Origin of the sequence: Mycobacterium tuberculosis complex sp. N0072, from assembly GCF_030323725.1 — a bacterium.
Lineage (GTDB): Bacteria > Actinomycetota > Actinomycetes > Mycobacteriales > Mycobacteriaceae > Mycobacterium > Mycobacterium tuberculosis.
In genome coordinates this window covers 4,136,316-4,251,214 of sequence record NZ_CP040689.1, presented here as the reverse complement: position 1 = coordinate 4,251,214, position 114,899 = coordinate 4,136,316, and the positions used below count along the sequence as shown (strand labels likewise).

Sequence of the window (114,899 nt, the reverse complement as noted above, 5' to 3'; positions counted from 1 at the left end):
CACCGATCGAGGCGATGCCCGTCGGCCCGGAGAACAGGGTCAAGGCACCGATGATGCAGGCGATTGCCACCGGCAGCAGCCGGCTGGTGGCCACCGCCCGCTCCACCGAGCACCAGGTCAGCAGGATGCCCAGGGCGATGATCGGCTCGGGCCGAAGGCCGTCGTCCAGCGGCAGCCAGACAGCCAGAAACATGCCCGCCGCCGTCCACGCCGCTGCCCGGCTCGTCTTGACGGCGTGCCCCAGCCGGGGAATGACCTCACGGCTGATTACCCACCAGCAGGTGAGCGCCATCGCCAGGGTGGGTAGGCGCATCCAGATACTGGCCGTGCTGACATGAGCCCACAGCGCCAGCAGGTCGTAGTACCAGCCGAAAGGCGCCTCGGGTGTGCCGAACCAGCGGTAGTAGTTGGCCATATAGCCCGCATGCTCGGACACCCGGGCCATGGTCAGGATGTAGCCGTCGTCGGAGGTGTTGGCCCCGACGAAATGCCACCACACCAGCACGGCGATAACCAGGGTGTCCAGACCGCCGATCGACCACCAGCGCGCGGGCAGGAACCGCCGGTGCCGCATGCCGTCGGCGGTGTCCAGGATGTGCAGCGCCACCAGGGCGGCGCCGGTGAGCGCTACCCCGAGGATCATGGCGGCCATCTTCAGCGGCGTGGGGCTGCTGCTGTAGCGGGTATCCACGCTCGCCGAGAAGCTCAGACCCGGTGGCGCCGGCCCGGCCAGGTCGGTGAACACCCCGACGATCTGCGGGCGGAAGTCGTAGCCGCTGCGCTCACCGCGCAGCGGTGCACCGGGGTGCTCAGCATTGGGTCCCTGCACCAGTCCGACGAATTCGGCGGCGACCCGATCGGCGTGCGCGGTGAATGTCAACCGCTGACAGGTCGGGCCGAGCACCTGACTCAGCGGGGCGGTGACCAACGGGACATTACGCACCACAAGCACCAGGTCGTCGTTGGCCCGTTGCAGCAGCAGCCCGCGATCGACGGCCTTAGGCGCCTGCTTGGGCACCGTTGACAACAACACCGTCTTGCCGGTGTTCTGCGATCCGGCCAGTCCGGCGGCGGCCTGGCAGGGGACGGTGATGTTCAAGTCGGTGGCCACGTAGCCAATCAGCGGTGCCTCGACACTGGCGAACGTGCCGTTTTGGGGCCAGTTCAATTGCGCGGTGGTCTGGTTGACCGGCAGCAGTGGGGTGGCGATGGCCAGCACAGCGCCTAGCAGACCCGCCACCACAGCGACGTACCGGGCGATCCGGTAGTTTGCTCCCGCGTCGCGCACGGAGGTAGATGGTAGCCGGACGGCGATACGGGGTGGGGCGGCTTCGGTAGCCATCACGCGCTCTCCTGCGGCTTGCGGATGGCCAGCACGAACGGGCCAATGTCCTCGACGACGAAACGCGGGTCGGCGAAGAGGGCGGTCCGTAGGTCCACCGTGTAGCGGCGAACATTGGGCTGGTTGGGGTAGACGTCCTGGGCCAGCCGCAGGGTGTAGCTGTTATGTGCGCCGTGGCGCATGAGGAAGACGGTCGGCGGCTGCCAGGGCAGCTTGTCCAGCGCGGCGATGAACTCGTCGGCGGTGGAGAGTCCCGACCAGCTGTCGATCTGTGTGGCGCGCTTGTCGAACTGTGCCAGCGGGTTGGCGTAGTGCGGCGTCAACCCCTGAAAGCCCCAGTAGGGGTAGTACGACAGGAAGCTGTAGTCGGCGGTCAACACGACGGTCCGATCGCGGCGCTTGCCGGTGACGCGCCGGATGGCGGCATCGATGGCTGGGTAGTACTTCTCGGAGCCGGGCGGTCGCCGGTCGCCGCGCTGGCCGTAGCCGTCGGTGTCGGTGTAGGCGATGGTCAGGTCCGGCCGCAACACGTCGGGGATGTCCTGGCTGAACGCGATCGCGCCGGCCAACCCGATGGCGGCGGCCATCGGAATGACACCGCGACCCCGTTTGCCAAGGGCTTGGACCGCTTCGACGAAGCCGAACGCACCGGCCGCCACCAGCAGCACGCTCAGCGTCGGCTGCAGGCGAAACGACAGCAGTGTGGTGCGCGCCAATGTGGCCAGCATCGACAGCAGGGACCACAGGTAGACGGCCAGCACGCCGATGGCCAGGGCGCCGGCTGGCGCCGATGATCGCGCGCGCATCACCAGCCACAGCGTGCCCAGCAGACAGATCGCGCCCAGCAGGGAGAACTGCAGCATGGGGAAGGTCAGTGCGGCGCCGTCTGCGGGTAGGTAGTGCTGGGCGCTGCCGGTGTCGCTGACCGGGTCGCGGGCCGCCCGCAGCAGGTAGGGCAGCCAGGTGGTGGATCCGATGGCGGCCGCGATCGCGCCGACGACGGCAAGCCGGCACAGCGGGTCTACCGCCGCCTTGATTCCGGATTGCAGCCGCGACCCGGCCAGCAGCAGCGCCATCAGCACCACCGTGAACGCGCCGTAGGCGACCAACAGGGTGTACCAGGTGGCCGCGAAGCCCAGGAAGACGCCGGCACCGACCACCGCGGCCCAGCCCTGACGGTCGCGCGCGCCCAGGCCCGACCAGGTCAGTACGAGCATCGGCGGCAACAACACCGTGATCATCGCGGCGTAGGGCTCCGGCGAGCTGTAGGCCAGCATCACCGCCGCTGTGGCGACGGTGACCAGCAAGGCGTATTCGAAGCGGATCATCCGCCACCACAGCACCAGCGCGACGGCCACCGCAATGGCCATCGAGGTGATCGCCCACGGCTTGAACATCTCCCAGGCCGGCGTCCCGGTCAGCGCCGCCGCGCGTCCGCCGATCCAGAACCAGCCCGGTGGGTAAAACGGTGGCAGTCCGATGTAGGTCATGTCGCGCAGGGCGGCGGTGTCGGTGAGCCGGGTGAGGTATTCGGTGCGGAACTGCTGGTCGACAGAGATGCCGAACAGATACAGCTTGGTGGCGCCCAGCGGCATGCCCAGCGTCACGACGGTAAACGCGGATACCAAAACCAGCCCGCCCAGCCGGGCCAGTCGCCGGAATCGACCGTGCCGCCACAACCAGCCGATGCCGACCAGCCCGGCCAGGCAGCCGACCTGGCCGACGGTGGTCAGCGCATGCAGCTGGTTGGACGACGGGAAGGCGGGCCACTCCACCCGCGCAATGGCGAGCAGGGACACCACCGCGACACCGACGGCCACTACCACCGCCGCTGCCAGCTGGCCAAGAGCGACCAGCACCTCCCGGGCGCGAGCAGACGTAAAAGCCCCCATTTCGTGCCCGAATTGGGGGCTTTTGCGTCTGCTCGGCATACTCAGATGGGCAGCTTGCGGAAGATGCTCCGCGGGATGTGACGCAACACCATCATGACGTAGCGGAACGCTGCTGGCGCCCAAACCAATTCCTTACCTTTTGCGGACGCGGTCACCGCGAGGTTGGCGACGTACTCCTTGTCGACGGTCAATGGAGCTTCCTTGAGGTGCGCGCTCATCCGGGTACGCACCTGGCCGGGCCGGATCACCAGCACACGAACACCGTACTCGCGCAGCGCTTCTGACAACCCCAGGTAAAACCCGTCCAGACCGGCCTTGGTGGAGCCGTAGACGAAGTTCGCCCGTCGCACCCGCTCACCGGCGGCCGAGCTCATCGCGATGATCTGACCGAAGCCCTGAGCGCGCATCTTCTCAGCCAGCAGCACGCCCACCGAAACCGCTGCGGTGTAGTTGATTTCGGCGATCTGCACCGCCTTGCGCTGGTTCTGCCACAGCTCTTCGGCGTCGCCGAGCAAGCCGAACGCGACGATAGCCACGTCCACATCACCGCCGGAGAAGGCCGCCTCGATCATCTTCGGGTGGCTGTCGGTATCCAGGGCGTCAAAGTCGATCAGCTCCACCGACCGCGCGCCGGCCTGCTTCATCGCAGCGGCCGCGTCCTCCCGCCGTGGGTCGTCGGGCAGGCAGGCCAGCACGATGCGGGCCGCCGAATTGTGCAGGTAGCGCTCGCAGATGGCGAGCCCGATCTCGGAGGTGCCACCGAGCAGCAGCACCGTCTGGGGGTTTCCTACGGCATCAAGAACCATCTACAGCAGCTCCAAGCGTCGGGCCATGTCGGAGGCGAATACGCGCAGCGGATCGACCTTGCGGCGCACGGAGATCCATTCGTCGACGCGCGGATACATGGCATGAAAGGTTTCGGCGGTGGTACGGGAGTCTTTGGCGGTGTAGAGCCGGCCGCCGAATTCCAGTACCCGGCGGTCGAGTTCGCTGACGAACTTCCCCAGCCCGTCCTTGATGGGGAAGTCGACGCAGATGTTCCAGCCCGGGATGGGGAAGCTGAGCGGCGCCTGGTTGCGGGGGCCGAACAGCTTGAACACGTTGAGAAACGAGTAGTGACCCGAGGCTTGAATAACGCCGATGATCTTCTTGAACTCATCAACCGCCTCTGTGGGGATCACGAACTGATATTGCAGGAAGCCCGCTGGGCCGTAGGCGCGGTTCCATTCGCCGAACATGTCCAGCGGATGGTAGAACTGCGTGAGGTTCTGGACCTTGCCGCGATAGGTGCCGGATTTGCGGTACCACAGTTCGCCGATCGGGCCGAAGGTATATTTGTTGGCCAGCCCGTTGGGAAACACGTCGGGCAACGTAAGTAGCTGTGGCGCATCGAATTTCAAAGGTTCGCTCCGCAGTTTCGCAGGCAATTGCTCGACGGTGGCCAGGCGGCCACGCGATACCGCCGCGCGGCCCAGCTTCGGGGGAGCGCTGATCGCGTCGAACCAGGCACTGGAATAGGTGTAGCGCGCTTCGCTGCCGTCGCTGTGCAGGGCGATGGTCTCGTCGAGGCTGGCGGTGACGTCGCCGTCGGCGATGAAGTACGCCGTCGAAGTGGGCGTCATCTCGATGGTGGCCCGCATGATGATGCCGGTGAGACCGTTGCCCCCGACGGTGGCCCAGAACAGTTCGGCGTCCTCGCCGGTCGGAGTGAGATGACGGATCTCGCCGTCGGCGGTCAGCAGGTCCATGCTGCGCACGTGGTTACCGAAGCTGCCAGCGCTGTGATGGTTCTTGCCGTGGATATCGCAGGCGATCGCCCCGCCGACGGTGACCTGCCGGGTTCCCGGCAGCACCGGGACCCACAGCCCGAACGGCAGGGCGGCTTTCATCAGTTGGTCGAGGTTGACCCCGGCGTCGATGTCGACCAGCTTGGTGTCGGCGTCAATGGAGTGGATAGTGTTCAGCGGCGTCATGTCGATCACCAACCCACCGCCGTTTTGGGCGTTGTCCCCATAGGAGCGGCCCAGCCCGCGCGCGATAGCACCCCGGCCGCCCCCCGACTCGGCGACCCGAGCCACCGCCTTGACGATCATCTCGGCATCTGGGGTGCGAAGCACATTCGCCACCGACGGCGCTGTGCGGCCCCACCCGGTCAGCCGGGTGGCGGTAGTGGTAGCTCCCACGCTCAACATCGTCAAAGAGGGTACCCGCCCGATTCGACCCTGACCGGCTCAGCGGATCCGGAAGATCACGGCTCGCTGCACGATGAAGTTGATTACCGTGGCGGTGCCCTGCGCGATCACAAACGCGACGGGGATGGCCCACGCCCGGTAGTGCAAGAGTGCGAGGCAGAGGTGGTTGAGTCCGACCTGCACGGCGAAGGTGATTCCGTAGAGGAGCATGACCGCGACGAATCGGGCCGTGCTGGGCTCGGCCTGGAATGTCCACCGGCGGTTGATCAGGTACGCGGTGATGGTGCCGACGATGAAGCTGATGGCCTTGGACAGGTCGACCTGTAGGCCCGCCACCTTGTACAGCACGACGTAGAGGCCAAAGTCAACTATCCCAGCGAGGCCGCCGGTGACAACGAACCGCATTACCTGTGCCGACAGGTGCAGGTGTTGGCGTGGCGGCGCGGCACCAGACTCCGATCGGATCATCGGGGGAAGTCTAATGGGGGCGGCGAGCCTGGTGCGGTGTGCGAATTATGAGGGCAGCTTGACAGCAAGCAGCTGGACCTGATTAGGACCCTGCGGGGTCGAGTAGGTCACCGTGTCGCCGGGTTGGTGACCGGCCAGGGCCTGACCTAGTGGGCTGCGCGCCGTCAGGGTTTCGGCTTCTCGGCCCACCGGCGTCTCTTCGACGACGGAGATTACATGCATCGTGACGACTTCACCGTCAGGGAACCGCAAGGTCACCTCGGTGCCGCCGGGCAGCGTTTCCGACCCGCTCCAGGGGGTGGGCCCGGTGCGCAGCCGCCGGTCCAGTTCATTGATCCGGTCACCGAGGATGGCCAGTTCGTCGGCACGTTGTATCGCCTCGGCCGCGTCGCCGTGATCGCCGATCATGCCCCGGTCGTTCTTGACCTCGACCTCCAGCCGATCGCGTCGCTGCCGCAGCCGGGCCAACTCAGCCGCGAGGTGATCGCGTGCCGCATCCGCTAGCCCCTTTGACTCGACTTTCTCGCTCACGTCCGCCGACCTTTCGCGGCGCTTCGGTGACTGCGTTGTCGCCTGCGCCCGGATAGCTGTTTACCTAATAGCGTGCTGTGGGTGCCGTTTCACCGATCACCACAGGACGATAAATCGGATTCGTGGCGCTTCAGTGTTACACCCTTAAGGTGCAGCCGTCATCGATATTCGTCACGCAGTTGTAACCGGTTGTTCGGGTCGACAGCGGAGCGTTGGCGGCCGGACCGGGCCGAAGATGGATCCGTGGCGCGTACCGACGACGATAGCTGGGACCTAGCCACCGGTGTCGGCGCGACCGCCACGCTGGTCGCCGCGGGAAGGGCCAGGGCGGCCAGGGCGGCCCAGCCCCTCATCGACGACCCGTTCGCCGAACCGTTGGTTCGTGCCGTGGGTGTCGAGTTCCTCACCCGATGGGCAACCGGAGAACTGGATGCTGCCGATGTGGACGACCCCGACGCGGCCTGGGGCTTGCAGCGAATGACGACCGAGTTGGTGGTGCGCACCCGCTACTTCGATCAGTTCTTCTTGGACGCGGCCGCCGCCGGCGTTCGGCAAGCGGTGATCCTGGCGTCGGGGCTCGACGCACGCGGGTACCGGCTGCCATGGCCGGCGGATACGACGGTGTTCGAGGTCGATCAGCCTCGGGTGCTCGAGTTCAAGGCTCAAACGCTCGCCGGCTTGGGTGCCCAGCCGACCGCGGATCTGCGGATGGTGCCGGCCGACCTGCGTCACGATTGGCCCGATGCGCTGCGCCGCGGCGGCTTCGATGCGGCCGAGCCGGCCGCGTGGATCGCCGAGGGTTTGTTCGGATACCTTCCCCCGGACGCGCAGAATCGTCTGCTGGACCACGTCACCGACTTGAGCGCGCCCGGGAGCCGGCTGGCCCTCGAGGCCTTCCTCGGTTCTGCGGATCGGGATTCCGCTCGGGTGGAAGAGATGATCCGCACCGCGACCCGAGGCTGGCGAGAGCATGGCTTTCATCTGGACATCTGGGCACTCAACTATGCCGGCCCCCGCCACGAGGTGTCCGGCTACCTGGACAACCACGGATGGCGCTCGGTGGGGACCACCACCGCGCAGCTGCTGGCCGCCCACGATCTGCCCGCGGCGCCCGCCCTTCCCGCTGGATTGGCGGACAGACCCAACTACTGGACCTGTGTTCTGGGGTGATAGAGAGGCGGCATGCGGATTCTGGCGATGACGCGTGCGCACAACGCCGGGCGGACACTAGCCGCAACGTTGGACTCGTTGGCCGTGTTCAGCGACGACATCTACGTGATCGACGACCGCAGCACCGATGACACCGCCGAGATCCTGGCGAACCATCCTGCGGTGACGAACGTGGTGCGGGCCCGACCAGATCTGCCGCCCACGCCATGGCTGATTCCTGAGTCCGCCGGGCTGGAACTGCTGTATCGGATGGCGGACTTCTGCCGCCCGGACTGGGTGATGATGGTCGATGCCGATTGGTTGGTCGAGACCGACATCGATCTTCGGGCGGTGTTAGCCCGCACACCGGACGACATCGTGGCGCTGATGTGTCCGATGGTGTCACGCTGGGATGATCCGGAGTATCCCGACCTGATTCCGGTGATGGGAACCGCCGAAGCGCTACGTGGACCGTTGTGGCGCTGGTACCCGGGTCTGCGGGCAGGCGGCAAGCTGATGCACAACCCGCATTGGCCGGCCAACATCACCGATCACGGTCGCATCGGACAGCTTCCGGGGGTTCGGCTGGTGCATAGCGGCTGGTCGACGCTGGCGGAACGGATCTTGAGGGTGGAGCACTATCTGCGGCTCGATCCGGACTATCGGTTCAACTTCGGGGTGGCCTACGACCGATCTTTGTTGTTTGGCTACGCACTCGACGAGGTCGACCTGCTCAAAGCCGACTACCGGCGGCGCATCCGCGGCGACTTCGATCCGCTCGAGCCGGGCGGGCGGCTGCCGATCGACCGGGAGCCGCGCGCGATCGGCCGCGGGTACGGTCCGCACGCGGGTGGTTTCCATCCCGGTGTCGACTTCGCCACCGATCCGGGAACACCCGTCTACGCGGTCGCTTCCGGGGCCGTCAGCGCGATCGACGAGGTCGATGGCCTGGTGTCGCTGACGATCGCACGCTGCGAGCTCGACGTTGTCTATGTATTTCGGCCCGGGGACGAGGGCCGCCTTGTCCTTGGTGATCGAATCGCCGCGGGAGCGCAACTGGGCACCATCGGTGCGCAAGGCGAATCGGCAGATGGTTATCTGCATTTCGAGGTCCGCACGCAGGACGGGCATGTCAATCCGGTGCGGTACCTAGCCAACATGGGACTACGGCCGTGGCCGCCACCGGGACGGTTGCGAGCCGTATCGGGCAGCTACCCGCCGGCCACGCCATGCACCATCACCGCCGAGGATCGGTAGCCATGCGCTCGCCGGCCTCGATCCGTTCCAGCAGGGCTCGGGCCGCCCGGATCGTCGAGCGGACCTCCTGCAGCAGCTTGGCAGGGTGTTGTTGGTCCAACTCACCCAGCCCGTCGTAGCGGTCGATGCCGAAGCCCACTGTCTCCACCTGTATCCCGAAGGGCAGCGCCAGAGTTCGCAGTGCGTCGAAGTTCTGGTAGGGCACGAACGGTTGCCCGGTCACCAACAGACACGTTGAGTCCTGCATACCCAGCGTGTGTGCGGTAAACGTGAAGGTGTCGGCCGAGGTGGCGCGGCTGCTGTCGGGCTCCGGCGATGGCGCCTCCAGCAGGGTGATCGGAACGCCTAGGTCATTGGTGTCGGCGGCGAAGCGCCACACCATGCTGTCCCGGTGCGGGTTGTCGTCCCGCTGGCGCACATACCGCACCGCTGGGTGGACGTCCAGGCCGAATGCGTCCCTTGCCGCGGCCGCTAATAGCTCGAATTCGGTGCGTGCGCCCGGCGCACAGACCGCGACCGCGTCATCCTCGGAGGGCAGCAATCGACGCGATGCGGCGGCGAGCACGATGTGACCAACCTGGCGACCCTTTGCCAATTCCCGGGCCCAGCGGGCCCGGATCAGGTTGGAATGACGTCCGGTGCCGATGACTAGAACGTGGTCGAAGGTTGTTCCCTGCGGGGTCGATTCCAAGGTGAGCCCCAGCTGCTGCGCCAACCCGACGATCGCGTCCCGCTTCTTGGCCGGCAAGTCCAGGCGGGGGATCAGCCATCGCGCCCCACCGCCGGAGTCCTGGCACCGCACCGGTTCGCCGTGGAGCGCTCGTGCTGCACGTGCGCGCGCCCGGTAGTCCCATGCCGTGCTGAACTTGTCCAGGCTCGCCAGCCGCGCTTCCAGATGGTCCGTCTGCGGAAACGCGCCGCCGAACATCGTGACCAGCTCTGCCAGCGCATCATGCGCGCTCCACGCGTCGACCAGGTCGCGCACCGACGCTAGCGCCGGGTCACCCGGTGTCAGCGTCACCGGGCACACCGGTCGGCGTGCTACGGTCACCATCGAATGGGAGGTAATCCTTCCAGCTGGTAGTTCCGCGCCATTTCGGCCCACTTTACCGGCAGACGATGGCGGCGACGGGTGTATTAGAGAACGCTGGAACCGCTAAACCCGTCCTGCTCATATGGGTATTGGGGCTGATCCTTGGCCCAATTGATATAGCGATCGATGCCGTCCCAAATTTCGACTTGCGGCTGGAACCCGATGCTTTGGCAAGCGAAATGTCAGCGGGAAAGCGCTGGACCTCTCCGGGGCGAGCGTCGCGGTGCTCGATCCTGGCACCGAACTTGTCCGCAACATACTCGACGATGTCCCTCACCCGGGTATCTTTCCCGCTGGCAAAATTGATGGCCTGACCACGCAGGGTTGGAGTTCGTAATACCAGGTTGTACGCGCCCACGATGTCACTGACATACAGGTAATCCCGGGTTGCGCTACCTGCGCCGAAGATTGTCAGGCCTTCACCGTTGATGCCCTGGCGGACCAGCCGCGGAATCAGCGCGCCGAATCGCCCAGCCTTTTGGCGGACGCCGAAGATGTTGAACGGACGGACGATCGTGACGTCGAGTCCGTAGGAGCGAAAGTACGAGTAGCACAAGCGGTCGGCCGCCGCCTTGGAAGCGCCATATGGACTGTTCGGCTTCAGCTCCGCGTGTTCGTCAAGTCGTTCGCCTTCCTTGAGATTGTGTCCGTCGCCGTAGACTTCGCACGTCGATACGTATATCAAGCGGTTCCTGTAGCGCCGGACGGCTTCCAGGACGCGGTAGGTTCCCATGACATTGGTTTCGAGAAAGCTCTCCGGGTCGCCCAAGGACTGGTCCACGTTGACATGCGCGGCCAGGTGAAATACGACGTGATGGTCCCGCACCGCGCGGTCGATCGTCTGGCCGTCGGTTACCGAACCGGATATGAACGCGGCGCGGTCATGCGAACGAAATCCCTGCATGTTACGAACCGCATTCCTCGAAGACTTGTCGAGGACAGTGACCCAATGCCCATTGGCCAGCAGTGACTCGGTCAGATGGCTTCCCTGGAAGCCCGCGCCCCCGGTGACAAGTATTTCCATCCGTCCCGCCCTCTGAGCCTCATCGGCAAACGGTGAACCTAATCCATGCTGCCGCTGGTACGCGGCCGTTGCCAGCCGATCTTGAGATCAACGGCGGCCCGTCACGCGCAAGCCGCGTGAAAGAAGCCGGTCGGCTATAGCCGCCGGAATAGTCCCTACACCCAGTAGGGCACCCGCGCGCGATACTGCCGCATCGCGAACGCCGCCAGCATCCAGCCGACGACGGTCAACACCAGCACCACCAGCCAGTGCCGCAGCTCCTGGTGAGCGCCCAACAGTGGCGCCCGCACGATGTCCAGATAGTGCAGCAGCGGGTTGAGCTCGACGATGCTCGACCAGCGGCCCGCGCCCTGCCGACGCAGGGTCTCGTCGTTCCAGATGATCGGCGTCATGAAGAACAACAACTGCACAACGGAAAACAGCAGCGGGCCGATGTCGCGGTAGCGGGTCGCCAGGATGCCGAAACACAGTGACACCCAAACGCAATTGAGGAAAATGAGCGCCAGCGCCGGAAGAAACGACAGATCCGCCCACGACCACGGCTTAGGAAAGATGATCGCGATGACGAAGTAGATGACGATGTTGTGGGCGAAGAAGATCATCTGCCGCCACACCAACCGATAGACGTGCACGCTCAACGGTGCCGGCAGCTGTTTGATCAGACCTTCGTTGGCGACGAAAACCTCTGCGCCGTCCAGGATGGCGGCGTTGATCAGGTTCCAGACGATCAGCCCGAGCGTGACGTAGGGCAGGTGCTCAGACAGCTCGAGCCGAAACAGCTTGGAATACAGGCCGCCCATCGCGACGGCGGTCGTTCCGGTGGCGATGGTGATCCAGAACGGCCCCAGCACCGAGCGGCGGTACCGCTGCTTGATGTCCTGCCAGCCCAGGTGCAGCCACAGCTCGTGGCGGCGGAACCCGTCGACCAGATCGCCTCGGACGCGGGCCAGTGTCCGCGACTGTGTCTGGAAGCTAGCTTGAGCATCCATGAATGTCATGCAGATCCTCCAGGCTTGCCAAACTTCTCCCGACGGCCCAGGCGGCGCAACCGAATCCACTCCCACAGGCCTTTAGGGTCGCGGCGGGTCACCAGGAAGAACCAGCCGAACCGCAGCCATTCCTGGGCCAATAGTTTGCGCAGGCCGGGTTGCGACAATACATAGCCACGGTTGCGGTAGGTGAAAAACCGCTTCCCGGGATCGTCGGGATATTGGGCGTGCATGCGGCCACAAAGGATCGGCTTGAATTCGTCTGATCCGCAGGGGTGCAGGTAGGCCGCGTCCAGACAGGTTCCGAACGGTAGACCGGACCGGATCAGCCGGCGGTGCATCTCCACCTCGTCGCCGCGGATGAACAGCCGCAGGTCAGGCACGCCGATCGCCGCTAGGGTGGATGCCCGAAACAGTGCGCCGTTGAACAGTGATGCGATCCCAGGCAGCAGCTCTTGGCCCGCCTCGGTGCGCAATTCACTTGCGCGCCTGCGCCATACCAGGCCACGCCGCAACGGAAACGCCAGCCGCGTCGGGTCGTCTATGTTGCACACCATCGGTGACACCTCGGCGAGGCTGTACTTCTCGGCGCACGCCAGCAGGGTTGCCAGTACCCTAGCATCTTGCGCGTGCCCGTCGTCGTCGGCCAGCCACACCCAATCGGCGCCCTGTGCCAGCGCGTGCAGCATGCCCAGCGCGAAACCGCCGGCACCGCCCAGGTTTCGGCGTGACCCCAAATACGTGGTGGCGATCGGTTGTCCCGCGACAAGCTCGCGGACCGGGCTGTCGCCGCAACCGTCGTTATCGACCACGATCAGGTGGTCCGGTAACCGGGTCTGGGCGGTCAGCACATCCAGCGACTTGGCCAGCTCGTCGGGGCGCCGGTGGGTTACCACAACGGCGAAGACCGATTCAGTCATCCCTGGACGTTCTGTCTGTCGGCCTGGGTCTCGGCCAGTACTTCGCGCACGTGCCGGGCGGCGTCCTCACCCTCGTAGGCCCGTACCACCTCTTCGATACCACCGGCGAGCCTGATGACGCCATGGTCAATCCATATCGCGGTCTTGCATAGTCGAGCCAAAAACTCGTTGGAATGGCTTGCGAAAACCAGGATCCCGGAACGTTCGACCAAATTCTGCAGCCGGGACTGGGCCTTCCTCAGGAAGTCGGCGTCCACGGCGCCGATGCCTTCGTCGAGCAACAGGATCTCTGGGTCGATGCTGGTGACCACGCCCATCGCCAGGCGGACTCGCATCCCGGTGGAATAGGTGCGCAGCGGCATCGAAAGGTACTCGCCCAATTCGGTGAATTCGGCGATCTCATCCACTTTCGCCTGCATCTGTTTGCGGGTCTGTCCCAGAAACAGCCCACGAATGATGATGTTCTCGTAGCCGGAGATCTCGGGGTCCATGCCGATGCCCAGATCGAAGACCGGCGCCACCCTTCCGGTGACCTTCGCCCAGCCGCGGGTGGGCTCGTAGATGCCCGAAAGCAGGCGTAGCAGCGTCGATTTGCCGGCTCCGTTGTGTCCGACCAGACCGACCCGGTCACCCAGGTTCAGCTCCATGGTGATGTCGCGCAACGCTTCGATGACGACGACGTTGGAGTTGTTGCGCCCGATGGTGCCGCCCGCTTTACCCAGGACCGCCTTCTTCAGCGAACGTGACTTGGCGTCGAAGATAGGGAACTCCACCCACGCGTTGTGCGTCTGGATATGGGGATGGTGCGGATCCGACACGGCTTACAGGTATTGTCCGGTGCCGTGGCCGTGCTGGCCCGACTTGCCGACCCCGGGCGGCAGCGCACCCTGGCGCATTTGTTGCAGCTGCGCGCGCGCCGCCATTTGCTGAGCAAATAGCGCGGTTTGGATGCCGTGGAACAGCCCTTCCAGCCAGCCGACCAGCTGTGCCTGGGCAATGCGCAACTCGGCGTCCGAGGGCACGGCGTCCTCGTTGAACGGCAGGGTAAGCCGGTCGAGCTCCTCGCGCAGTTCCGGGGCCAGACCATCTTCGAGTTCGCGGATGCTGGTGGCGTGGATATCGCGTAGCCGATTGCGGCTGGCTTCGTCGAGTGGGGCGGCGCGAACCTCCTCGAGCAGTTGCTTGATCATGGTGCCGATGCGCATCACCTTGGCGGGCTGCTCGACCAGGTCGGTCAGCGACGACTCGTCGGAGTCGTTCTCCTGCACCGCTATCAGCCGCGGGTCGACGCCGCCGATGACCTCGACGTCGTCGTCGTCGCTGCCGGTACTCAATCCAATCACCATCCTCTTACGCACCTTCTAGGAGTGTGTTGCTGCGGCAGTGCCGCGCCATTCGTAGATTCGGGCCTCGCCGTTGTCGTAGATCTTCGCCCACGACCTCGATGTCTCTAACGACACTAGTCCGTCCGGCACGGCAAACCCCCGCACCGTCGGAGTGCTGGTCAGGATATAGCGGATACGGAGGACTTGGATGGCCTCGAGTACCCGAGGATCGCTCTCCCCGTTGCGGCCATAGGCCCAGAAGATGAACCGGTGATAGCCCGGGCCCTGTTGCAGCGGGTAGTCGTAGTGGGTCCACAGCGGGTGTAGGCCGGCCACGGCATACATCCACGCGGTGCCGTCCGTGTTGGCGTTGCCAATCAACGTGTCGCGTGCGCCGGGCAAACTCGCCAGGTATGCCATGGCGTCGAGATCTTTCTGGTCGATCATCACCGAGTCGTACTTGTCGCCGAACAGAAATCGGTGCCGGGGAAAGTAATGCCACGCACTGACCAGAGTGGCTCCGATCAGTAGTGTCGCGGTCGCCGATGCCCAGACAGACACCGGCTGGGGTCTGAAACGGTCGGTCAGTCGTTTCGCCGCGGCCACTAGCAACATGACTGTCGCGAACAGCGCCACACCTGCCATCAGCATCAACAGCAGGGTTGTGGCCGCCGCGATGCGGCGCGGATCGTGATAGAAGAACTCGCCGAGTGCGCCGGCCACCCCTCCGATAGGTCCGCCCAACGGTGTTCCCGCGTCGACGTTCATCACAATCAACAGCAGCCAAACCGCCAGCGGCCACCAGATCTTCTTGACCAGCAGAATGAGCCCGCCGATGGCGGCCAACACAATGAGCGCGTACTGGACCGGGAAGTCGTTGAGATGGCGGGAGTGCTGGAAAACAGCGTCGAACAGCCCACGCTTCTTGCTGAGATAGGTGGGAAAAGCGTGTCCGGCGATGATGTCTTCCTGCTGCCTGACGCTCAAGAACTGCGGCAACATGACCAACCCGGCCATCGCTGCCACGCCGGCCAGCGTCAACAGGTCGGCCAGCCTTGATCGCACAGGATGCCGCAGTGCCTCGAAAAGCCACCAGGCCGACACCAACAGCGCTACGACGATACCGCCGGTAATGTGCAGTGAGAAGACGCCGACCAGCGCTAGCACGGCCACCGGGATGCGGTCGCGGTGCCGCAATGTCGAGGTGATCAGCACCATCGTCGGCACCGCGATGCCGTAGGCCGCCAGGTTGGGCATAGCGGCGGTATCGAACTCGACGTAGGGCACCGCGGTGAACGACGCCGAGAGTGCCGCGGCGGTGCCCGCCGCTCCGGCGGCGCGCCACTCTGCCGAGGCGCAGGAGGCCGACCACAGCGCGCCCGGGTGTGAGCGCACCGCGCGCCAGGTGAGAACGGCTGCACTGACCGGAAACAGCCAGACCGAGGCGGCCAGCGAACTCAGTGTGTAGCCGGTGGTGGGTGCCGCGCCGGTTAACTGGCAGAACACCGCGACCAGCCCGTGGAACACCGACGGGTAGTACAACGGGGCATGGGTCTCGACGTTGCGAAGCTCCCCCATGTGAGTCGAGGACGCCTGGCCGGTGTCCAGGATGAAACGTACGGTGTTGGCGTGCCAGACCGCGTCCCAGGTGCTGGGGATGGACTGCCAGTGCGGTATGCCGCGATATGCGGCCCATCCGATCAACAGGGCGCCCAGCAGCACCCCGGCGGCGACCGTAACCGCGGGCCAGCGGCTAACCGCAAGTGCCTCGGCGTCGAGGTCCCGAAAACGGGCAAGCAGTAGCTGCAAACCGGTCGCTACAGCGCACGTCACCGCCAAGGCGGCCAGCGCGGTCCAACCGTTCCAGGGAATTCCGAGCGCGCCATAGGGGATGATCGCGAGTGCCACCACGCCGTATGTCAGCGCCGGGCCAACCGCGATGGCGACCGGCCACCTCAGCTGGGCGATGCGAGCAACCATTGCCCCCGGCGCTATCAGCAAAATCAAAGCGATTAGCGTACCGAACCACAGGCCCACTCGATTAGTATGGCTGGCCGGGTGACATGGCTCAGGGAAGCCCGGGCGGGCTGGGACGTCTAGGACACCCGAGTTCTAAGGTGGCTGGCATGGCATACGACGTCGCCCGGGTGCGCGGATTGCACCCATCGCTGGGTGACGGATGGGTGCACTTCGATGCACCGGCCGGAATGCTGATTCCCGATTCCGTCGCGACCACCGTGTCGACGGCCTTCCGCCGGTCGGGCGCTAGCACAGTGGGTGCTCACCCGTCGGCGCGGCGTAGCGCGGCGGTACTCGACGCCGCCCGTGAAGCGGTGGCCGATCTGGTCAACGCTGACCCGGGCGGCGTGGTGCTGGGCGCCGACCGGGCGGTGCTGCTGTCGTTGCTGGCCGAAGCGTCGTCCTCACGCGCCGGGCTGGGATACGAAGTGATCGTCAGTCGTCTTGACGACGAGGCCAACATCGCTCCGTGGCTGCGGGCGGCGCACCGCTACGGCGCCAAGGTTAAGTGGGCCGAGGTCGACATCGAGACCGGCGAGCTGCCGACGTGGCAGTGGGAGAGCCTGATCAGCAAGTCAACCAGGCTGGTCGCCGTCAACTCCGCATCCGGAACGCTGGGCGGGGTCACCGATCTGCGGGCGATGACCAAACTGGTGCACGACGTGGGGGCACTGGTGGTGGTCGACCATTCCGCGGCCGCGCCGTATCGGTTGCTCGATATCAGAGAAACCGACGCCGACGTGGTGACGGTGAATGCGCATGCCTGGGGTGGTCCGCCGATTGGGGCGATGGTTTTCCGTGACCCGTCAGTGATGAATTCCTTCGGATCGGTTTCGACCAATCCGTATGCCACCGGGCCGGCGCGCCTGGAGATCGGCGTGCACCAGTTTGGTCTGCTGGCTGGTGTGGTCGCCAGCATTGAGTACCTGGCGGCGCTCGACGAGTCGGCTCGCGGCAGCAGACGCGAACGACTAGCGGTGTCGATGCAATCTGCTGACGCGTACCTGAACCGGGTCTTCGACTATCTGATGGTGTCGTTGCGCTCGCTGCCATTGGTGATGCTGATCGGTCGCCCGGAAGCACAGATACCGGTGGTCAGCTTCGCGGTCCACAAGGTGCCGGCTGACCGCGTGGTGCAGCGGCTGGCGGACAACGGAATTCTCGCGATCGCCAACACCGGCTCACGCGTGCTCGACGTGCTGGGCGTCAACGACGTCGGCGGCGCGGTCACCGTCGGGCTGGCGCATTACTCGACGATGGCCGAAGTCGACCAGCTGGTGCGCGCGCTGGCGTCGCTAGGTTGATCCGGCCGCGAGGTTCGCCTATACCGTCAGCAGAATCTTTCCGAACGTCTTGCCCGACAACATCAGTTCATGCGCTTGTGCCGCCTGTTGGATGGGCAGCCGGGTGCCGATGACGGGCCGGACCCGGTTCGCGGCGATCATCGGCCAGACCGAGGCCGCCACCGCCTGGGCGATGGCCGCCTTGCCGTGCGGGCCGCTGACCGGCCGGGCCCGCAGCGTGGTACCGATGACGCGCGCCCGCTTGGTGAGCAGCTTGCCCAGGTTGAGCTCGGCCTTCACCCCGCCCTGCATGCCAATGACTATCAGCTGGCCGTCGGTGGCCAGCGCGTCGATATTGCGGTCCAGGTAGGACGCTCCCATGATGTCGAGGATGATGTCAGCGCCGCTACCATCGGTCTCTTGCTTCAGCCGCGCGACGAAATCCTCGTCGCGGTAGTTGATGGTGATTTGGGCGCCCAGGTCGCGACAGAGCTCCAGTTTCTCCGGTGAGCCGGCGGTGATCGCCACCCGTGCTGCCAGGGCGCGGGCCACCTGGATCGCGTGGCTGCCGATGCCGCTGGCCCCGCCGTGAATCAGCACCAGCTGACCCGGCCGCAGATGAGCGGTCATCACCAGGTTCGACCACACCGTGCACGCCACTTCGGGCAGGGCGGCTGAGTCGACCAGGTTGACGCTCGGCGGAATCGGCAGCACCTGGTCGGCCGGAACGGCAACGTATTCGGCATAGCCGCCGCCGGCAAGCAAGGCGCAAACCTCTTGTCCGGCAGACCATTCGGTAACCCCGGGACCGACCGCAGCGACGATGCCGCTCACCTCCAGGCCGATGATGTCGCTTACTCCCGGGGGCGGCGGATATTTGCCGGCGGCCTGTAGCACGTCGGCGCGGTTGACACCGGAAGCGGCAACCTTGATGAGCACTTCGCCCGGCCCAGCCGACACGTCGGGGACTTCCTGCCATACCAGTCGATCTGAGGATTCGGCGACGACGGCACGCATGATGGTCACGCTACCGGCTCGTTACCCTTATCAGCGGTGGCGTGGCAGAGCGGCCTAATGCACTCGCCTTGAAAGCGAGAGACGGCTAACACCGTCCGGGGGTTCAAATCCCTCCGCCACCGCTGTATCCCCGCCGCTTGGGGGTGGCTTGTTGCGTTGGGTGACGTGGGCGCGTTCGCGTTTAATGCGGTGGGCCAGCTCGGCCGCTCGGGTCCGGCGCCGTCGTGGCATCAGCAGGGTGTGAGTGGGACCAATGGCTGGCGGGGATGGTGCTGGGGGTAGTGCGGCGGTGGTGGTGTGCCAGCTAGGTAAGAAGATTCGGCTGTCGGGATGAGTGGTGTAGGTGTGGCCGTTGGGCGCGGTCCAGATGATGGTGCCGTCGGGCAGTTGCACATCACGCCAGCCGGTCCAGAAGGTCTTGAGAAGGTGGTGTTTGCGGCAGAGGCATTTCAGGTTGGACGGGTGGGTGGGCCCGAGTGGGTAGGGCAGTGTGTGGTCGATGTCGCAGAATTCGGTGGGCTGGTCGCAGCCGGGGAATCGGCAGGTCATGTCTCGGATCCGGACGAATTCGGCCAGCTTGGCCGACGGCCGGTAGTGCGGCTCCGATCGCAGATCGCCGGGATGGCGCACGCGGCTGAGGGCGGCCCCACCGCGGATCAGCTCGGCCAGCAGTGGCGCGGGCACCACACCCCCGCCGCTGATCAGCGCGGCCGGCGGCTTGACCGCCGGGGTGGCGGGTGCTTCGGGTGCCAACGCGGGTTCCGGGCCGGATAGGCGTGGGTCAGGTGCAGCGCCTAGTGCTGCCGCGTCGGCGACGACGTGGATGACCACACCGGTTGCCTGCCGGTGGTTGCCGGCACTGGATGGGCAGTCGGAATTACCGCAGCCGCAGGTAAGCCGATCAGCGCCGGCGGCCAGCGCGCCCAGCGCATCGGCGCGCCGCTGGGCGATGGTTCGGGGATCGTCGTCGCAGACGCCGTGGGCCAGCTGGGTGAGGCGCTTATCCAGCATGGCGGCGTCGGTGGCAAACAACCGGCCCCATAGTGCGGCGGTGCCGGCATCTTCGTCGGGATCACCGATGCACAGGTCGCGGCTGCGGGCCGAGATACGGGTGCGTCGCAGTGCGGCGGGATCGTACCGATCAATCCAGGAGTCGATAGCCTTTTCCAGTTTGGGGGCCGACAGCGGACCCCACGCTGTGGCGTGTTTGGCCAGGGCGGCATCGAGCAGACTCAGCGCTTCGGGGTCGCGAACCAGGTAGGTGCGCCAGGCGATGATCGACACCAGCCGCGCGCTGAGCTGCCCGGCCAAAAACAACGCCGCCACCTGGGGCAGTCGGTTTAGGGTGAGGCTCAGATGCATCTGCCCGGAGGCCTTACGGTGGCTTACGGTCAGTGCGGCGGCCACCTCGGCGGCCGCGCAGTCCCAGCCGTCGCACGCCCAGTCGGCCCGCTGGTCATTGCCGGTGCGCCGGCTGGTGAGTTCGGCGATCGCTGACAGGCGGCGGGCGCCGGCGGCCACCTCGGCACGCGCGCAGTCCTCGATTGCGGCAAGCAGCGCGGCATCGTCGGCATCGCGCAGCTCCACCGGGTCCGACAACGATATCTCGAACATACGTTCGAGTATAGCAGGTCTGCACCGACCACGTTGACTCGTTGATAATGCGCGCGTACGGCGGCGCATCTTGACATAAGGCAACAGGCCGACATGTGACCGGCACGACAAAGCCGTCCGGCTCGGTTAGGGCGGCGTGGCGTGCTCGTGGGCAGATCAGCCCGACGATGCCCGTGGTATTTCGGCGGTAATGGCGTTCAGCAGGGCGCCGTAGCGCCCAGCCTCGGGGTCCCTACCGGGTTTGCCGCTACTGATCAAACCGCCCGACAGAGCTCGTTCGGGGTCGGCCCAAACCGCAATGTTGACCAGACCGAGATGGCCGAATGCCGCCGGCGCGTTGCGCCCGAACGGCCCGTACTTGGCGGACCCCAGCATGAACCCGGTGCCCCAGCGAAGCGGCATCAGCCCGGTGGCGAAGTCCGGTCGCAAGCGCCGGCATTCCGTCACCGCGCCGCGCAGCGTCTCGGGACTCAGTACACGAACACCGTCGAGTTCGCCACCGCGGCGCAGGATTTCCATAAAGCGGGACAGCTCGTTGGCCGTTGACACAGTGTTGGACGACGGGAGGATGGTGCTGAGGAAGAACGGGGTGTTCGTATAGGGGATGATCTCGTGCACGGTTCCGCCGATCGCCTTGCGGAACACCGCGGCGATCACCGGCGGCAGCTGCCGCCCGGTGGCGTGACTGGGCGCGACCAGCGGCACATCGCGCTCGGCGACGCCGAAGTTGGTCCACCGAAAGCCCAGCGGGTCGAGGATCTCGGTGGCCAGGATCTCGCGGATTTCCTTGCCGGTGGCCGCGTAGACGATCTCACGCATCAACGGACCCCAGGTCAGCGCGTGGTAGATGTGTACCAGTCCGGGCCGATATAGCGGCCGTAGTTCGCCGAGCCTTTCCACCGCGTATTCATGGTCGTCCGCGCGTCTGACGTCGGGTCGGGGCCCGGTGGGAAACGGGACGCCTGCGCTGTGGGTCAGCACGTGCCGGATCGTGGTGCGGTGCTTGCCATGACTGGTGTAGGAGGGCAGGTACTCGCAGACGCGGTCGTCGAGCGCGAAGTGTCCGCGCTCGACGAGCATGTGTACAACGGTCGCCGTGATCGCCTTGGCCGCCGAGTACACGCAGAACGGGGTGTCAGTCGTCACCGGGATCTTCTCGGCATCGGCCTCATCGGTGGGGGCGTTGCCCCAGCCGTGCCCGATCGCGCGGTTGAGCACGACCCGCCCATGGTGCCGAATGCACAACTGGATCGCGGGATGCATACCGGCCCGATACCAATGGCGTGCGGCCCGCCAGATCCGGTCGACGGCCGCACCGTCGATTTCGGAGTGGTCCTCTTCGCCGGTTGCCGTGACGGCGTCTAGGTCGGCCGGGACACGGATCTTGCCGTCGCCAGCGCGCATGGTCGCCGGGTCTACTCGCCGGTGAACTGGGGCGGGCGCTTGGCGAACGTCGCGGAAATACCTTCGGTGAGGTCCTTGGACGGCAGAAACGCGGCGTTCCAGGCGGCGACATAGCGCAGGTTCTCCGAGACGGCGGACGTGCGTTGTTGGTCGAGAACGTCCTTGATGCCGTAGACCGCCAAAGGTGGGTTGGCGGCGATCTCGGCGGCAGTCGCGTGGGCCGCGGCCAGCGTCTGGTCGGCGTCATCGTAGACGTCGTTGACCAGGCCGATCTTCTCGGCGCGGGCCGCGTCGATATTTTTGCCGGTCAGCGCGAGTTCTCGTAGATGGCCGTCGCTCAGGATTAGTGGAAGGCGCGCCAGGCTGCCCATGTCGGCAACAATCGCTAGCTTGACCTCGCGCACCGAGAACTTCGCGTCGGCGCTGGCATACCGGATGTCGACCGCGGAGATCAGGTCGACGGCGCCGCCGATGCACCAACCCTGGACGGCCGCGATCGTGGGGGTGCGGCAGTCGGCGACGGCGTTGATCGCCTTCTGCATGCGCAGTATTTCGGTGTGGAAGTCCGTGCGTGGGCGGGCCAGCGCGCCGTCGGCGATCAACGGGGCGAACATTCCGCCCATGGCCGGTACGTCCAGGCCGTAGCTGAAGTTCTTGCCCGATCCGGTGATGACGATGGCCCGCACCTCACGGTCGGCGTCCAGGGCATGGAACACCTCGGGCATCTCCGACCAGAATGCGGGCCCCATCGCGTTGCCCTTGCCCGGCCCGATCAGCGTCACCTGCGCGACCTGGTCCTTGGTTTCGACGGTGACGGATTCGTAGGTTTCGCCCATGCCCAGACCGTAGCGTGGCCAGTATGCCGCCTGAATCGCGACCCGGACCAGATTCCCCACCGACCGACGAGCTGGCGTGCGCGGAAGCCGCGCTGCAGGTGCTGCAGCAAGTGCTGCACACCATCGGCCGCCAGGACAAGGCCAAGCAGACACCGTGCCCGGGGTACGACGTGAAAAAAACTAACCGAGCATTTGCTCAACTCAATCATGGTCCTCGGCGGCATGGTCGGCGCGGAATTCTCACTGCGTGCGGACATTGACTCTGTGGAGCGCCTGGTGAGCGGCGCCGCCCGTTCGGCCCTGGACGCCTGGCACCGTCACGGTCTGGAAGGAGACGTATCGCTGGGTCCCGGCTCGATGTCGGCCAAGGTTGCCGTCTCGGTCTTCTCGGTCGAATTTCTGGTGCACGCCTGGGATTACGCGGTCGCCGTCGGGAGTGAGCTGAAGGCTGCCGATTCGTTGGCCGAATACGTCCTAGAGCTGGCACGAAAGCTCATCAAGCCGGAGGAACGTAGTGTGGCCGGTTTCAATGAACCGGTCGACGTGCCGGAAGATGGCGGGGCGCTGGAGCGGCTGATCGCGTTCACCGGCCGCAACCCGGCCAGATAGCCGTGACGCTCGAGCGTGGGCGTCGAATTTTCTTACGGGCCACGCTCATTGGTCGCTCCGCCAGCGGCGGGCGAACCGCAGGAACGCGTCGTTCTCCTCTGGTGCGGCGACGGTGACCCGAACGCCATCCGTGCCGTACGGGCGGACCACGATGCGTGCATCGGCGGCCTGCTCCACGAAGTCTTGGGTGCGGGATCCCAGCGGAAGCCAGACAAAGTTGGCCTGCGATGGCGGCAGCGTGAACCCGGCAGCACGCAACTCGGCGCTGACGCGGGCGCGCTCGGCAACCACGGTGTCGGTACGGGCCAGCAGCTCGTCGGCGGCGTCCAGGGACGCGATGGCCGCGGCCTGCCCGATACTCGACACGGTAAATGGCACGTAGACCTTGTCCAGCGCGGTTATGACGTCGGGGTGGCCGATCGCGTAGCCGATCCGCAACCCCGCCAGGCCGTACGCTTTCGAAAACGTACGCAGCACAACGACATTGTTGTGTGCGCGAACCAGGCCTAAGCTGTCGGGCCGCATGCCGTCCCGGATGTACTCCACATACGCCTCGTCGATGGCGATCAGGATGTGCGCCGGAACCGCCTCGACGAAGCGGGCCAGCGCGTCCGGACCGACGACGGTGGAGGTCGGATTGTTGGGGTTGCACACGAAGATCAGCCGGGTGCGGTCGGTGACCGCGGCGAGCATGGCGTAGAGGTCGAACGTGTGGTCGGTCAACGGCACCTGGATGGGGATAGCGCCGGCGACCCGGACCTGTGGTGGATAGAGCTCAAAGCTGCGCCAGCCGAAGACCACTTCGTCACCAACCGAGGCGGTGACCTGAACGAGTTGCTGGCAGAGGCTGACCGAGCCGCAACCGACGGCGACGTGCTCGGGAGCGAAGTCCGGGCCAAGATGCCGGGCCAGCGCGGCCTTGAGCTGCACGCAGCCGTTGTCGGGGTAGCGGTTGACCGTGTCGGTAGCCCGGTCGATGGCGGCACGGACGCTGGGCAGCGGGCCGAACACGGTTTCGTTGCTGGCCAGCTTGATGGCGCCCGGCACCGTTTTGCCGGGCACATAAACCGGCAGCCCAGCCAGCTCGGGTCGCAGGCGGGCGGTCACGTCGACAGCATATGTGGCGGCTGTGTACGCTAGGCCTCCGGCGGCTCGGGGAGTCCGGGTACTCTCGGGAAGTCCATGGAGGCGTGCCAGAGCGGCCGAATGGGGCTCACTGCTAATGAGTTGTCCCCCTTCAAGGGGACCGGAGGTTCAAATCCTCTCGCCTCCGCAGTCCTTTAGGGGACACAACTGAAGACAAGCGCCCGTAGCTCAACGGATAGAGCATCTGACTACGGATCAGAAGGTTGGGAGTTCGAATCTCTTCGGGCGCGCTCTTTACTAGCGCAAACGCGTTCCGTTGGTATCAGGCGCCGGGAAAGCTGTCACGGATTGTCACAACTCGTGCCCAACTCTGCGCGCCGTCGGCCAGCATGTCGGGCTGCGAGCGCACATACGTGGTGGAGCTGTGCCCGCGCCGGCGGAGAAGGCCTTGAGCCAGGTCGGGTTCCGCCGCATCGCCGCGGATTTGGCTCGCCCGGCCGAGACGGTGCGGGGTTGGCTGCGTCGCTTTGCCGAGCGTGCCGAGGCGGTTCGGTCGGTGTTCACCGTCATGTTGCGCGCGGTGGATCCGGATCCGGTGATGCCGGATGCGGCCGTCGGGGTGTTCGCCTATGCGGTGACGGTGATCGCCGCGGTCGTGACCGTGATCGAGTGCCAGTTCGCGCTGTCCACGGTGTCGCTGGCCGAGACGGCGGTGGCGGTATCGGGTGGGCGGCTGGTGGCGCCGGGGTGACCCGGCGAGTGGGTGCAACACGAGTCGACCCTGCCCTAACCGCCGATTGGGCCGTAATCCTGTGCGCTGTCGTGTGTTCACGGGACACCAAACGGAAAGGAGCGGCCGGTGGCGGTCGGCGATGATAAGGCGAGGTGCGCGCGGAGCGCGCGAGGGCGATCGGATTGTTTCGGTATCAGTTGATCCGGGAGGCCGCCGATGCAGCGCATTCCACCAAGGAGCGGGGAAAGATGGTGCGCGAGCTGGCCTCCCGTGAGCACACCGACCCGTTCGGGCGGAAGGTTCGGATCAGCCGGCATACCATCGACCGCTGGATTAGGAATTAGGGACTGGCGCGCCGGTGGGTTCGACGCCTTGGTGCCCAAACCCGTGCCAGTGCACGCTGCGCACCCCGGTCGAGGTGCTGGAGTTGGCGGTGGCGCTGCGCCCCGAGAACCCGGACCGTACCGCTGGGGCGATCCAACGGATCCTGCGCGCCCAGCTGGCTGGCGACCGCATAGCGTTGCGTGGCCGGGGTTCGTAGCCATCGGTGCGGGAAGCTCGCCGTTGTGCCCACGTGCGGGTCAACTGGCGGCTCGCCGTCACTGTTCGTCACTGTTGCTCACCAAGGTTCGCGGAGGCAAATACGATGCTTAGTGGCATACAACAGAACACGCTTATGGATAACGATCCCCTCGCCCATGGCTACTACGTAGCCGACCTGCTCGTCGCGCTCGCGGTCGTGGTGCTCATGCTGCGCGCTCGAAGGACTCGACCCGAGCTCGCGCGGATGCTGTTGCTCGGCACGCTCATCGGTCTGGTCTGGGAGCTGCCGGTGTTCGGGCTCAGCGCTTGGACCAACACCCCGATCATCGAGTGGGCCACGCCGCTCCCGCTCCCCACCGTGGTGTTCCTGCTCGCCCACTCCGTGTGGGATGGTGCCCTCCTGACCATGGGCTGGCTGCTGGCGCGAGCGCTCACGGGCGAGCCCGCGGGCGCCCTCGGCCTGACCGTCCAGGTGCTCTGGGGACAGCTCACGGCCCTGGCCGTGGAGTTGTCGGCGATCCTCGCCGGGACCTGGTCCTACGTCGACGACCTGTGGTTCAACCCGGTGATGTTCTGGTTTCGTGGTCACCCGGTGACAGCGGCCATGCAGCTGACCTGGCTGCTGGCGCCGCTGTGCTTCGCGGCCCTGGTCAGGCGGCTCGCGCTCACCGCCAGGTAATCAAGGCGCGGTCTTCGACAGGGTCGCTCGGGTGCCGGCCACGAGCGCGGACAGGATCTGCAACCTCGAGCCCGTATCGCCAACCGATGTCCGCGCACCCCATCATGGTGCGGTTCAAACACGCCCTACGGCTTTAGGAGAGCCTGCAACAGCACCTGATCGTGGTCTCGAAAATCGTGGTCTCGAAAGGTGTTCTGAGCTGGCCATTTGACGCCATCCGGCACGACCCGAAACCACGGCGTGTCGCGGATTCACCGACCACAGATCACCGTTCGATGCCGGGCTCAAAAAATCGCGCAGCCATTCGGAGAATCACTTGTCGAGGGCGCGGAGCAGAAGGTCCTTGATCTCGGCCTGTCCCTCTTCCAGAGACCGCACCCGCGCATTGGTGTCGTCGGACTTGGCCGCGAGCTGGCCGACTTTGGTCGTCACGCGGTCCAGTCGTCCGGTGTGTTCCCGGACGGTCGTCGCGATTTCTCGCTGGTTGGCGCCCGGCGGGTTGACGGCCGCGAGGACGGCTCGATAGTCGGCCTGGTTCGCTTCCAGAGCGGCGACCCGTGCTCCAAGCTCCTTCAGCGTCGTCACGGGCTCATCCTATCCGGCAGATCAGCAGGCGGTTCCTCCGCAAAGTGCGGCTGCAACCTACCGACTTCGTGCGCGGCGAGGAACGCGCCCCCTGGGGGTATCCGCCCGCGTCAGACAACAGTGCCTCGGTCTGATCGGTAATAGGCGACCGCCTCGAGGTCCACATCCGCCACCTGCTCGAAACGTCAGGTCTTGGGGTGCGGGGTGTACCGGACGGTATGCGCCCAGATCGTGCCGTCTCGGAATACGAAAGTATCGACTCCGTCGTCGACTCGGCTGACCGCGGAATTCGCGGTCCACTCCAGGAACAGTATGTCGCCCTCGAAGATTTGGGTCTTTAAGTCCCACAGTGCGTTTGGTATGTCGTCGAGCAACTTGACGAACAGTTGGCGAATACCTTCCTTGCCGCGCGCGATACCGGCCGGAGTGATGACAAAGGAGTCGTCGGCGTAGTCGGCGACGATCTCATCGAGGTCGCCCGCGGCGAGCGCCTGGCCGTGGTGGGCGAATACCTCCTGCGGCGTACGTGGCGGCGTGGACCCCATCGCGCTCCTCTGCAACCTGTAGACCATCTGGGAGAAAGCGTAGGACACTCTTGACGAGCGCGCGGGCCCCTCGGCGGCTGGAAGAATAGTTTGCAAAACTGACGTTTCCGGCCTGGGGGAGGATTAACTGTGCCGCGGACCGACAACGATTCCTGGGCCATTACCGAGAGCGTGGGCGCCACCGCACTGGGTGTGGCGGCGGCGCGTGCGGCCGAGACCGAGAGCGACAACCCATTGATCAACGATCCGTTCGCGCGGATCTTTGTGGACGCGGCCGGCGACGGGATATGGAGCATGTACACGAATCGCACGTTGCTGGCCGGTGCGACCGACCTCGACCCGGACCTGCGGGCGCCGATACAGCAGATGATCGATTTCATGGCCGCCCGGACCGCGTTTTTCGACGAGTATTTCCTGGCTACCGCCGACGCTGGGGTGAGGCAAGTAGTGATCCTCGCCTCGGGCCTGGACTCGCGTGCCTGGCGGCTGCCCTGGCCGGACGGCACCGTGGTGTACGAGCTGGACCAGCCCAAGGTGCTGGAATTCAAATCAGCCACGTTGCGCCAGCATGGCGCGCAGCCGGCTTCGCAGCTGGTGAACGTTCCCATAGACCTTCGTCAGGACTGGCCAAAGGCACTGCAGAAAGCCGGATTTGACCCATCGAAGCCGTGTGCGTGGTTAGCCGAAGGGTTGGTGCGGTACCTGCCGGCGCGGGCTCAGGATCTGTTGTTCGAGCGTATCGATGCGCTCAGCAGGCCGGGCAGTTGGTTGGCGTCCAACGTCCCCGGCGCCGGTTTTCTCGACCCTGAGCGAATGCGACGCCAGCGTGCGGACATGCGGCGGATGCGGGCCGCGGCAGCCAAGCTGGTCGAAACTGAGATATCAGATGTCGATGACCTCTGGTATGCAGAGCAGCGCACCGCGGTCGCCGAGTGGCTGCGTGAACGTGGCTGGGACGTGTCGACGGCAACGTTGCCCGAGCTGCTGGCTCGGTATGGCCGCAGCATCCCTCACAGTGGCGAAGACTCAATCCCGCCAAACCTTTTCGTATCCGCGCAGCGGGCCACGAGCTGACGGAGATCGCGGGCTATTCCGCGAGCATGGCCGCCACGTCGTTCTTGATCACCGCTATCGCGTCAACCGGAGTGAGGTCCTGGCCCTGTTCGTTCTGTCCGAGCTGAGGCCACCCGGCGCCGTTGGGCCCGCGCAGTTGGTCCCATATCTCGCGGACTTTGGTCAGTAGTTCGGTTTGTTCTTCGTCGGTGAGTGCCATCAGCGGTCCTCCGGTCGTTGTGACGCCGCATGCGGCGGCAAACTGTTGCGGTGTTAGTCCGTTGGCAGAGTTCATATCGCATCGACCGAACGGTGGAGCGCCCTGTGGAAGATTGGGGCTATACCCACTGCCGTCGGTGTACTGGTGCGCCACTTGTCCGGGAAGGTTCGGATTGGAACCATAACCCGCGCCAATGACGCGCAGGCCCGCCGGGCGAACACGCCACATGTTGAAGAAGTCGTAGGCGTTGGCATAACCGATGATTCGCACGGGCGAGCCGGCGTAGTCTGCCAGGTTCCAGTACAGCCGGTTGATCCAGCTCGACCCGTCACCGGGCGGGTTCCCGCCTGATTCGACATCCAGCATCAGCGCGACCCGGGGATGCAAGCCGCCCGCTGCGTCGATCATCGAGCGCACGGTGTTGGCATTGGCCCACCAATTCGGACGGGCGTAGGTGTAGACGATTCCGAATGTGAGTCGCCCGCTGTCGAATGCCGAGCGCATCCATCGGTAGTTGTGCGCGAAATTACGATCCCGATAGGTGCCGTCGCAGACGCGGATCGACAGCACTCGGTAGGGATACGAGTTATTCACGGGCACTTGATATTCGGAGACATCTGCGAACAAAGTGTCTGTCACGGCACCTCAATTCCCCGCTATCGGAATGCGTATCGTCATGCTACCGATCCTTGGCTATGTCTGATCGAACTGTCCGGGTCGGCGACTTCCACAACGGCGACGGAGAGCGACCAATTGGCGTTGGTCCGGGACGCTGCCTCAAGCGTGGCAGCGGGATTTGCTTCAGCAGCCCGGTCGCCAGCAGCCGCTACTGGTACCAACATGCGCGCCGACGTGAGTGGGGTACCGCCCGGATCCGGCCCGCTGGCAGGCTCCGAACGTGCCCCAAATCGGGTTTCATAGCGCGCACATAGGATCCGCATGGCGTCTGCTCAGCCGTGTGCGGATACTTGACGCTGTGACGCAGCACCGCATCTCGGTTGAGCGTGTCGTAATGCGGCGCGCCGATGGCCAACCGGTCACTGTGCTGGTGGTCGACGACGAACCCGTTCTGGCCGAGATGGTGTCCATGGCATTGCGGTATGAAGGTTGGAACATCACCACCGCCGGTGACGGATCGTCGGCGATTGCGGCGGCCCGCCGCCAGCGGCCCGATGTGGTTGTGCTCGACGTGATGTTGCCTGACATGAGCGGTCTTGACGTGCTGCACAAGTTGCGCAGCGAGAATCCAGGCCTGCCGGTTCTACTGCTGACGGCCAAGGACGCGGTGGAAGATCGTATAGCTGGGTTGACCGCGGGGGGCGACGACTACGTCACCAAGCCGTTTAGCATCGAGGAGGTCGTGCTTCGGCTGCGGGCGTTACTGCGTCGCACGGGGGTGACGACAGTCGACAGCGGTGCCCAGCTAGTGGTCGGAGACTTGGTGCTGGACGAAGACAGCCACGAGGTGATGCGCGCCGGCGAACCGGTGTCGTTGACGTCCACCGAGTTCGAGCTGCTGCGGTTCATGATGCACAACTCCAAGCGGGTGCTGAGCAAAGCCCAGATTCTGGACCGCGTCTGGAGTTACGACTTCGGCGGCCGGTCCAATATCGTGGAGCTGTACATCTCGTACCTGCGCAAAAAGATCGACAACGGTCGCGAACCCATGATTCACACGCTGCGCGGCGCCGGCTATGTGCTCAAGCCGGCCCGCTAGCAGTCCGCGAATTTGGTCGCTTCGGCTGCGGCTCCTGGTCGGACAGGTTGTCGTCCTCGCCGTGGTGTGTGTGGGAATCACCGCGGCAACCGAAATGGCGCTGCGTCGTCATCTGGTGGCACAACTTGACAACCAACTCGGCGGAACGTCGTACCGCTCGGTGTTGATGTATCCGGAGAAAATGCCCCGTCCGCCCTGGCGGCGCGAGACGCACAACTACATCCGGTCGGGCCCCGGTCCGAGGTTTCTCGATGCTCCGGGCCAGCCGGCCGGGATGGTGGCGGCGGTGGTCAGCGACGGCACGACGGTCGCCGCCGGATATCTGACCGGCAGTGGTTCGCGGGCGGCGTTGACGTCAACCGGCCGGTCCCAGCTGGAACGGATCGCCGGCAGCCGCACACCGCTGACCCTGGATCTCGACGGTCTGGGCCGGTACCGTGTGCTGGCCGCTCCGAGCCGAAACGGGCACGACGTCATCGTCACCGGCCTGTCGATGGGCAACGTCGACGCCACGATGTTGCAGATGCTGATCATTTTCGGAATCGTCACGGTGATTGCGTTGGTCGCCGCGACGACCGCCGGAATCGTCATCATCAAGCGGGCGCTGGCGCCGTTGCGGCGCGTCGCGCAAACCGCGAGCGAAGTCGTCGACCTACCGTTGGATCGCGGCGAGGTCAAGCTACCGGTCCGGGTGCCCGAACCTGACGCAAACCCCTCCACCGAGGTGGGGCAACTCGGGTCGGCGCTCAACCGGATGCTCGACCACATCGCTGCCGCACTGTCGGCGCGGCAGGCCAGTGAAACCCGTGTGCGCCAGTTCGTTGCCGATGCCAGTCATGAACTGCGAACTCCCCTTGCGGCGATCCGTGGTTACACGGAATTGACGCAGCGGATAGGGGACGATCCCGAGGCCGTCGCACACGCGATGAGCCGGGTGGCATCGGAGACCGAGCGGATAACACGTCTCGTCGAGGACCTGCTGCTGCTGGCGCGTCTGGACTCGGGGCGGCCGCTGGAACGCGGACCGGTGGACATGTCGCGGCTTGCGGTTGACGCGGTCAGCGACGCTCATGTTGCCGGACCAGATCACCAGTGGGCGCTCGACCTGCCCCCCGAACCGGTGGTCATCCCGGGTGATGCGGCACGGTTGCACCAGGTGGTGACCAACCTGCTGGCCAACGCCCGCGTGCACACCGGTCCCGGCACGATCGTGACGACGCGCTTGAGCACCGGGCCGACGCACGTCGTGCTGCAGGTGATCGACAATGGGCCGGGTATTCCGGCCGCGCTGCAGTCCGAGGTTTTCGAGCGGTTCGCCCGCGGCGATACGTCACGGTCCCGCCAAGCCGGTAGCACCGGGCTCGGCCTGGCGATCGTCTCCGCTGTGGTCAAGGCGCACAACGGAACGATCACCGTGAGTAGCTCACCCGGATATACCGAGTTTGCGGTGCGGTTGCCACTTGACGGATGGCAACCGCTCGAATCGTCGCCGCGCTAGGCCTGACTGCCCGGCTCCGACGCGCTGTTCACAGCCCGCATCGACACGCTTTAGGTTAGGAACAGGTCACCTCGATTTCGAACGACTTGTTCACCGGTGACATCGGGTTGGCCATGTCGACCCCGGTAGCGGTCCCAGTGATCTTGTAGTGGCTGCCGTCCTTGGTTGCCGAGGCGTTACCCTGTCCGGTGCCCGACGTGTATCCCAGCGTGACGCCGTTGACGTTACCGAGCCCAACGGACTTCACCTCCGGAGGGTTGCCGTCGGTGAGCACGGCGGCAATGCCGGTCGCCGCCCCGCCGATCGCGATGTTGACATTGCCGGCCGCGGTTGTGCACACCACGGAGCCGGTGACGTTCTGGTCCTTACCGTCGATGACGACCTTCGGCCCGGAGGCGGCGCCGGGGCTTGCCGTCGTGCCTGCCGCGGTCGTGGTCTCACCGCTTCCTGTAGTCGACTTGTTGCTTGAACATCCGGAAAGACCTGCGACCAGAATGGCGGCTCCGGCTACCGCGACCGTCAGTCCACGCTTCACCCTGTGCTCCTTTGCCTGTCGTAGCGGTCCATCGGCATTGAGGACCGCTTCGGCAGTATGCGCGTTAGCAGGGCCCGAGGTCTAGGTGCGGCGGAAAATTCTCTCTTTCTGGTCGGTAGCGTGGTTCGCCAACGGCATCTACCGGCGTGCACCGTAGTAGTGGCAATGTAGTGCCGATGGAACACAAACCTCCCACTGCCGTCATCCAGGCGGCACACGGTGAACACTCGTTACCGTTGCATGACACAACGGATTTCGACGACGCCGATCGCGGATTCATTGCCGCGCTGTCCCCGTGTGTGATCAAGGCTGCCGATGGTCGCGTGGTGTGGGACAACGACGCGTACTCGTTTCTCGACGGTGCCGCGCCGACATCGGTGCATCCCAGCCTGTGGCGGCAATCCCAGCTGACCGCGAAACAGGGCCTCTACCAGGTGGTGCCGGGCATCTATCAGGTCCGCGGATTCGATATCTCCAATATCAGCTTCGTTGAGGGTGACACTGGGCTGATCGTCATCGACCCGTTGGTGTCCACCGAGGTGGCCGCCGCCGCGCTGGACTTGTATCGCGCCCACCGCGGAGCCGACCGCCCCGTGGTCGCGGTCATCTACACCCACAGCCATGTCGATCATTTCGGTGGGGTGCTCGGCGTCACCACCCAGGCCGACGTGGACGCGGGAAAGGTGGCGGTGCTGGCGCCGGAGGGGTTCACCGCGCACGCCGTGCAGGAAAACATCTACGCCGGCTCGGCGATGATGCGCCGTGCGGGCTACATGTACGGCACCGTGTTGGCGCGCGGTCTCCGGGGGCACGTCGGCTGCGGCCTCGGGCAGACACTGTCGACCGGTGAGGTTTCGCTCGTCGTGCCGACGGTCGACATCACCGAGACCGGGGAGACCCACACCATCGACGGGGTGGAGATCGAGTTCCAGATGGCCCCGGGCACCGAGGCCCCTGCGGAGATGCACTTCTATTTCCCGCGCTTCCGCGCGTTGTGCATGGCCGAAAACGCCACGCATAACCTGCACAACCTGCTGACCCTGCGCGGCGCCTTGGTGCGCGATCCGCGCGCCTGGTCGGGCTATCTCACCGAGGCGATTGACACCTTTGCCGACCGAACCGACGTGGTGTTCGCCTCGCACCACTGGCCGACGTGGGGACGCGAGAAGATCGTCGAGTTCTTGTCGCAACAGCGCGACATGTATTCATATCTGCACGATCAGACGCTGCGGCTGCTGAACCAGGGCTACACCGGTGTGGAGATCGCCGAGATGTTCCAGCTGCCACCGGCGCTGCAGCGGGCATGGCACACCCACGGCTACTACGGGTCGGTCAGCCATAACGTGAAGGCGATCTATCAGCGTTACATGGGCTGGTTTGACGGTAACCCGGGCTGGTTGTGGCCGCATCCGCCCGAGGCGCTGGCGCCGCGTTATGTCGACGCGTTGGGTGGCATCGACCGAGTGCTGGAGCTGGCCCGCGAAGCCTTCGACGCAGGTGATTTCCGTTGGGCGGCAACGCTTCTCGACCATGCGGTGTTCGCCGACAGCGAGCACGCTGCGGCCCGCGGGCTCTATGCCGACACCCTGGAGCAGCTGGCCTACGGCGCGGAGTGTGCGACCTGGCGCAATTTCTTTCTGACCGGGGCCGCCGAGCTGCGCGACGGGAACCCGGGCAGCTCCGGGCAAGTCCCGGCGCCCACGTTTTTCGCCCAGCTGACGCCGGACCAAATCTTTGACGTCCTGGCGATCAGCATCAATGGCCCACGCGCATGGGACCTCGACCTGGCCATCGATTTCACCTTCACCGAGCCGGATGTCAACTATCGGCTCACGCTGCGCAACGGCGTGTTGATACATCGCAAGCTTCCCGCCGATCCGGCGACGGCGAACGCGACGGTGACGGTGGGCGACAAGGTTCGGTTGGTCGCCGCGGCGCTGGGCGATATCAGCTCACCCGGTTTCGAGGTGTTCGGCGACCGGACGGTGCTGCAGACATTCTTGAGCGTCCTCGACCGGCCCGATTCGGCCTTCAACATCGTGACGCCGTAGTTCGGCGGTACCGCTCGGCGCCGAGTCGAAGGCGGCCTGAGCTAAAGCCGGGCATTGCGCGAGTGGTAAACAAGTTCGGTGACTTCGGTTGACCGACTCGACGGGCTCGATCTGGGCGCGCTGGACCGGTATCTGCGTTCGCTGGGGATCGGGCGCGACGGCGAGTTGCGTGGCGAGCTGATCTCCGGTGGACGCTCCAATCTGACCTTCCGGGTCTATGATGACGCGTCGAGCTGGTTGGTGCGCCGTCCGCCCCTGCACGGGCTGACACCGTCGGCGCACGACATGGCCCGCGAGTACAGGGTGGTCGCCGCGCTGGGAGACACACCGGTTCCGGTGGCGCGCACGATCTCGCTGTGCCAGGACGACTCGGTGCTGGGCGCGCCGTTCCAGGTTGTCGAATTCGTTGCCGGGCAAGTGGTGCGCCGGCGCGCCGAACTCGAAGCGCTCGGCAGCCGTTCGGTCATCGAGGGCTGTGTCGACGCCTTGATCCGGGTACTCGTCGACTTGCATAGCATCGACCCGAAGGCCGTCGGACTGAGCGATTTCGGCAAACCCGACGGCTATCTGGAACGGCAGGTGCGCCGGTGGGGGTCACAATGGGAGCTGGTGCGGCTGCCCGACGACCACCGCGACGCCGACATTTCGCGACTGCATTTAGCCCTGCAGCAAGCCATTCCACAACAGAGCCGCACATCGATCGTGCACGGCGACTACCGGATCGACAACACGATCTTGGACACCGATGACCCATGCCATGTTCGCGCGGTGGTGGACTGGGAGCTCTCCACCCTGGGGGATCCGCTGTCCGACGCGGCCCTGATGTGCGTATACCGCGACCCCGCGCTGGACTTAATTGTGCATGCGCAGGCAGCGTGGACTTCGCCGCTGCTGCCAGCAGCCGACGAGCTGGCCGATCGGTATTCACTCGTCTCCGGGCAGCCGCTAGGCCACTGGGAGTTCTACATGGCCTTGGCCTATTTCAAGCTCGCCATCATCGCCGCCGGCATCGACTACCGCCGACGCATGTCCGAGCAGGCCGAGGGGAAGGACACCGCGGCTGAGTCGGTGCCTGACGTTGTTGCGCCGCTGATCGCTCGCGGTCTGGCAGAGATTGCCAAGAAGAGCGGGTAATCCCGCGTCGGGGATGCCCAGTTAGCGAAGGGCGGCCGCGTGGGTCTTTTTGGCCGCACGTCGCAACTGAAGGATCCGCGCGGTGCCGGCGAAGACGGTGATCAGCCCGCCGCCCACGGCCGCCAGCAAGATAGCCACCCCTAGTGGCAGGCTCCAGCGCCAGCCGAAGAACGCAAATTGGGCCGAGGCGGTGTTCTGGGCGATGAATATCAGCAACAGGATGAGGATCAGAAAGCCGACGATCAGCGCCGACCATACGGCGGCGGCGCGGGTGAACTTGACGGGTGGCTCTTCCGGTGCCTTACCGGGCACCGAGCCAGGCACCGTTGTACCGCTGAGTGGTTGATCAGCCGAGGAAGAGGGATTGCTGGTCATGACACCATTTTTGTCCTATCCCACACAGAATGAAACCAAACCACGCCGGAAAAATCCCAGTACATGCCGAGTTGTGGAAGCACGGCGCCGCCGCTGACGATAGTGTCAACTGCATGAGGATGCTGCGACGCCTACGTCGCGCAACTGTCGCTGCGGCTGTGTGGCTCGCGACGGTGTGCCTGGTTGCGTCCTGCGCCAATGCTGATCCGCTCGGGTCAGCGACCGGCAGTGTGAAGTCCATCGTCGTCGGGTCCGGTGATTTTCCGGAATCGCAGGTGATCGCCGAAATCTACGCACAAGTGTTGCAGGCCAACGGTTTCGACGTGGGGCGGCGGTTGGGAATTGGCAGTCGAGAGACGTATATCCCGGCGCTCAAAGATCATTCCATCGACCTGGTGCCGGAGTATATCGGCAACTTGCTGCTGTACTTTCAACCCGACGCCACGGTGACCATGCTCGATGCCGTTGAGTTGGAGCTCTACAAGCGACTTCCCGGCGATCTGTCGATCCTGACGCCGTCGCCGGCCTCTGACACTGACACCGTCACCGTCACCGCCGCTACCGCCGCCCGGTGGAACCTGAAAACGATCGCCGACCTGGCCCCGCATTCCGCGGATGTGAAGTTCGCGGCGCCGTCGGCCTTTCAGACCCGGCCGTCCGGGTTGCCCGGGCTGCGGCACAAATACTCACTCGACATCGCGCCGGGCAACTTCGTGACCATCAACGACGGCGGCGGTGCGGTGACCGTGCGAGCACTGGTGGAGGGAACGGCCACAGCCGCCAACCTCTTCAGCACCTCTGCGGCTATCCCGCAAAACCACCTGGTGGTGCTGGAAGATCCCGAACATAACTTCCTAGCCGGAAACATTGTGCCGCTTGTGAATTCGCGAAAGAAGTCGGATCACCTCAAAGATGTGCTGGACGCGGTGTCGGCAAAGCTGACCACTGCCGGCCTGGCCGAGCTCAATGCAGCGGTGTCCGGCAACTCCGGGGTGGACCCCGACCAGGCCGCGCGGAAATGGGTGCGGGACAACGGTTTCGATCACCCAGTGCGGCAGTAGGCACCACGTTGATCTGCTTTGACGATGTCAGCAAGGTGTACGCACACGGTGCCACCGCCGTAGACCGGCTGACGCTGGAAGTCCCTAACGGCATGCTGACCGTCTTCGTCGGCCCCTCCGGCTGCGGCAAGACGACGGCGCTGCGAATGATCAACCGAATGGTGGATCCGACCTCGGGCACCATCACTGTCGACGGTACCGACGTGTCGACGGTCAATGCGGTGAAGCTGCGCCTGGGAATTGGCTATGTCATCCAGAACGCGGGGCTGATGCCTCATCAACGGGTCATCGACAACGTCGCAACGGTGCCGGTGCTGAAGGGTCAGCCGCGCCGGGCAGCCCGCAAAGCCGGTTATGAGGTGCTTGAGCGTGTCGGGCTGGACCCCAAGGTCGCCACCCGCTACCCGGCCCAGCTCTCGGGCGGCGAACAGCAACGGGTCGGCGTGGCACGGGCACTCGCGGCCGATCCGCCGATCTTGTTGATGGACGAGCCGTTCTCGGCCGTCGACCCGGTGGTTCGCCACGAGCTACAGAACGAAATACTTCGTCTGCAAGCCGAGTTGCACAAGACCATTGTCTTCGTGACGCACGACATCGACGAGGCGTTGAAGCTCGCCGATCTGGTGGCGGTGTTCGCCCCGGGCGGCGCGCTTGCGCAGTACGACGAAACTGCCCGGCTGTTATCCAGTCCGGCGAATGACTTCGTGTCGAAGTTCATCGGTCTCGGTCGCGGCTATCGGTGGCTGCAGCTGTTCGACGCGGCCGGACTACCTGTGCGCGACATCGAGCAAGTCTCGGTGAACGGCCTTTCCGATGCCCGGGACAGGCAAGTTCGTGACGGCTGGGTGCTGGTGGTCGACGGTGCGGGTGCGCCGTTGGGCTGGATCGACGCCGATGGCCGGCGGCGTCACCGCGGCGGCGCGGCATTGTCGGATGCCATGACCGTCGGCGGTTCGGTGTTCCGCCCGAACGGTAACCTCAGCCAGGCGCTGGACGCCGCCTTGTCCTCGCCGTCGGGGGTCGGTGTCGCCGTTGACGGCGGTGGCAAGGTCATCGGCGGGATACTGGCCGCCGACGTGCTGGCCGAGTTCCAAAAAGGCAAGAAGGCCGGCGGCGGAGCTAAGCCATGCACTACCTGATGACCCACCCGGGAGCGGCCTGGGCGCTGACCGTCGTCCATCTGCGCCTCTCGTTGCTGCCGGTGCTGATCGGGCTGATGAGCGCGGTGCCGTTGGGCCTGCTGGTGCAGCGCGCGCCGCTGCTTCGCCGGCTGACGACGGCGACCGCCAGCGTTATATTCACCATCCCGTCGCTAGCGCTATTCGTGGTGTTGCCGCTGATCATCGGAACCCGGATCCTCGACGAGGCCAATGTCATTGTGGCGTTGGCGGCCTACACCACGGCCCTGCTGGTGCGGGCGGTGCTCGAAGCGCTGGACGCGGTGCCGGCGCAGGTGCATGACGCGGCCACCGCCATCGGCTATTCGCGGATCGCTCAGATGTTGAAAGTCGAACTGCCGCTGTCTATCCCCGTGCTGGTAGCCGGGCTGCGGGTGGTCGCGGTTACCAACATCGCGATGGTGTCCGTGGGTTCGGTGATAGGAATCGGGGGCCTGGGAACCTGGTTCACCGCGGGGTATCAGACCAACAAGAGTGACCAGATCGTTGCCGGCGTCGTAGCGATGTTCCTGCTGGCGATTGTCGTCGACGTGGTGATCAACCTCGCCGGTCGGCTGGCCACGCCATGGGAACGGGCGCCGCGGGCAGCCCGTCGGCGCCGCCAGGTCGCGGCCCCGATCACGGGCGGAGCGCGATGAATTTCCTGCAGCAGGCGCTGTCCTACCTGCTAACCGCCAGTAACTGGACCGGTCCAGTCGGCTTGGCAGTCCGCACGTGTGAGCACCTGGAATACACCGCGGTGGCGGTGGCCGCTTCAGCACTGATCGCCGTGCCAGTCGGGCTGCTTATCGGGCACACCGGTCGCGGGACGCTGCTGGTGGTGGGTGCGGTCAATGGTTTGCGCGCTTTGCCCACGTTGGGTGTGCTGCTGCTAGGGGTGCTGCTATTCGGGCTGGGATTGGGGCCGCCGCTGGTGGCGCTGATGCTGTTGGGTATCCCGTCTTTGCTGGCCAGCACGTACGCCGGCATTGCCAGTGTTGATCCGCTGGTGGTCGATGCCGCCCGGGCGATGGGCATGACCGAGTCCCAGGTGCTGCTGCGCGTCGAGGTACCCAATGCACTACCGCTGATGCTCGGCGGACTACGCAGCGCGACGCTGCAAGTGGTCGCCACCGCGACGGTGGCCGCCTACGCCAGTCTCGGGGGGCTGGGTGGCTACTTGATCGACGGGATCAAGGAGCGTCGATTCCACATCGCTCTGGTCGGTGCGATGATGGTGGCCGCGTTGGCGTTGACCCTCGACGGACTGCTGGCGTTGGCGGGGTGGGTATCGGTGCCGGGCACCGGGAGGATGCGCAAGCTCGCCGCGGTTGTCGACAAACCTGCCGCAGGCGGTGGACACGCCCTACGGTAGACAGTGTGAACGCAGTCCCCTCTGATCTGACTCCGCGCGTCTGGCCGGCCATGTTGACCTGGCGTGCGCAGGACATCTCGCGCATGGAATCGGTACGAGTCCAGTTGTCCGGCAAGCGGATTAGGGCGAACGGCCGCATTGTGGCCGCGGCTACCGCGAATAATCCGGCGTTTGGCGCGCACTACGATCTGCAGACCGACGAAACCGGTGCCACCAAACGGTTCGGGCTGACGGTCACACTAGCCGAGCGGGAACGCCAGCTCGCCATCGCCCGCGACGAGGAGAACATGTGGTTGGTGACTGACCACCAGGGTGAACGGCGCGCAGCATACAACGGTGCATTGGACATCGATTTGGTGTTCAGTCCATTCTTCAATGCGTTGCCGATTCGTCGCCTTGGGCTGCACGAACGAGCGGAATCGATCGCGCTGCCGGTGGTCTATGTAAACGTGCCCGAGATGAGCGTCGATGCGGCCACCGTGAGCTATACCAGCGAAGGACGTCTGGATGGGATCAAGCTGCGCTCACCGGTGGCTGACACCACCGTGACCGTCGACTCCGACGGGTTCATTGTGGACTATCCAGGCTTGGCAGAGCGGATGTAATCACCCCGCCCGCCCGCCCCGCGGCGGCCAGTTGCTCGCGCCATTTGTCCGCGCCAATAACGACGGTGACGATGTCGGAGCGCGGGAAGCTGTCATAGCGTGTGCGTGCGGCGTGGCCCGCGTCGGCGAGGTCGGCTATCGAACCGTGGGATTGCAGCGAATCACGCGCACGGCTCAGCAGGTTGATGATCCGGTCCGCGGCCGGCGCCAGTTGGCCGGTGTTAGCTTCACACATTGCCCGCACTAGGTCAGGAGCGGTGGCTGCCACCCGGGTGGCATCGCGGAAAGACCCTGCAGCCAACGCGAAGGCAAGTGGTACCTCGGCCGCAGTGACGGCGAGCGCCTCAGCGAGCAGGTGTGGCAGGTGCGAGACGGCAGCAGCGGCGGCGTCGTGCTCGTCGGATTTGGCGGGCACCACCATCGCCCCGCAGTCCAGCGCCAGCGTCATCACCATCGACCACACCGTGGGGTCGACATGGTCATCGACGCTGACCACCCAGGGGGCTCTGTTGAACAAGCCGCCGTGACCGGCGGTCCAACCCGAGTGCGCGGTGCCCGTCATCGGGTGACCGCCGACGTAGCGCGCCTGCAGACCAGCCGCCGTGACCTCGTCGAGAACCGCGCATTTGACGCTGGTGACGTCGGTCAACGGACAGCCAGGTGCCGATTTGCGAATATGGGCGAGCATGCCTGGCAAGGCCGGCATCGGAACGGCCAGCACGATCAACGCCTCGGTAGCGGCGGCCCGGGTTAGCGTTTGGTTGAGATCGGTTATGGCATCAAACCCGTCGGAGCGGGCGCCGTGGGCACCCTCCACCGACCGGTTGTAGCCAAAGACTTCACGGCCCGCCGCTGCGGCGGCCCGCATGATGGAACCGCCGATGAGTCCCAGCCCAAGCACGCACACCGGTGGCGCCGCGACAGTCCGAGTCACAGTCCAAGGTTGGCATAGGTAGCCCGTGGCGGCGCCCTGAGGGGCGACCAGATCTCCGCTGTCTGAGCACCATCTGGTCAGGAGGCCTGGTCAGCGACTACCGTAGGCGCCCATGGGAGCACAACGGGCCTCCACGCAAAGACCGGCCGCGGACACACCGGACGGTTTCGGTGTTGCGGTTGTGCGTGAAGAGGGCCGCTGGCGCTGCTCTCCGATGGGCCCCAAAGCGTTGACCAGTCTGCGGGCTGCCGAGACGGAACTGCGTGAGCTGCGTAGCGCGGGAGCCGTCTTCGGGCTACTCGACGTCGACGACGAATTTTTCGTCATTGTGCGCCCGGCGCCCTCGGGAACTCGGCTGTTGCTGTCCGACGCCACCGCCGCGCTGGACTACGACATCGCCGCGGAGGTCCTGGACAATCTGGACGCCGAGATCGATCCCGAAGACCTCGAGGATGCCGATCCGTTCGAGGAAGGCGACCTGGGCCTGCTGTCCGACATCGGCCTGCCCGAGGCGGTTCTGGGAGTCATCCTCGACGAGACCGACCTTTACGCCGACGAACAGCTGGGCCGCATCGCCCGCGAAATGGGCTTCGCTGACCAGCTGTCGGCGGTGATCGACCGCCTAGGTCGGTGACCGCAAGCGCGGGCGGTGACCACTGACGAAGATCTGATCCGTGCGGCGTTGGCGGTCGCGGCGACGGCGGGTCCGCGCGACGTGCCGGTGGGCGCGGTGGTCGTCGGCGCCGACGGAACCGAACTCGCCCGGGCGGTGAATGCCCGCGAGGCGCTCGGCGATCCCACCGCGCACGCGGAAATCCTGGCGATGCGGTTGGCGGCCGGTGTGCTCGGCGACGGGTGGCGGCTGGAGGGGACCACCTTGGCGGTCACCGTCGAACCGTGCACTATGTGTGCCGGTGCCCTGGTGCTGGCCCGCGTCGCGCGGCTGGTCTTCGGTGCCTGGGAGCCCAAGACCGGGGCGGTCGGCTCGTTGTGGGACGTGGTCCGTGATCGTCGGCTCAATCACCGCCCGGAGGTACGCGGCGGTGTGCTCGCGCGGGAGTGCGCCGCGCCGCTGGAGGCCTTCTTCGCCCGCCAGCGATTGGGGTGAGGGTGCGCCGATTCGGTAAGCTTCACCGCGGTGGCGTGTCCGAGCGGCCTAAGGAGCACGCCTCGAAAGCGTGTGACGGCTAACACCGTCCGAGGGTTCAAATCCCTCCGCCACCGCCAAATCCCTTTGACTGTTAGTGCAGTTCAGCAGGGTATTTTCAGGTTTGCTGGTCGGCATCTTTCCCGAGAGTGACGGCGACTGCATCAAGATCGGCATCGAAGAGATCCGCATACGTGTCCAGGGTGACCTTCGCGGACTTGTGCCCGAGAATCCGTTGCAGCGCCAAAACGTTGACGCCGGCCGACACCGCCAAGCTGGCCGCGGTGTGCCGCAAATCGTGCGGAGTGATCTGCTGGACCTTTGCGCGCTTCACCGCGCCGCAGATCCGCCCGCGTGTAGGCTTCGGCCGCGGCAGACGCGCGCCGGTTTCCAGCTCTGATCAGCTGGTGCGCTCCGCCGGGCTCGACGTCACCGTGCTAGGCGGCGTTTGAGGCGGCCAAGTGCGCGACCCGGCGCGGTTAGCGGCGCAGTAGCTTGCGTAAATGCCTGGTCAGAGACTCGACGTTTCGTTTTGTTCGAATTACGCTAAGCTGCATGACAGCCGCAGTCCAGGAACGGACAGTACTTCCACCCCGCGACCCGCAGGACATGACCTCCTTGCTGGAGGTGCTTGGCGCGCCTGAAGTTTCCGTGTGTGGCAACGCCGGACAACCGATGACGCTTCCTGAACCAGTCAGAGATGCGCTGTACAACGTCGTGCTGGCCTTGTCGCAAGGCAAAGGCATTTCATTGGTGCCACGCCACCTCAAACTAACCACCCAAGAAGCCGCCGACCTATTGAACATCTCACGCCCGACCCTCGTTCGGCTCTTGGAGGATGGTCGAATCCCATTTGAGAAGCCGGGCCGCCACCGCCGAGTGAGCCTTGACGCGCTGCTCGAATATCAGCAAGAAACCCGGTCGAATCGCCGTGCAGCACTAGGCGAGTTGAGCCGCGACGCCCTTGGTGAGCTCCAGGCGGCGCTTGCAGAAAAGAAGTAGAGGAGGCCGAGCATGCCGTTCCCCGTAGTACTGGACGCGTGCGTGCTCGTGCCACACCCGCTGGTTGATGCCCTGTTGCGGTTCGCTGACGAGGGCACCTATCGGCCTCTGTGGTCGGAGGACATCCTGGCCGAGACTCGGCGAACCATGGTCGACCGCCTCAACATCAGCACCGAACGGGCTGACTACCGCATTCGCTTTCGGGTACAACGACCTCATCGCCGCCATGAACAACCATTACAAAGATCGACATGTGCTAGCTGCAGCGGTCCGAGAGCGCGCGGAGGTGATAGTCACGACAAACCTCAAGCACTTCCCTGATGACGCGCTAAAGCCCTATCAGATCAAAGCTTTGCATCCCGACGACTTTCTCCTCGATCAGTTGGATTTGTACGAAGAGGCAACGAAAGCAGTGATCCTCGGGATGGTCGACGCCTACATCGACCCGCCGTTCACGCCGCACAGCCTGCTAGATGCGCTGGGCGAGCAGGTCCCACAGTTCGCCGCTAAGGCACGGCGTCTGTTCCCGTCCGGATCGCCATTCGGCCTCGGCGTCCTGCTCCCATTCGATCAATAGGGCTGGCAGCTCCGTCGGCAGGGGCCTACGCCTCACCCCGTCACGATCAGCGGCAGCGAGATCGTTCCGGCGCCGCCGGTTACCACCAGCACCCAACGGCCGTCGACGGGCAGGTTTACCTCGATCCGGAAGATGGCGAATCCGACCTCGGCGGCGACGGCGGCCTCGGGTAGCTCGAACTCGATGTGGTGCGCGTCGTCGCCCGTCGGAGGCCAAACCTCTACGTCGACCCGCCGATCCGGATCATCGGTCTCGGCCTGGGTCAACACCACCAGCAGAAACTGGGCCGACCGGTCCGGATCCACCGCAAATCGGTACAGCACGCCGCCGGAGACATTGAGCTTGTTGTCCACCACCGAGGCCGCTTCGGCGAGGAAGGCCCCGACTATCACGCTGCCGAACCTACCGCTGGGTTGGGTGTCAGCACGGTCAGCCGAACCCAGCTGCGTTGTAGGGATGCTGCTGGTGCACGGGACAACCTTTCTGCAAAGCCCCGGGGGTCGTCGCTCAAGACCGGCGCGTCAAAAACCTATCGTCGCAGGCATGTCGCTCACCAGCACCGGAAGCGATATCGCTCCGGTGCCGCCAGTCACCACCAGCACCCAACGGCCGTTAACCGGCAGGCGCAGTTGGATTTCGAAGAATGCGAATCCGGGGAACTCGGCAACGGCCGCTTCGGGCGCCTCGAAATTCAGGCGTATCGGTTCGTCATCGGTCGGCGGCCTCATCTCGACCGTAATGTCGCGGTCCGAACTGTCAGGCTCCGCCTGCGTCAACACCACCAACACAAATCGGGCCAGCCGGTCAGGACCGACCGCAAATCTGGACAGCACGCCGCCTTGCACATTGAGTTTGTTGTCCACCGCTGCGGCGGCATCGGCCAAGAACGCACCCGTAAGTATCACGCCGCTGAACCTACCGCGCCGCAGGTGGACAACATGCCCAGGGGTAGCACGGGGCGGCAGCGCCCTTGGTGACAAATTATTCAGTGCGACGGCATATCTCGTCTTCTATTTCGTCAGCGCGGACTATATCCTATTACTACTATCGCTACCGACAACTGAATTCCTCGCTTAGATCTCGTCGTTGGGGCCCGAGCCCGCGCAATCTAGGGAGAGACACATGCAGTCCATGTCATTCGATCCGGCCGTTGCCGACATCGGATCGCAGGTCGTCAACAACGCATTCCAAGGGCTACAGGCCGGTGCGGTGGCGTGGGTCTCGCTGAGCTCGCTATTGCCCGCCGGGGCCGAGGAGGTGTCGGCGTGGGCGGTAACGGCGTTCACGACGGCGGCCACCGGGCTGCTGGCGCTGAATCAAGCGGCGCAGGAAGAGCTGAGAAAGGCGGGCGAGGTGTTTACCGCGATCGCCCGGATGTATTCGGACGCCGACGTCAGGGCGGCCGCCTGCTTGCTCGAAGCAATTCCGCGACCCGGCCAGACCCTCGCGCGGGAATAGTGCGCCGCGACGCGCGCCGAATTAGCTGATAGGTCCGACGGCGTGGCTGGCGCAGCTTAGACACTTAGGTCCATGTCCGATTGCAATGTGCTGGGCGGCGCCCTGGAACAGGGTGGCACCGATCCGCTTACCGGCTTCTATCGTGACGGCTGCTGTGCGACCGGACCCGAGGACCTCGGTTGGCACACCATCTGCGCCGTCATGACCACCGAATTCCTGGCACACCAGCGCTCGGTCGGCAACGACCTGTCGATTGCGCGCCCGCCACGGTGGCTGCGCCCTTGAGGTGGTGCCCCTTGAGGCGCTGGGGTCTGTAAAGCTCGCCGGTCATGGGTGAAAGTGACCCGCGAGCTTATGAGCCTGACCGCTTAGCCCGCGCTGGGGTGCCGGTCGGAGAGACCAAGGTGCAAGTGCTCGCTGTGGTAAATGGCTTCGTCAAGAAGCTGCGCCACATGCGTGTCGTAGAGGCTGTAGACGATGCTACGGCCTGCCCGGTCGCCCACGACCAAGCCGAGATTCCGCAACACTCGAAGTTGATGCGAGACGGCGGACTGTTCCATTCCAATAGCCTCGGCGAGGTCGGTTACCGGAAGCGGGCCGTTCCGTAGCTGGGTGAGGATCATCAGCCGGCTCGGAGTCGCCAACGCCTGCAGTGTGGACGCGACCTGCGCGGCGGCCTGGGAATCCAACGGCGCTGACGGACGATTCCTGCCTTCGACCCCGTGCCCCATGGTTAGGCAGCCTATCCCCAAAGAAATAAATGAACATATGATCATATATTCTGATATGTTGGCCGGGTGGCTGTTCGTGAACTCTCTCCCGCCCGGTGCACCTCAGCGTCGCCGTTGGTCCTAGCGCGCCGAACCAAGCTGTTCGCGTTGTCGGAGATGCGTTGGGCCGCGCTGGCGTTGGGCCTGTTTTCAGCGGGACTACTGACACAGCTGTGCGGAGCACCGCAATGGGTGCGGTGGGCGCTGTTTCTGGCGTGCTACGCGACCGGCGGTTGGGAGCCAGGGCTGGCCGGGCTACAGGCGCTACAGCGAAGGACCCTAGATGTCGATCTGCTGATGGTGGTCGCGGCGATCGGCGCGGCCGCCATCGGGCAGATCGCCGAGGGCGCTCTGCTCATTGTCATCTTCGCAACCTCCGGTGCTCTGGAAGCACTGGTAACGGCCCGCACCGCGGACTCGGTGCGTGGGCTAATGGGCCTCGCGCCGGGCACCGCGACCCGCGTGGGCGCCGGCGGTGGTGAGGAAACGGTCAACGCCGCCGACCTAAGGATTGGGGACATCGTGCTGGTACGGCCCGGTGAGCGCATCTCGGCGGACGCAACCGTGCTTGCCGGCGGCAGCGAAGTCGATCAGGCCACCGTCACCGGAGAGCCGCTGCCCGTCGACAAGTCAATCGGCGATCAGGTGTTCGCCGGCACTGTCAACGGCACCGGCGCCCTGCGGATCCGGGTCGACCGGCTCGCGCGGGATTCCGTCGTCGCTCGCATTGCCACCCTGGTTGAACAGGCCAGCCAGACCAAGGCGCGCACCCAGCTGTTCATCGAGAAAGTCGAACAACGCTACTCGATCGGCATGGTCGCCGTGACCCTCGCCGTATTCGCGGTGCCCCCGCTATGGGGGGAGACCCTGCAGCGGGCGTTGCTGCGAGCCATGACGTTCATGATCGTCGCGTCGCCGTGTGCGGTCGTGCTGGCCACCATGCCGCCACTATTGGCCGCAATCGCCAACGCCGGCCGCCACGGGGTGCTCGCCAAGTCCGCGATCGTGATGGAACAACTTGGAACCACCACACGGATCGCGTTCGACAAGACCGGCACCCTTACCCGCGGTACCCCCGAACTCGCCGGCATCTGGGTGTACGAACGACGATTCACCGATGATGAACTGCTGCGGCTTGCGGCTGCAGCGGAGTATCCCAGTGAGCACCCACTGGGTGCGGCCATCGTGAAAGCCGCCCAGTCTCGCCGCATCCGGCTGCCGACCGTCGGCGAGTTCACCGCACACCCAGGTTGCCGTGTCACCGCCCGCGTCGATGGCCACGTCATTGCGGTCGGATCGGCGACGGCACTGCTGGGCACTGCCGGCGCCGCCGCGCTCGAAGCTTCCATGATCACGGCGGTCGACTTTCTGCAAGGCGAGGGCTACACCGTCGTCGTCGTGGTATGCGATAGCCATCCCGTCGGGCTACTCGCCATCACCGATCAGCTTCGCCCCGAAGCCGCCGCGGCGATTTCCGCTGCGACCAAACTGACCGGGGCCAAACCGGTATTGCTTACCGGCGACAACCGGGCCACCGCCGATCGGCTCGGTGTACAGGTTGGCATCGACGACGTACGGGCCGGGCTACTGCCCGACGACAAGGTCGCAGCCGTGCGGCAGCTGCAAGCTGGAGGTGCCAGATTGACCGTGGTCGGTGACGGTATCAACGACGCTCCGGCCTTAGCGGCCGCGCATGTCGGCATCGCCATGGGCAGCGCCCGATCGGAACTCACCCTGCAGACCGCCGACGCCGTCGTCGTCCGCGATGACCTGACCACCATTCCCACCGTTATCGCCATGTCGCGGCGAGCCCGCCGCATCGTGGTCGCCAACCTCATCGTGGCCGTGACATTCATCGCCGGGCTCGTTGTGTGGGACCTGGCCTTCACGTTGCCATTGCCACTGGGCGTCGCCCGACACGAAGGTTCCACCATCATCGTCGGACTCAATGGGCTGCGCCTACTGCGCCACACGGCCTGGCGCCGCGCCGCTGGCACCGCGCACAGGTGACGCTGTGTCTTGAAAAGTCAAATTGTTGTCTTCTAGTGTCAAGACTCAAGGCCGAGTGCTGGTGCACAGTGAGTTCGGTGACGCACACCACCCCCGGTTGACAACGAAGTCGCGGGTCAGCCTTCGCCCGAACAGGAAGTACGCCGTGCACTCCGAGCAGTCAGCCAGCATCGAACACGTCGACGTGCTGATCGTTGGCGCCGGCATCTCCGGCACTGGCGCCGCCTACTACCTAAAGACAATGCAGCCGGCCAAGACATTCGCGATCGTTGAAGCCCGGTATCCAGCAATTCGATCCGACTCCGACCTGCACACGTTCAGCTATGAGTTCAAGCCGTGGCAGCACGAGAAGGCGACCGCCAGCGCGGACGCCATCATGGTCCACCGAGGACGCTCGCTGGCTGGTGGAGATCGAACGCTTCGACACCGGCGAACACGTCACCATGAGCTGCGGATGGTGATCATCGGCAGCGGCGCGACCGCGGTCACGCTGGTGCCGGCCATGGCCCAGACCGCCGGCGCGGTAACCATGCCCAAATGATAGGCCGCGATCGGGCCTACGCCGTCACCCGGCGCAAAGACATCGCCAAGCAACGGTTGGTGTGGCGGTTATGCCAACGGTATCCGAGAGCCGCCCGGCGACTGATCCGTCATCTCAACGCCAAGCAGCTGGCCGCCGGATATCCGGCCGACGAGCACTTCAAGCCGGTCTACAACCCATGGGACCAACGCCTGTGCGCGGTGCCAGATGCCGACATGTTCAAGGCCATCCGCGACGGCCGGGCCTCGGTGGTCACCGAGGCGATCGATACTTTTACCGAAAACGGAATCCGGCTGCAATCCGGACGCGAATTGGCGGCCGACATCAGCATCACTGCCACCGGCCTCAATCTGCTGGCCTTCGGTGGCATCAACCTCTCGGTCGACGGAGTCGCCGTGGACGTTGCCGAGAAGGTGGCATTCAAGGGTTTCCTGCTCAGCGACGTGTCCAACTTCGCCGGCCCACATGGACGCACCCGGGCACACCATCTGCTGTCCGCAGCTGCCCGCAGCCATGCCGACCCGGCCGCTGCAGGGCGCCGAAGCCCCCTGGCGGACCTCAAGGTGTTGCGCGAGGGCCCGGTCGACGACGATCACCTGCGCTTTACGACGTCGGCTTCGGCGAGCCGGCTGACGGTGAAGCGCATCACCAGGAGCACGCCATGGAACTGATGTCACCGATCGATGCGCTGTTCTTATCAGCCGAGTCGCGAGAGCATCCGCTGCATGTCGGCGCGCTGCAACTGTTCGAGCCACCCGCGGGGGCGGGACGTGGGTTTGTGCGGGAAACCTATCAGGCGATGCTTCAGTGCCGCGAGATAGCACCGCTATTTCGCAAGCGCCCCACGTCGCTTCACGGTGCACTCATCAACCTCGGCTGGTCGACCGACGCTGACGTCGACCTCGGCTACCACGCGCGGCGGTCTGCCCTGCCGGCGCCGGGCCGGGTGCGTGAGCTGCTGGAACTGACGTCACGGTTACACTCCAATCTGCTCGACCGGCACCGCCCGCTCTGGGAAACACACGTGATCGAGGGCCTCCGGGATGGACGCTTTGCGATCTATTCGAAGATGCACCACGCCCTGGTCGACGGGGTGTCCGGACTTACGCTGATGCGCCAGCCGATGACCACCGACCCCATCGAGGGCAAGTTGCGCACCGCCTGGTCACCGGCGACGCAGCACACCGCCATCAAGCGACGGCGCGGCCGCCTGCAACAGCTGGGGGGCATGCTGGGATCGGTTGCCGGGCTCGCTCCCTCAACGTTGCGACTGGCGCGTTCCGCGTTGATCGAACAACAGTTGACACTGCCCTTCGGGGCCCCGCACACCATGCTCAATGTCGCCGTCGGGGGAGCGCGGCGCTGCGCCGCGCAGTCCTGGCCGTTGGACCGGGTCAAGGCGGTGAAAGACGCGGCCGGGGTCAGCCTCAACGACGTGGTGCTGGCGATGTGCGCCGGCGCACTTCGCGAATATCTGGACGACAACGACGCGCTGCCGGACACGCCGCTGGTTGCGATGGTTCCGGTGAGCCTGCGCACCGACCGCGACTCGGTCGGCGGCAACATGGTCGGGGCGGTGTTGTGTAATCTGGCCACCCACCTTGATGATCCAGCCGACCGGCTGAACGCCATCCACGCTTCGATGCGCGGTAATAAGAACGTACTATCGCAGCTGCCCCGCGCCCAGGCGTTGGCGGTGTCACTGCTGCTGTTGAGCCCAGCTGCGCTGAACACCCTGCCGGGCTTGGCCAAGGCAACGCCACCGCCGTTTAATGTGTGCATCTCGAACGTGCCCGGTGCGCGCGAACCGCTGTACTTCAACGGCGCCAGGATGGTCGGCAACTATCCAATGTCGTTGGTGCTCGACGGACAAGCGCTCAACATCACTCTGACCAGCACCGCCGATAGTCTCGACTTCGGAGTCGTGGGTTGCCGCCGCAGCGTTCCACACGTGCAGCGGGTACTCAGCCATCTGGAGACCTCGTTGAAGGAACTGGAGCGCGCGGTCGGGCTATGAGGAAGTGCTGCGGGTCGCGCTGGGTTTGACCAAAGCCAGCCCAGTTTATCTGCCTGGTGTAAAGGGACGTATCTTGCTGGCTGGGCAACTCGAGCATCGTAGCTCGTGGAAATGATCGATTATCGCTATATTGCGTGAGATCTATAGTCCGTCATGTGTGCGACTTGGCCCAGTCAGTTGACTGACCGGCTTTCGGCTGCGGTTGGTCGGTGAGATGACCGAAGGAGTACGAGGAGGGACGCAGGGGGTAGTTCCTGATGGTTTGGCGGCGGCCGCGCTGTCGCCGGCGGTGGATTCGGTGTCAGGGGGCTCACTATGACGGCGCCCATCTGGTTTGCCTCGCCGCCGGAGGTGCATTCGGCGTTGCTCAGCGCCGGTCCGGGCCCGGCTTCGTTGCAGGCGGCTGCCGCGGAATGGACATCGCTGAGTGCGGAGTATGCTTCGGCAGCCCAAGAGCTCACTGCGGTGCTGGCAGCGGTACAGGGCGGGGCGTGGGAGGGTCCGAGCGCCGAAGCTTATGTGGCCGCCCACCTACCTTATCTAGCCTGGCTAACTAAATCCAGTGCCGACAGTGCGCGGCTGGCCACCCAGCATGAGGTTATGACCACGGCATATGCCAGCGCGCTGGCGGCGATGCCGACGCTGACCGAGTTGGCCGCTAATCACACCAGCCATGCGGTGTTGCTGGGAACGAATTTCTTTGGAATCAATACGATCCCGATCGCGCTCAATGAGGCCGACTATGCGCGGATGTGGATTCAGGCGGCCACCACGATGAGTATCTATGAGGGCACCTCCGATGCGGCGCTGGCGTCGGCACCGCAAACCACACCGGCTCCGGTACTGTTCAACGGCGGTGCTGGCGTTGCCAGCGCCCTGCCGGCGATCTCCGCCGCAACGTTGGACCCCGCCAGCATCATCGGGATCATCATCGAGATATTGATTCAGCTCTTTCTGATATCGCTCGAGATCCTGTTTGCAATCGTCGCATACACGATCATCATCGTGCTCATCTTGCCGCTCGTGATCTTCGCATACGCGATCGTCTTTGCGGTCCTGGCGATCATCTTCGGCCCGCCGCTCCTTGTGATCGCATCGCCATTTGTGCTCAACGGCTCCGTGATTGCGGTGCCGACCTCGTTGTCGACTTCGTTGTCGACTGCGGTGCCTATCGGCGTTGGCCAGTACCTCGCGGACCTGGCGAGTGCGGACGCGCAGGCTATCGAAGTGGGCCTAAAGACGGCGGACGTGGCGCCCGTTGCCGTACGACCTGCAGCGGCGCCGCCGTTGCGTGAGTCTGCCGCGTTGCGACCGGAGGCCAGGCTGGTGTCGGCGGTGGCGCCAGCTCCCGCGGGCACGTCGGCGTCGGTGCTGGCTTCGGATCGGGGTGCCGGCGTGTTGGGGTTTGCCGGGACCGCTGGCAAGGAGTCCGTTGGGCGTCCTGCGGGGTTGACCACGTTGGCCGGTGGTGAGTTCGGGGGTAGTCCGTCGGTGCCGATGGTGCCCGCTAGCTGGGAGCAGTTGGTCGGCGCTGGCGAGGCTGGCTAGCGCACCTCGGTCGCGCTGGTGCAGGTAGCGGGCCAATCGCCGCGATAGCCGGCGTCCACGTCGTCGGCCGTCGTCGGCTCCAGCGCGACGCTTCGCCACCGTTGGCCACCGGTGCCGGTCGGCTGCTGGCTCTTGGCCGGCTGTAGGCGCACCACACGGCCGACCGCCCGCCGGAGCCCGGGTGGACCCTCGATCCGAAAGAGGTCGCCGATCCGGCCGGCGCCGTACCGCAATGGTGAGGCGAGGAACTCGCCCAACACCACCCCGCTGCCAAGCGCGAGTGCAGTCGCGGCCGCTTCCAGCAGCTGGGTCAGACCGCCGTCGGGTGTGTCATTGACGGCGAACGCGAACACGGCACGGAAGACCGCAAGGCCCGGCAGCATCGGCATGATGCCGGCGGTGGCCGTCACCAAGGCGGGAGCCTGCCGACGGATTGAGATCAGGGTGGCCAAGAAGCCGACGCCGATCGCGGCGGTCCAGGTGGCGACCACTCGGCCGAACCCGGCCGCGCCGAGTCCGATGAGCACCAGTTCGGCGAGTCCGGCCGAGAGTCCGGCGGTGGCCACAGAACGTAGCGGCGCATAGCTCGCGATCGTCAGGCACACGCCGGACAGCGCCGCACCGCTTACCGCGACGAGAATCGGTAGCGGCATGCCCGGGGTGGCGAGCGTCGTGGTTGCGTCGACATGCAGTTCGATCTGGATGCCGGCATTGGTGACGCCCCGCAACGAGATGAGGATGCCGACGACGATCCCTGCGGTCAGGAACAGGGCGTCGCCAAGCCGGGCGAGTGCGGTGAGCATGTACCCGGTGACCGCGTCCTGCATCGAACCCACCAAGGTCATCCCAGACAGCAGCACAACGATTCCGGTGGCCACCAGCGCGGTCGGATCCTGGCCGGCGATCAGGTAAGCCGCCACCGCGACCAGGGTCGCGATCCCCGCGCCGAACACGCGCTGGAAGAACAACGGGGTCCCGATCCGGTTCAGCAGCCGGCCCAGTCGGTCGATCACGCCAGACGTCACGGCAGCCAAGACGCAGGTCAGCCAGGTTCCGCCGAGCAACATGGCGACGCCGAGTGCGAAGCCCGCCGCCCCCGCGGTCGCGAGCCAGCGCGGGTAGGGGTGGGGCCGTTCGGTCAACTCGTCCATAGCCTCGTGAGCCTGGTCGACTGCGACGCCACCGGAGGTTATCCGCTGAACGAGTCGATCGAGTTCGGCCAGCCGGCTGTAGTCAGTGGACCGGGTCCGGACCGACCGCATGATGGTGACCGGCGGAGTGTCTGTGGTCGCTAGCGCGGACACGATGATGGTGGTAACGGTGATGTCGACAACGCAATCGGTGAGCTGGTAGGCCTGAGCCACGTCCTGGGCTGTGGCGACGACATCCGCGGTGCCAGAGCCGGACGACAACATCACCTCGGCGAGCCGGATGGTCAGGTCAAGCACCTTCCGGGTGTGCAGGTCACCGATTCCGCCGGAGGTCCGGCTCCGCCGGCCCGCCACGGGCAGCGGATCGCGGCGCCCGCGCAGGGCAATTCGCAGACCACGGCGCAATGCCGTGTTGTCCGATCGATCTTGATCCATCGGTCAGCAGGATACTGAGACGTTACCTGGATTCGGACCACGCCCGCTGCCAGGTGCGCTCACGGTTGTCTGTAACCTGGCCTGGTTGCGGTAGGCGGCCGGTCCGGTTCCGAACCAGCGTTTGCACGAGCGGGTCAACACGCTTTGTTCGGCGTAGCCCAGTTCACGTGCCAAATGGGTAAGGCCGATCCCGGTGGTCCTTAGGTAGCGATCGGCGACATCCTTGCGGACCCGATCGACCAGAATAACGAATGTGGTGTTCTCCTCCGCAAGTCGACGTTGCAGCGTTTTCGGGTGCAGGTGGAACTGCTCGGCGACCACGTTGAGCGTCGCCGCTCCGGTGGGCAGCAGCTGGCGCACGATGGTGCGCACCGATTCCACGATCCCCTCGCCCAGCGGCGTGATGCTGCTCAGGTAGTCGACGACCACCCGGTGGGCGACATCGTCGCGGTTGAGGGGACGGCTCAGGTCCGCGGTGCGCATGGTGAAACCACCAACACGTTCGGCGAAGTAAGGCCGGCAGCCGAAGTACTGCAGGTAGAAGGCTTCGGGTGTGAGTGGGTCGTGGGGTAAGTGCACGGCCAGTGGGGCGTAGTCAGCGCCCAACAACAACCGGATCACCCCGAGCGCCACCCTGAGCGCCAGCTCCATGGTCTGCGGATACGACGCCGGCTCGTCGAGCAGGAACTCGAGTGCAATAAATGACCGCTGTCCGGCCAGCGGCGTGATCCGGATGGCGATAACTGGGCTGTAGGCCGCCATGAAGGTGTTGAAGATCGCCAGAGCGTCACCGACCGTGGCGGCCGTGCGGGCCGCCACACCGACCGGTCCCAGGATCTCAATCCCTTGCCGCTGTGCCAATCGTCTCCCGAAATCCATTGTGGCGGTGACCGCTGCGGCCGATTCGATTGCCCGAATCGCTGCCCGGATCGAAATGAACGCGTCATAGTTGCCGACATCCTGATCCCGAACACCCGCGGCCCGTAGCAGAGTGGCCGGGTCACCGCCCAACCCGGCAACCAGGCTCGGGTAGTTAGCCAGAGCGGTCCCGCGCACCACGGACATGCCGTCGACCCTCTGCGGCGGACGTCCCGCTGTCAAGGGCGGACCGGCGGCCCGTATCAGAGCTTGTAACCGATGGCGCGCAACAGGTCACGCCGCTGCGCAATGTCGCGATCGGTCTCCACTCCCAGAGGGGTCTGCCCGTCGACAACACCCACGATGCCGCGACCATGCGGGGTCACCGCGACGACAACGTCGACCGGATTGGCTGTGGCGCAGTAGATCGTGCAGACCTCGGGCACCGCCTGCACCGGGTTGAGGATGTTGATGGGAAACCCCTCACGTAAGAAGATCACGAAGCTATGCCCGGCCGCGATGGCCAGCGCAGTGCGGGTCGCGAGTTCGACCAAATCGCCATCGTTGCCGGTATGTCGAACCAACCGGGGCCCGGAAGCCTCGCAAAAGGCGAGCCCGAACCGTAGCGATGGGCTCACGCCGACCATGGCCTCGTGCAGGTCTTCGACCGCTTTGATGAAGTGCGCCTGGCCGATCACGACGTTGACATCGTCCGGCTTGTCGACCGACACCACATCCCAGGCCAACGACATTGAGGTCACAAACCCATGCTGCCACCAATACCTCTCAGCCGGACTACTTCGCCCACCCGACGTTGCAACCTCAAGCCGCTCCGGACTACATGCGTTGTCATCCCGAAGTCAGCTGGGCGGCGATGTTCTTGCGACTTGCCGAACCTCGGGCACCACAGAAGCCTTCCCGGATCACTCGGTAATGGGTGTAATGGGTGCATGGATCTGATGATGCCCAACGACTCGATGTTTCTTTTCATTGAATCTCGTGAACACCCCATGCATGTGGGTGGCTTGTCGTTGTTCGAGCCACCGCAGGGAGCTGGTCCTGAGTTCGTCCGTGAGTTCACCGAGCGTTTGGTTGCCAACGACGAATTCCAGCCCATGTTCCGAAAGCACCCTGCGACGATCGGGGGTGGAATCGCCCGTGTGGCATGGGCTTATGACGACGACATCGACATCGATTACCACGTTCGCCGCTCGGCGCTGCCCTCGCCAGGACGAGTCCGCGATCTGCTCGAGCTGACCTCAAGGCTGCATACCAGCCTGCTCGATCGCCACCGCCCGCTGTGGGAGCTGCACGTGGTGGAGGGGCTGAACGACGGCCGGTTTGCTATGTACACCAAAATGCACCACGCCCTGATCGACGGTGTTTCGGCGATGAAGCTGGCGCAGCGCACGCTGTCGGCTGACCCGGACGACGCCGAGGTGCGCGCCATCTGGAACCTGCCTCCGCGCCCACGTACGCGCCCGCCATCGGACGGCTCGTCACTGTTGGATGCGCTGTTCAAGATGGCGGGATCCGTTGTCGGACTTGCACCGTCGACGCTGAAGCTGGCTCGTGCGGCGCTACTCGAGCAGCAGTTGACGCTGCCGTTCGCGGCGCCACACAGCATGTTCAACGTCAAGGTCGGGGGAGCCCGCCGGTGCGCTGCGCAGTCCTGGTCGCTGGACCGGATCAAGAGCGTCAAGCAGGCCGCCGGTGTGACCGTCAACGACGCCGTCCTGGCGATGTGTGCCGGTGCGTTGCGCTACTACCTGATAGAGCGGAATGCGCTGCCGGACAGACCGCTGATCGCGATGGTTCCGGTGAGCCTACGCTCCAAAGAGGACGCTGACGCCGGCGGCAACTTGGTCGGCAGCGTCCTGTGCAATCTCGCCACCCATGTCGACGACCCAGCGCAACGGATTCAGACCATCAGCGCGTCCATGGACGGCAACAAGAAAGTGCTCTCCGAATTGCCGCAGCTGCAGGTGCTTGCATTGTCGGCATTGAATATGGCGCCGCTGACGTTGGCGGGTGTACCGGGTTTCTTGTCGGCAGTGCCGCCACCGTTCAACATCGTCATCTCGAATGTGCCGGGGCCGGTAGACCCGCTCTACTACGGCACGGCCCGGCTTGACGGTAGTTACCCATTGTCGAACATCCCGGACGGTCAAGCGTTGAACATCACCCTGGTGAACAATGCTGGGAATCTCGACTTCGGACTGGTCGGGTGCCGTCGCAGTGTGCCCCACTTGCAGCGGCTGCTTGCGCACCTGGAATCGTCGCTGAAGGATCTGGAACAGGCCGTCGGGATCTAAAGAACCCGTACTCATGCCCAAGCTCAGCGCGGGTGTGCTGCTGTATCGGGCGCGCGCCGGTGTCGTCGACGTCCTTCTGGCGCATCCGGGCGGCCCGTTTTGGGCGGGAAAGGACGACGGCGCTTGGTCGATCCCGAAGGGCGAATACACCGGCGGCGAAGATCCGTGGCTGGCCGCCCGGCGCGAGTTCTCCGAGGAGATCGGGTTGTGCGTGCCTGACGGGCCGCGAATCGACTTCGGGTCGCTGAAACAGTCCGGCGGCAAGGTGGTGACCGTGTTCGGTGTCCGGGCGGATCTGGACATCACCGACGCACGAAGCAGCACCTTCGAATTGGACTGGCCGAAGGGCTCGGGCAAGATGCGTAAGTTCCCCGAGGTCGACCGGGTGAGCTGGTTTCCGGTAGCGCGGGCACGCACCAAACTGCTCAAGGGGCAGCGGGGTTTTCTCGACCGGTTGATGGCGCACCCGGCCGTGGCGGGTTTGTCTGAAGGACCAGAATCCCTGCCTCGCTGAGCGCCCTCACCGTGGCGGACTACCCAGTGTGGGCGCGCCGCCGTCGCCGCAGAACCACCACAACGGCCCCGCCCGCCGCGCCCACCGCGATCGCCGACACGACCACCAGCAGCAGCGGGGGGAGTGCGACATCGTCGTAAACGGTGACCACCTGCCGGTACGGATCGTCGTTTGGTGCGTTGCCGAACGTGAAATCCGAAGAGATTCGCGATGTCTGATAGATGTCCACCTCGACCTTGGTCAGATATGAGCCGTGGTTGCCGATCAGCTCGCGCAACAGAGGGTCACGAACCGCAGTGGACATGTCGCCCGCGAACCGGACGTGGGTTGTCTGTGTGGCAGCGTCGGCGTCGGTGCGCTGCTGCCGGTGATCGGACAGGGTGAAGATGGTGACATGTTGCGGCTCCTGGGCGGCGACCGATAGCCGCATGGGATACACCAACCGCGACGATCGGAAGGTCATCCGCACCGGATCGAGCCCGCCCACTATCAGGTCGGTGCTGGTCAGCCGGATCGCCACGAACGCCCATCCGTCACGCACGTAGGGATCCAGCGCCGCTGACACCGCCGGTCGAATCGCATAGCCGTTGTCAGACAACCAAGTCTGCAGGCCGCTCAGATCCCCGCCGGTCAAGGTGGTGGCCTCCAGCGGGCCAAGGCGAACCTGGTTGAGCACATGCGGGGCCCGGGCGGCGGCCTCCTGGGGACCGGAGGCACCGACACCGCGCCTTAAGCTCCAATGTCGCTGATGCTCGATCAACGGCGCACTGAGCGTGTCCAGCTCGCCGAACGTGGACTGGTCCGCGGTTGTAACTATCGCCGGCGTCGGGGTGGGCACTACCAAGGCAACGTTGTCGGTATCGGCGTTCATTGCCAGCTGCATGACGATCGTCTCGGTCGTCCCGTCCCAATGAAGCAGCGCGACTTCATGATTCAAAGTTGCTTGGGAGCCATGTGCTGTGACCGCGGCACCGCAGGCGCATGCATAGCTCGGCGTAGCCAACACCATGGTTGCTGTGATCACTGCGGTCGCCACACAGACGACAAGTCCCAACCGGCACGCGGGCAGCACCGCCATGCCGCAGATGTTACGCGGCCGAACGCAACGAACCGACCCGGATGTGGCGCCCGAGCCGATCGGCCCACCGGGGATCAACTGACCGAAGAGGGTCGCACCTTAGCGTAGGCCCGGCACAATGTCGGAGAGGCTGACGGTGAGCGGGCGTTCGAGCTGGGCATAGCTGCATGAGCGTGGGTCGCGGTCGGGGCGCCACCGGTTGAACTGTGCGGTGTGGCGGAACCGCGCGCCTTCCATGTGGTCGTAGCGGACCTCGACCACCCGCTCGGGTCGCAGCGGCACGAACGACAGGTCTTTGCCGACATTCCAGCGGGAGAACTCGTTCTTACGTGGGGTGCGCTGGCCGGCAACGTGGGCGGCCCAGTTCCATGGGTGGTCGTCGAAGCTGGTGACCAGCGGCTGCAGCTCGGTTAATAGCCGGCGTCGTTCGGCCATGGGGAACGCGCCGATCACGCCGACCGACGCGAGTTGGCCGTCCTCCTGGTAAAGCCCTAGCAGCAGTGAGCCGATCGCGTCACTGCCGGACTTGTGCACCCGGTAGCCGGCCACCACGCAATCGGCGGTCCGCAGGTGTTTGATCTTGAACATAACGCGTTTGTCCGGTTGATAGGTGATGTGCGGCGGTTTGGCGATGACACCGTCTAGACCGGCCCCCTCGAACTCGGAGAACCATCGTTGTGCGGTCGCCATGTCGGTGGTTGCCGGGGTGACGTGGATCGACAGGTCAGCGTCGGCCCCCGAACCAGTTACGGCATCGACCAGAGCGGCTCGTCTTTCGCTGAACGGTCGCCCGGTGTAGTCGTCGTCGCCGAGGGCCAGCAGGTCGAATGCGATGAAGGAGGCTGGTGTGCGGTCGGCAAGCATTCGCACCCTCGACTCGGCAGGATGGATGCGCTGTTGCAGCGCCTCGAAGTCCAAGCCGTGGTCGGTGGCGATGATGATCTCCCCGTCGATCACACAGCGATGCGGCAGCTCGGCCCTGATCGCGGCGACCAGCTCGGGGAAGTAGCGGGTCATCGGCCGCTCGTTGCGGCTACCCAGTTCGACCTGATCACCGTCGCGAAAGCAGATGGAGCGGAATCCGTCCCATTTGGGTTCATACGACGCGTCCGGCGGGATTGCGGTGACCGATTTGGCCAGCATCGGCGACACCGGCGGCATGACGGGTAACTGCATGTGCTCATTCTTGCGTGCGGCATGCTGGAATTCCGATATGGCGGCGGCAGCTGAGGAACTCGACGTCGACGGCATCGCGGTGCGGTTGACTAGCCCGGACAGGATGTATTTCCCGAAGCTGGGGTCGCACGGCACCAAGCGCCGCCTCGTTGAGTACTACTTCGCCGTGGCCGGGGGTCCGATGCTGACGGCGCTGCGTGACCGGCCGACGCACTTGCAGCGCTTCCCGGACGGCGTCGACGGCGAGCAGATCTACCAAAAGCGGATCCCGCGGCACCGCCCTGACTACCTGCAGACGTGCCGGGTGACGTTTCCGTCGGGGCGGATGGCTGACGCGCTGAAGGTGACCCACCCGGCGGCGATCGTATGGGCGGCGCAGATGGGCACAATCACCCTGCACCCGTGGCAAGTGCGCTGCCCCGACACCGAGCACCCCGACGAATTGCGCATCGATCTAGATCCGCAACCGGGCACCGGCTTCGTGGAGGCGCGTACGGTCGCCGTCGATGTGCTCCGGTCCGTGCTGGACGACCTCGGTCTGGTCGGTTATCCGAAGACATCCGGGGGTAGAGGGATTCACGTATTCCTGCGCATCGCCACCGACTGGGACTTCGTCGAGGTGCGTCGGGCGGGCATTGCGTTGGCCCGGGAAGTCGAGCGCCGCGCACCGGATGCGGTGACGACGTCGTGGTGGAAGGAAGAACGGGGCGCGCGTATCTTCATCGACTTCAACCAAAACGCCCGCGACCGCACCATGGCGTCGGCCTATTCGGTGCGTCCTACCCCGATCGCGACGGTATCGATGCCGTTGACCTGGGAAGAGCTGGCCGGCGCGGATCCCGACGACTACACCATGACCACGGTGCCCGAGCTGGTGAAGATCCGCGACGACCCCTGGGCCGGCATGGACGACGTGGCCCAGTCGATTGCACCATTGCTGGACTTGGCCGCCGCCGACGAGGAGCGCGGGCTCGGTGACATGCCGTATCCGCCGAACTATCCGAAGATGCCGGGCGAACCCAAGCGGGTGCAGCCGAGCCGGGATACCGACTTGAAGGGGGGAAACACGTCGAAGTAACGCGGTGCGGCTCGCTCCTCAGATGCGGGAAATGCGATTGGTCTGTCCCACATTTCCTGGATTATCACGGCTTTTCCGCGATCATCAACGTGTATCCGATTCGTCCGGTTTGTACCGCGGCGCGTGCGAGCGCTGTGAAATCGCGCACCGAGTCGTGGCGAATGCCGTTGTCGGCGAGGATCTCCGGTGCGGCGACGTGCAAGGCGGTGATCCGCGCGTCGATGCGGTCGATCATGTCCAGCAGGCTCTCGTCATGAGACTCGATGTGGCGGGTGCGCAATCCGGCCCCTTCGAGGATGTCGGTGTAGTCGGTGACGGTTCGGGCGTCGGCGATGCAGGCGACCCACGCGGCCAATGGGGTCAGCTCCGCCGGCAGGCCGCCGTCCCCGACAGTGACATCGGTGATGCCGGCCAGGCCACCAGGACGCAGAATCCGAGCGAACTGCTGGGCGGCGGCGTTCTTGTCCGGGAATGTGCAGAACGCGCACTCGCACACCAGCGCGTCGAATGTGTCGTCGGGCAACGGGACTGATTCGGCGTCGCCCAGGTGGAAGCGCACCCGCTCGGTCAGGCCGGTTTGCGCGACGGCGGCTTGGGCGCGCTTCACGTTGATCTCGCTGATGTCGACCCCGTCGACAGCCACACCGTAGTCGCTGGCCAGCAGCCGTGCGGAGGCGCCGGGCCCGGCGGCGATGTCGGCGACCCGCCGCGGGTCGCCTGTCGACCTCAGCCCGAGTTGGTCAGCCAACCTACGGGTCAATGTCGCGCCGCCCGGGTGAAAGGAGTCACCGAGTAGCAAGGCGACGATGTCGCGGGAATAGGCGTCGGCGCAACACGCTTTGATCTGCTGTGGTGGCAGTGCCATCGGCGCACCTCGGGTTGGCCCCGCGAGCCTGGCGATACTCCCACCGGTATTGGCCTGTTTTGATCCGTGTGGTGCGTCCGCCAGCAACCCGGCGAGTGGGATGGCATTGGGCACAATGTCGGGTACCGGTACCCCGGTGAGCTGTTCACGCACCTGCTCTCGATAGCCGACCGAGTTGTAGGCGCAGAACGGGATCAGCCGTCCGTCCGGGGTGATCTGTTGCACGCAGCATTTCATCAGCTGTTTGACGTTGAGGGTGTAGGGATCCTGGAAGTCTTGGATGACGATGGCGAAGACCCGGTCGGTGAGGTGCGTGAGGGCCTCGGGCAGGTTGATCCCGCAGCCCTCGGCGCAGTTCAGGGCGGCGGTAGCCCGCTGTAGCTGTGCGGTCATGGTGTCGGTGCCTGGCACCGCCGACGCCGACCACAAGTTCTCCAAGGCTTCGCGGATCGCCAGGTCAGGGATCACCCGGTTGGAGACGTAGTCGAGGTAGTCCTCGACATTGAGCAGCCGCGGAATCGGGACCACATGCTCCCCGTCGGTGAGCAGGTAGGTGATCGATCGGCAGCTGGGGAAGCAGCATGGCACCGGAAAGAAGTCACCGGGCCTGAACCATTCGGGCAGTTGCGCGGTGATGCAGGCGATGATGTCGGAGTTGGTCAGTCGGGTCAGCGGGTCGAACTGCACATGCCGGCCGGCGTGGGTGACCGGCTGAAATACCACCGATTGCACTCCGGGCTGCGCCATGCCGTGGCGGATGACCGCGCCGAGCTCGTGCTCGTTGAGGCCGCGTTCCACCGCGGCCACCAGGCTGACGGTCAGGCCCGCCGCGGCGCAGTTGTCCAGGGCCCGCTGCTTTACGTCCCGCAGATCGTGGCCCCGGATTCGACGATGTGTTGCCTCGTCCAGGCCGTCGAACTGCAGGTAGATGTGCACGGGGTGGCCGGGACGGTTGCGGGTGGCGAGCTGGTCGACGAATCGCCGGTCGGAGGCCAGCCGGATGCCGTTGGTGTTGATGATGACGGTCTTGACCGGGCGGGCCTGGGCGGCGTCGACGAACTCGAGGAGTTGTTTGTGGATGGTCGGTTCGCCACCGGAGAACATCACCACTTCGGGTTCACCCTCGGCGGCAACGAGCGTGTCGAGCATCCGTTCACACTGCGCCGCGGTGATGGCGTAGCCGTCGGGTTGGTGGCCAGAGTCGGCGAAACAGATCGGGCAGTCCAGGTTGCAGTGTGTGTTGACCTCGATCAACCCCAGGCAGGCGTGTTGCTTGTGGTCCGGGCACAGCCCGCAGTCACTGGGACAGCCGTCGCGCACCTCGGTCTGAAACCGCAGCGGAAAGGTGCCCGGTTTGTTGAATCGTGCTGATTCCAAATACATCTGGGCATCCCCGTACACCAGGGCCTCGAAACTTCCGTGCTCGCGGCAGCGCTTACGCAAATACACCTTGTCGTGGCGGATATTGACCTGGGCGTCGACCACGACCTTGCAGACGGGGCAGATGCTCTTGGTGTATTCGACGAACATCTCGTCACGGTCGCGCTTGCCGTCAGCCCGCGTCATTGGGCTAGTCCACCATGCGGCAACGCCTGCGCGATAGATCAGTGTCTGCGGTCGAACAATCGGGGTTGGGTCCGCCGGCGGCGTGGGTGAGGACTCCCATCGGGTAGCGGCCCGGAAAGCTGGCCAGGCCGCCGATAGCGTGGCCGTGGTCACAGTATCTTAGCGGCCCTGCCCAGGTTCAGCCGTGCACCAGCTCCATGATTTGTGGCAACGCTTCACGGGCCGCGATCCGGCCCGCTTCACGGGCGCGGTCGATCTGGTGGTACTCCATGAGTCCGACGCCGATCGGGTTGGGCTTGATCACCAGGTCGGCCTGGGCCAACACTTTTTCCGATGCCATCGCGCTGCTGATTGTCATGGTGCGCAGCAGGGTGTCGGTTAGGCCGGGCACCCGTGGTTTGCCGCGGCGATGGCCGCCGGACGCGGGGCTTGGATTTCCGCCAGAGGCCACGTTTACCGCAATCAGTGGGCCGTCCTTGCCCACCAGCGTGGTGACGGGCACGTTGTCCAGCACACCGCCGTCGACGTGCAGGGTGCCGCCGTAGGGCAGTGGCGCATACAGAAAAGGCAGCCGCATCGAGCAGCCGACGACGTCGGCGAGCGGGCCTTGGCGGTGCACGACGGGACGCCGGGCCAATAGGTCGACACTGACGCAGCGGAAATGTTTCGGCAGCTCCTCCACCAAATGGTCTCCGAAGATCGTGCGTAGCGTGGACTGGGTGCGTTTCCCGCGGATCAGCCCCTTGCTCGGCAGGGTGTAGTCGCCGTGGCTCTTGCGCACGAAGTGCTCGTAGATTTGCGCATCCACCCCGGCAGCATCCAAACCGCTGGCCGCCAGAGCCGCGATGATTGCGCCCATGCTGGTGCCGGCAAAGCGGTCGACGGTGACCCCGGCGGCCTCCAGTTCCTCCAGCACGCCCAAGTGGGCACACGCCCTCGCTGCCCCACCGCTGAGGACTAGCCCCACGGAACGGCCCGCGATACGCGTGGCGAGCACCCGCAGGTCGTCGGCGACAAATTCGCGTCGGACCACATGCATCGACCGCGGCGTGATCAACTGCTCCCAGGCACGTCGGTGCTCCCGGCCGGCGGGCCGTCCGGCCAGCACCAGGTCGGCGCCGGTCGCTCGGGTCGGCAGCGGGGCCACAGGCACGGCCGGGTTGCTGGCCACCAGCACCACGCGATCGGCGACACGCAAACAGAATTCCCGCCACCGCGCGTCGCCGACGGCCGCATGCAGCACCACCCGGTCGGCGGTCTGCTCGGCACGTTCCAACCCGTCGCAGTCGACCCGGCCGGGGGCGACAGCACGTAGCCGTGTCGACAGTGCCCTGCACAATTCGGTGGCCACCATTGCGACCGGTGCATTGGCGTCGACACCGACGACCGCGACAACGACCTCCGGCGTTGTCCGCTGAGAGGCCACGCGTGTCTGGTGCTGTCGTTTGGCCAGTACCCCCGCCAGCGCCCCAAGCACCCCGGCATCGGCGATCTTCGCGAATTCGGCCTTGGTCACTCGCATCAGGGACGAGTCGCGTACCGCACGAACCGACGCGGACCGCGGCGCATCGAGCAGCACCCCGAGCTCCCCGACCACCTGACCACGGCCCAGCTCGGCCACCACTTCGTCCTTTGCGCCGTCGCCGGCGAGGACTTGCAGGCGGCCGCTGCGCACCACGTAGAGCGCATTGGACACATCGCCCGCGTGGAACAAATACGAGCCTGCTTGCAGCTCAATCTGTTGCGTGTCCGGCCTGGCAAACCGCAGAGCCTCCAGCAGGTTGACTTCGCGGGAAGTCTTGGGGGTCGGGGCCACTGCCGCGGCGGGTGAGGCCACCGGTGCGGGTCTCGGCGGCCGCCGCGCTCCCAACGGAGCCACCGGCGGCCCCGGCGGGGGTTCAACCGCAGCTGGGACTGGGCGGATGCGACCCAGCGACAGCGCCCCGATCCCCACCGCCACGAAACAGATCGCGGCCAACGCCCACCCGTGACGCAACGCCTCTTCGGCTGCGCCCGGTGCCGGTGTGCCGACCAGGATCACCAGCACCGCGACGCCGATGACGGCGCCAACCTGGCGGATGGTGCCGGTCACCGCCGAAGCGGTGGCGTAGCTGCCGCCCTTGGCCAGCCGGGCCAAGGCGGCACTGCCGAGCAGCGGGAAGGTAGCGCCCACCCCGATTCCCTGCAGTATCTGGCCGGGCAGCCATTCACCGAGGAAATCGGGCTGGGACCCGACAACCTTGAGATACCACAGCAGGCTGGCAGCCCAGATCAACGCGCCGATGCCGACGATGAAGCGGTAACCGTGCCGGTCGGCGACGCGGCCAAGCACCGCCGCGACGACGGCGGCGACCAGCGCGGCGGGGGCGACGGCCATGCCAGCCTCCAGCAGCGTGTAACCCCAGACGTAGTTGAGGAACAGCACGTGCGTCAGCAGATAGGCGTAGAAGCCGGCGCTGGCCACGGCGGTCAGCCCGGTGCCGGCCACGAACGACTGGATGCGCAACAGCGTGGGCTCGACCATCGGTGCCGGGTGGTGTCGTGAGCTCATCACAAACCCAACCATCGCGACCGCCGCGGCCAGCAATGACCCGCTGGTCGGCAGGCTGGCCCAACCCCAATCCGGGCCCTTGATCAATCCCAGCGTCAAAAGGCCCAGCGCGAAAGCCAGCAGCACCGCGCCGCGCACGTCGGGCACACGCCGACGTCCGGCGGCCCGGTTCTCCACCAGTGCCCGCCGAGCGGCCAGCACAGCGAATACCCCCAGCGGAAGGTTCACCAGGAACACCCACCGCCAGCCATCCGCCTCGATGAGGGCGCCACCGATCGGCGGGCCGAGGCCCGCGGCGATGGCCCCCGCCGCACCCCACAGGTTGACCCCGTGCGCGCGCCGCTCGGCCGGGAAGGCCTCGACGACCAGCCCCAGCGAAGCCGGTACCAGAACCGCTGCGCCGATGCCTTGCAGCACACGGAACGCAACCAGTTCCCCGACGCTTTCGGCGATCGCGCACAGCCCGGACGCGACGGTGAACAACGCCACCCCCAAGATGAACACCCGCTTGCGCCCCATCAGGTCGGCCAGCCTGCCGGCGGCCACCAGGAACGCCGCGAAAACAATGTTGTAGGCGTTGAGCATCCAGGACAGGTCACTGATGTCGCTGTGGAAGTGCCGCTGGATATCGGGGAACGCGACGTTGACGATCGTGGAGTCAAGGAAAGCGAGGAAGGCGCCGAAAGCCGCCACCAGCAGCACCGCCGAGGAGGAGGGTTGGCGGCGTCGCGTAAGTGGGGCGTGCACGCGACGGCGTCGTCTGCTAGGGCCGACGGGACCGGCGGCTATGACGGGCGCAGCATTGTTGGTGGCGACGGTGTGCACAGTCAAGGGAAACTCCACGTTCTTGAAGGATCAGGGATATGTGACGCGTCAACGCCGTCGGTTCAACGGTGGACTTGTAGCGTGACGAGGCTTGGTGGGTTACCGGCGGCTAACTTGCAGAGCGATCCACGTCGGTCAGGTGGCTCGGCGCCGGCATGGCGGTTGGTGGGGTTGCAAATGTCGACCGGTCTGGCGGTCGTCGGCGGCGGCTCCAAAACCATCGGTCCACCCGCCGCAGAACCGCAAATGGGGCGGGATCCCGGAAGTCGATCCGCAGCGGTGCGGCGTGCGAAGCAACCATGTTCATGATTTGGCGGGCGGCCAGATAGCCGGAGCATGCCGCCTTCTCCATGGTCGGAACAAACAAGGTCAGGTCGGGTGAATAGATCACCTCGCCGGCTAGCAAAAGGTTAGGCACTGAGGTGCAAATACCCGGGGAGCGGTGGCGCGCGCCCGGCATCAATACGGTAAGCGGCGAGAAATTCACCATGCGCTGCCCGCGCGCAGGCGCCGAGACAAGATGAGGAGGCAGCTCGCTCGCCACCTTTTCGTATTCGGCCTCGTCTAAGTGCTTCAGCTCGTGATCGATCCGCCAGCCCAAGACGTTCGATTTATCGAGGCCGCACTGCGTCAGGCACTCGGTCAAGATCTCATCTGGCGTACATTCACTCAATGGCCGATCAAAAACAGGTCCGGGCGTTTCCACATCACTCCAGGTTATTGACAGAACGTAGCGGGTTCCTTCCGGCAGGCGGACGTTTTTCCAGAAACCTTCTCCCTGCAGAACGCAGACCAGCGACCACTGGCTTTGCAGATGCGTAGTGACGACTCCAGGGCGGATGAACGGAGGCCACGTCGCAGGGAGGTCGCGCAGAAAACACTGGATTCCGTTCGATGCCTCAAGCGCAAGGGCGTGCTGCTGTGTGAGCTGAGGGAGATATCGCTTGACATGAGCTGATTTGGCCAGCTCTCGCAGCGTCAGATAGGGCACCGCGAGCAGGGCATAGTCGCAGGCAAACCGGCGGCCATCGGACGATATCAATGCGGTGACGCGACCGTCGTCGAACTCGAGATCGCCGACACGCGTGTTGAAGTGGATGTCCACGCCGAGCCTTGTCAGGTGGCGAATCCAGGGATCGACCATGCGCTCGCTGGTCGGTCCATCCATCATCATGATCGCGGGCAGCTTTGCGTCGTTGAGGGCTGATGGACAATTACTTTTCAGGCGAAACAGCCCCTTGAGAACGATGGGCGCAATGGCCGCCGCTTCGGCACTGGTGCGCGCCGCGACGTAAATGCGCGGCACAGCAGAAAAGAATTCCTGCGCCTGGGCAGACTTGCAGCCGAGCTGCAGATAATCCGCATACGAGATATCGCCCAGCTCCGCCAAGAGTCGCTCTCGGCACATCCACAGCAGCCGTAGATGGGCGTAGAGGTAATGGAGGACGTCGGTGGCCGGCACACCTCGTTGGGCCAGACCAACGATTACCATTGGGCCGCGCAACAAGATCCGGACAAGTTGCCGCGGCGGTTCGACTACCTTGCCTATGATCCGCGCGAAGGTTGGCCGCCGGCGTTGCAAGGCAACTGGCGCAGCGATTCGGCCAATCACGCCTTGCGCGGTAGCCGAAACCATGCTGACGCCGACCAGGTTGTCTAGCACGGTCCTGTCATGTTCGGTGGGTATACGCGAGAACAGCGTCAGCAGGGTTTGGTAAGTATCGGTGTAAACCCGCAAACTGTGCTCGGTCGGGTGGCCGTCCGCGAGACGTAAACTCTTGGCCTTGCCCCCAGCTTCGGATGCAGCTTCGCACAATGTGACTCGCACCCCGGCTTCGGCCAGGATCATGGCGGCAGCCAATCCCGCGATGCCAGCACCGGCAATCACGACGTGGGTATCGGCAGGCGACGGTTTCATCTGCAATAGGCCTCAAGGAATGATTCGGGCGGTACTGACGCGACCGTGGGCACATGCGGTCCACGGGAGAAAAGGTGCCGGCCTGGAAGCATTGACTCAAGACACGGCCGACGCTCTAACTCTGCCATTTGCTGGGTCCGCAGCCATCGGTGCGAACGCGTAAATGTGTCTGCGCGGCGGGTCGTAGGTGCGCCGGGCTATCGGATGTCCATACGTACTTTGGCGGATATTTGGATCCATGCCGCAGCAGGCGCGGTAGTGTGCGCTTTAAAGCAGAGGCCGCCTGAATTCAAGCTGTCGTCCCGGGTGGATCCAACGCCGTGCGGCTATCCCGCATCATTCACTCCACGCGGAATGGTTGGGGACTCGCGGCGTTGCTCTTGGGGTCGATCATGATTTTTGCGTGCGCCTCGGGATCGCCGAGCGCATCGAATGCTGCCGCCACGCCGGGTAAACCGACCGTCCCGGTGATCAGCGGCGCGGCGTTGACCTTGCCGTCGGCCAGCATGTGCAACGTGTCGCGGAACTCTAACGGTGTGTAGCCGAGGACGAACCGCAGGTTGATCTCTTTGTTGATCGCCATCGCCGGCCGGATGTGGTCTGAGCCCATGCAGACGCCGACCACGACGACGCGCGAGAACAGCGGTGCGCTGGCGATGATGCCATCGATAATTCCCGGAACGCCAACACATTCGAAGATGACTGGACGCTTTGGCGTTGCGGCGCCAGCTGCTTCGGCAGCCCGCCAAAGGTGCCACCACGGCAGCCGCAGCCGCTGCAGTCTTTCGACCGTGCCGACTGCGAGGTCGAACGCGTCGAGGATGCTTTGCAGGTGTCTGTTTCCCTGTCCAAGGCCGGCGGCTACCGCATACGGTGAGTCCTGTACGGGATCGACTACGGAATCAGCGCCACAGGCGGTTGCGAGGGCACGACGGCCGGGTGAAAAGTCGCTTGCGATCACCGTGTGTACCCCGCGCGACTTCAGCATGCAGATCACCGCGAGGCCGATCGGACCGCACCCGATCACGATCGCGACGTCGCCCTTGCCCACCTCGCCGCGCCGGACGGCGTGCCATCCGACGGCCATGGGCTCGGTCAGCGCGGCTATCTCGGGCGCCAGCCCGTTCGGGACAGGAAACGTCAGCGACTGCTCGACGACGAGCCGCTCGGCGTAGGCGCCCGGCGCCATTGTCGAAAGCCCGATCCCGTGCACCTCTTTGTTGCCACGCCGCAGCAGCGGCATGGCGACGACCGGGGTGCCGCGCCTAGGGGTCCTGCGGGTGCCGGGACCGTAATCGACCACCTCGCCACAGAACTCGTGTCCGAACACCACCTGCTGATTCGATCGCATGAAGGCGTGGTAGCCAGATTCGGCCATCACGTCGGCCAGTTCATCACAGTGCAAGCGGGCATGCAGGTCCGATCCGCAGATACCGCACCGCAGCACATCGAGCAACAGTTGACCCTTGGCCGGCGCCGGGGACGGCCGGTCGACTACCTCGAGCTTTGCGTTGGTGCAGGTCACCGCCTTCATCGCGTAGGTCCTCTCGATCCGACAGCAAGCGGCCTGAACGTGCGCCGTGGCGGGGCTGTCACCATGGACTACGTGGCCACCGCTATTGTGGTGACGCTGGTCATCCTCCTGGGCGTCGGCATCGTCGTCAACGAACTGCTCCGGCTGAAGCAGTGGTTGAAGAATTCGCGCCCCGACGCGGAACCGGCGGAACCTCCCGACGGCAGTTAGCTGCCCAGGCCGCGCAGGGCCGTGACGGTGTCGGCCACGGTGTCGCGCGGATCGCGGTAGGTGATGCCTAGTTCTTTTTCGCTCGGCGAATCGTCGGACTCCGGCATCTGTGTGTAGTACTGCATACCTGCCGCGGTGAACGGAGTATTGAAAGGCAGATAGGGCCCGGCTTGATCCAGCACCGATCCCGCGACACGCAGCGCGGAATCGGGCACCGGGACGGCCAGCATCGTGGTGCCGGCGACCTCGCCCAGAATTTTCGCGAGCTCGGGCACCGGAATCCGATGACCTCCCGCAGTGTAGCGGCGCGGCCCACGCCCGGATTCCAACAACGCCGCGTGCAGTGCCGCCACATCTCGGACGTCGACGGTCAACCACGCCGCGCCGCGCCCGGGAATGACATGCATCCACAATGCGGACCGGACACCCTCCCCGGCTTCACCGAATTGATCGCCCACCGGCGGGCCGAGGACCATGCCAGGATAAGTGATGTTCACCGGTGCGCCGGCGTCCTGAAGACCGCGCGCATAGATTTCGATCTGCGCTTTGGATTGTCCGTATCCATCCGTCCCACCGGCAACCGGCAGATCAGCGCTCAGCGTCGCCAAGTTGGGACGAAACAGCGCCGTGAAGCTCGACACATGCACGATCGGATCCATTCCGAGCTCGACGGCTTGACCGAGAACATTTTGGGCGCCCGCCATGTTCGTACTCAGCATCCGCGAAGTCTCACGCGGGTCGGTTGCCACCAGCGCGGCGCTGTGCACGACGGCGTCGCATCCGTTCAACGCCTCCCGTACCGAATCGCGGTCGGATATGTCTGCAACCGCAAAGTCCGACACGTCGACGCCCAGTTTCGCGACAGACGTCTTCAGCCGTGCGGGATTTCGCACCAGGAACCGGACGGAGTGGCCCGCGTCAGCGATGGCTTTGGCAGTCCACCCGCCCACAAATCCCGTACCGCCGGTGACCAGAACGCGCATGGTGGCATTCTGCATTGGATCACCGCCCAGCTCTCGCTGGGGTGGCAGCGCAGTTCTGGCTACAGGCGGCTGGCGGCGAAATTCGCGCCCTGGCCTACCATGCCGTTCACCGCGTACAGGCCATGCGCGACCGGGCTGTTGCCGTCGCCACAAATCGAGTCGCCATCGGCACACAACTGAAGCGTTTTCGGCTGGTACAGGGGACCGATGGCTATCGGCGGCGCGCCGTACTGGCCCAGGAATTGAGCCGACGGTGCGCCGAACAGAGTGACCGCGGCGACGTGGTTTGCTACCTCCGGGGCCATCGGTGCCGGTACCGCCTGCACGGGTACAGCCGGCGGTACCACAGCCGAGGTGACATAACCGGCCACGGCCGCACCTTGGGAGTATCCACCGAGCACTTGCCTGGTCTGGGGACAGCTCATCGCCATTGACTGGATATGAGAGCCCGCGTCGCGAATTCCGTCGATGACCGTCTTAGGGAAGTCGCTGCTGGCAAAGTCGTTACTAGCGGGGTAGTTAACGGCGTAGACCCCGAGTGACTTGGCGCCAACCTGGGAACGCAGTGCGTCGACGAACAGTCCTCCGACGCTGCCAATACCAGGTGGCTCCCCGGTGCCACGGGCAAACACCACCTCGACGTCGGGACACGGTTCGGCGGAGACCATCGGAACGTGCGCACTCAGTAGCCCAGGAGTGGTCACTGCCGCTGCTGTGCCCGCCACCACCGCAAGCCGGCGAGCCCATCTGATGACATCCATTTTGCAACCCAACCTTCGCAAGCCCGATCTCGATGCTAGTTGGAGATCGGGGAGGCTTCTCGTCTTCTGACGGGAAAGCGCTAGCCGGCGACAGTGAATCCGACAACGTGACACGCCGACATTGCGTCGCAGGGTTCACAGCCGCCGCTACAGCACCTGACCGCGGCTATTCGTCGACCTTGGCGACCTGGACACCGCTGCGAGTGCGCCGGCGTCGATGTGAGGTTTTGCCGGTGGGGCGGCGATTCCGTAACCCGCCCCGGGGCTCCTCGGCGGTGGCGGTCTCTGCTGCCGGAGCTTCCCGGGTCGCCGACTCGGGTTCACCTCCCGGGCTTTCTATGCTTTCCGGGGGAGCTTCGACGGCCTCCTCGTCCTCCTGCGCCGCCAGCTCCGTGTTCTCGGCTTCTTCGGCGGCTTCCGGCTCAGCCTCGTCGCCCTTGGCCGTCTTCTTGCGGCGAAGGCGTCGCTGCTTGGGTTTCTTCGGCTTGAGCGGCTTCGGCGGTGGCGGCGGCAGCTCGGCGACAAACGACAGGTAGAACCCGAAGAACCCGAGCACCGCGATCGCGGCGGCAGCTCCGTAGATCCCGAACAACCACTGCCCGGCGGCATCCAGGCTGAGCCAGACCTCGCTAATCGCGGTGCCGACGATCAGCGCGCCGGCCAGCACGTGAGCCATGATCGACCAGATTCGCATTGACAGCGCCAGCTGCGGGGTGCCCAGCTCCGGCTTGCGGGTGCGCAGCAAAGTGAATACCACCGGCAGTGCGGCCAGACCGACCAACGCGCCCGTGGCAATCCGGAGCCCAGTCCCCAGCGAGTGTCCGGTGTCACCCATCAGCTCAGGCCAACGGGGCAATACGAAATAGAAGTAGAGGACGCCGGCGCCAATCGAAAACGACGCGTGCCACAGCACGGCGACCTTGCGCCCCATACCCCTCCTTAGGCTGGTGAACCGAGCCGGTGAGAAGCCGACCAGCCCACATTGTTCCCGTCCGCGTTCCCGTCCGCGCTGCGGAACACCTGGCGGAGGATGCGGGATTTGAACCCGCGAGGGCTGTTAACCCAACCCGCGTTCCAGGCGAGCGCCATAGGCCACTAGGCGAATCCTCCGCAGCATATGGTAGCCCGCTGAGTCCGTCCCGGGCGTTCCAGCCCAGGTATTAGACTCACGGTGGACCCCGCGCGGCGTCTATCCTGTGAACTCCCCCAGGGCTGGAAGGCAGCAAGGGTCAACGGGCTCTGTCGGGTGCGCGGGGTCCCCTTCAGCCGGGGCACTGACTGGACCTCGGTATACCCACGGTTTTCGACTCGGCGAAAGGGCCCACGGTGTCGTTCGACTCTCTTAGCCCCCAAGAGCTAGCGGCACTACACGCACGCCATCAGCAGGATTATGCGGCGCTTCAGGGCATGAAGCTGGCTCTGGATCTCACCCGCGGCAAACCATCCGCAGAGCAGCTCGACCTGTCGAACCAGCTGCTGAGCTTGCCCGGAGACGACTACCGCGACCCGGAGGGCACCGACACCCGCAACTATGGTGGCCAGCACGGCCTGCCGGGCCTGCGGGCTATCTTCGCCGAACTGCTCGGCATCGCAGTGCCCAACCTGATCGCGGGCAACAACTCCAGCCTGGAATTGATGCACGACATCGTCGCCTTCTCCATGTTGTATGGCGGCGTGGACTCGCCGCGGCCTTGGATTCAGGAGCAGGACGGCATCAAATTCCTGTGCCCGGTCCCCGGCTATGACCGGCACTTTGCCATCACCGAGACCATGGGCATCGAGATGATCCCGATACCCATGCTGCAGGATGGGACCGACGTCGATCTGATCGAAGAACTGGTTGCCGTCGACCCAGCCATCAAGGGGATGTGGACGGTACCGGTCTTCGGCAACCCTTCGGGCGTCACCTATTCCTGGGAAACGGTTCGCCGACTCGTCCAGATGCGGACGGCGGCACCTGACTTCCGCTTGTTCTGGGACAACGCGTATGCGGTGCATACCCTGACGCTGGATTTCCCGCGCCAGGTCGACGTGCTCGGGCTGGCCGCCAAGGCCGGCAACCCCAACCGCCCCTACGTCTTCGCGTCCACCTCGAAGATCACCTTCGCCGGCGGCGGTGTCAGCTTCTTCGGTGGATCGTTAGGCAACATCGCCTGGTATCTGCAGTACGCCGGGAAGAAGTCGATCGGCCCGGACAAGGTCAACCAGCTGCGGCATCTACGCTTCTTCGGCGACGCCGATGGGGTACGTCTACACATGTTGCGTCACCAGCAGATACTGGCGCCGAAATTCGCGTTGGTGGCCGAAGTTCTGGATCAGCGGCTAAGCGAGTCCAAGATCGCCTCCTGGACCGAGCCCAAGGGTGGCTACTTCATCAGCCTCGACGTGTTGCCCGGGACCGCGCGCCGGACCGTAGCCTTGGCTAAGGACGTTGGTATCGCGGTGACCGAGGCGGGGGCGTCGTTCCCGTATCGAAAGGATCCGGACGACAAGAACATCCGGATCGCGCCGTCGTTTCCGTCGGTACCGGACCTGCGCAACGCGGTTGACGGGTTGGCGACCTGCGCGCTGCTGGCGGCGACCGAGACATTGCTTAACCAGGGACTAGCCTCCTCGGCGCCGAACGTGCGCTGAGAGCGGGAACCCGCGCGCCGAAATCACGCCGAACGTTCACATTCGACGCTGCGAACACACTCGTCGCCTAGGGTCGGTAGCCTGCTGACGTGGCTCTCTACCGCAAGTACCGACCGGCAAGCTTCGCGGAGGTGGTGGGGCAGGAGCACGTCACCGCGCCGCTGTCGGTGGCGCTGGATGCCGGCCGGATCAACCACGCGTACCTGTTCTCTGGGCCGCGTGGCTGCGGAAAGACGTCGTCAGCGCGTATCCTGGCGCGGTCGTTGAACTGTGCGCAGGGCCCTACCGCCAACCCGTGCGGGGTCTGCGAATCCTGCGTTTCGTTGGCGCCCAACGCCCCCGGCAGCATCGACGTGGTAGAGCTGGATGCCGCCAGCCACGGCGGCGTGGACGACACCCGCGAGCTGCGGGACCGCGCGTTCTATGCGCCGGTCCAGTCACGGTACCGGGTATTTATCGTCGACGAGGCGCACATGGTGACCACCGCGGGATTCAACGCGCTGCTCAAGATCGTGGAGGAACCGCCCGAACACCTGATCTTCATATTCGCCACCACCGAACCGGAGAAGGTACTGCCGACGATTCGGTCGCGCACTCATCACTACCCGTTCCGGCTGCTGCCGCCGCGCACTATGCGGGCGTTGCTCGCGCGGATCTGCGAGCAGGAGGGCGTCGTCGTCGACGATGCGGTGTACCCGTTGGTGATCCGGGCCGGCGGAGGTTCCCCACGGGATACGCTCTCGGTGCTGGACCAATTGCTGGCTGGGGCCGCGGACACCCACGTGACCTACACCCGGGCGCTGGGGCTGCTGGGTGTCACCGACGTCGCCCTGATCGACGACGCGGTCGACGCACTGGCCGCTTGCGATGCGGCCGCATTGTTCGGGGCGATCGAATCGGTGATCGATGGCGGACATGACCCTCGGCGTTTCGCTACCGATCTGCTGGAGCGATTCCGCGACCTGATTGTGCTGCAATCGGTTCCCGACGCGGCATCTCGCGGGGTGGTGGATGCGCCCGAAGACGCGCTGGATCGGATGCGCGAGCAAGCCGCCCGGATCGGGCGGGCGACCCTGACCCGATATGCCGAGGTGGTGCAGGCCGGGCTAGGCGAGATGCGCGGTGCGACCGCGCCGCGTCTGCTGCTGGAAGTGGTTTGCGCGCGACTGCTGCTGCCCTCGGCGAGCGACGCCGAATCGGCACTGTTGCAGCGGGTCGAACGGATCGAGACCCGGTTGGACATGTCGATCCCGGCGCCGCAAGCCGTACCACGCCCGTCGGCTGCGGCTGCCGAGCCGAAACACCAGCCCGCGCGTGAACCGAGACCGGTGCTGGCCCCCACACCGGCCTCGAGCGAACCCACCGTGGCCGCGGTTCGGTCCATGTGGCCGACGGTGCGCGACAAGGTGCGCCTGCGCAGCCGTACCACCGAGGTGATGCTGGCGGGTGCCACCGTCCGTGCGCTAGAGGACAACACGCTGGTGCTGACCCACGAATCGGCGCCGCTGGCGCGGCGGCTGTCCGAACAGCGCAACGCCGATGTCCTCGCCGAGGCGCTTAAAGACGCGCTGGGAGTCAACTGGCGGGTGCGGTGTGAGACCGGTGAACCGGCTGCGGCGGCATCACCCGTCGGCGGGGGAGCGAACGTGGCGACCGCCAAGGCCGTAAACCCTGCCCCCACAGCGAATTCCACTCAGCGCGACGAAGAGGAGCACATGCTCGCCGAAGCCGGCCGTGGCGACCCGTCGCCGCGTCGCGACCCGGAAGAGGTTGCACTCGAGCTGCTGCAGAACGAGCTGGGCGCGCGCCGGATAGACAACGCCTAGGGCTGCCACCAGGGCCGCAGTGGCAAGCTGTCGTCGCCCCGGGGGTCCACCTTGGTCGCCAATACGTGATGTAGCTGCAGGTTGTTTCGTTCGAAGGCCACCCGCGAAGCCGCCATGTACAGGCCCCACACCTTGGCGGTCGGCAGACCGACCTCGGCGACCGCGTCGTCCCAGTGTTCGACGAGGTTGCCGCACCAGTCGCGCAGCGTCATCGCGTAGTGATGGCGGAAGTTCTCCTCGTGCAGCACTTCCAAGCCGACCTGCTGGATCTCGGTGGTAATACGTCCCGAGCCCGTCAGCTCCCCGTCGGGGAAAACGTAACGGTCGGTGAACCCGCCGGCAAAGGACGTCGACCTGTTGTCGTGGCGGGTGATGCAGTGATTGAGCAGCAAGCCGCCGGTGCGCAACTTCGACTTGAGAAACCCGAAGTAGAACGGGTAATTCTTGACGCCGATGTGCTCGGTTAGCCCGATCGAAGAAACGGCGTCGAAACCGGTCTCGGCTACGTCGCGGTAGTCGGAATGCCGCACCTGCGCGAGGTCGCTCAATCCCTCGTCCTCGACTGCTTTCTGGCCCCACTTGGCCTGCTCGGCCGAGAGCGTGGCGCCGATCACCCGGACACCGCGTCGGGCGGCGTAGCGCACCATGCCGCCCCAGCCGCAGCCGACGTCGAGTAGCCGGTCACCCGGCTCTAGCCGTAGCTTTTCGAAAATGAGTCGGTATTTGTTCTCTTGGGCCTGCTCCAGCGAAGCCTCAGCGTTCGGAAACACCGCGCACGTGTAGGTCATCGATGGCCCGAGCACCCACTCGTAGAAGTTGTTGGAGACGTCGTAGTGGTGATGGATAGCCTCGGCGTCACGGGTCTTGCTGTGCAGCAAGCCATTAGCCATTCGACGCCACCGGGGTCGCGCCTCCTGGGGTGGCGGCGCGATGGGCAGTATGTGCTCAACGCCGATCGAGCGCACCACATTAGCCAGCACCCGCGCCGACGGCCGTTTGAAGTCGACCCTTTCGGTCAGCGTTTTGAGCAGTTCGTACGGATCGCCGGGATGTACTCCGTGTGCCTGTAGGTCACCCGACACATAAGCGCGGGCCAGGCCGAGTTCGCCGGGAGCGGTAGCTAAGTAGGTGGCGCCGCGGGGCGTCCGAAGATCCAGGCCCAGTGTGGCGTCGTCTTGTCCCGCGGTGCTGCCGTCATACGCGGTGAACTTCAGCGGGTGTTGCCCGGTCGCGGTGAAGATCTCCAGGATCTCGGCCATGCTGAGTCTGCCCGTTGTCATCGTCGTTGCACCGCCTTTGCGTAAAGATCGAGGAGACGCGAATCGGGATCGTAGGCTTTCTTCACAGTGTTGTAAGTCTCGCCGCCGTAGAGCTCGTCGAACTCCTCGCGGGTATAGAAGGAGTCGGAGTAGAGCGACTTGTGCCCGTCGAGCGCAGTCACCTTGTTCTCGATCTTGCGGTTGGTGGCGCCCTCGGTGGCGCCAACCGGCACCGACGACCAGAACCCGATGTTGACATAGCTACGGTCAGGCCGGATCGGGTACAGCGGCCAGCCGGCGTGATCGCGTAGCCGCAACGGGCACAACCAGATTGGCGAAATGGGCACGTTTTCCCCGAACCACTCCAGAAACTCGCAGGTCCGTTCGATCGGCACTTCGATATCCTGCACCACCCGTTCACGCGCGGGACGACCCCTGCTGTTCTCGAACCGGTCGGCGATCCCGAAGCGCTGATCGAGCGCCATCAACCTCCAGTAGACACTGCTACGCCGGTAGCGCCGCGGCCACCAGCGGCGCAGCCGCGGGTTTTGGGCACCAAACGATCGTGAGCACCAGAACCAATCGGTGTCCCAGCGCCAGAAGTAATCGTGGATGGTCAACCGGTCTTCCTTGATCCCCGCCTCGTGTTGGATCGACCGGTAGTAGATGTCTTGTCCGGTGTAGTCGCTGACCGGGCCCGGTACGCTCGTCTGCATGCCGATGCACAGGTAGCTTTCGTCAGCGCTGAAAACCACCCCGTCGAGATAGTCCACCGATTCGCCGTCCAGTCCGCCGGTGTCGATGATGCGCTCCATTGCGGCCACCATCGCCGTCAACGAGCTAAATCGGATGTGCCGCAGCGCGACAAACGGCCGGACCGGCTCCAGCTGGATTCGAAGCCGGGTTGAATAGCCCAGTGTCCCATACGAGTTAGGGAATGCACGGTACAAGTCGGAGTGCTGTCCGGGCGAGACGGTGAGAAGTTCTCCTGCGCCGGTGAGGATATCCATCTCCAGCACCGACTCGTGGGGCAGGCCGTTGCGGAACGACGCCGACTCGATACCCAAGCCGGTGACCGCTCCGCCCAATGTGATCGTCCTCAGCTGCGGAACCACCAATGGTGACAGACCGTAGTGCAGTGTCGCGGCGATTAGGTCCTCGTATGTGCACATGCCGGCCACGTCGGCGGTGCGGGCCTCGGGATCGATACCGATGACACCGGTCAGTCCCGATGCGTCCAGGCCGCGTGCATCGTGTTTGACGCGGGCGCGGAACAGATTTGAGGTGGGCTTGGCAAGCCGGATGGATGCAGTCGCGGGGATGGATCGATAGCTCGCCAGCAACCGCTCGACGCCGCAGGCGTAAGCCGACTGTGCAGATCCAGGGACAGGCACCGCATATACCCTAGTCCTCGACAACTGCCCCTGCATCCGGGTGCGGGCGGTGCAGCAATCACAAACGAAGGAGTCCGGCCCTGATGGGACAGGTGAGCGCAGCCAGCACGATCTTGATCAATGCTGAGCCCACGGCCACACTCGACGCGCTGGCCGACTATGAGACCGTCCGTCCTAAAATCCTGTCCCCGCACTACAGCGAGTACCAGGTGCTCGAGGGCGGCAAGGGGCGGGGCACAGTCGCCAAGTGGCGGCTGCAGGCGACGCAGTCGCGTGTTCGCGATGTGCAGGTGAACGTGGACGTTGCCGGGCACACCGTCATCGAGAAGGACATGAATTCGTCCATGGTCACCAACTGGACGGTCGCTCCCGCCGGACCCGGTTCCAGCGTCACGGTGAAGACCACCTGGACCGGCGCGGGCGGGGTCAAGGGTTTCTTCGAGAAGACCTTTGCGCCGCTAGGGCTGAAGAAGATCCAGGCCGAGGTGCTGTCCAACCTCAAGACCGAACTCGAGGGTGACGCCTGACGACGATGCGGGCGCGGTGGGGGTGCCGCCTGTGTGCGGGGCTAACGCGCCTGGCCCTGGGTGGCCAGGAAGCCGGCGACGCCGCGAACCAGGGCGTTGGCGTATTTTTGCCTGCCCTCGGCGGACTCCATCAGCGCCGAGTCCGCGGGGTTCTTCATGTTGCCCAACTCGACCAGGATCGACGGATATTGGGCTAGGTTCAGGCCGGCCAAGTCCGAACGTCCGTACAGGCCGTCCTGGCCGATGTAGTTCGCCTTCGGAATGCCCGAGGCCTGCAGCTGGTCGCGCATGATTCGAGCGAACTGAACCGAGGGACCGGCCTGTATCGCGTTGAGCGGCGGGGCCGAGTAGTTGACGTGGAATCCGCGGCCAGACGCCGGTCCGCCGTCGGCGTGCAGGCTCACGATCGCGTTGGGGCGCAACGCGTTGGCCATATTGGCGCGCTCATCGACACACGGTCCGAGCGCGTTGTCGTTGCCACGTGACAGGGCGGTCCGAACCCCCAATGCGTTCAACGCGGCCCGCAGCCGCAGCCCGGTTTCCCAGGTGAAGGTGTGCTCCGGGTAGCCGCTGTTGGTTGACGTTCCGCTGGCCTGGCAGTTCTTGGTGCCGCCGCGACCGGTGGGTACCTGGCGGCCGATCGATGCGTCGTTGGCTCCGTTGTGTCCGGGGTCGATGAAGACGACCATGCCGGCGATGTTGGCGGGGGTTGCGCTCGCGGACGAGATGATCGGCGTCGCTGCTGCGACGAGTACCCCGACTATCATGGCGAACCCGACACGCGGGCCAACTCGTAGGTCCACGGCGCAAAGGTAACGCGGCGCGGTCTAGGCTGAATGTTCCGAATCGCCCGACAACCACAGGCGAAACCAACTCGAGACCAAGATGCTAGGGGACTGTCATGCAACCCGGAGGCGACATGTCGGCGCTGCTCGCTCAGGCGCAGCAGATGCAGCAAAAGCTCCTGGAGGCCCAGCAACAGCTGGCGAACTCTGAGGTGCACGGTCAAGCCGGTGGGGGCCTGGTCAAGGTCGTCGTCAAAGGCAGCGGGGAGGTGATCGGCGTGACGATCGACCCCAAGGTCGTCGATCCCGACGACATCGAGACCTTGCAGGACCTGATCGTCGGTGCGATGCGCGACGCGTCCCAGCAGGTGACGAAGATGGCGCAGGAACGGCTGGGTGCATTGGCCGGCGCGATGCGCCCGCCGGCACCACCGGCTGCGCCGCCGGGAGCGCCAGGTATGCCGGGTATGCCGGGTATGCCGGGTGCACCACCTGTACCAGGGATCTGACCTGCACCGACATGTTTGAGGGACCCGTCCAGGACCTGATTGACGAACTCGGCAAGTTGCCGGGGATCGGACCCAAGAGTGCGCAGCGAATCGCCTTCCACCTGTTGTCGGTAGAACCGTCGGACATCGACCGGCTGACCGGTGTGCTGGCGAAGGTTCGGGACGGCGTGCGATTCTGCGCGGTGTGTGGGAATGTCTCTGACAACGAGCGTTGCAGAATCTGCTCTGATATCCGTCGCGATGCGTCCGTGGTGTGCATTGTCGAGGAACCCAAAGACATCCAGGCCGTCGAGCGCACCCGCGAGTTCCGGGGTCGCTATCACGTCCTGGGCGGGGCGCTTGACCCGCTGTCCGGAATTGGGCCGGATCAGCTGCGGATCCGCGAACTGCTGAGCCGCATCGGGGAACGGGTCGACGACGTCGACGTCACCGAGGTCATCATCGCCACCGACCCCAACACCGAGGGCGAGGCGACGGCCACCTACCTGGTGCGAATGCTGCGCGACATCCCCGGCCTGACCGTCACACGGATCGCGTCCGGGCTGCCGATGGGCGGTGACCTGGAATTCGCCGACGAGCTCACCCTGGGCCGAGCGCTCGCCGGCCGCCGCGTGCTCGCCTGATTCGCCGACATCCGACTTTCGCCGAGATCAACGTTCTGCAGGCCGCTACTCGCACCTTGCCTGCAAAATGTTGATCTCACGGATGTCGGTGCGGAGTGCCAGCATGTCCGTCATGGGTGACGTCTTCATCGGCAGCGAGGCCATCACCGCTGGTCGCCTGACCAGGCACGAGCTGCAACGTTGGTATCAGCCGATGTTCCGCGGTGTGTACGTCTCGAGGCGCTCAGTGCCCACACTTTGGGATCGCACGGTTGGCGCCTGGCTAGCCACGAGGCGCCATGGCGTCATAGCTGGTAATGCGGCCTCTGCGCTGCATGGTGCTCAGTGGGTGGACGTCGACGTGGCCATCGAGCTGATTTCTCCCACTACCCGCCCGCAGCACGGTCTTGTCATACGTCGTGAGACCTTGTGCGACGACGAGATCACCAGGGTGGTGGGCCTGCCGGTCACCACACTGGCGCGGACGGCATACGACCTCGGCCGCCATCTGTCCCGCGGCGAAGCCGTGGCTCGTCTCGATGCCCTCATGCATGCCACCCCGTTTTCCCGCGACGACGTGCTTCTATTGGCCAAGCGTCACGCGGGCGCCCGAGGTGTCCGCCGGTTGCGTGACGTGCTGCCCCTTGTTGATGGCGGCGCCGCGTCGCCCAAGGAGACCTGGCTGCGGCTGTTGTTGATCGACGCCGGCCTGCCGGTCCCCACGACGCAAATTCCGGTGGTCCACCGCTGGCGCAACGTTGGCGTGCTCGACATGGGCTGGGAGAAATACATGGTGGCCGCCGAGTACGACGGTGATCAGCATCGCAGCGACCGCGGTCGCTACGTGAAAGACCAGCGGCGGCTCCGCAAGCTGGCCGAGTTGGGCTGGATCGTCATTCGCGTGATCGCCGAGGACAACCCCGACGACGTGGTGAACCGCGTGCGTGCCGCTCTGCTGGCCAGGGGATGGCGGCCCTAACGCCCCACCTAACGCGCGGATAGCCGTTCGCGGCGCAGCAGGTCCACCTCGGGCAAATCCAGCGGCGCCAGCTCACCAACCACCTTGCTCAGCAGCAGGTCGGCAAGCTCCGGGTTGCGGGCCAGGCACGGCCCGTGCATGTAGGTCGCGACCACGCTGCCCGCAACCGCGCCATCAAAACCGTCGCCGGCCCGGTTGCCGGCTCCCTTGACCACCGCGCCCAAGGGCGACGTTCCGGGCCCGAGGACGGTGCCGCCGCGGTGGTTCTCAAAACCGGTCAAGGGTTGGGTCAAACCGGCCAGCAACGGCTTGCTGACCAACTCGCCGATGGTGCGCGCATCCTGCGGTGACGTGGTCACATCCAGCAACCCCACGCCGTCGACCCGGTCTCCCGACGACGTCTCGTACCAGTGCCCAAGCACCTGGATGGCCGCGCAGATCGCCAATACTGGAGCACCCCGGCCCGCCGCGCGTTGCAGGCCCGGATATCGACGTAGGTGCCGGGTGGCCAGCCGCTGCGCGTAGTCCTCCGCTCCGCCCAGCGTGTAGAGGTCCAGCGAATCCGGCACCGGATCGGCCAGCGTGATCTCGACGATCTCGGCGGCGATGCCGCGCAGCAGCAGCCGCTGTCGTAGCACCACGGCGTTGCCGCCGTCGCCGTAGGTGCCCATCACGTCGGGCAGCACGAGCCCGATCCGCACCACAGAATCAGCCACGACGCGCCAATGCTCGTTGCAGCTGCAGGAACGCGGTGTAGTTGGCGACGACCTCCACCCGCCCGGGTGGGCATGAGGCGATGGCGGCCACGGTGTCGTGCACCAGGGTGTGCTCGACGCCTGCATATCCGAGGCGAACCGCCAAATCGGTGCCGCGCTCCCCAGCGGCTACCACTCGGGTCTTCTCGAAGTGCTCGAAGCGCACGTCCCACAACCAGGACAGGTCCTCGCCGTCAGGAACCCGCCCGTTGACCGCGATGACCACCCCGTCTGCATGCTTGTCGACCATCGCCAGCGCTTCCTGCCAGCCGGCCGGGTTTTTGGCCAGCAGGATCCGGGCTTGGTGCGCGCCGATACGAACGGTCCGGTAGCGTCCGGCGACCTCGTCGACCTGGCAGACGGCGGCGACGGCCACAGCCGGATCGGCGCCGAGGGCGACTGCGGCGGCCACGGCTTGGGCGGCGTTGCCGCGATTCACCGAGCCTGGCAGTGCCAGCCGCATCGGCAGCGCCAGCCCGTCGGGCCCATACAGCGTGGCGTCGTCGAACCACCAGTGCGGGGCGGGCCGCTTGAAGTCGGCGCCGGTGGAGTACCAGTGGTCTTCCTGAGAGGGGGCCTTGCGAACGATGACCTCGCCGCTGCGCGGGCAGCTGACCGAATCGTTTGACCACGCGCCGCCGGCAGCCACCCAAACGACGTTGGGGCTGTCGTAGGCGGCCGAGGTCATCAGCACGTCGTCGCAGTTGGCGACCACGACAGCGTCGGGGTGCCGGGCCAGCCCGGCCCGCAGTGTGCGTTCGATGACGTTGATCTCGCCGACCCGGTCCAGCTGGTCTCGGGAGAGGTTGAGCAAGACGACGACGGCGGGATCGACGGCATCGGAGATGTGCGGTACGTGCATCTCGTCGACTTCCAGCACCGCCAGCTCGGCGTCGCGGTGAGCGGCGAGCGCGGCTACCAGGCCGGCGTCCATGTTGGCGCCCTCGGCGTTGGTGGCCACGGCTCCCAACGTGCCCAGCGCGGCCGCGGTCATCCGTGTGGTGGTCGACTTGCCGTTGGTGCCGGTGACGACGACGGTGCGCCGGCCCATCCCGAGTTGGCGCAGGATCGAGCGGTCCAGGGTCATGGCGACCAGACCGCCGATCATCGCTCCGGCGCCGCGACCGGTGACCCGCGACGCCCAGCGTGCGCCCGCGCCGGCGGCTAGGGCCAGGCGTGCCCGGGTGGTTACCACCCGGGCAGTTTACGGGCGATCGCAAGCTCGGCGCTTGTCGCCGGGTGCGGCGGGTCGCCCGCGTTGGATTCAGGGCGATCGCAAGCTCGGCGCTTGTCGCCGGGTGCGGCGGGTCGCCCGCGTCCGGGTTTTACGGGCCGACACGATGCGTAGCGACCAGGTGATGTCGCTCGGACGTGTCATCCTCGTCTTGTGAGCCACACCTGGGGACGGCCAGCCAGCCACCAGGATCGGGGTTGGGCCGTCATCGACGTCGAGACCTCGGGCTTTCGGCCGGGCCAGGCCCGGATCATCAGCCTTGCGGTGCTCGGCCTGGACGCCGCCGGCCGACTAGAGCAATCCGTGGTCAGCCTGCTAAATCCCAAGGTGGACCCGGGCCCCACCCACGTGCACGGCCTGACCGCCGCCATGCTCGATGACCAGCCACAGTTCGCCGATATCGCCGGTGAGGTTGTCGACGTGCTGCGCGGGCGCACTCTGGTCGCGCACAATGTCGCGTTCGACTATGCGTTTCTCGCTGCGGAGGCCGAGATCGCCGAGGCCGAACTCCCGGTTGACTTCGTCATGTGCACGGTCGAGCTGGCCCGCCGGCTGCAGCTTGGCGTCGACAATCTGCGGCTGGAGACACTTGCCGCGCATTGGGGTGTGCCCCAGCAACGGCCGCACGATGCATTCGACGACGCCCGGGTATTGACCGGGATACTGGCAGCTGCCCTAGAGAGTGCGCGCGAACTCGACGTCTGGCTGCCGGTGCACCCGGTGACACGGCGCCGGTGGCCCAACGGCCGGGTGACTCACGACGAGCTGCGACCGCTGAAGGCCTTGGCAGCCCGGATGGCCTGCCCCTACCTCAACCCGGGCCGGTATGTCCAGGGCCGCCCGCTGGTCCAGGGCATGCGGGTGGGGCTGGCGGCCGAGGTAAAACGGACCCACGAGGAACTCGTCGAACGGATTCTGCACGCCGGGCTGGCCTACAGCGACGTCGTAGACCGGGATACCTCACTGGTGGTCTGCAACGCGACCGCCCCCGAACACGGCAAGGGCTATCACGCCCTGCAGCTGGGGGTTCCGGTGATGCCTGAAGCGCGATTCATGGAGTGCATCGGTGCCGTCGTCGGGGGCGCCAGCGTGGAGGACTTCACCGACGTCGCTCCCGTCGAAAAGCAGTTAGCGTTGTTCTGAAACGGCGAGCGGAACGTCACTGCGAAAAATCATGCCGCGGACCCCGACCCTAGTTCAGCGCCGTCCTAGCGTGCCGCCCGGTTGACCGCCGACACCACGGCGCGCAGCGACGCGGTGGTGATTGACGGTGCGATACCGACACCCCACACCGTCTTACTCGTCACGGGGTCCGATGCGTGCCGACCCGCTTCGCCCGGCTGCGCCGGGCTCGCGATCGTCACGGGGTCCGATGCGTGCCGACCCGCTTCGCCCGGCTGCGCCGGGCTCGCGATCGTCACGGGGTCCGATGCGTGCCGACCCGCTTCGCCCGGCTGCGCCGGGCTCGCGATCGTCACGGGGTCCGATGCGTGCCGACCCGCTTCGCCCGGCTGCGCCGGGCTCGCGATCGTCACGGGGTCCGATGCGTGCCGACCCGCTTCGCCCGGCTGCGCCGGGCTCGCGATCGTCACGGGGTCCGATGCGTGCCGACCCGCTTCGCCCGGCTGCGCCGGGCTCGCGATCGTCACGGGGTCCGATGCGTGCCGACCCGCTTCGCCCGGCTGCGCCGGGCTCGCGATCGTCACGGGGTCCGATGCGTGCCGACCCGCTTCGCCCGGCTGCGCCGGGCTCGCGATCGTCACGGGGTCCGATGCGTGCCGACCCGCTTCGCCCGGCTGCGCCGGGCTCGCGATCGTCACGGGGTCCGATGCGTGCCGACCCGCTTCGCCCGGCTGCGCCGGGCTCGCGATCGTCACGGGGTCCGATGCGTGCCGACCCGCTTCGCCCGGCTGCGCCGGGCTCGCGATCGTCACGGGGTCCGATGCGTGCCGACCCGCTTCGCCCGGCTGCGCCGGGCTCGCGATCGTCACGGGGTCCGATGCGTGCCGACCCGCTTCGCCCGGCTGCGCCGGGCTCGCGATCGTCACGGGGTCCGATGCGTGCCGACCCGCTTCGCCCGGCTGCGCCGGGCTCGCGATCGTCACGGGGTCCGATGCGTGCCGACCCGCTTCGCCCGGCTGCGCCGGGCTCGCGATCGTCACGGGGTCCGATGCGTGCCGACCCGCTTCGCCCGGCTGCGCCGGGCTCGCGATCGTCACGGGGTCCGATGCGTGCCGACCCGCTTCGCCCGGCTGCGCCGGGCTCGCGATCGTCACGGGGTCCGATGCGTGCCGACCCGCTTCGCCCGGCTGCGCCGGGCTCGCGATCGTCACGGGGTCCGATGCGTGCCGACCCGCTTCGCCCGGCTGCGCCGGGCTCGCGATCGTCACGGGGTCCGATGCGTGCCGACCCGCTTCGCCCGGCTGCGCCGGGCTCGCGATCGTCACGGAGGCCTCCACATACGCGGCGGCCTGAGCGTCGTCGCCGGCGCTCATCGCGTGCTCGTAGTAGTCCAGCACGGCCACGTCAAACCCGACATCGGCCAGCGCATGGACGAACGCGGCCAACGGACCGTTACCGGACCCGCTGATCTCGGTCTCCACGCCGTTGATCTTGACGGTCGCCGTGATGCTGGTCGTGCCCCCGTCGTCGTCGGCAGCGTCCACATGTTGCCTTATCCGCTCCAAAGGCCGCACCGGGGCCAGATACTCCTCGGCGAACGCATCCCACATCTCCTTGGGCGAGACCTCGCCACCCTCGCCTGCTGTACCCTCTGCGATCTTCTGGATTACCTGGGAAAACTCGATCTGCAGCCGCCGCGGCAGGGAAAGGCCGTGGTCGGTCTTCATGATGTAGGCCACGCCGCCCTTGCCGGACTGCGAGTTGACCCGGATCACCGCCTCGTAGGTGCGCCCGACATCGCGCGGGTCGATGGGCAGATACGGCACCTGCCACAGCATGTCGTCGACGTCACAGTCGGCGGCATCCGCATCCAGCTTCATCGCGTCTAGGCCCTTGTTGATGGCGTCCTGGTGGCTACCGGAGAACGCGGTGTACACCAGGTCGCCGCCATAGGGGTGACGTTCGTGCACCGGCAGCTGGTTGCAGTACTCCACCGTGCGCCGGATCTCGTCAATATTGGAGAAGTCGATCTGCGGGTCCACACCTCGGGAGAACAGGTTGAGTCCCAGCGTGACCAGGCACACGTTGCCGGTGCGCTCGCCGTTGCCGAACAGGCAGCCCTCGATCCGATCAGCCCCGGCCGCGAAACCCAATTCCGCTGCGGCGACGGCGGTTCCGCGGTCATTGTGCGGGTGCAGGCTCAGGATGACCGACTCCCGGTTGGCTAGGTTGCGGCTCATCCACTCGATCGAGTCGGCGTAGACATTGGGCGTCGTCATCTCCACCGTGGCGGGCAGGTTGAAGATGATCGGGCGCTCCGGCGTCGGCGCAATGACCTCGCCGACGGCGTCGCACACCTGTTTGGCGTATTCCAGTTCGGTGCCGGTGTAGGACTCCGGGGAGTACTCGAATCGCCACTGCGTGCCCGGGTATTTGGCGGCCTGCTCGACGCACTTGCGCGCCCCATCTGTCGCGATGGCCTGCACCTCAGCCCGGTTGGCGCGAAAGACCACGCGGCGCTGCAGGATTGACGTCGAGTTGTAGAAGTGCACGATGGCCCGGGGTGCGCCCGAACACGCCTGGAAGGTGCGCTCGATCAGCTCGGGACGGCATTGGGTGAGCACCTGGATGGTGACGTCGTCGGGAATGGCGCCCTGCTCGATGATCTCTCTGACGAAGTCGAAGTCGGTCTGGCTGGCCGAGGGGAACCCCACCTCAATCTCCTTGTAGCCCATCCGGACCAGCAGGTCGAACATGCGGCGCTTGCGGGCCGGGCTCATCGGGTCGATCAGCGCCTGGTTGCCATCGCGTAAGTCGACCGCGCACCACAGCGGCGCACGATCGATGACGCGATCAGGCCACGTGCGGTTTCTCAGCCGGATGGGCTCGACCTCCTCGGCGAACGGCCGGTAGCGGTTGACCGGCATCGACGAGGCTCGCTGCGGATTCCACGAGGGCTGACCGACGCGAGGTGGGCCGGCGGGTTTCACGATGGTGTGGGCCCCAAACGACTCGGTATAGGCGTCGGGCGATTCAGAAGTTGTCACGGTAGTTGCTCCGGGATGGTGAGAAGGAACCTCAGACCGGCGCATCGCGAACGTCCCGCGACGGGAAGCCGGTCTGGATCAGACCCCGTCGCGGCGTCCGAGGAGGAGCACCCGCTGCACATGAAGCACTTTACACGTTGACTCTGCGTCCACCGTGTGGGCTACTCGCACATTCCCGTGGTGGACGCAGAGTCAGCGCAGGCCGGCGCGCCCCCTATTCTGGACCTGTCTCCAATCTTCCCCGGAAAGGGAAACAGTGGCGCTCGTCGTGCAGAAGTACGGCGGATCCTCGGTGGCCGACGCCGAACGGATTCGCCGCGTCGCCGAACGCATCGTCGCCACCAAGAAGCAAGGCAATGACGTCGTCGTCGTCGTCTCTGCCATGGGGGATACCACCGACGACCTGCTGGATCTGGCTCAGCAGGTGTGCCCGGCGCCGCCGCCTCGGGAGCTGGACATGCTGCTTACCGCCGGTGAACGCATCTCGAATGCGTTGGTGGCCATGGCCATCGAGTCGCTCGGCGCGCATGCCCGGTCGTTCACCGGTTCGCAGGCCGGGGTGATCACCACCGGCACCCACGGCAACGCCAAGATCATCGACGTCACGCCGGGGCGGCTGCAAACCGCCCTTGAGGAGGGGCGGGTCGTTTTGGTGGCCGGATTCCAAGGGGTCAGCCAGGACACCAAGGATGTCACGACGTTGGGCCGCGGCGGCTCGGACACCACCGCCGTCGCCATGGCCGCCGCGCTGGGTGCCGATGTCTGTGAGATCTACACCGACGTGGACGGCATCTTCAGCGCCGACCCGCGCATCGTGCGCAACGCCCGAAAGCTCGACACCGTGACCTTCGAGGAAATGCTCGAGATGGCGGCCTGCGGCGCCAAGGTGCTGATGCTGCGCTGCGTGGAATACGCTCGCCGCCATAATATTCCGGTGCACGTCCGGTCGTCGTACTCGGACAGACCGGGCACCGTCGTTGTCGGATCGATCAAGGACGTACCCATGGAAGACCCCATCCTGACCGGAGTCGCGCACGACCGCAGCGAGGCCAAGGTGACCATCGTCGGGCTGCCCGACATCCCCGGGTATGCGGCCAAGGTGTTTAGGGCGGTGGCCGACGCCGACGTCAACATCGACATGGTGCTGCAGAACGTCTCCAAGGTCGAGGACGGCAAGACCGACATCACCTTCACCTGCTCCCGCGACGTCGGGCCCGCCGCCGTGGAAAAACTGGACTCGCTCAGAAACGAGATCGGCTTCTCACAGCTGCTGTACGACGACCACATCGGCAAGGTATCGCTGATCGGTGCCGGCATGCGCAGCCACCCCGGGGTCACCGCGACGTTCTGTGAGGCGCTGGCGGCGGTGGGGGTCAACATCGAGCTGATCTCCACCTCGGAGATCAGGATCTCGGTGTTGTGCCGCGACACCGAACTGGACAAGGCCGTGGTCGCGCTGCATGAAGCGTTCGGGCTCGGCGGCGACGAGGAGGCCACGGTGTACGCGGGGACGGGACGGTAGATGGGCCTGTCAATAGGGATCGTGGGGGCCACCGGTCAGGTGGGTCAGGTCATGCGCACGTTGCTCGACGAGCGGGATTTCCCGGCGAGCGCGGTGCGGTTCTTCGCGTCGGCCCGATCGCAGGGCCGCAAGCTGGCCTTCCGCGGCCAGGAGATCGAAGTGGAAGACGCCGAGACGGCCGACCCGAGCGGGCTGGATATCGCGTTGTTCTCCGCCGGCTCGGCCATGTCGAAGGTGCAGGCGCCCCGCTTTGCGGCGGCCGGAGTCACGGTGATCGACAACTCGTCGGCGTGGCGTAAGGACCCCGACGTGCCGTTGGTGGTGTCCGAGGTGAACTTTGAACGCGACGCGCACCGCCGGCCCAAGGGCATCATCGCCAACCCGAACTGCACCACCATGGCCGCGATGCCGGTGCTCAAGGTGCTGCACGACGAAGCCCGACTGGTGCGGTTGGTGGTCTCGTCGTATCAGGCGGTGTCCGGTAGCGGCCTGGCCGGGGTGGCCGAGCTGGCCGAGCAGGCGCGTGCGGTCATCGGTGGGGCCGAGCAGCTGGTGTATGACGGCGGCGCGCTCGAGTTCCCGCCGCCGAACACCTACGTCGCCCCGATCGCGTTCAACGTGGTGCCGCTGGCCGGATCCCTGGTGGACGACGGCTCCGGCGAGACAGACGAGGATCAAAAGTTGCGCTTCGAGAGCCGCAAGATCCTTGGCATCCCCGACCTGTTGGTCAGCGGCACCTGTGTGCGGGTTCCGGTGTTCACCGGACACTCTTTGTCGATCAACGCCGAGTTCGCGCAGCCGCTCTCGCCGGAGCGGGCGCGCGAGCTGCTCGACGGTGCTACGGGCGTGCAGCTGGTCGACGTGCCGACGCCGCTGGCCGCCGCCGGTGTCGACGAATCTCTGGTCGGCCGGATCCGGCGCGACCCGGGGGTGCCCGACGGGCGTGGTCTGGCGCTGTTCGTGTCGGGGGATAACCTGCGCAAGGGGGCGGCGCTGAACACCATCCAGATCGCCGAGCTGCTGACCGCCGACTTGTGATATGCGGGTGTGCTCCGCCTGGGTCGTGCGGTGCTCGCTGGTAGTGTCTTTCCTTGTCCCGCAATGTGTTTGGTATGCACGCGCCGATCCGCCGGCGCCGGCGCCCCGGCCCATCCTGCCGCCGCTGGCGCCCGGTCAAGTGCTGCGAATCGGTCCGACGGCCGGTACCGGAACCCCCACCGGGGACTACGGCATCGGTGCCACCGACCTGTGCGAGTTCGTGGAATTCCCCAGTCAACTGCTGCAGGTGTGCGGGGACAGCTTCGCCGGTCAGGGTGTCGGGTTCGGTGGCTGGTATGCGCCGGTCGCGCTGCACGTCGACACCGAGTCGATCGACGATCCGGCCGGGGTGCGCTACACCGGTGTCACCGGCGTCGGCACGCCGCTGCTGGCCGATCCCACGCCGCCTGGAGACTCACAGCTGCCCGCCGGTGTGGTGCAGATCAACCGCCGCAACTACCTGATGGTGACCACCACCAAGGACCTGCAGCCGCAGAATTCCCGCCTGGTGCGGGCCGAGGCGGCGCGCGGCGGCTGGCAGACCGTGTCGGGGTCCAGGCGCAACGCCGCCTACCAGGACGGCCGGCAGACACAGATCAGCGGATACTACGACCCGGTTCCCACGCCCGATTCGCCAACTGGGTGGGTCTACATCGTGGCCGACAGCTTCACCCGTGGGGAGCCGGCGGTGCTGTATCGGGCCACCCCGGAATCGTTCACCGACCGGTCCCGCTGGCAGGGCTGGGCGGGCGGCCCCGACGGCGGTTGGAACAAGCCGCCGACTCCGCTCTGGCCCGACCAGCTCGGCGAGATGAGCATCCGTCAGATCGACGGCCAGACGGTGCTGTCGTATTTCAACGCCAGCACCGGCAACATGGAGGTTCGGGTGGCACACCACCCGACGTCGCTGGGCGCCGCCCCGGTGACCACGGTGGTGCGCCACGACGAGTGGCCGGAGCCGGCGGAAAGCCTGCCACCGCCCTACGACAATCGACTCGCACAACCGTATGGCGGCTACATCTCGCCCGGGTCCACCATCGACGAACTGCGGATCTTCGTCAGCCAGTGGGACACTCGGGCCCGGCAGAATGGGCCGTACCGGGTGATTCAGTTCGCGGTCAACCCGTTCAAGCCCTGGTCAGACCCGTAGCTCTGGTGCTCTGACACCGAGACGCAGCCATGGTGGTGTCCCGGGCCGATACCCAGCCCGCGCGCTCACAGCTGCTACATAAGGGACGCATAGTCGCGTTACTGTTTGCCAAGGCATCATGCGACACATGAGTGAAACATCTGAAACCCCAACACCACCGCCTCACCAGACCCCCAAGGTGTTCAAAGCCGCGGCGTGGGTAGCCATTGCCGCCGGAACCGTGTTCATCGTGGCGGTCATCTTCTTCACCGGCTATATCCTCGGCAAGCATGCCGGTCACGGCGGCTTCCACCACCGGCAACACCACCAGCACCCGGCGATGATGCTGCGACCGGGCAGTCCGCACGGTGGGCCCGCGGCAGTGCGTCCCGGCCCAGGCCCGGGCGGGCCCGGCCAGGTGCCGTCGTCCGTCAGTCCTCCCGCGACACCCGCTCCGTAACCGACAACCAGCAGCCCGGTGTCCACCCAAGGCACCGGGCTGCACCAGTTCATGGCACGTTTGTAACCGCAACCCTTTACGGTGGTTGCCGGCCGAGCGATATTCAAAAGATGACCGAGACACCCCAACCCGCAGCGCCACCGCCGTCCGCCGCCACAACTTCACCGCCGCCATCGCCGCAGCAGGAAAAGCCGCCCAGGCTCTACCGGGCCGCAGCGTGGGTGGTGATCGTGGCCGGAATTGTTTTCACCGTCGCAGTCATCTTCTTCTCTGGCGCGTTGGTTCTCGGGCAGGGGAAATGCCCTTACCACCGCTATTACCACCACGGCATGTTCCGCCCCGTCGGTCCCGTTGCCCCCGGTCCAGGGATGGGATGGGTGTTCGGGTTCCCCGGCGGACCCCCTCCCCCAGGCATGGGCCCCGGTTTCCCTGGAGGCCCGGGTGGCCCGGCTGTTGGTCCGACTGGTCCGGGTCCCACCACCGCGCCGGCGCGCCCCTAGCGGCCGGGCGCACCAGCCCCTTTTCTTGACTCGTTCAAGAAAAGGGCCTTCTGTTTGGTCGGCCATGTTGGCATGATCGTGACCCATGGGCAACATCGACGTCGACATCTCGGCCAAGGTCTAGCTCCATGCGAATCGCCGCCGCGGTGGTGAGCATCGGTCTAGCCGTCATAGCAGGGTTCGCGGTACCTGTTGCCGACGCACACCCGTCGGAGCCCGGGGTTGTGTCCTACGCGGTGCTCGGAAAGGGGTCGGTCGGCAACATCGTCGGCGCCCCAATGGGGTGGGAGGCGGTGTTCACCAGGCCGTTCCAGGCGTTTTGGGTCGAACTACCGGCGTGCAACAACTGGGTGGACATCGGGCTGCCCGAGGTGTACGACGATCCCGACCTGGCGTCGTTCAACGGCGCTACCACGCAGACGTCCGCCACCGACCAAACCCACCTGGTCAAGCAGGCGGTTGGGGTATTCGCCAGCAACGATGCCGCAGACCGGGCGTTTCACCGCGTTGTCGACCGAACCGTGGGCTGCTCGGGGCAGACCACCGCGATCCACCTGGACGACGGGACGACGCAGGTGTGGTCGTTCGCCGGTGGGCCGTCGACCGGCACCGACGAGGCCTGGACCAAACAAGAGGCCGGCACCGATCGACGATGCTTTGTTCAAACCAGGCTGCGCGAAAACGTATTGCTGCAGGCCAAGGTCTGTCAGTCCGGCAACGCCGGTCCCGCGGTCAACGTGCTGGCCGGGGCAATGCAGAACACACTGGGCTGAGTTGGCCAGTTCATTCGCGCGGCGGGGCGGTCGGCAGGATAAACCGGTGGCGGCTATCGTTCTGGTAGCTGCGCAACCAACGGTCCGCAGGGCATGTTTTAGGCATGCGCCGGGCCCGGAGGGATCGTGATATGACGCTTGCCGCCATGACCGCCGCGGCCTCGCAGCTGGATAACGCTGCCCCGGACGACGTCGAGATCACCGATTCATCGGCCGCCGCGGAATACATCGCGGACGGCTGCCTCGTCGATGGTCCGTTGGGACGCGTCGGTCTGGAGATGGAGGCGCACTGCTTCGACCCGGCCGATCCGTTTCGCCGGCCCAGCTGGGAAGAGATCACCGAGGTTCTCGAATGGCTCAGTCCGCTGCCGGGCGGCAGCGTGGTCAGCGTGGAGCCCGGTGGTGCCGTCGAACTGTCCGGACCGCCCGCCGACGGCGTGCTGGCAGCCATCGGTGCCATGACGCGCGATCAGGCGGTGCTACGGTCGGCGCTTGCCAATGCCGGGCTGGGTTTGGTCTTCCTGGGTGCAGACCCGCTGCGGTCGCCGGTGCGGGTCAATCCGGGCGCACGCTATCGGGCCATGGAGCAGTTTTTCGCCGCCAGCCATAGCGGAGTGCCGGGTGCGGCGATGATGACCTCGACAGCCGCGATCCAGGTCAATCTGGATGCCGGACCGCAGGAAGGATGGGCTGAGCGAGTCCGCCTGGCGCACGCCTTGGGGCCGACGATGATCGCGATTGCCGCCAACTCCCCGATGCTGGGCGGCCGGTTTTCCGGCTGGCAGTCCACCCGGCAGCGGGTGTGGGGCCAGATGGACTCCGCGCGCTGCGGCCCCATTCTTGGTGCCAGTGGCGACCACCCCGGCATCGACTGGGCTAAGTATGCCTTGAAGGCGCCGGTGATGATGGTGCGAAGCCCGGACACTCAAGACACCCGTGCGGTGACGGACTACGTGCCCTTCACCGACTGGGTTGACGGTCGGGTGCTGCTGGACGGTCGCCGCGCTACCGTCGCCGACCTGGTTTACCACCTGACAACGTTGTTCCCGCCGGTGCGTCCTCGGCAATGGCTGGAAATTCGCTACCTCGACAGCGTGCCCGACGAGGTGTGGCCCGCGGTGGTGTTCACCTTGGTGACGCTGCTCGACGACCCGGTGGCGGCAGATTTGGCGGTCGACGCGGTCGAACCGGTGGCCACGGCCTGGGACACCGCGGCCCGGATCGGCCTGGCCGACCGGCGGCTCTACCTGGCCGCCAACAGATGCCTGGCCATCGCCGCGCGGCGGGTACCGACTGAACTCATCGGCGCGATGCAGCGGTTGGTGGACCACGTCGACAGGGGTGTTTGCCCGGCAGACGATTTCTCCGACCGGGTGATCGCGGGCGGCATCGCGTCAGCCGTCACCGGGATGATGCACGGGGCGTCGTGACTTCACCCGAGCAGCTGGCTTGTCATCTGGCGCGGGCGCGGGCGCGGACGTTGCGGCTGGTCGACTTCGACGATGCCGAGCTTTGCTGCCAGTATGACCCGTTGATGAGCCCGCTGGTGTGGGACCTGGCACACATCGGTCAGCAGGAGGAGTTGTGGCTGCTACGCGGCGGCGACCCAGGCCAGCCCGGGCTTTTGCCGCCGGCGGTCGAGGGTCTCTACGACGCCTTCGAGCATTCCCGCGCCAGTCGCGTGGAACTGCCGTTGCTGTCCCCGGCGCGGGCGCGGTCCTACTGCGCAACGGTGCGCTCCGCTGCGCTGGATGCCCTTGCCGCTCTACCTGAAGACGGCGACAGCTTCGTGTTCGCGATGGTGATCAGCCACGAAAACCAGCACGACGAAACCATGCTGCAGGCCTTGAACCTACGGACCGGCTCGCCACTGTTGGCCGCGACTTCCGCCCTGCCCGCCGGACGGCCGAGGATGGCCGGAACGTCGGTGCTGGTAGCCGGCGGCCCGTTCGTGCTGGGCGTGGACGCCGCGGACGAACCGTGCTCATTGGACAACGAACGTCCGGCTCACGTCGTCGACGTGCCCGCATTCCGGATCGGCCGGGTTCCGGTCACCAACGGTGAATGGCAAGACTTCATCGACGACGGCGGTTACACCCAGTCGCGGTGGTGGTCGGAACGTGGCTGGCAGCACCGCCAGCGCGCGGGGCTGACCGCTCCGCAATTCTGGAGGTCGGGCGGGCGGACGCGGACCCGGTTCGGGCACGTCGAGGACATTCCCGCCGATGAGCCGGTGCAGCATGTCAGCTACTTTGAGGCCGAGGCGTACGCCGCCTGGGCAGGCGCGCGGTTGCCCACCGAGGTGGAGTGGGAGAAGGCTTGCGCGTGGGATCCGGCGACTGGTTCCCGCCGCCGCTACCCGTGGGGAACCGAGGAGCCCACAGACACCTATGCCAACCTGGGCGGTCAAACGCTGCGCCCCGCGCCGGTGGGTGCCTACCCGGCCGGGGCATCGGCGTGCGGGGCCGAGCAGATGCTGGGCGATGTCTGGGAGTGGACCACCTCGCCGTTGCGGCCCTGGCCGGGGTTCGTCCCGATGGTCTATGAGCGGTACTCACAGCCGTTCTTCGGCGGCGACTACCGCGTGCTACGCGGCGGCTCGTGGGCGGTGGAGCCGGCCATCCTGCGGCCCAGCTTCCGCAACTGGGATCACCCGTATCGCCGCCAGATCTTTGCCGGTGTCCGGTTGGCGTGGGACATCTGATGTGTCGTCACCTGGGGTGGCTCGGGGCACAGGTCGCGGTTTCTTCGTTGGTGCTGGACCCGCCGCAGGGTCTGCGGGTGCAGTCATATGCGCCGCGTCGGCAAAAGCACGGGCTGATGAACGCCGACGGTTGGGGTGTCGGCTTCTTCGACGGTGCCATTCCCCGGCGTTGGCGCAGCCCGGCTCCGCTGTGGGGGGACACGTCGTTTCACTCGGTGGCGCCGGCGCTGCGTAGTCACTGCATCCTCGCCGCGGTGCGCTCGGCGACTGTCGGTATGCCGATCGAAGTCAGCGCGACCCCGCCGTTCACCGATGGGCACTGGTTGCTAGCGCACAACGGTGTGGTTGATCGTGCCGTGTTGCCGGCGGGCCCGGCGGCCGAATCGGTCTGTGACAGCGCGATACTCGCGGCCACCATCTTCGCTCACGGTCTGGACGCTCTGGGAGACACCATTGTCAAGGTCGGCGCGGCCGACCCAAATGCCCGACTAAACATCTTGGCGGCCAACGGTTCCCGGCTCATCGCGACCACCTGGGGAGACACGCTGTCCATCCTGCGGCGCGCCGACGGGGTGGTGCTGGCCAGCGAACCATACGACGACGACTCCGGTTGGGGCGACGTGCCGGACCGCCACCTGGTGGAGGTAACCCAAAAGGGTGTCACGCTGACCGCATTGGACCGCGCGAAAGGACCTCGATGAGAGTGTCGGTTGCCAACCATCTGGGCGAGGATGCGGGGCATCTGGCGTTGCGCCGCGATGTGTACTCTGGCCTGCAGAAGACACCGAAATCGTTACCGCCCAAGTGGTTTTACGACACGGTGGGTAGTGAACTGTTCGATCAGATCACCCGGTTGCCGGAGTACTACCCGACCCGAGCCGAGGCCGAAATCCTACGGGCCAGATCGGCCGAAGTGGCTTCCGCCTGCCGGGCCGATACTTTGGTCGAGTTGGGTAGCGGCACCTCGGAGAAGACCCGGATGCTGCTGGATGCGTTGCGCCACCGGGGATCGCTGCGCAGATTCGTCCCGTTCGACGTCGACGCCAGCGTGCTGTCGGCAACTGCGACCGCAATTCAGCGTGAATACAGTGGTGTCGAAATCAACGCTGTTTGTGGGGATTTCGAGGAGCATTTAACCGAGATTCCCAGGGGAGGACGGCGCCTGTTTGTGTTCTTGGGGTCCACGATCGGCAACCTCACGCCCGGGCCGCGCGCGCAGTTCCTGACGGCCCTGGCCGGGGTAATGCGGCCGGGCGATAGCCTGCTGCTGGGCACCGACCTGGTCAAGGACGCGGCCCGGCTGGTGCGCGCCTACGACGATCCTGGCGGGGTGACGGCTCAGTTCAATCGCAACGTGCTTGCCGTGATCAACCGGGAACTCGAAGCGGATTTCGACGTCGATGCCTTCCAGCACGTCGCCCGTTGGAACAGCGCAGAAGAGCGGATTGAGATGTGGTTGCGTGCCGACGGTCGCCAGCGGGTACGGGTCGGTGCACTGGACCTGACCGTCGACTTCGACGCCGGGGAGGAGATGTTGACCGAGGTCTCGTGCAAGTTCCGGCCGCAAGCGGTCGGTGCCGAGTTGGCCGCGGCCGGACTGCATCGCATCCGATGGTGGACCGATGAAGCCGGTGACTTTGGCCTGTCGCTGGCCGCCAAGTGAGCCGCGCCGGCGACGATGCAGGACGAAGCGATGAGGAGAAGCGGCGCAAACAGCCCCGCCGGCGATTCGCTGGCCGACCGATGGCGGGCAGCGCGCCCGCCCGTCGCGGGGCTACACCTGGACAGCGCGGCCTGTTCGCGCCAGAGTTTCGCCGCACTCGACGCCGCAGCCCAGCACGCGCGGCACGAGGCCGAGGTTGGCGGTTATGTCGCGGCTGAGGCCGCCGCCGCCGTGCTCGACGCCGGACGTGCGGCGGTCGCCGCACTGAGCGGCCTGCCCGACGCCGAGGTGGTGTTCACCACCGGCTCGCTGCACGCGTTGGATCTGCTGCTGGGCAGCTGGCCTGGGGAGAACCGGACGCTGGCTTGCTTGCCCGGCGAATACGGGCCGAACCTGGCTGTGATGGCCGCCCATGGCTTCGACGTGCGTCCGTTACCAACTCTGCAGGACGGCAGGGTAGCGCTCGACGACGCGGCCTTCATGTTGGCCGACGACCCGCCCGACCTAGTGCACCTGACCGTGGTGGCCAGCCACCGTGGCGTCGCACAGCCGCTGGCGATGGTGGCGCAACTGTGCACCGAGCTGAAACTGCCGCTGGTCGTGGATGCCGCGCAGGGCCTGGGCCACGTGGATTGTGCGGTGGGTGCCGACGTCACGTATGCCTCGTCGCGCAAGTGGATCGCCGGGCCCCGCGGAGTTGGGGTGCTGGCGGTTCGTCCTGAGCTGATGGAGCGGTTACGTGCGAGGCTGCCCGCGCCAGACTGGATGCCGCCGCTGACAGTGGCCCAACAACTCGGATTTGGCGAAGCCAATGTAGCTGCGCGAGTGGGGTTTTCGGTCGCACTCGGTGAGCATCTGGCGTGCGGGCCGCAGGCTATTCGGGCACGCTTGGCTGAGCTGGGCGACATCGCCAGGACCGTACTCGCCGATGTGTCCGGTTGGCGGGTGGTCGAAGCGGTCGACGAGCCTAGCGCGATCACCACCCTGGCGCCGATCGACGGCGCCGACCCGGCAGCGGTGCGGGCCTGGTTGCTCTCGCAGCGGCGGATCGTGACCACCTACGCCGGAGTGGAGCGGGCACCGCTGGAACTGCCGGCGCCGGTGCTGCGGATCTCGCCGCACGTGGACAACACCGCCGATGACCTGGACGCCTTCGCCGAGGCGTTGGTCGCGGCGACCGCGGCGACCAGCGGCGAACGTTAGCCTCAGCCGGCCTTGTGGGCGGTGAGTAGATAGGCGGGGAACTTCACCCGACCCTTCTTGTCGTGATCGTATGGCGGGAATTCGACTGGCGCTCCGGCCAGCTGGGGCGGAATCGTGACCGGATTGACATGAATGAAGGCGGGCCGGATTTCGTCGATCTTCCAGTATTTGCTCACCGCGGCACGCAACTCGTCCTCGTCGACTTCGTTTGGCTTGACTTCCAGCTCGGCGGGGAAGGCGCCCTTGGCGAAGACCAGCACGTAATAGCTGGCGCCCGGGGCCGCCGCGCGGTGCACCGAGCTCAGATAGCGGTCGCGGCTGTCCACCGGCAGCGAATGAAACAGGGTGCTGTCGATCACCGTGGAAAAGCGGCCGGCGGAGCCGGCTGGATAAGCCGCGAACTCCGTGATGTCGGCCTGCACGAAGCTGGCCGTGGTCAAACCGCGCTCCTCAGCGGCCTTGGTGGCAGCCGCGACGGCGGTGGGCGTGAGGTCGATGCCGACCACGGTGTAGCCGTCGGCGGCAAGGGCCAATGACAGTTCGGCGTATCCGCATCCGGCGTCTAGCACGTCACTGCGGACCTTGCCGGCCGCGATCAGCGTTGCCAGCTCAGGCTGGGGTTCACCGATGTTCCACGGCGGCGGCCCCTCGAAGGCGCCTTGCTCACGGTAGGCGCTGTCCCAGTCCATTACCTCGTCGGTCATGGCTCCCAACCTACTCGTGGACTACGTGTCCCAGGTATGCACGGGTTCGTTGCTGTGCATGTGCTCGCAGTACCGGCGCAGCATCTCAGCCAGTGCCGCGGGCCGGGTCAGCCCGCCGTCTTGTAGGGCCGCCACGGTGGCGACCTGCCAGCGCGCGCCGTTGCGGCCGGTCTGGGCGCTACCGCCGATGACACCCAGGAACCGGTCGCGTACCTCCGCGTCGACACCCCACCGCCGCAGTCCCTCGTGTGCCATTGGCAACAACGTGCCCAACACCAACTCCCGCGTCGTCACCTCGCCCAAGCCCGGCCAATCCAACTGGGCGTCCATGCCGTACCTGGCGGCTGCCAGGAAATTCGCTTGTGCCGCAGCGAAATTCATCTGCGTCCACAATGGGGGGTCGGCCTCGGACAGACCGCGTAGTGCGCCGTAGTAGAAGGCATGATTCGCCAGCATGTCAACGACCGTCGGCCCGGCGGGTAGCACCCGGTTCTCCAGCCGCAGATGCGGGCGCCCGTCGACCACGTCGTACACCGGCCGGTTCCACCGGTACACCGTGCCGTTATGCAGCCGCAATTCGGACAGGTGTGGGATGCGTCCAGCCGAAAGCTCTGCGAGGGGGTCCTCGTCGGACACCTCGGGTAGCAGGGTGGGGAAGTAGCGGATGTTTTCCTGAAACAAGTCGAGGACGGAGGTGATCCAGCGTTCGCCAAACCATACCCGGGGGCGCACCCCTCGCGATTTCAGCTCCTCGGGACGGGCATCAGTGGACTGTGTGAACAGCTCGATGCGGGTTTCCGACCACAGCTGGTGGCCGAAGAAATAGGGCGAGTTGGCACCTAGTGCTAACTGCGGTCCGGCCAGTACCTGAGCCGCATTCCAGTTAGCCGGAAAATCCGCCGGTGCTAGCTGCAAATGTAATTGCACACTGGTGCAAGCGGATTCGGGTGCGATGGATCCGGCATGGCAGCTCAGCGGTTCCGGGCCGGCGATGTTGATGGGGATATCCTCGCCGCGGGCCTTGAAAATCGACTCGTTGAGAGCCGCATAACGCGCTGATGCGCTCATCCAGCCGTCGGTCAGATGCTCTGGCATCAGTGTGGGCAAGATGCCGATCATCACGATGTGAGCTCCGCTGCAGCTGGCCTTGGTCTCGGCATCGTTGAGGCTGGCGCGGACTTCGTCCTCCAGCTCTAGGCAAGTGCGTCCCGGTAGCGGGCGAGGCGGAACATTGAATTCGATGTTGTAAGCGCCTAATTCGGTCTGGTACGCCGGGTCGGCGATGGCATCCAGCACATAGCGGTTCGACATGGCCGGCTGGTAGTCGGCGTCGACGAGGTTGCATTCGATCTCCATGCCGGTGAGTGGCCGGTCGGCCTCGAACCTGGTCTGCGCAAGCATGGTCTCGAAGACGTCCAAGCACAGCCGCACCTTGCGCCGGTACTCGCGCTGATGTTCGCGGCTATATGTGGTGCGCGTTACCTCTTCGCCCACATTGCTGATGCAACAGGTTTCGTGCCGGCAGCGCAAGAAGGGTGAGATCGTTCGCATCAGATGCATATCGAGTTAGCATCTGATGTATGCGCACTACGATCGACCTCGATGACGACATACTGCGGGCGTTGAAACGACGCCAGCGCGAGGAGCGCAAAACGTTAGGGCAGCTCGCCTCCGAATTGCTTGCGCAAGCTCTGGCGGCCGAGCCTCCTCCAAACGTTGACATCCGCTGGTCGACTGCCGACTTGCGGCCCCGTGTGGATCTTGACGACAAGGACGCTGTTTGGGCGATTTTGGACCGTGGGTGAGCGAAACCTTTGACGTCGATGTTCTGGTCCATGCGACGCACCGAGCCAGCCCGTTTCACGATAAGGCGAAGACGCTCGTTGAGCGATTCCTGGCTGGGCCAGGGCTGGTATATCTATTGTGGCCCGTCGCGCTGGGTTATCTACGGGTTGTCACCCATCCGACGTTGTTGGGTGCGCCGCTGGCGCCTGAGGTCGCCGTCGAAAACATCGAGCAATTCACCTCACGACCGCACGTGCGGCAGGTCGGCGAGGCCAACGGATTCTGGCCCGTCTATCGGCGAGTAGCCGACCCGGTCAAGCCGCGAGGCAATCTGGTTCCCGACGCCCACCTCGTCGCGCTCATGCGCCATCACGGCATCGCCACGATCTGGAGTCACGACCGCGACTTCCGCAAGTTCGAGGGCATTAGAATTCGCGACCCCTTCTCCGGCTGACGGCGTCGGACCCGCCGCTGCGGTGGACCATCATGGACGATTACATGCAGTGTCCGACGCCATCCTAGGAGAGCAATTGGCCGAGTCCTCGGATTTCATAGCCGCCATCGACCAGGGCACCACCAGCACCCGCTGCATGATCTTCGATCACCACGGTGCCGAGGTGGCCCGCCACCAGCTCGAGCACGAGCAGATCCTGCCCCGGGCCGGCTGGGTGGAGCACAACCCGGTCGAGATCTGGGAGCGCACCGCGTCGGTGTTGATCTCGGTGCTCAACGCCACCAACCTATCGCCGAAAGATATTGCCGCGTTGGGGATTACCAACCAACGTGAGACGACGCTGGTATGGAATCGGCACACCGGACGGCCCTACTACAACGCGATTGTATGGCAGGATACCCGCACCGACCGCATCGCGTCGGCGCTGGATCGAGACGGTCGTGGAAACCTGATCCGCCGCAAGGCGGGCCTGCCGCCGGCAACTTATTTCTCTGGCGGCAAGCTGCAGTGGATCCTGGAAAATGTCGATGGAGTCCGCGCGGCCGCCGAGAACGGCGACGCATTGTTCGGCACACCGGACACCTGGGTGTTGTGGAATCTGACCGGCGGGCCGCGGGGGGGGTGTGCATGTCACCGATGTAACCAACGCCAGCCGGACCATGTTGATGGATCTAGAGACGCTGGACTGGGACGACGAGCTGTTGTCGTTGTTTTCGATACCTCGGGCCATGCTGCCCGAGATCGCATCGTCGGCGCCGTCGGAGCCTTACGGTGTCACGCTGGCGACCGGGCCTGTCGGCGGTGAGGTGCCGATCACCGGAGTTCTCGGTGATCAGCATGCGGCCATGGTCGGTCAAGTCTGTCTGGCCCCAGGGGAGGCGAAAAACACCTATGGGACCGGCAATTTTCTGCTGCTGAACACCGGTGAAACGATCGTGCGATCGAATAACGGCCTGCTAACCACGGTGTGCTACCAATTCGGGAACGCTAAACCCGTGTACGCGCTTGAAGGTTCGATCGCGGTGACCGGCTCGGCGGTGCAGTGGCTACGCGATCAGCTGGGCATCATCAGCGGCGCCGCACAGAGTGAGGCGCTGGCCCGCCAGGTCCCCGACAACGGCGGCATGTATTTCGTGCCGGCGTTTTCCGGGCTGTTCGCGCCATACTGGCGGTCCGATGCGCGCGGCGCGATCGTCGGGTTGTCGCGGTTCAACACCAACGCGCACCTGGCGCGCGCAACGCTGGAGGCGATCTGCTACCAGAGCCGCGATGTGGTGGACGCCATGGAAGCAGACTCCGGTGTTCGCCTGCAGGTGTTGAAGGTGGATGGCGGGATCACCGGCAACGACCTGTGTATGCAGATCCAGGCCGACGTGTTGGGTGTGGATGTGGTGCGGCCGGTGGTCGCCGAGACCACCGCACTAGGTGCGGCCTACGCGGCGGGCTTGGCGGTCGGGTTCTGGGCGGCTCCGTCCGATCTGCGGGCCAACTGGCGAGAGGACAAGCGGTGGACACCGACGTGGGACGACGACGAGCGTGCCGCGGGTTATGCCGGCTGGCGCAAGGCGGTGCAGCGGACCCTGGATTGGGTTGACGTGTCCTAGCTTTCGCTGTGCGCCTGAACATGTCCGCACGCTCGGGGGATCCGGCGCAGCGAAGACTAGCTGCTAGCCCGGCGGCGAGAATCCCGGGCCGTCCGGCGCCTGCTGCGGCCAGGGAGCGGCTTGCGGTGGCGGATCTGGCTCCGGCCAGGGGATCACCGGCTGCTGAGGAGACCACGGCGTGGCGCCGGACAAACCGGGCGGCCAACCCCGATGAGGCGCCATTTGGGCCCATGGCGCCTGTCCTGCGGGAGGCAGCGTGGGACGCAGTCGCAACAGTTCACGCCGGTGTCGTTCGGCGAGGACGGCGGCCAGGACCAACTGTGGTGGAACTCCGGGTGGCGGCGGCGGAGCGATGCGGGCAACCACATCACCGGCGATCCGGTAGGCCATCTGCTCGCGTAGCGCAGGATCGAGTTGCGGTGCCCGCACCAGAAATTGACGTGCAACCTCGGCTTGGCCGGCGGTAAGCCCAGACAATTGCAGCGACGACGCCCACCAGGCCAGCGACGGTGGCATCACCGGCGGCGGCCCCAACCGCGGACCACGTTCGCTGACAACGACCGTGCCCGCGAAGACGTCGCCGACTCGCTTGGCTTTTGGCGACAACATGCTGCAGATCACGGCGGGGCTCCCGAGCAGCATCCAGATCTCCACCACCGACGCTAACGCGCGAAACAGCGCCTGCCGGAACCGCTCCGGGCCACCGTCGTCTGACACCACCCGCAGACCCATCACGATCTTCCCCACTGATCGGCCCCGCGTTGCGGTTTCCCAGACCAGGGGATAGCCGACCAGCGCCAGCACCGTGAAGATGATCAGGAATGCGGTGGTCAAGGCTTCGTCGAACTGGGTCAGGGCGGTCGCCCACAGCATCAGACCGAGGATGTAGCCGATGAATATTATGGTGATATCGATGACCGCGCTGACCGCGCGCACCGGCAACTGGGCGATCTGTACGTCGAGCACCACGGCGTCGCCGGTCACCACCTCCGACATACCAACAAACGCTACGGGCTTTGGTGCGGTGCTCTGCTGCACTCGGCATTGGCCACCGCTCACGCTCGGCGGCTTAGGTAGGCTGCGCAGGGTGGACGTCGACGCGTTCTTGCTGACCAACCGCGGCACGTGGGACCGGCTCGACCACTTGATCAAGAAGCGCCATTCACTGAGCGGAGCCGAAATCGACGAACTCGTCGAGCTATATCAGCGTGTGTCCACGCATCTGTCGATGCTCAGATCGGCTTCGTCGGACCAGTTGATGACCGGTCGGCTGTCGAGTCTAGTCGCGCGGGCTCGGTCCGCGGTCACAGGCGCGCACGCACCGCTGACCCGTACGTTCATTCGGTTCTGGACAGTGTCGTTCCCGGTCGTGGCCTACCGTACCTGGCGGTGGTGGCTGGCGACTGCGGTGGCGTTTTTCGCCGTCGTGGTGCTGATCGGGTTCTGGGTGGCCGGCAGTCACGAGGTGCAGTCCGCGATCGGGACGCCCACTGAGATAGACGAATTGGTCAGCCATGACGTCCAGTCCTATTACAGCGAGCACCCGGCCGCGTCGTTCGCTCTGCAGGTCTGGGTGAACAACTCCTGGGTGGCTACCACGTGCATCGCGATGTCTGTTGTGCTGGGGCTGCCGATACCGCTGGTGCTCTTCGATAACGCCGCCAACGTCGGACTGATCGCCGGGCTGATGTTCCAGGCGGGGAAGGGCGATTTCCTGCTGGGCCTGCTTCTTCCGCACGGGCTGCTGGAGCTGACGGCCGTCTTTCTCGCCGCGGCGATTGGGATGCGGCTGGGGTGGTCGGTGATATCTGCAGGCAACCGCCCGCGCGGACAGGTCCTCGCCGAGCAAGGACGTGGTGTCGTGTCGGTCGCGGTGGGCTTGGTGGGTGTGTTTCTGGTCGCAGGTCTGATCGAGGCGGTGGTGACACCGTCGCCGTTGCCGACGTTTGTTCGGATCGCCGTCGGGATCATCGCCGAGGCGGTGTTTCTGTCCTACATCGGCTACTTCGGTCGTCGTGCCGCGCAAGCCGGGGAGACCGGCGACATGGAGGACGCGCCCGACGTGGTCCCGACCGGCTGAACTCCCCCGAGAGTGAAACTCGCGACACGACACGCCGCGCTGGCGTCGCACATTTCACAATGGAGGTCGGAAATTAGAGGCGGCCGGTCGCTTTCATCGCCAGGTAGCGATCCGCAAGTCCGGGTGCGATTTCGGCGGGAGGAGCGTCGATGACATCTACCCCGCCTCGGCGCAGTTGTGACGCGATCGCACGCCGGTCGTTGCGGGCGCGCTCCGCAGCCGCAGCGTCGTACACCGCTGCCGCGTCGGACCGCCCGGCGGCCAGTTGATCGACGCGCGGGTCGGCAACCGCGGCGACCAGCACATGGTGTCGGGCCGACAACTGCGGCAGCACCGGCAACAGGCCCTCGTCGAGAGCGGTCGCGTTGAGGTCGGTCAGCAGCACCACCAGCGATCGCCTCCGGGTGCGCCGCAAGATGGTGGCAATCATTGCATGCCAGTCGGATTCGATAAGCGCCGGTCGCAGCGGGGCCATGGCATCGACCAGTTGGGCAAGCAGTTCGCTACGCGAGGCGCCAAACACGCCGGCGCGGCTGATCCGGTCGTGGGCCAGGAAGTCGACATGGTCGCCGGCTCGTGACGCCAGTGCCGCCAACAGCAGTGCGGCATCCATGGACCAGTCCAGCCGCGGCCACCCGGCGGGATCGGCGGCGGTCGGGTCGACACCGACCCGCCCCGCCGCCATGCGTCCGGTGTCGAGCACGATGACGACTCGGCGGTCCCGTTCGGGCCGCCAGGTGCGGACCATGACATCGGCGCGGCGTGCGCTCGCGCGCCAATCGATCGAGCGGACGTCGTCGCCGACGACATACTCGCGCAGCGAATCGAATTCGGTGCCTTGGCCGCGTATCAACGTGGGTAACAGCCCGTCGATCTCCCGCAGCTTGGCCAGCCTCGACGGCAGGTGCTTGCGAGACAGGAACGGCGGCAGCACCCGGACCAAGCCGGGCACCGACTGTGAACTCTGCCGTCCCGCCAACCCCAGTGGTCCGATCGAACGGGCCGTGACCATTGCTGCGCGCTGGTCCCCACGCCGAACTGGCCGCAGTGCGGTGTGCACCTGCTGGCGCTGCCCGGCAGCCACGTCGACATCGTGGGTGTGCGGCTGCGCACGGGCACTGGGCGGCCAGGCGTCACGAACCTGGCCGCGGAACCGGCGGCGGCCCCCATTGCAGAGCAGCAGGCTCGCGTCCACGGGCTGCCCGAGCCGGGCGGAGGTATACGGCGAGCGGGTAAAGCGCAACTTACGGGTGCTGGCCGCTAGCAGGGTGTCCACGGTCACCGCTACCGCAAGCGCCACCAGCAACATCACGAAAGCCCTTGCCGGCCAAGGGGACAGCGCTATCGGCAGGACGCAGATCAGGGCCAGCAAGCCGGTGCGTCCGGTTAGGATCATCTGCGCCGCTCTCCCCCGCAAGCGGGTGGGGGTACCTCCCACTTGTGGGGGCGTACCCCCACCCCATCGCTTCGTCCCCCGCAAGCGGGTGGTGCCCCCACTGCATCGTCGCCGGCGCCGATCACACGGATCACTAGCGGGGCACCGGAACCGAGGCCAGAATTCCGTCGAGAACGCCGTCGGGTGTGGCGCCTTCCAGCTCGGCTTCCGGGCGTAGCATCACCCGGTGGCGTAGCGTCGGTCGGGCCATCGCCTTCACGTCGTCGGGGGTGACGTAATCGCGCCCGGACAGCCACGCCCAGGACCGGGCGGTGCCCAGCAGGGCGGTTGCCCCACGCGGCGACACACCGAGCTGTAGTGCGGGCGAGGAGCGGGTGGCCCCGACGATGTCGACGATGTAGCCCAGCACCTCATTAGCGACCAGCACGTGGCGCACCGCCTCGCGGCCAGCCGCCAGCTCGGCCGGCCCGGCCACCGGATTGATCGCGGATAGATCGCGCGGGTCGAACCCGTGCGCGTGCCGGTCAAGGATGGCGATCTCGGAATCGCGTGCCGGCAGTGTCACATTCAGTTTCAGCAGGAAACGATCCAGTTGGGCTTCGGGCAACTGATAGGTGCCCTCGTATTCGATCGGGTTCTGCGTCGCGGCGACGATGAACGGGTTGGGCAGCGGCTTAGGCTCACCCTCCACACTGACTTGACGCTCTTCCATCGCCTCGAGCAGCGCGGCCTGCGTCTTGGGTGGGGTGCGGTTGATCTCATCGGCCAGCAGCAAATTGGTGAACACCGGGCCCGGCCGGAACACGAACTCGGCGGTGTGGGCATCGTAGACCAGTGAACCGGTGACGTCGCCTGGCATCAGGTCAGGGGTGAACTGCACCCGCTTGAACTCCAGTTGCAAAGCGGCGGACATAGCGCGGACAATCAGCGTCTTCGCCACTCCTGGAACACCTTCCAGGAGCACGTGCCCACGGCACAACAGAGCGATCACCAGGCCGCTGATCACCCCGTCCTGTCCGACGACGGCCTTGGCGACCTCGGCGCGTAATGCCAGCAATGCATCACGTGCCGATTCTGCTTCAGCCCGGTGAGGATGCGGCCCGGAAGGGGCCGCTGTAGGGGCACCACCCGCTTGCGGGGGATAGCCGGGCAATTCAGCGCCAGGGGTTTGGGTGGGAGGAGCTTGCGGGTTGGACGCGGACTGTGTCACGAGTGGGTGACCTGCCTTTCGATGTCGTCGAGCGCACGGGCAAGTTGTAACAGGTCATTGTCGGTGGCCGGTGCCGGGCCGAATAAATGGTAGGCAACAAACGGCGGGTCAGCTTTGCTGCGCTGCGCTATGGTTGTCACCACTGCTGGCGCCGGCGCGCCTGCGCCCACCCCAAGTCGGGGCCGCAGGCGTTGCAGCGTCGCGGTGCGTAGTGCGTCCGCGGCGCGATCACGCGCCCGACGGGATCGGTACAACCGACCGCGACCCTCGACAGTCTCCGACGCGCGGATCACAACGGGTAACTCCTCGGCCACCAGTGGACCGATCCGCCGGCCTTTCCAGAGTGCCACCAAGAGCACCACCAGCCACAATTGCCAGATGGTCCAGTGCACGTTCTCCGGAATCAGGTCGGAAAGAGATGACGGAGAAGACATTTCCCCCTCAATGTGGTCGGGCGCGTACCAGACGAGACGAGGCCGGTTGCCCGCGAGGTTCATGGCCAGTGCGGCATTGCCGGCCGGCAGCAGGCCGCCGTTGGTCATGAAGTTGCTGCTGCCAACCACCGTGATGGTTCGGCCCTCAGCACGAAAGCGGACCAATGCCCCGCCGTAACAGCTGGTCAACACCAGGTCGCCGGTGGCCTGGTAGGTGTCACTGGGCCCCCACTGCACCGATCCTGCCCGATTAGCTTCCCGCAGCGTACAATTCGGCTGACTGTTGAATGGGCTGGCGGCCGCGATGCGCAGTTGCGGCGTCAGCGCCGTACGAGTTCGTGAGGTGGGTGCCACCAGCAACAGGTCACCGGGGGCTTTCGCCAGCCGATCCAGCAGTGCGTTGTCGACTAGATACTGCGTCTGCGCCACCAACAGCAGCGAGTCGGGGCGTGCCGCGGCTTCGACATCGGCGATGGAGTCGGCCACGACAACCTCGACGCCGTGGTTGCCAAGCAGCGTCGCCAGCGCGTGGCCCCCCGTCGAGCTGGTGGACGCGGGGGCCATGGCGCCTCCAGGCCGTGGCGCCGTCAAATAGGTGCCGATCGAGGCCACGACGGCGACTGCGGCCAGCGTGAGCAACACCCCGCGCCACGGCCGTCGGCGGCGCACGGTTGCGAGACGTGTGGGAATCACCGGACCTGCGCCCACGAGTCGAACACGGCCGGGTGCTGCACTGCAGATACGACGGCCGGTGAACGGGACCGCAGATGGTCATCGAGGTCGGCGATCATTTGGTAGGCGCCTTGGGTTCCGGGCCGCTCGCCGTAGGTGACGTCGTTGAAAGCGGTTGCCGCCTGCGTCAATTCCCCTGCCAGATGCGGTAAAACCTCGCCCGCATCGCTGGCCAGCTCGTTGGCGGTGCGCCCGGCAGCCGGGTTGAGCATGCCGGTCTCCTCCAACTCGCGAGCCACGGCTTGTAGCCGGTGGCGGATCGCCGCAGCCCAATTACCCTCGGCGGCATAGCTTTCAGCCGTGGAGCGATGCTGGGCTGCGGTCAATTGGCCGGCGTCGAACAACTGGTAGTCACCGCCGCGGTTGGTGCGCATGGTGCGCCGTGCGATCTGGACGGCGGCGGTCACCGCGATCATCAGCAAGATGAGCAGCACGGTGATGGTGAACCAACCGCCAGGTATCGAGGATCCCTTCTCCAAAATCCGGTACAGCTGCTCGTCGATCCAGTCGGTGAGTTCCTTGGTCAGGGAGTCTTTGGGGTAGATCGGTTTGTCGAGCTCGCGTTGTGCGGCTTGGTGTGCGGCTTCGCGGTCGATGTCGATGGAGGGCACTGTCAGCCTGTCCTCACTAACTCCCTTTAGAAAGGCCGCGTGAGCCATAGGTTGTCGGTGGACTCCACCGGGGCGGGCCCGCCGGCGGGGCCGGCTTCTAAGCCGGTCTGCAATACCAGGTCGAAGGCCTCGGCACGGATACGGCGGTCGGTGTATAACAGCACGACAACTCCGGCGCTGAACGGCGCGGTGACAATCTGGCCGATCGTCACTCCGATGGCCGAGAGCGTAGCGCCGACGAGCCGCATGGTGACTGACCCGTCGGACGCTGTGACGGCCGTCACTATCTCGCCGACGATCATGAAAGGAGCCGCGATCGCATTACCAACTACGCCCACCACCAGCACCGTCAGCAGGCGGATGCCCAGGACCCGCCAGAAGCCATGACGCACGAGCGCAAAGGATCTGGTGATCGCCTCGACGATGGGCAGCCTCTCCAGCACGATCAGCACGGGTGCGAACAGCAGGACGACATACAAATAGGCCAGCGACACCCCAACCACGAGCAGCAGCGGGAAGCCGAGGAGGGCCGCCGCTGCCTCGTTGGCCGCCGCCGCGACCCCGGAAAGTATGACGACCGCCAGCCCGAGCACCGCCACCACGCCGGCTGCTTCCAGCAGTGCCAGGCCGAACAACGCGAGCAGGCGACCGCGAACCTTGGCCCACGCCTCGCCGACGGTGATCGGCGAACCGAACACGGCCCGCCCGACGATGACGGTGAGCATGCCGCTGAGCAGCACACCCGCTAGCCAGCTGACCAGGAGACTGGCGCCGAATGACGCTGACCAACCGCCCACCACCGCGCCGGTCAGCTCGTCGGGCTCCCCGGTCACGATGTCACCGAAGGCGGTCATGGGGCCAAATAGGGCCACCAGTGAGATGATTTGCAGGGTCACCACGACCATGGCGGTCAATCCCAGCGTCGCCTTCGGGTTAGCGCGGATGTAGCCGACCGCGCCGTTGAAGATATCGCTCAAGGTCAACGGCCGCAGCGGGATTATTCCTGGTTTGACCGCGCCCGGGGCGAGCGGTGGGCCATAGCCGAGCGGTGGGCCATAGCCGGGCGGTGGGCCGCAGCCGGGCGGTGCGGCGGGGTAGCCGAGGGGTGGACCATAGCCAGGCGGGGGGCCATAGCTGGGCGGCGCACCATAACCCGGCGGGCCGTACCCGGGTGGTGTAGCGGGGTAGGGCGGATATCCGGCCGGCGCATATCCCGGCGCCACGGGCGGTGGTTCAACCGGGTAGCCAGGCGGCAGCATGCTCACCGGACGCAGCAGCTGTCGTCGTTCGTCATGGCCTCCATCCTGTCGGCGGTCGGTGCATTTCTCAATGTAGGTCTCAGTGTCGGGTTTCGGGCGTTGCGGCGCGTAGCGTTTGTGCAATGGCGGAACTTAAATCCCAGCTTCGGTCAGACCTGACCCAAGCGATGAAGACGCAGGACAAGCTGCGGACCGCGACCATACGCATGCTGCTGGCCGCGATCCAGACCGAGGAGGTCTCTGGCAAGCAGGCAAGAGAGCTCTCCGACGACGAGGTGATCAAGGTGTTGGCCAGGGAATCGCGCAAGCGTGGTGAGGCGGCGGAGATCTACACCCAAAACGGCCGCGGTGAGCTCGCCGCCACCGAGCATGCCGAGGCACGGATCATTGACGAGTACCTCCCGACGCCGCTCACCGAGGGGGAACTGGCCGATGTCGCCGACACCGCCATAGCCGAGGTGGCCGAAGAACTCGGGCATCGGCCCAGCATGAAACAGATGGGTCTGGTAATGAAGGCGGCCACCGTGATCGCCGCCGGGAAAGCCGACGGCGCACGCTTGTCGGCGGCGGTCAAGGAACGCCTATAGGCCAATTTCGACGGAGGCTATATGCGTGTCCGCACTCGAGGGTTGTTAGGCAATTCACCCACGCCCCAGCGCCTTCGCCGCGATTGCGGCCCGCACACAGGTCGTGTGCAGCCGGCAAATCCTACGCTGATGGGCCGCCGCCGCAGTTCGCAGGCGGGCTAGGCTTTCACCACACGGACGGCTCGGACAAGAGGATCGCCATTGTCAGCTCCCGACTCGATCACCGTCACGGTTGCCGACCATAACGGGGTCGCCGTGCTCAGCATCGGTGGTGAGATTGATTTGATCACCGCTGCGGCACTTGAAGAGGCCATCGGCGAAGTTGTGGCCGACAATCCGACGGCGCTAGTCATCGACCTTTCCGCGGTGGAGTTTCTGGGGTCGGTGGGGCTGAAGATTTTGGCGGCAACATCCGAAAAGATAGGCCAATCCGTCAAGTTCGGGGTGGTTGCACGGGGTTCGGTAACCAGAAGGCCGATTCATCTGATGGGTCTGGACAAGACCTTTCGGTTGTTTTCCACGCTCCACGATGCCTTGACTGGGGTACGGGGCGGCAGGATCGACCGGTAACGCCGTACAAACCGACGAGCATGCATGCTGTGATCGGCACCAGATAGTCGAGGCCTGCGGCGCACGCCACGTTGCCAGCGTGCCGCCGTGCGTGTCACGCGCCACATTTTGACGGTGTGGAAATGGTGTCTGGTAGCTGTCAATGTCCTGACGGCATCCTCGAAGAGCTGTTCGCCGGTGGCTGCCGACGGCCTGTATGGGTTACCTTGATCGGCAACCTTTTATCGCTGGGAGTGGTCATGGTCTACACCGGGAGTGACGCCGGTGATCATGCATCCGCGCCGCAGCCAAGCGGTAGCGGCAGCGTCCCCGCGAGTGTCAATGTGCCGGGGCTGGTGGTGGCTGCCGTGTGGGCTGTCGGGCTGGTTGCGGGTTTAGTTGCGCTGACGATCGGACACCTGGCGGTTGCCGCCGCGGCCCTGGTTGTGGCGGTCATGGCACCTTGGTGCCGGGTGGCCTATATCGCGCATGGCCAACATAGGGTCTGCGGCGAAACGCTGCGCGGGACGCCCGCCGGTGAAACGGCCTCATTCCCAACCGGCTGGCGCGGTCTGCGATTTTCGACGCGGTAGCGCCGGACCGCACCTTCGGGAACCGATGGTGCTGAGGTCGCTTGCTAGCCCTGCTGCGTTGACCGACCCGAAACGCTGTGCTTCTGTCGTAGGCGTGGCAGCGTTTGCGGTTCGCCGGGAGCACGCGCCGGATGCTTTGGGCGGCCCACCGGGCTTGCCGGCGCCCCGTGGATTTCGCGCGGCCTTCGCGGCCGCCTACGCGGTTGCCTACCTGGCGGGTGGCGAGCGCCGGATGCTGCGACTGATCCGTCGGTACGGACCGATCATGACGATGCCCATTCTCAGCCTGGGTGACGTTGCGATCGTGTCCGACTCGGCGCTGGCCAAGGAGGTTTTCACCGCTCCCACCGACGTCCTGCTCGGGGGCGAGGGGGTGGGGCCGGCAGCGGCGATCTATGGGTCGGGGTCGATGTTTGTCCAGGAGGAGCCGGAGCATCTTCGACGTCGAAAACTCTTGACGCCGCCATTACATGGCGCTGCGCTGGATCGTTACGTTCCGATTATCGAGAACTCCACTCGCGCGGCGATGCATACATGGCCGGTTGACCGTCCGTTTGCGATGTTGACGGTGGCGCGGTCGCTGATGCTGGATGTGATCGTCAAGGTCATATTCGGGGTCGACGACCCCGAGGAGGTCCGGCGCTTGGGCCGGCCGTTCGAGCGGCTGTTGAATCTTGGTGTTTCAGAGCAGTTGACCGTGCGCTACGCACTGCGTCGGTTGGGCGCACTACGAGTCTGGCCTGCACGCGCCCGCGCCAACACCGAGATCGACGACGTCGTCATGGCGCTCATTGCGCAGCGGCGCGCCGATCCACGCCTGGGCGAGCGACACGACGTCCTGTCGTTGCTCGTGAGCGCGCGCGGAGAGTCCGGGGAACAGTTGTCAGACAGCGAGATCCGCGACGATCTGATCACCCTCGTGCTGGCGGGGCATGAAACCACGGCGACCACGTTGGCGTGGGCGTTCGACTTGCTGCTGCACCATCCGGACGCGTTGCGGCGCGTGCGAGCGGAGGCCGTTGGCGGTGGGGAAGCCTTCACGACGGCGGTGATCAACGAGACGTTGCGGGTGCGTCCGCCCGCGCCGTTGACGGCTCGTGTCGCCGCGCAACCACTAACCATCGGCGGTTACCGTGTGGAGGCTGGCACACGAATCGTGGTCCACATCATCGCGATCAACCGCAGCGCCGAGGTGTATGAGCACCCACACGAGTTCCGCCCCGAGCGGTTCCTCGGTACGCGGCCGCAAACCTATGCCTGGGTTCCGTTCGGCGGCGGCGTGAAACGCTGTCTGGGTGCGAACTTTTCGATGCGAGAGTTGATCACCGTATTGCACGTGCTGCTGCGCGAGGGCGAGTTCACCGCCGTCGACGACGAGCCAGAGCGGATCGTGCGGCGCTCCATCATGCTTGTGCCCCGCCGCGGCACTCGGGTGCGGTTTCGCCCCGCCCGTTAGCGGCAACCGTCCCAATGCAACAAGGCAAAGGATGATGAACAG

Annotated in this window: 105 protein-coding genes, 5 tRNA genes, 1 other RNA gene and 8 pseudogenes (2 of these 119 cut by a window edge); 62 read left to right on the top strand and 57 right to left on the bottom strand. The window is 65.6% G+C overall.

Annotated elements, in window-relative coordinates:
- The 6 genes from embC to FF952_RS19945 form a co-directional block, all read right to left on the bottom strand.
- A protein-coding gene (embC, locus tag FF952_RS19970; RefSeq protein ID WP_003908335.1) for an arabinosyltransferase EmbC crosses the window boundary here: on the bottom strand, positions 1–1,342 show its 5' portion. 1,943 nt of this gene lie to the left of the window's left edge; 1,342 of the gene's 3,285 nt are visible here — the first part of the coding sequence; the start codon lies at positions 1,340–1,342; its stop codon lies off the left edge, out of view.
- On the bottom strand, positions 1,342–3,273 hold the full coding sequence (gene aftA / locus FF952_RS19965; protein WP_003899694.1) for a galactan 5-O-arabinofuranosyltransferase: 1,932 nt from the start codon (positions 3,271–3,273) through the stop codon (positions 1,342–1,344). Before aftA ends, embC begins: the two co-directional genes overlap by 1 nt.
- Before the next feature lie 2 nt (positions 3,274–3,275).
- Positions 3,276–4,040, bottom strand: a complete 765-nt coding sequence (gene dprE2 / locus FF952_RS19960; protein ID WP_003420632.1) for a decaprenylphospho-beta-D-erythro-pentofuranosid-2-ulose 2-reductase — start codon at positions 4,038–4,040, stop codon at positions 3,276–3,278.
- Entirely contained in the window at positions 4,041–5,426 is a 1,386-nt protein-coding gene (gene dprE1 / locus FF952_RS19955) for a decaprenylphospho-beta-D-ribofuranose 2-dehydrogenase DprE1 (RefSeq protein WP_003420630.1), read from the bottom strand.
- Between the two features lie 39 nt (positions 5,427–5,465).
- On the bottom strand, positions 5,466–5,831 hold the full coding sequence (locus FF952_RS19950; RefSeq protein ID WP_003420627.1) for an arabinogalactan biosynthesis protein: 366 nt from the start codon (positions 5,829–5,831) through the stop codon (positions 5,466–5,468).
- A gap of 108 nt (positions 5,832–5,939) precedes the next feature.
- Positions 5,940–6,425: a GreA/GreB family elongation factor gene (locus tag FF952_RS19945; RefSeq protein ID WP_003420624.1), complete on the bottom strand. Its 486-nt coding sequence runs from the start codon at positions 6,423–6,425 to the stop codon at positions 5,940–5,942.
- Between the two features lie 243 nt (positions 6,426–6,668).
- Here FF952_RS19945 and FF952_RS19940 point away from each other — a divergent pair, with 243 nt between their 5' ends.
- Positions 6,669–7,595, top strand: coding sequence for an SAM-dependent methyltransferase (locus tag FF952_RS19940; protein WP_003420620.1), 927 nt, complete (start codon positions 6,669–6,671; stop codon positions 7,593–7,595).
- A gap of 12 nt (positions 7,596–7,607) precedes the next feature.
- Positions 7,608–8,831: a peptidoglycan DD-metalloendopeptidase family protein gene (locus tag FF952_RS19935; RefSeq protein ID WP_003420618.1), complete on the top strand. Its 1,224-nt coding sequence runs from the start codon at positions 7,608–7,610 to the stop codon at positions 8,829–8,831.
- On the opposite strand, the gene FF952_RS19930 is transcribed toward FF952_RS19935, so the two are convergent.
- From FF952_RS19930 to FF952_RS19900, 7 genes and pseudogenes are all read right to left on the bottom strand, one after another.
- Positions 8,812–9,885, bottom strand: coding sequence for a hypothetical protein (locus FF952_RS19930; protein WP_003420615.1), 1,074 nt, complete (start codon positions 9,883–9,885; stop codon positions 8,812–8,814). The genes FF952_RS19935 and FF952_RS19930 overlap by 20 nt on opposite strands.
- A gap of 83 nt (positions 9,886–9,968) precedes the next feature.
- Positions 9,969–10,948 (bottom strand): annotated as a pseudogene (locus FF952_RS19925) (NAD-dependent epimerase/dehydratase family protein).
- A 155-nt stretch (positions 10,949–11,103) separates the two neighbouring features.
- Entirely contained in the window at positions 11,104–11,946 is an 843-nt protein-coding gene (gene wzm / locus FF952_RS19920) for a galactan export ABC transporter permease subunit Wzm/RfbD (RefSeq protein WP_003420610.1), read from the bottom strand.
- Positions 11,943–12,857: a galactofuranosyltransferase GlfT1 gene (gene glfT1, locus FF952_RS19915; RefSeq protein ID WP_003420606.1), complete on the bottom strand. Its 915-nt coding sequence runs from the start codon at positions 12,855–12,857 to the stop codon at positions 11,943–11,945. The genes wzm and glfT1 overlap by 4 nt, the downstream gene beginning before the upstream one ends.
- A complete protein-coding gene (gene wzt / locus FF952_RS19910; protein ID WP_003420603.1) occupies positions 12,854–13,675 on the bottom strand; it encodes a galactan export ABC transporter ATP-binding subunit Wzt/RfbE in 822 nt (273 codons plus the stop codon). The genes glfT1 and wzt overlap by 4 nt, the downstream gene beginning before the upstream one ends.
- Positions 13,676–13,678: 3 nt before the next feature.
- The gene (bpa, locus tag FF952_RS19905; RefSeq protein ID WP_003899690.1) at positions 13,679–14,215 is read right to left on the bottom strand and encodes a proteasome activator protein Bpa; all 537 of its coding nucleotides are present in this window, start codon (positions 14,213–14,215) and stop codon (positions 13,679–13,681) included.
- Positions 14,216–14,218: 3 nt separating this feature from the next.
- The gene (locus FF952_RS19900; protein ID WP_003420597.1) at positions 14,219–16,219 is read right to left on the bottom strand and encodes a DUF6541 family protein; all 2,001 of its coding nucleotides are present in this window, start codon (positions 16,217–16,219) and stop codon (positions 14,219–14,221) included.
- Between the two features lie 89 nt (positions 16,220–16,308).
- Between FF952_RS19900 and FF952_RS19895 the strand changes: the two genes are divergently transcribed.
- Positions 16,309–17,505 (top strand): cysteine desulfurase-like protein, encoded by a 1,197-nt coding sequence (locus FF952_RS19895; protein WP_003420595.1) that lies wholly within the window; start codon positions 16,309–16,311, stop codon positions 17,503–17,505.
- Positions 17,506–17,523: 18 nt separating this feature from the next.
- Here FF952_RS19895 and FF952_RS19890 read toward each other — a convergent pair whose 3' ends face one another.
- Positions 17,524–18,501, bottom strand: a complete 978-nt coding sequence (locus FF952_RS19890; RefSeq protein ID WP_003917958.1) for an NAD(P)H-quinone oxidoreductase — start codon at positions 18,499–18,501, stop codon at positions 17,524–17,526.
- A gap of 35 nt (positions 18,502–18,536) precedes the next feature.
- Between FF952_RS19890 and FF952_RS19885 the strand changes: the two genes are divergently transcribed.
- Positions 18,537–18,623: transfer RNA gene (locus FF952_RS19885), tRNA-Ser, on the top strand.
- Between the two features lie 487 nt (positions 18,624–19,110).
- Here the strand turns inward: FF952_RS19885 and FF952_RS19880 are convergent.
- From FF952_RS19880 to FF952_RS19870, 3 genes and pseudogenes are all read right to left on the bottom strand, one after another.
- A pseudogene (locus FF952_RS19880) lies at positions 19,111–20,115 on the bottom strand (DUF222 domain-containing protein); the annotation flags it as partial.
- A gap of 156 nt (positions 20,116–20,271) precedes the next feature.
- On the bottom strand, positions 20,272–21,519 hold the full coding sequence (lipE, locus tag FF952_RS19875; protein WP_003420590.1) for a lipase LipE: 1,248 nt from the start codon (positions 21,517–21,519) through the stop codon (positions 20,272–20,274).
- Between the two features lie 11 nt (positions 21,520–21,530).
- Complete coding sequence (locus tag FF952_RS19870; RefSeq protein ID WP_003420587.1) at positions 21,531–22,355, bottom strand: crotonase/enoyl-CoA hydratase family protein; 825 nt, start codon at positions 22,353–22,355, stop codon at positions 21,531–21,533.
- A gap of 23 nt (positions 22,356–22,378) precedes the next feature.
- On the opposite strand from FF952_RS19870, the pseudogene FF952_RS19865 reads away from it, so the two are divergent.
- A pseudogene (locus FF952_RS19865) lies at positions 22,379–22,964 on the top strand (TIGR03086 family metal-binding protein).
- 45 nt (positions 22,965–23,009) lie between these two features.
- On the opposite strand, the gene FF952_RS19860 reads toward FF952_RS19865, so the two are convergent.
- Complete coding sequence (locus FF952_RS19860; protein ID WP_003420576.1) at positions 23,010–24,071, bottom strand: aromatic amino acid aminotransferase; 1,062 nt, start codon at positions 24,069–24,071, stop codon at positions 23,010–23,012.
- Between the two features lie 77 nt (positions 24,072–24,148).
- Between FF952_RS19860 and FF952_RS19855 the strand changes: the two genes are divergently transcribed.
- The 5 genes and pseudogenes from FF952_RS19855 (at position 24,149) to FF952_RS19835 (ending at position 26,005) form a co-directional block, all read left to right on the top strand.
- Positions 24,149–24,237 (top strand) — tRNA-Ser (locus tag FF952_RS19855).
- A gap of 30 nt (positions 24,238–24,267) precedes the next feature.
- Positions 24,268–24,340: transfer RNA gene (locus FF952_RS19850), tRNA-Arg, on the top strand.
- 134 nt (positions 24,341–24,474) lie between these two features.
- A complete protein-coding gene (locus FF952_RS19845) occupies positions 24,475–24,801 on the top strand; it encodes a hypothetical protein (protein WP_003420573.1) in 327 nt (108 codons plus the stop codon).
- Between the two features lie 108 nt (positions 24,802–24,909).
- A pseudogene (locus FF952_RS19840) lies at positions 24,910–25,285 on the top strand (helix-turn-helix domain-containing protein); the annotation flags it as partial.
- Positions 25,286–25,429: 144 nt separating this feature from the next.
- Positions 25,430–26,005 carry a hypothetical protein gene (locus FF952_RS19835; RefSeq protein WP_003420565.1) on the top strand — a complete coding sequence of 192 codons (576 nt, stop codon included), beginning with the start codon at positions 25,430–25,432 and terminating at the stop codon, positions 26,003–26,005.
- 312 nt (positions 26,006–26,317) lie between these two features.
- Here FF952_RS19835 and FF952_RS19830 read toward each other — a convergent pair whose 3' ends face one another.
- Together FF952_RS19830 and FF952_RS19825 are read right to left on the bottom strand one after the other, a co-directional pair.
- The gene (locus FF952_RS19830; RefSeq protein ID WP_003420563.1) at positions 26,318–26,590 is read right to left on the bottom strand and encodes a hypothetical protein; all 273 of its coding nucleotides are present in this window, start codon (positions 26,588–26,590) and stop codon (positions 26,318–26,320) included.
- A gap of 185 nt (positions 26,591–26,775) precedes the next feature.
- On the bottom strand, positions 26,776–27,135 hold the full coding sequence (locus tag FF952_RS19825) for a nuclear transport factor 2 family protein (RefSeq protein ID WP_003420560.1): 360 nt from the start codon (positions 27,133–27,135) through the stop codon (positions 26,776–26,778).
- Between the two features lie 129 nt (positions 27,136–27,264).
- Here FF952_RS19825 and FF952_RS19820 point away from each other — a divergent pair, with 129 nt between their 5' ends.
- On the top strand, positions 27,265–28,209 hold the full coding sequence (locus FF952_RS19820; protein ID WP_003420557.1) for a class I SAM-dependent methyltransferase: 945 nt from the start codon (positions 27,265–27,267) through the stop codon (positions 28,207–28,209).
- Positions 28,210–28,222: 13 nt separating this feature from the next.
- On the opposite strand, the gene FF952_RS19815 is transcribed toward FF952_RS19820, so the two are convergent.
- Entirely contained in the window at positions 28,223–29,047 is an 825-nt protein-coding gene (locus tag FF952_RS19815) for a glycoside hydrolase family 25 domain-containing protein (protein WP_003912342.1), read from the bottom strand.
- A 373-nt stretch (positions 29,048–29,420) separates the two neighbouring features.
- Between FF952_RS19815 and tcrX the strand changes: the two genes are divergently transcribed.
- Together tcrX and tcrY are read left to right on the top strand one after the other, a co-directional pair.
- Entirely contained in the window at positions 29,421–30,125 is a 705-nt protein-coding gene (gene tcrX, locus FF952_RS19810) for a two-component system response regulator TcrX (RefSeq protein ID WP_003420552.1), read from the top strand.
- On the top strand, positions 30,103–31,623 hold the full coding sequence (tcrY, locus tag FF952_RS19805) for a two-component system sensor histidine kinase TcrY (RefSeq protein ID WP_031652448.1): 1,521 nt from the start codon (positions 30,103–30,105) through the stop codon (positions 31,621–31,623). Before tcrX ends, tcrY begins: the two co-directional genes overlap by 23 nt.
- Positions 31,624–31,678: 55 nt before the next feature.
- On the opposite strand, the gene lpqH is transcribed toward tcrY, so the two are convergent.
- Complete coding sequence (lpqH, locus tag FF952_RS19800; RefSeq protein ID WP_003420544.1) at positions 31,679–32,158, bottom strand: lipoprotein LpqH; 480 nt, start codon at positions 32,156–32,158, stop codon at positions 31,679–31,681.
- A gap of 170 nt (positions 32,159–32,328) precedes the next feature.
- Between lpqH and FF952_RS19795 the strand changes: the two genes are divergently transcribed.
- Both FF952_RS19795 and FF952_RS19790 read left to right on the top strand, forming a co-directional pair.
- Positions 32,329–34,209 carry an alkyl/aryl-sulfatase gene (locus tag FF952_RS19795; RefSeq protein ID WP_003900750.1) on the top strand — a complete coding sequence of 627 codons (1,881 nt, stop codon included), beginning with the start codon at positions 32,329–32,331 and terminating at the stop codon, positions 34,207–34,209.
- A gap of 78 nt (positions 34,210–34,287) precedes the next feature.
- Entirely contained in the window at positions 34,288–35,343 is a 1,056-nt protein-coding gene (locus tag FF952_RS19790) for a phosphotransferase family protein (protein ID WP_003420539.1), read from the top strand.
- A 21-nt stretch (positions 35,344–35,364) separates the two neighbouring features.
- Here the strand turns inward: FF952_RS19790 and FF952_RS19785 are convergent, their stop codons facing one another.
- On the bottom strand, positions 35,365–35,718 hold the full coding sequence (locus FF952_RS19785) for a LapA family protein (protein WP_003899680.1): 354 nt from the start codon (positions 35,716–35,718) through the stop codon (positions 35,365–35,367).
- A gap of 113 nt (positions 35,719–35,831) precedes the next feature.
- On the opposite strand from FF952_RS19785, the gene proX reads away from it, so the two are divergent.
- The 5 genes from proX to FF952_RS19760 are packed head-to-tail and all read left to right on the top strand — an operon-like array spanning position 35,832 to position 39,916.
- Complete coding sequence (gene proX, locus FF952_RS19780) at positions 35,832–36,779, top strand: glycine betaine/carnitine/choline/L-proline ABC transporter substrate-binding protein ProX (protein ID WP_003420531.1); 948 nt, start codon at positions 35,832–35,834, stop codon at positions 36,777–36,779.
- A gap of 8 nt (positions 36,780–36,787) precedes the next feature.
- Positions 36,788–37,918 carry a glycine betaine/L-proline ABC transporter ATP-binding protein ProV gene (gene proV, locus FF952_RS19775; protein ID WP_003420529.1) on the top strand — a complete coding sequence of 377 codons (1,131 nt, stop codon included), beginning with the start codon at positions 36,788–36,790 and terminating at the stop codon, positions 37,916–37,918.
- On the top strand, positions 37,906–38,595 hold the full coding sequence (proW, locus tag FF952_RS19770; protein WP_003420526.1) for a glycine betaine/carnitine/choline/L-proline ABC transporter permease ProW: 690 nt from the start codon (positions 37,906–37,908) through the stop codon (positions 38,593–38,595). Before proV ends, proW begins: the two co-directional genes overlap by 13 nt.
- Positions 38,592–39,311 carry a glycine betaine/carnitine/choline/L-proline ABC transporter permease ProZ gene (proZ, locus tag FF952_RS19765; protein ID WP_003420520.1) on the top strand — a complete coding sequence of 240 codons (720 nt, stop codon included), beginning with the start codon at positions 38,592–38,594 and terminating at the stop codon, positions 39,309–39,311. The genes proW and proZ overlap by 4 nt, the downstream gene beginning before the upstream one ends.
- 5 nt (positions 39,312–39,316) lie before the next feature.
- A complete protein-coding gene (locus FF952_RS19760) occupies positions 39,317–39,916 on the top strand; it encodes a putative glycolipid-binding domain-containing protein (RefSeq protein ID WP_003420517.1) in 600 nt (199 codons plus the stop codon).
- Here FF952_RS19760 and FF952_RS19755 read toward each other — a convergent pair.
- Complete coding sequence (locus FF952_RS19755; protein WP_017351229.1) at positions 39,879–40,823, bottom strand: prephenate dehydrogenase; 945 nt, start codon at positions 40,821–40,823, stop codon at positions 39,879–39,881. The genes FF952_RS19760 and FF952_RS19755 overlap by 38 nt on opposite strands.
- A 139-nt stretch (positions 40,824–40,962) precedes the next feature.
- Between FF952_RS19755 and FF952_RS19750 the strand changes: the two genes are divergently transcribed.
- From FF952_RS19750 to FF952_RS19740, 3 genes are all read left to right on the top strand, one after another.
- The gene (locus FF952_RS19750; RefSeq protein ID WP_003420511.1) at positions 40,963–41,484 is read left to right on the top strand and encodes a tRNA adenosine deaminase-associated protein; all 522 of its coding nucleotides are present in this window, start codon (positions 40,963–40,965) and stop codon (positions 41,482–41,484) included.
- A gap of 15 nt (positions 41,485–41,499) precedes the next feature.
- Positions 41,500–41,958: a nucleoside deaminase gene (locus tag FF952_RS19745; protein WP_003420508.1), complete on the top strand. Its 459-nt coding sequence runs from the start codon at positions 41,500–41,502 to the stop codon at positions 41,956–41,958.
- A gap of 29 nt (positions 41,959–41,987) precedes the next feature.
- Positions 41,988–42,077 (top strand) — tRNA-Ser (locus FF952_RS19740).
- Between the two features lie 38 nt (positions 42,078–42,115).
- Here FF952_RS19740 and FF952_RS19735 read toward each other — a convergent pair.
- A complete protein-coding gene (locus FF952_RS19735) occupies positions 42,116–42,331 on the bottom strand; it encodes a tyrosine-type recombinase/integrase (RefSeq protein ID WP_003899674.1) in 216 nt (71 codons plus the stop codon).
- A gap of 221 nt (positions 42,332–42,552) precedes the next feature.
- Here FF952_RS19735 and FF952_RS19730 point away from each other — a divergent pair, with 221 nt between their 5' ends.
- Both FF952_RS19730 and FF952_RS19725 read left to right on the top strand, forming a co-directional pair.
- Complete coding sequence (locus FF952_RS19730; RefSeq protein ID WP_016719233.1) at positions 42,553–42,999, top strand: helix-turn-helix domain-containing protein; 447 nt, start codon at positions 42,553–42,555, stop codon at positions 42,997–42,999.
- A gap of 286 nt (positions 43,000–43,285) precedes the next feature.
- Positions 43,286–43,576 (top strand): VapC50 family PIN domain-containing toxin, encoded by a 291-nt coding sequence (locus tag FF952_RS19725; protein WP_014848123.1) that lies wholly within the window; start codon positions 43,286–43,288, stop codon positions 43,574–43,576.
- 32 nt (positions 43,577–43,608) lie between these two features.
- On the opposite strand, the gene FF952_RS19720 is transcribed toward FF952_RS19725, so the two are convergent.
- Positions 43,609–43,968 (bottom strand): hypothetical protein, encoded by a 360-nt coding sequence (locus FF952_RS19720; protein ID WP_003899672.1) that lies wholly within the window; start codon positions 43,966–43,968, stop codon positions 43,609–43,611.
- 129 nt (positions 43,969–44,097) lie between these two features.
- On the bottom strand, positions 44,098–44,481 hold the full coding sequence (locus FF952_RS19715) for a hypothetical protein (RefSeq protein ID WP_003899671.1): 384 nt from the start codon (positions 44,479–44,481) through the stop codon (positions 44,098–44,100).
- 217 nt (positions 44,482–44,698) lie between these two features.
- Here FF952_RS19715 and FF952_RS19710 point away from each other — a divergent pair, with 217 nt between their 5' ends.
- Together FF952_RS19710 and FF952_RS19705 are read left to right on the top strand one after the other, a co-directional pair.
- Positions 44,699–45,034 carry a PE domain-containing protein gene (locus tag FF952_RS19710; protein WP_003899670.1) on the top strand — a complete coding sequence of 112 codons (336 nt, stop codon included), beginning with the start codon at positions 44,699–44,701 and terminating at the stop codon, positions 45,032–45,034.
- 72 nt (positions 45,035–45,106) lie between these two features.
- A pseudogene (locus FF952_RS19705) lies at positions 45,107–45,298 on the top strand (DUF2237 family protein); the annotation flags it as partial.
- A gap of 104 nt (positions 45,299–45,402) precedes the next feature.
- Here FF952_RS19705 and nmtR read toward each other — a convergent pair.
- Entirely contained in the window at positions 45,403–45,765 is a 363-nt protein-coding gene (nmtR, locus tag FF952_RS19700; RefSeq protein WP_003901716.1) for a Ni(II)/Co(II)-sensing metalloregulatory transcriptional repressor NmtR, read from the bottom strand.
- Between the two features lie 66 nt (positions 45,766–45,831).
- Between nmtR and FF952_RS19695 the strand changes: the two genes are divergently transcribed.
- From FF952_RS19695 to FF952_RS19680, 5 genes are all read left to right on the top strand, one after another.
- A complete protein-coding gene (locus FF952_RS19695; RefSeq protein WP_003899665.1) occupies positions 45,832–47,814 on the top strand; it encodes a heavy metal translocating P-type ATPase in 1,983 nt (660 codons plus the stop codon).
- Positions 47,815–47,839: 25 nt separating this feature from the next.
- Complete coding sequence (locus tag FF952_RS21050) at positions 47,840–48,355, top strand: hypothetical protein (protein WP_369810406.1); 516 nt, start codon at positions 47,840–47,842, stop codon at positions 48,353–48,355.
- Positions 48,352–49,026 (top strand): NAD(P)/FAD-dependent oxidoreductase, encoded by a 675-nt coding sequence (locus FF952_RS21045; protein WP_003900747.1) that lies wholly within the window; start codon positions 48,352–48,354, stop codon positions 49,024–49,026. The genes FF952_RS21050 and FF952_RS21045 overlap by 4 nt, the downstream gene beginning before the upstream one ends.
- The gene (locus FF952_RS19685) at positions 49,026–50,372 is read left to right on the top strand and encodes a WS/DGAT/MGAT family O-acyltransferase (protein WP_003900746.1); all 1,347 of its coding nucleotides are present in this window, start codon (positions 49,026–49,028) and stop codon (positions 50,370–50,372) included. Before FF952_RS21045 ends, FF952_RS19685 begins: the two co-directional genes overlap by 1 nt.
- A 315-nt stretch (positions 50,373–50,687) precedes the next feature.
- The gene (locus tag FF952_RS19680) at positions 50,688–51,920 is read left to right on the top strand and encodes a PPE family protein (RefSeq protein ID WP_031654052.1); all 1,233 of its coding nucleotides are present in this window, start codon (positions 50,688–50,690) and stop codon (positions 51,918–51,920) included.
- On the opposite strand, the gene FF952_RS19675 is transcribed toward FF952_RS19680, so the two are convergent.
- From FF952_RS19675 to FF952_RS19665, 3 genes are read right to left on the bottom strand one after another with little or no spacing between them, the layout of a single operon-like run.
- Positions 51,917–53,506, bottom strand: coding sequence for a threonine/serine exporter family protein (locus FF952_RS19675; protein WP_003899660.1), 1,590 nt, complete (start codon positions 53,504–53,506; stop codon positions 51,917–51,919). The two genes, FF952_RS19680 and FF952_RS19675, sit on opposite strands and share 4 nt — an antisense overlap.
- 3 nt (positions 53,507–53,509) lie before the next feature.
- A complete protein-coding gene (locus FF952_RS19670) occupies positions 53,510–54,571 on the bottom strand; it encodes an AraC family transcriptional regulator (RefSeq protein WP_003905148.1) in 1,062 nt (353 codons plus the stop codon).
- Between the two features lie 56 nt (positions 54,572–54,627).
- Positions 54,628–55,116 carry an adenosine-specific kinase gene (locus FF952_RS19665; RefSeq protein WP_003899658.1) on the bottom strand — a complete coding sequence of 163 codons (489 nt, stop codon included), beginning with the start codon at positions 55,114–55,116 and terminating at the stop codon, positions 54,628–54,630.
- Between the two features lie 198 nt (positions 55,117–55,314).
- On the opposite strand from FF952_RS19665, the gene FF952_RS19660 reads away from it, so the two are divergent.
- Both FF952_RS19660 and FF952_RS19655 read left to right on the top strand, forming a co-directional pair.
- Entirely contained in the window at positions 55,315–56,679 is a 1,365-nt protein-coding gene (locus FF952_RS19660) for a WS/DGAT/MGAT family O-acyltransferase (RefSeq protein ID WP_003420440.1), read from the top strand.
- A gap of 13 nt (positions 56,680–56,692) precedes the next feature.
- On the top strand, positions 56,693–57,193 hold the full coding sequence (locus FF952_RS19655) for an NUDIX hydrolase (RefSeq protein ID WP_003420437.1): 501 nt from the start codon (positions 56,693–56,695) through the stop codon (positions 57,191–57,193).
- Between the two features lie 19 nt (positions 57,194–57,212).
- On the opposite strand, the gene FF952_RS19650 is transcribed toward FF952_RS19655, so the two are convergent.
- Both FF952_RS19650 and FF952_RS19645 read right to left on the bottom strand, forming a co-directional pair.
- Positions 57,213–58,271, bottom strand: a complete 1,059-nt coding sequence (locus FF952_RS19650; protein WP_003420436.1) for a DUF2330 domain-containing protein — start codon at positions 58,269–58,271, stop codon at positions 57,213–57,215.
- Positions 58,272–58,370: 99 nt separating this feature from the next.
- Positions 58,371–59,447 (bottom strand): ATP-dependent DNA ligase, encoded by a 1,077-nt coding sequence (locus FF952_RS19645; protein ID WP_003420435.1) that lies wholly within the window; start codon positions 59,445–59,447, stop codon positions 58,371–58,373.
- Between the two features lie 37 nt (positions 59,448–59,484).
- Here FF952_RS19645 and ligD point away from each other — a divergent pair, with 37 nt between their 5' ends.
- A complete protein-coding gene (gene ligD, locus FF952_RS19640; RefSeq protein ID WP_003899657.1) occupies positions 59,485–60,525 on the top strand; it encodes a non-homologous end-joining DNA ligase in 1,041 nt (346 codons plus the stop codon).
- A gap of 64 nt (positions 60,526–60,589) precedes the next feature.
- On the opposite strand, the gene FF952_RS19635 is transcribed toward ligD, so the two are convergent.
- The 8 genes from FF952_RS19635 to FF952_RS19600 all read right to left on the bottom strand — a co-directional run bounded on the left by FF952_RS19635 (position 60,590) and on the right by FF952_RS19600 (position 72,848).
- The gene (locus FF952_RS19635; RefSeq protein ID WP_016719236.1) at positions 60,590–62,956 is read right to left on the bottom strand and encodes a radical SAM protein; all 2,367 of its coding nucleotides are present in this window, start codon (positions 62,954–62,956) and stop codon (positions 60,590–60,592) included.
- Positions 62,957–63,134: 178 nt separating this feature from the next.
- A complete protein-coding gene (locus tag FF952_RS19630; protein ID WP_003905147.1) occupies positions 63,135–66,332 on the bottom strand; it encodes an MFS transporter in 3,198 nt (1,065 codons plus the stop codon).
- Positions 66,333–66,441: 109 nt separating this feature from the next.
- Positions 66,442–68,250 carry a hydroxysqualene dehydroxylase gene (locus FF952_RS19625; RefSeq protein ID WP_003420431.1) on the bottom strand — a complete coding sequence of 603 codons (1,809 nt, stop codon included), beginning with the start codon at positions 68,248–68,250 and terminating at the stop codon, positions 66,442–66,444.
- A gap of 340 nt (positions 68,251–68,590) precedes the next feature.
- Positions 68,591–69,784 carry a zinc-binding dehydrogenase gene (locus tag FF952_RS19620; RefSeq protein WP_003900742.1) on the bottom strand — a complete coding sequence of 398 codons (1,194 nt, stop codon included), beginning with the start codon at positions 69,782–69,784 and terminating at the stop codon, positions 68,591–68,593.
- A 206-nt stretch (positions 69,785–69,990) separates the two neighbouring features.
- On the bottom strand, positions 69,991–70,977 hold the full coding sequence (locus FF952_RS19615) for an SDR family NAD(P)-dependent oxidoreductase (protein WP_031680857.1): 987 nt from the start codon (positions 70,975–70,977) through the stop codon (positions 69,991–69,993).
- 59 nt (positions 70,978–71,036) lie between these two features.
- Positions 71,037–71,738, bottom strand: coding sequence for a cutinase family protein (locus tag FF952_RS19610; RefSeq protein WP_003420425.1), 702 nt, complete (start codon positions 71,736–71,738; stop codon positions 71,037–71,039).
- A gap of 166 nt (positions 71,739–71,904) precedes the next feature.
- Complete coding sequence (lucA, locus tag FF952_RS19605; protein WP_003420421.1) at positions 71,905–72,669, bottom strand: lipid uptake coordinator LucA; 765 nt, start codon at positions 72,667–72,669, stop codon at positions 71,905–71,907.
- Between the two features lie 90 nt (positions 72,670–72,759).
- A tRNA-Ser gene (locus FF952_RS19600) sits at positions 72,760–72,848 on the bottom strand.
- A 60-nt stretch (positions 72,849–72,908) separates the two neighbouring features.
- On the opposite strand from FF952_RS19600, the gene ffs reads away from it, so the two are divergent.
- From ffs to FF952_RS19585, 3 genes are all read left to right on the top strand, one after another.
- An RNA gene (gene ffs, locus FF952_RS19595) (signal recognition particle sRNA small type) lies at positions 72,909–73,003 on the top strand.
- Between the two features lie 61 nt (positions 73,004–73,064).
- Complete coding sequence (locus FF952_RS19590; RefSeq protein ID WP_003905145.1) at positions 73,065–74,372, top strand: aspartate aminotransferase type Ic; 1,308 nt, start codon at positions 73,065–73,067, stop codon at positions 74,370–74,372.
- Positions 74,373–74,461: 89 nt separating this feature from the next.
- Positions 74,462–76,198: a DNA polymerase III subunits gamma/tau gene (locus FF952_RS19585; protein ID WP_003420417.1), complete on the top strand. Its 1,737-nt coding sequence runs from the start codon at positions 74,462–74,464 to the stop codon at positions 76,196–76,198.
- Here FF952_RS19585 and FF952_RS19580 read toward each other — a convergent pair.
- Complete coding sequence (locus tag FF952_RS19580; RefSeq protein ID WP_003899652.1) at positions 76,195–77,478, bottom strand: class I SAM-dependent methyltransferase; 1,284 nt, start codon at positions 77,476–77,478, stop codon at positions 76,195–76,197. The genes FF952_RS19585 and FF952_RS19580 overlap by 4 nt on opposite strands.
- Positions 77,475–78,887: an FAD-binding oxidoreductase gene (locus tag FF952_RS19575; protein ID WP_003905144.1), complete on the bottom strand. Its 1,413-nt coding sequence runs from the start codon at positions 78,885–78,887 to the stop codon at positions 77,475–77,477. The genes FF952_RS19580 and FF952_RS19575 overlap by 4 nt, the downstream gene beginning before the upstream one ends.
- 47 nt (positions 78,888–78,934) lie before the next feature.
- On the opposite strand from FF952_RS19575, the gene FF952_RS19570 reads away from it, so the two are divergent.
- Positions 78,935–79,378, top strand: coding sequence for an SRPBCC family protein (locus FF952_RS19570; RefSeq protein WP_003899651.1), 444 nt, complete (start codon positions 78,935–78,937; stop codon positions 79,376–79,378).
- Positions 79,379–79,419: 41 nt separating this feature from the next.
- On the opposite strand, the gene FF952_RS19565 is transcribed toward FF952_RS19570, so the two are convergent.
- Entirely contained in the window at positions 79,420–80,181 is a 762-nt protein-coding gene (locus tag FF952_RS19565; protein ID WP_003912326.1) for an Rv3717 family N-acetylmuramoyl-L-alanine amidase, read from the bottom strand.
- Positions 80,182–80,279: 98 nt separating this feature from the next.
- On the opposite strand from FF952_RS19565, the gene FF952_RS19560 reads away from it, so the two are divergent.
- The 3 genes from FF952_RS19560 (at position 80,280) to FF952_RS19550 (ending at position 82,253) form a co-directional block, all read left to right on the top strand.
- Positions 80,280–80,672 (top strand): YbaB/EbfC family nucleoid-associated protein, encoded by a 393-nt coding sequence (locus tag FF952_RS19560; RefSeq protein WP_003902707.1) that lies wholly within the window; start codon positions 80,280–80,282, stop codon positions 80,670–80,672.
- Positions 80,673–80,683: 11 nt separating this feature from the next.
- The gene (gene recR / locus FF952_RS19555) at positions 80,684–81,295 is read left to right on the top strand and encodes a recombination mediator RecR (RefSeq protein WP_003420407.1); all 612 of its coding nucleotides are present in this window, start codon (positions 80,684–80,686) and stop codon (positions 81,293–81,295) included.
- Positions 81,296–81,362: 67 nt separating this feature from the next.
- Complete coding sequence (locus tag FF952_RS19550; protein ID WP_031656902.1) at positions 81,363–82,253, top strand: type IV toxin-antitoxin system AbiEi family antitoxin; 891 nt, start codon at positions 81,363–81,365, stop codon at positions 82,251–82,253.
- Positions 82,254–82,261: 8 nt separating this feature from the next.
- Here the strand turns inward: FF952_RS19550 and FF952_RS19545 are convergent, their stop codons facing one another.
- Positions 82,262–82,957: a type 1 glutamine amidotransferase gene (locus FF952_RS19545; protein ID WP_003900739.1), complete on the bottom strand. Its 696-nt coding sequence runs from the start codon at positions 82,955–82,957 to the stop codon at positions 82,262–82,264.
- Between the two features lie 4 nt (positions 82,958–82,961).
- Positions 82,962–84,203 (bottom strand): Mur ligase family protein, encoded by a 1,242-nt coding sequence (locus tag FF952_RS19540; protein ID WP_003900738.1) that lies wholly within the window; start codon positions 84,201–84,203, stop codon positions 82,962–82,964.
- 192 nt (positions 84,204–84,395) lie between these two features.
- Here FF952_RS19540 and FF952_RS19535 point away from each other — a divergent pair, with 192 nt between their 5' ends.
- Positions 84,396–85,385 (top strand): DEDDh family exonuclease, encoded by a 990-nt coding sequence (locus FF952_RS19535; protein ID WP_003420320.1) that lies wholly within the window; start codon positions 84,396–84,398, stop codon positions 85,383–85,385.
- A 65-nt stretch (positions 85,386–85,450) separates the two neighbouring features.
- Here FF952_RS19535 and leuA read toward each other — a convergent pair whose 3' ends face one another.
- Entirely contained in the window at positions 85,451–88,411 is a 2,961-nt protein-coding gene (gene leuA / locus FF952_RS19530; RefSeq protein ID WP_235679984.1) for a 2-isopropylmalate synthase, read from the bottom strand.
- A 256-nt stretch (positions 88,412–88,667) separates the two neighbouring features.
- Here leuA and FF952_RS19525 point away from each other — a divergent pair, with 256 nt between their 5' ends.
- The 11 genes from FF952_RS19525 (at position 88,668) to egtE (ending at position 99,403) form a co-directional block, all read left to right on the top strand.
- Positions 88,668–89,933 (top strand): aspartate kinase, encoded by a 1,266-nt coding sequence (locus FF952_RS19525; RefSeq protein WP_003419828.1) that lies wholly within the window; start codon positions 88,668–88,670, stop codon positions 89,931–89,933.
- Entirely contained in the window at positions 89,934–90,971 is a 1,038-nt protein-coding gene (asd, locus tag FF952_RS19520) for an aspartate-semialdehyde dehydrogenase (protein ID WP_003419825.1), read from the top strand.
- Between the two features lies 1 nt (position 90,972).
- Positions 90,973–92,121: a DUF4185 domain-containing protein gene (locus FF952_RS19515; protein WP_003899648.1), complete on the top strand. Its 1,149-nt coding sequence runs from the start codon at positions 90,973–90,975 to the stop codon at positions 92,119–92,121.
- A gap of 118 nt (positions 92,122–92,239) precedes the next feature.
- Positions 92,240–92,560 carry a hypothetical protein gene (locus tag FF952_RS19510; protein WP_003419816.1) on the top strand — a complete coding sequence of 107 codons (321 nt, stop codon included), beginning with the start codon at positions 92,240–92,242 and terminating at the stop codon, positions 92,558–92,560.
- A gap of 110 nt (positions 92,561–92,670) precedes the next feature.
- A complete protein-coding gene (locus FF952_RS19505; protein ID WP_003419814.1) occupies positions 92,671–93,060 on the top strand; it encodes a hypothetical protein in 390 nt (129 codons plus the stop codon).
- A gap of 128 nt (positions 93,061–93,188) precedes the next feature.
- Positions 93,189–93,833, top strand: coding sequence for a sensor domain-containing protein (locus FF952_RS19500; RefSeq protein ID WP_003419812.1), 645 nt, complete (start codon positions 93,189–93,191; stop codon positions 93,831–93,833).
- A 131-nt stretch (positions 93,834–93,964) separates the two neighbouring features.
- Complete coding sequence (gene egtA, locus FF952_RS19495; protein ID WP_003419809.1) at positions 93,965–95,263, top strand: ergothioneine biosynthesis glutamate--cysteine ligase EgtA; 1,299 nt, start codon at positions 93,965–93,967, stop codon at positions 95,261–95,263.
- A complete protein-coding gene (gene egtB / locus FF952_RS19490; RefSeq protein WP_003419808.1) occupies positions 95,260–96,537 on the top strand; it encodes an ergothioneine biosynthesis protein EgtB in 1,278 nt (425 codons plus the stop codon). Before egtA ends, egtB begins: the two co-directional genes overlap by 4 nt.
- On the top strand, positions 96,537–97,238 hold the full coding sequence (egtC, locus tag FF952_RS19485; protein WP_003419806.1) for an ergothioneine biosynthesis protein EgtC: 702 nt from the start codon (positions 96,537–96,539) through the stop codon (positions 97,236–97,238). Before egtB ends, egtC begins: the two co-directional genes overlap by 1 nt.
- Positions 97,235–98,200 carry an L-histidine N(alpha)-methyltransferase gene (gene egtD, locus FF952_RS19480; RefSeq protein WP_003419799.1) on the top strand — a complete coding sequence of 322 codons (966 nt, stop codon included), beginning with the start codon at positions 97,235–97,237 and terminating at the stop codon, positions 98,198–98,200. Before egtC ends, egtD begins: the two co-directional genes overlap by 4 nt.
- 30 nt (positions 98,201–98,230) lie before the next feature.
- Positions 98,231–99,403 carry an ergothioneine biosynthesis PLP-dependent enzyme EgtE gene (egtE, locus tag FF952_RS19475; RefSeq protein WP_003901701.1) on the top strand — a complete coding sequence of 391 codons (1,173 nt, stop codon included), beginning with the start codon at positions 98,231–98,233 and terminating at the stop codon, positions 99,401–99,403.
- A gap of 2 nt (positions 99,404–99,405) precedes the next feature.
- Here the strand turns inward: egtE and FF952_RS19470 are convergent, their stop codons facing one another.
- Both FF952_RS19470 and FF952_RS19465 read right to left on the bottom strand, forming a co-directional pair.
- Positions 99,406–100,107, bottom strand: a complete 702-nt coding sequence (locus tag FF952_RS19470; protein ID WP_003905134.1) for a class I SAM-dependent methyltransferase — start codon at positions 100,105–100,107, stop codon at positions 99,406–99,408.
- Positions 100,108–100,128: 21 nt separating this feature from the next.
- Positions 100,129–101,601: a glutamate-cysteine ligase family protein gene (locus FF952_RS19465; protein ID WP_031654046.1), complete on the bottom strand. Its 1,473-nt coding sequence runs from the start codon at positions 101,599–101,601 to the stop codon at positions 100,129–100,131.
- 86 nt (positions 101,602–101,687) lie between these two features.
- On the opposite strand from FF952_RS19465, the gene FF952_RS19460 reads away from it, so the two are divergent.
- The 3 genes and pseudogenes from FF952_RS19460 (at position 101,688) to glpK (ending at position 103,950) form a co-directional block, all read left to right on the top strand.
- Positions 101,688–101,912: an antitoxin VapB48 gene (locus tag FF952_RS19460; RefSeq protein ID WP_003419787.1), complete on the top strand. Its 225-nt coding sequence runs from the start codon at positions 101,688–101,690 to the stop codon at positions 101,910–101,912.
- Positions 101,909–102,346, top strand: a complete 438-nt coding sequence (locus tag FF952_RS19455; RefSeq protein WP_003899644.1) for a type II toxin-antitoxin system VapC family toxin — start codon at positions 101,909–101,911, stop codon at positions 102,344–102,346. Before FF952_RS19460 ends, FF952_RS19455 begins: the two co-directional genes overlap by 4 nt.
- A gap of 49 nt (positions 102,347–102,395) precedes the next feature.
- Positions 102,396–103,950, top strand: a pseudogene (gene glpK, locus FF952_RS19450) (glycerol kinase GlpK).
- Between the two features lie 63 nt (positions 103,951–104,013).
- Here glpK and FF952_RS19445 read toward each other — a convergent pair.
- Positions 104,014–104,946 (bottom strand): RDD family protein, encoded by a 933-nt coding sequence (locus FF952_RS19445; protein WP_003419780.1) that lies wholly within the window; start codon positions 104,944–104,946, stop codon positions 104,014–104,016.
- 91 nt (positions 104,947–105,037) lie between these two features.
- Here FF952_RS19445 and FF952_RS19440 point away from each other — a divergent pair, with 91 nt between their 5' ends.
- Positions 105,038–106,030: a stage II sporulation protein M gene (locus FF952_RS19440; RefSeq protein ID WP_003419778.1), complete on the top strand. Its 993-nt coding sequence runs from the start codon at positions 105,038–105,040 to the stop codon at positions 106,028–106,030.
- A 73-nt stretch (positions 106,031–106,103) separates the two neighbouring features.
- Here FF952_RS19440 and FF952_RS19435 read toward each other — a convergent pair whose 3' ends face one another.
- The 6 genes and pseudogenes from FF952_RS19435 to FF952_RS19415 form a co-directional block, all read right to left on the bottom strand.
- Positions 106,104–107,426 carry a DUF58 domain-containing protein gene (locus FF952_RS19435; RefSeq protein WP_003419776.1) on the bottom strand — a complete coding sequence of 441 codons (1,323 nt, stop codon included), beginning with the start codon at positions 107,424–107,426 and terminating at the stop codon, positions 106,104–106,106.
- Between the two features lie 53 nt (positions 107,427–107,479).
- Positions 107,480–107,551, bottom strand: a pseudogene (locus tag FF952_RS21040) (hypothetical protein); the annotation flags it as partial.
- Between the two features lie 8 nt (positions 107,552–107,559).
- Positions 107,560–108,636, bottom strand: a complete 1,077-nt coding sequence (locus FF952_RS19430) for an AAA family ATPase (RefSeq protein ID WP_003905131.1) — start codon at positions 108,634–108,636, stop codon at positions 107,560–107,562.
- Entirely contained in the window at positions 108,633–109,778 is a 1,146-nt protein-coding gene (locus FF952_RS19425) for a DUF4350 domain-containing protein (protein ID WP_003899642.1), read from the bottom strand. Before FF952_RS19425 ends, FF952_RS19430 begins: the two co-directional genes overlap by 4 nt.
- A complete protein-coding gene (locus tag FF952_RS19420; protein WP_003419770.1) occupies positions 109,760–110,413 on the bottom strand; it encodes a DUF4129 domain-containing protein in 654 nt (217 codons plus the stop codon). Before FF952_RS19420 ends, FF952_RS19425 begins: the two co-directional genes overlap by 19 nt.
- A 26-nt stretch (positions 110,414–110,439) precedes the next feature.
- The gene (locus FF952_RS19415; protein WP_003419768.1) at positions 110,440–111,795 is read right to left on the bottom strand and encodes a DUF7847 domain-containing protein; all 1,356 of its coding nucleotides are present in this window, start codon (positions 111,793–111,795) and stop codon (positions 110,440–110,442) included.
- On the opposite strand from FF952_RS19415, the gene FF952_RS19410 reads away from it, so the two are divergent.
- From FF952_RS19410 to FF952_RS19395, 4 genes are all read left to right on the top strand, one after another.
- Positions 111,795–112,259 (top strand): GatB/YqeY domain-containing protein, encoded by a 465-nt coding sequence (locus tag FF952_RS19410; protein WP_003419765.1) that lies wholly within the window; start codon positions 111,795–111,797, stop codon positions 112,257–112,259. The genes FF952_RS19415 and FF952_RS19410 overlap by 1 nt on opposite strands.
- Before the next feature lie 201 nt (positions 112,260–112,460).
- Entirely contained in the window at positions 112,461–112,829 is a 369-nt protein-coding gene (locus FF952_RS19405; protein WP_003419762.1) for an STAS domain-containing protein, read from the top strand.
- A 239-nt stretch (positions 112,830–113,068) separates the two neighbouring features.
- Positions 113,069–113,401 (top strand): hypothetical protein, encoded by a 333-nt coding sequence (locus tag FF952_RS19400; protein ID WP_003901696.1) that lies wholly within the window; start codon positions 113,069–113,071, stop codon positions 113,399–113,401.
- Positions 113,402–113,426: 25 nt separating this feature from the next.
- The gene (locus FF952_RS19395; RefSeq protein WP_003419754.1) at positions 113,427–114,857 is read left to right on the top strand and encodes a cytochrome P450; all 1,431 of its coding nucleotides are present in this window, start codon (positions 113,427–113,429) and stop codon (positions 114,855–114,857) included.
- Positions 114,858–114,890: 33 nt separating this feature from the next.
- Here the strand turns inward: FF952_RS19395 and FF952_RS20860 are convergent.
- Positions 114,891–114,899, bottom strand: a pseudogene (locus tag FF952_RS20860) (Fic family protein); its annotated part runs 216 nt beyond the window's last position; the annotation flags it as partial.

Excerpts from the sequence above, each read along its gene's own strand:
- aftA (WP_003899694.1), bottom strand. The coding sequence starts at position 3,273 with ATGCCGAGCAGACGCAAAAGCCCCCAATTCGGGCACGAAATGGGGGCT.
- dprE2 (WP_003420632.1), bottom strand. The coding sequence starts at position 4,040 with ATGGTTCTTGATGCCGTAGGAAACCCCCAGACGGTGCTGCTGCTCGGT.
- dprE1 (WP_003420630.1), bottom strand. The coding sequence starts at position 5,426 with ATGTTGAGCGTGGGAGCTACCACTACCGCCACCCGGCTGACCGGGTGG.
- FF952_RS19950 (WP_003420627.1), bottom strand. The coding sequence starts at position 5,831 with ATGCGGTTCGTTGTCACCGGCGGCCTCGCTGGGATAGTTGACTTTGGC.
- FF952_RS19935 (WP_003420618.1), top strand. The coding sequence starts at position 7,608 with ATGCGGATTCTGGCGATGACGCGTGCGCACAACGCCGGGCGGACACTA.
- FF952_RS19930 (WP_003420615.1), bottom strand. The coding sequence starts at position 9,885 with ATGGTGACCGTAGCACGCCGACCGGTGTGCCCGGTGACGCTGACACCG.
- wzm (WP_003420610.1), bottom strand. The coding sequence starts at position 11,946 with ATGACATTCATGGATGCTCAAGCTAGCTTCCAGACACAGTCGCGGACA.
- glfT1 (WP_003420606.1), bottom strand. The coding sequence starts at position 12,857 with ATGACTGAATCGGTCTTCGCCGTTGTGGTAACCCACCGGCGCCCCGAC.
- FF952_RS19895 (WP_003420595.1), top strand. The coding sequence starts at position 16,309 with ATGGCATACGACGTCGCCCGGGTGCGCGGATTGCACCCATCGCTGGGT.
- FF952_RS19890 (WP_003917958.1), bottom strand. The coding sequence starts at position 18,501 with ATGCGTGCCGTCGTCGCCGAATCCTCAGATCGACTGGTATGGCAGGAA.
- lipE (WP_003420590.1), bottom strand. The coding sequence starts at position 21,519 with ATGCGCGCTGGCGACGGCAAGATCCGTGTCCCGGCCGACCTAGACGCC.
- FF952_RS19870 (WP_003420587.1), bottom strand. The coding sequence starts at position 22,355 with ATGGGCGAAACCTACGAATCCGTCACCGTCGAAACCAAGGACCAGGTC.
- FF952_RS19835 (WP_003420565.1), top strand. The coding sequence starts at position 25,430 with ATGCTTAGTGGCATACAACAGAACACGCTTATGGATAACGATCCCCTC.
- FF952_RS19825 (WP_003420560.1), bottom strand. The coding sequence starts at position 27,135 with ATGGGGTCCACGCCGCCACGTACGCCGCAGGAGGTATTCGCCCACCAC.
- tcrX (WP_003420552.1), top strand. The coding sequence starts at position 29,421 with ATGCGGCGCGCCGATGGCCAACCGGTCACTGTGCTGGTGGTCGACGAC.
- tcrY (WP_031652448.1), top strand. The coding sequence starts at position 30,103 with ATGTGCTCAAGCCGGCCCGCTAGCAGTCCGCGAATTTGGTCGCTTCGG.
- FF952_RS19785 (WP_003899680.1), bottom strand. The coding sequence starts at position 35,718 with ATGACCAGCAATCCCTCTTCCTCGGCTGATCAACCACTCAGCGGTACA.
- proX (WP_003420531.1), top strand. The coding sequence starts at position 35,832 with ATGAGGATGCTGCGACGCCTACGTCGCGCAACTGTCGCTGCGGCTGTG.
- proW (WP_003420526.1), top strand. The coding sequence starts at position 37,906 with ATGCACTACCTGATGACCCACCCGGGAGCGGCCTGGGCGCTGACCGTC.
- proZ (WP_003420520.1), top strand. The coding sequence starts at position 38,592 with ATGAATTTCCTGCAGCAGGCGCTGTCCTACCTGCTAACCGCCAGTAAC.
- FF952_RS19750 (WP_003420511.1), top strand. The coding sequence starts at position 40,963 with ATGGGAGCACAACGGGCCTCCACGCAAAGACCGGCCGCGGACACACCG.
- FF952_RS19730 (WP_016719233.1), top strand. The coding sequence starts at position 42,553 with ATGACAGCCGCAGTCCAGGAACGGACAGTACTTCCACCCCGCGACCCG.
- FF952_RS19710 (WP_003899670.1), top strand. The coding sequence starts at position 44,699 with ATGCAGTCCATGTCATTCGATCCGGCCGTTGCCGACATCGGATCGCAG.
- nmtR (WP_003901716.1), bottom strand. The coding sequence starts at position 45,765 with ATGGGGCACGGGGTCGAAGGCAGGAATCGTCCGTCAGCGCCGTTGGAT.
- FF952_RS21045 (WP_003900747.1), top strand. The coding sequence starts at position 48,352 with ATGATAGGCCGCGATCGGGCCTACGCCGTCACCCGGCGCAAAGACATC.
- FF952_RS19685 (WP_003900746.1), top strand. The coding sequence starts at position 49,026 with ATGTCACCGATCGATGCGCTGTTCTTATCAGCCGAGTCGCGAGAGCAT.
- FF952_RS19680 (WP_031654052.1), top strand. The coding sequence starts at position 50,688 with ATGACGGCGCCCATCTGGTTTGCCTCGCCGCCGGAGGTGCATTCGGCG.
- FF952_RS19675 (WP_003899660.1), bottom strand. The coding sequence starts at position 53,506 with ATGGATCAAGATCGATCGGACAACACGGCATTGCGCCGTGGTCTGCGA.
- FF952_RS19670 (WP_003905148.1), bottom strand. The coding sequence starts at position 54,571 with ATGTCCGTGGTGCGCGGGACCGCTCTGGCTAACTACCCGAGCCTGGTT.
- FF952_RS19665 (WP_003899658.1), bottom strand. The coding sequence starts at position 55,116 with ATGTCGTTGGCCTGGGATGTGGTGTCGGTCGACAAGCCGGACGATGTC.
- FF952_RS19660 (WP_003420440.1), top strand. The coding sequence starts at position 55,315 with ATGGATCTGATGATGCCCAACGACTCGATGTTTCTTTTCATTGAATCT.
- FF952_RS19655 (WP_003420437.1), top strand. The coding sequence starts at position 56,693 with ATGCCCAAGCTCAGCGCGGGTGTGCTGCTGTATCGGGCGCGCGCCGGT.
- FF952_RS19650 (WP_003420436.1), bottom strand. The coding sequence starts at position 58,271 with ATGGCGGTGCTGCCCGCGTGCCGGTTGGGACTTGTCGTCTGTGTGGCG.
- FF952_RS19645 (WP_003420435.1), bottom strand. The coding sequence starts at position 59,447 with ATGCAGTTACCCGTCATGCCGCCGGTGTCGCCGATGCTGGCCAAATCG.
- ligD (WP_003899657.1), top strand. The coding sequence starts at position 59,485 with ATGGCGGCGGCAGCTGAGGAACTCGACGTCGACGGCATCGCGGTGCGG.
- FF952_RS19635 (WP_016719236.1), bottom strand. The coding sequence starts at position 62,956 with ATGACGCGGGCTGACGGCAAGCGCGACCGTGACGAGATGTTCGTCGAA.
- FF952_RS19625 (WP_003420431.1), bottom strand. The coding sequence starts at position 68,250 with ATGAAACCGTCGCCTGCCGATACCCACGTCGTGATTGCCGGTGCTGGC.
- FF952_RS19620 (WP_003900742.1), bottom strand. The coding sequence starts at position 69,784 with ATGAAGGCGGTGACCTGCACCAACGCAAAGCTCGAGGTAGTCGACCGG.
- FF952_RS19615 (WP_031680857.1), bottom strand. The coding sequence starts at position 70,977 with ATGCGCGTTCTGGTCACCGGCGGTACGGGATTTGTGGGCGGGTGGACT.
- FF952_RS19610 (WP_003420425.1), bottom strand. The coding sequence starts at position 71,738 with ATGGATGTCATCAGATGGGCTCGCCGGCTTGCGGTGGTGGCGGGCACA.
- lucA (WP_003420421.1), bottom strand. The coding sequence starts at position 72,669 with ATGGGGCGCAAGGTCGCCGTGCTGTGGCACGCGTCGTTTTCGATTGGC.
- FF952_RS19580 (WP_003899652.1), bottom strand. The coding sequence starts at position 77,478 with ATGACAACGGGCAGACTCAGCATGGCCGAGATCCTGGAGATCTTCACC.
- FF952_RS19575 (WP_003905144.1), bottom strand. The coding sequence starts at position 78,887 with ATGCAGGGGCAGTTGTCGAGGACTAGGGTATATGCGGTGCCTGTCCCT.
- FF952_RS19570 (WP_003899651.1), top strand. The coding sequence starts at position 78,935 with ATGGGACAGGTGAGCGCAGCCAGCACGATCTTGATCAATGCTGAGCCC.
- FF952_RS19560 (WP_003902707.1), top strand. The coding sequence starts at position 80,280 with ATGCAACCCGGAGGCGACATGTCGGCGCTGCTCGCTCAGGCGCAGCAG.
- recR (WP_003420407.1), top strand. The coding sequence starts at position 80,684 with ATGTTTGAGGGACCCGTCCAGGACCTGATTGACGAACTCGGCAAGTTG.
- FF952_RS19550 (WP_031656902.1), top strand. The coding sequence starts at position 81,363 with ATGTTGATCTCACGGATGTCGGTGCGGAGTGCCAGCATGTCCGTCATG.
- asd (WP_003419825.1), top strand. The coding sequence starts at position 89,934 with ATGGGCCTGTCAATAGGGATCGTGGGGGCCACCGGTCAGGTGGGTCAG.
- FF952_RS19515 (WP_003899648.1), top strand. The coding sequence starts at position 90,973 with ATGCGGGTGTGCTCCGCCTGGGTCGTGCGGTGCTCGCTGGTAGTGTCT.
- FF952_RS19510 (WP_003419816.1), top strand. The coding sequence starts at position 92,240 with ATGCGACACATGAGTGAAACATCTGAAACCCCAACACCACCGCCTCAC.
- FF952_RS19505 (WP_003419814.1), top strand. The coding sequence starts at position 92,671 with ATGACCGAGACACCCCAACCCGCAGCGCCACCGCCGTCCGCCGCCACA.
- FF952_RS19500 (WP_003419812.1), top strand. The coding sequence starts at position 93,189 with ATGCGAATCGCCGCCGCGGTGGTGAGCATCGGTCTAGCCGTCATAGCA.
- egtA (WP_003419809.1), top strand. The coding sequence starts at position 93,965 with ATGACGCTTGCCGCCATGACCGCCGCGGCCTCGCAGCTGGATAACGCT.
- egtC (WP_003419806.1), top strand. The coding sequence starts at position 96,537 with ATGTGTCGTCACCTGGGGTGGCTCGGGGCACAGGTCGCGGTTTCTTCG.
- egtD (WP_003419799.1), top strand. The coding sequence starts at position 97,235 with ATGAGAGTGTCGGTTGCCAACCATCTGGGCGAGGATGCGGGGCATCTG.
- egtE (WP_003901701.1), top strand. The coding sequence starts at position 98,231 with ATGAGGAGAAGCGGCGCAAACAGCCCCGCCGGCGATTCGCTGGCCGAC.
- FF952_RS19470 (WP_003905134.1), bottom strand. The coding sequence starts at position 100,107 with ATGACCGACGAGGTAATGGACTGGGACAGCGCCTACCGTGAGCAAGGC.
- FF952_RS19460 (WP_003419787.1), top strand. The coding sequence starts at position 101,688 with ATGCGCACTACGATCGACCTCGATGACGACATACTGCGGGCGTTGAAA.
- FF952_RS19445 (WP_003419780.1), bottom strand. The coding sequence starts at position 104,946 with ATGTCGGAGGTGGTGACCGGCGACGCCGTGGTGCTCGACGTACAGATC.
- FF952_RS19435 (WP_003419776.1), bottom strand. The coding sequence starts at position 107,426 with ATGATCCTAACCGGACGCACCGGCTTGCTGGCCCTGATCTGCGTCCTG.
- FF952_RS19410 (WP_003419765.1), top strand. The coding sequence starts at position 111,795 with ATGGCGGAACTTAAATCCCAGCTTCGGTCAGACCTGACCCAAGCGATG.
- FF952_RS19400 (WP_003901696.1), top strand. The coding sequence starts at position 113,069 with ATGGTCTACACCGGGAGTGACGCCGGTGATCATGCATCCGCGCCGCAG.
- FF952_RS19395 (WP_003419754.1), top strand. The coding sequence starts at position 113,427 with ATGGTGCTGAGGTCGCTTGCTAGCCCTGCTGCGTTGACCGACCCGAAA.